Raw genomic sequence first — 95423 nt, 5'->3', positions numbered from 1 at the left:
CGAAATGTTTTATAACAGTAAGCGTCGGCATGGTTCGAGCAATCATATGTCACCGACAGAATATGAAAACCAGTATTATCAACGGCTCGGAAGTGTCTAGATTATCCGTGGCGATTCAGTTCCTAAATTTATTCGGCATAAAATGATAGATTGAATCTACTTTTATGGAGTATGACTATGGCGAGTTGGCTCAGCGAGAATGCTACTTCTATCATTTCTGCTAGTTCTGCATTGATAGGTGTAGGAATAACTGGATTGATTAATTTTTTTGTAAGCAAAGCGAATGCTCGAACTGCAAAAGAAGCAAGAGACAGTCAGAATCAATTAGAACGATGGAAAACAAATCGTGAGTTTTACATTAATAAAGCGGAGGAATTATTTACCCTATTTGATAGATGGCATGAATCGATTTATCAACTTTATCTTTTAACAGTTTGTAGAACTACCGGGACAAAGACAGTAGAGCAGGTTAACGACGAATGGAATACTTACGCTGATAAGTCTATACAGCCACGTATTCACGCTTTGCTCACTCTTTATTATCCTGAACTTGCTCCGGCTTTTAGAGAGATGACAGAGATAAATTCAGAAATAATGACTAACTTTGCCAAGTGCGTGTCTGATAACTTAAGTCCTAGCGAGTACAATATATCCTCGCTGAAGCACATGGAAATAATAAGGCAGGGTAGCCTAGCGTTTAAAGAAAAATTAGCAAAACAGACACAGCAGCATTTATGATTGTTTAGGACGGTTTTGTATTGCCATCACCACGTTTTTTACGGTGATGGCTATTATCAGCTTATCACCAAATTACTTGAAACCATTCTCTTTGATCATTTCTTTCAAATCATCCCAAACGTTGTCAGGGATTTGTGCTGGGTAAACCATATTTTTAAGTAACTCAATGACTTCAGCAACTGTTGTCCCAACTGCTGCTTGACTGCCATTCGGGATATCGTGTCCGTAAATAACGCCAGTGTACGCTTGGCCACTTACTTGTTTGTAATCAACCATGTAACCATCTTTCATGCTGAATTCCATACTATCTCCTTATTTATGATAACTAATTCATTTGTTGAAAGGGGGGCGCTTAAACAGTTATTTACGGCACTTTTTAAAAAACCTTTAGGATTTTCTTTATGGCAAAACCGGACTGGGGCGAGCTTCAGCAACGGTTCCTGTCCGAACATGCTGCAACCGGCGTATCACCAAAAGAATGGTGTGAAGCGCAGGGACTGAACTACGCTACCGCACGTCGATATATCAAAAAACCTTCTGCGCAAACTGCGCAAAAACCTGCGCAGAAAAAAATGCGCACTGCGCAGAAAGAAAAAAGCGCAGATGAGCTGGTGGACATACAGCTAAGCGCAAAGGTAAAGCGCTTTATTGCTGAATACCTGAAGGACAACAACGCCACCGCCGCCGCTGCACGCGCTGGTTATAGTGACCCAAATTACGGTCGTCAGCTCATAACGAATCCTAACGTTGCGCAGGCTATTGCGCAGCAGCAAAAGGCCTCCATTGTGCGCGCTCTCGGGAGTGCCGATGAGGTACTCGAACAGATGTGGCAGCTCGCCACTTTCGATGCAAACCAGCTTTCACAGTATCGTCGCGGCGCGTGTCGTTACTGCTGGGGCACCCCCACTCAGGATTCCCGAGACATCATCAACGCTGCGGTAAAGTGCCTGGACAAAATCTGGAAAGATGGTCACCGATATCAGAAAGCGGGCATCATGCTTGGGGATTTTTTCAGTCAGGGCGTTGCCCAGCTCAATTTGTTTGACGAGAACGCCCCACGCGCTGGAAGTGAAAGGTTGATGGAAGTGCTGGATCATTTGAATGCGAAAGATGGAAAGGGCACGCTCTATTTTGCCGGGCAGGGCGTACAGCAACAGTGGCAGATGAAGCGTGAAATGTTATCTCCACGCTACACCACAAGGTATTCAGACCTTCTTAGGATTCGATGATTTTGATTCTTAGGTCCGCTATGTGCCAGGAGCAGACGTTCATATGACCAAGCAACCACATATGCCCGGTCATATGCACTATCTACACTACGGTTATCTTGACGTCAGATATTCTTGTTTTTATGCCCATGCTTCTGATATTTCAGTTGAACGGGTAACAATGGCGTGTTGAGGCAGGATTTTGTCAAGTATAAACAAATTGGTGTCATGATCTGGATCGGCGCAACAATCACCCGCAACCACCAGTCGGTAATCCAGGTCAAAAGCTTGCCCGACTGTAGAAAGCACCACGCCACTGGTGGTCACGCCGGTAAGGATCAAAGTTTCAATGCCTTGGGCGCGAAGAATCATCTCAAGTTCGGTAAATGAGAAAGCGCCGACTCTGCGTTTAACAATGACGGCCTCATTCTCTGCGGGAGCGACTTCAGGATGAATAGCCGTGCTCTCATTGTCAGCCATAAACATTCCATTCTCTTTAATCGAAGAGAAGATAGTGTTGTTTTTGCTGACCTCTGGATACCCTTTGCGGAATCCGACACTGATATAAATGACCGGTACGGCTGCTGCGCGCGCAGCTGCTATCAGTGATGCGGTATTGCGGATAACGTTTCCAGCGATTTCTTGCGGGAGAAAATTGTTAAGGATGATCGTTTGAAAATCCATAACCAGCAGAGCGCTGTTTTTATTGATATTACTGAGTTGATTTGACATAAATTTTCCAAATTTGTAGCTGAAGGCTAATGAAGTGAGTCAGCGCGTTGCTGACTGGCGATGTATTTTAAAGTTCCAGGCAGCTCCGGCTAGCAGGATACAGCTGGTTGCCAGAAAGACGGCTCGCATCCCGATATGCCCGCCGACAAAACCACCTATCAGCGGCCCGATGAATTGACCGGCGAACTGCGTGGCGACGGAATAGCCAAGGATGCTACCCACCATGCCTTCTGGTACACGGTGACGTATGACTGCCGCAATACAAGGCAACAAGCCGCCAAGCGCCAGCCCCATGAGGAAACGCAGGGCAATCAGTTGCCACCCGGAGGTGACAAAAGCCTGCGGGATGAGCAACAAACCGGCCGTAGTCAGCGCCAGCGTGATAATGCGTAAATGTCCTATTCTGTCTGCCAGTTTACCAAGCCAAGAAGCTGAGATAATGCTGCCCAGGGCCGCGGCTGCCATCACATATCCCGCCACTTTCGTTATCTGAGAAGCGTCGATGACGAGTGTACGCACATAGACCGTGATAATGGGTTCTATTGACATATTGGCCAGCATCAGCAGCAGACCGGTACAAAGCATACAGACAATCACAGAGCGGGCAGGCAATTGGGGCCAGCTCACCCGCGTTTTTGCCGCAGCATCCTCGGGCTTTTGTACCGCTTCGCGGATGAGAGTCAGGGTCATGATAAAGGCCAGAAAAATCAGTGCGCCTGCACAGAAAAATGTGGACCGAATACCAATCAGCCCCGGTAGCCATCCCCCGGCAAGGGGGCCTACAAGATTGCCAGCCATGACACCGGATGAAACAATCCCTAGTGCCCACGCTGCACGTTTTCTGGGAGCCTGGACCGCAATAAGAATTGTTGCGCCGGATGAATATCCGCCAGCCAGTCCAACCAACAATCTCAGACCGACAAGTTGCCAGATATTTGTCACTAACCCCATCAGCGAAACCGTAACCGCCATGCCCAGACTGGCTCTCACGAGCATCGATTTTCGTCCATATCTGTCACCAAGTCTTCCCCATACTGGGGCGATCAACCCGGCAGTGATAAACGTTGCGCTGAATGCCACGCCCGACCATTGAACAACTGCTGCATGCCCGTGAACACCCAACTCTTCAACATATAATGGGAGGAAAGGCAGCATCAGAGTCATTGCGAAGACGGTTGAGAACGAGCCAATGAAGCAAACGATCAGATTTCGCTGCCAAAAGCTGTTATAGAATTGGGTCATGAAAGTACCTTTTCTTGGTATACCAAATTGGTATACCATATAGATTATGCATTTTACTGTCAATTTGCGGGAGAACATTGCCGTTATGAGTCAGGCATCAGAGGTTGAAAACCAGTTACGAAAACAAATTCTCAGCATGGAGCTGGGGCCGGGAGAACGGTTGACAGAGCGCTGGGCAGAGGCGACGTTTAACGCGTCCCGGACACCTGTCCGAGCCGCATTACAAAAGCTGGAGTCAGAAGGGCTGGTATGTCGCGACGGGATACGCTGGTTGGTGGCACCGATCGATATCGCGGAAGTTGAACAGCTGTGTATTTATCGGGAAGTACTCGAAGTTGCGGCATTAAAACTTTCAGCCAGCCAAATGACGGAGGAACAACTCAGTAGTCTGGAAACCCTGCTCAAAGAGACAGATGCTGATGCAACTGAAGAGACTATGGACGATGCAGGAACACGATTCCATCTACAGCTGGCCCGCCTGTGTCAGAATGCGTTTATTATCGAAGGGATAAGCGATGCTCTGCGCCGGCTTTCACGGGCACGATGGCTTGACAAAGCGCCGTCGAATCCCGCCTGGGAGGATCATTGCGAAATATTTGCTGCGCTTCGCTCGCAGGATACTGAGAAAGCAGCAGAATTACTCGCAATTCATCTTAGTGAAAGCCGCCAACGCCTTCTCGAATCTATCAGCTCAAGCAGACGTAGCCTGAGGGCGAGAGGTATTGCTATAACCTGACGATGTGGGGCGTTTTGACTACAAGATAAAAAGGTCTGCTCATCGCTAATTTCGGACGTGCCAGGTCTCTTTTACCTTTTATTGTGCTGCCTCGATTAGCTCCGCCCCCTGATTCTTCACATTACCCACGGCGCGCGTAACGGCGTGCCAGATAAATTTGTCGGCCGGCACGGCACCGTTGGTCGCTATCTCTTCAGCTTCTTTCCCGCCGATATCCTGGCGCATCCACTCGCGCGCCGCTTCAGGTGACAGAACAAGCGGTCTGCGGTCATGGATATCCACCAGGCCTTTGTCGGCTGCAGACGTTACTATCAGAAACCCTTCCGCTTCATCGCCGCGTTCGAAAGGCGTGCAGCCGATCGCCGCCATGAATATGGGCTGGCCGTCGGCACGGTGAATGAAGTAGGGTTGTTTCTTATCACCTTCCTTCTTCCATTCGAACCATCCATCCGCAAAGCAGATCGCACGGCCATGCTGCCAGAGGGGCTTAAACATCCTGCTGGTTGCCGCGGTTTCGACACGCGCATTAATCAGTGGCGGTTTATCCCACCACCCGGGTGCGTAACCCCAGAAAACAGGATCGAGGTGCAACTGCTCGTCTCGTTCGCTCAACAGCAGGACTTTAGTACCGGGAGCTACGTTGTACCGACCAATAGGTTCAGGGTCGTAGGCAATGTCACGATCAGCTCCGTCGGACAGGTAAGCCAGATACTCTTCACGGGTTTGAGCTTGTGCAAAACGTCCGCACATGATTACCTCCAGTCTTCAAACTGAAAGTATAGAAGAAACGAAGAGGGGCGGAATCGTAGCTCCAACAGCCCATGTTTCGATTGAGACTGTTGGAGCAAAAAAAACAATGTGTACAAATTTGCGTATTAAAACTCAAAATCGATAGCGGATTTAATGTCTATCGCTTTGATTTTAAATGAAAATCTATGCCGCCCTATAGCCGCTATCGTAAGGCATACCATTCCTTATGCTTCAACGGGTTGGCCATTGCACCCAAAATATCGGAAATCACGTTAACAATAATCACCAGCGAACCAATCACCATCACGCCGGCCGATATGGCAGCGTAATCCTGCTGACGAATAGCGTTAATCAGCCAACGTCCAAGACCCGGCCAGCTAAAGACCATCTCGGTGATCATCGCCAGAGTCAGCATGGTCGAAAACTGCAGCCCAAGACGCGGGATGACCGGCGGGAGCGCGTTGTGCAGGACATGACGACGCAGGATCGTCAGGCGAGAGAGTCCCCGCGTGGCAGCCGCTTTGACATAGTTCTGATCAAACACGTCCATGGTGCTCAGGCGCATCAGACGGATGACTTCTGTGGTGGGTGCCACCGCAAGTGTCAGCACCGGCAATACCATATGACGCAGGGCGCTGACGATCATTTCATGACGCCAGACGGAGTCAGACAGCCATGCATCTATAATGGCAAATCCGGTTACCGATTTAACCGTGTAAAGCAGATCAAAGCGGCCCGATACCGGCAGCCAGCCCATCGTCAGCGAGAAGAACATCGTCAGCAACAGCGCCAGCCAGAAGACCGGGATAGAAAAACCGAGCAGGGCGAGGGCGCTGATAAATTTATCCTGCCATTTGTTGCGATAAATCCCCGCCAGCATGCCTACCGGAATACCGACCATCAGGGCGAAGCCGAAGGCCAGAATACAGAGCTCCATCGTGGCCGGAAAAACCTCTTTCAACTGCTCAGAGATAAGCTGTCCGTTGATACTGGAGACGCCAAAATCCCAGTGCAGCAGGCCGTTAAACCAGAACAGCCAGGCATCCCACAGCGACGACCCCTGAAGCGGGGCGTGCGGCGTAAAATAGCTCAGACTGAAGCCAACAAAGGTCAGTAAAAAGAGGGTCACCAGCAGCAACAGGAGTCGACGCAAGGTAAAAATAATCATGGTTTTTTCACCTCTTGTTCTTTTTCGCGGGCAACCCCGGCGAAGGAGGCGTTGCCGAACGGGCTCAACACCAGGCCTTTAATATCGTAACGATAGGCCTGCAGACGCAGGGAAGAGGCCAGCGGCAGCACGGGCAGATCCTGAGCCAGGATCTTTTGTGCTTCATCATAGGCATCAATGCGTGACGAGAGCTGTTGTGACGCCAGTGCTTTTTGCAGTACGGCGTCGAACTCACGGTTACACCAGTGAGCGTAGTTGGTCTGCGAGTTTATTGCCGCGCAGCTCAGTAACGGACGGAAAAAACTGTCCGGGTCGTTACTGTCGGTCGCCCAGCCCGTCAGGGTTAAGTCATGGTTCATGTCCATTAACCGTGCTTCCTGGAAACGCCCCTCAACCGGTACGATGATCACTTTTACCCCTACCTGCGCCATATCGGCCTGCAGCAGCTCGGCGGTTTTCAGCGGGCTTGGGTTCCAGGCCTGAGAGCTGGTCGGCACCCAAAGTTGCAGCGTCAGGTTTTCAGCCCCCAGGGCTTTAAGCTGTTCGCGCGCTTTTGCGGGATTGTATTCGGTGATTTTGGCTTCACCGTCATACGCCCACGAAGCGCGCGGTAAAATAGAGGCAGCGGTTTCCGCGGTGCCGTAATAAATCGACTGCATCAGACGCTGGTTGTTAATGGCCAGCGCAAGCGCGTGACGGACGGCCGGGTTATTCAGCGGCGGCTTATCGGTGTTAAAGGCGAGGTAGGCAATGTTCATGCCCGGGCGCAGCGTCAGACGCAGGCGCGGATCGTCACGTAAAATGGTGAGCTGACTGGCGGCAGGCCAGGCCAGCACGTCGCATTCGCCGGTCAGCAGTTTCGACAGTCTTCCCGTTCCGCCAGAACCCAGGTCGACCACTACCTGCGGCATCAGCGGCGTGCCGCGCCAGAAGTGCTCATGGCGCTGCAGACGAATGTATTGCCCGGCGCGGTATTCGGCCAGCTGGAACGGACCGGTGCCCACTGGCTGGCGGTCAAGCAACTCCTGACGATCCTGCTTGTTCAGCTTTGCCGCGTACTCAGCAGACATGACGGACGCATAGTGGGTGGCCAGATGCCAGAGGAAAGAGGCATCCGGGCGCGTCAGAGAAAATTCGACCGTCCGGTTATCCAGTTTACGCACGCTTTTAACGGTGTCGGCAAACTGCAGGCTGTCGAAATAGGGGAAATTCCCCCCGTTGACGTTATGCCACGGATGATTGCGGTTGAAGATCCGCTGGAACGTAAAGACCACATCGTCTGCATTCAGTTTGCGCGTAGGGGTAAACCACGGCGTATGCTGAAACGCAACGTCATCACGCAGACGGAAACGGTAGGTTGCGCCGTTGTCCAGCACTTCCCAGCTTTCCGCCAGTTCAGGAACCAGACGGTAGGTGTACGGATCAACATCAAGCAGACGATCATAAAGCTGAGCGGCAAGGGTATCCACAATCAGGCCGCTGCCCGCTTTCTGCGGGTTGAAGGTATCAACCTGACCGCTGACGCAATAGACGAAGCCGCTGTCACGAATATCAGGCTGCTCAGCCGGTTCGGGCGCAGCAAAGGCTAGGCTACTGAACAGACTGAGTGCAAAAAAGGACGATAAGACCAGACGCATAATTTTTAAGGTATTGTATGTTAAGTGGCTATCTTACTAATATTAAACGAAATTATCCAGTATCGTTTATCCCTGAGGGCATCCTGGGGGCAGTAGCGCTTGCAGTCGCTCATTCAGCATACCAACCTGATCGGCGTTCATACCGACTCTCCACTTTGAATATACCTCATTAACCATCTTAGCATTTTCATGCCCTGTCTGACTCGCGATAAACGAAGGATTCGCCCCGACAGACCGTATGCGGTTAGCAACTGCGTGCGTGATTTGCTGATGGAACTCACGGCAGACATCTTCCCGTTACCTCGCGATGCGATATTGAGTGGGCAATAAAACCCCATAATAAAGTGCGCGCTGTTTATCCTGTGCAAGCAGGATGCGATAGCGTGAATTATTATTGAGGCGATGAATTACAATAAGAAATATTCACTAAACGTATTCTTGTTTAATTAATGGTTGCGTTGCGAGTAACGTTGATTTATATACTGATCCTCTGATTCTGCAATTTGGCAGGGCGAAAGGAAAAAAGAATAAAATGAATCGTCATAACATCTAAGAAAATTACAGTTTTCTGTTGGGGCATACCGATTGGCACTGCACCTGGTTGTCTGCTTTTTTATATTTATTGTTAAATCTTTTTCATCATGAACGTCTCGCGTCTTTCTCATGGCATGAGAATTGACCAAAACATCAGAGGGTTAGGGGTGATTGAACCTTTGGGGCTAATTAAGAATTTTGCACGCGTTCGCACACGCATATTCGTGACGATTGCGTTTTTCTCATCGGTCATAAATATGCTGATGCTGGCACCATCTATTTATATGTTGCAGGTTTACGATCGCGCGCTGTCATCCGGGAATACCACAACGCTTTTTATGTTGACGCTGCTGGTGTTATTTATGTTTGCCGTCATGGCACTCCTTGATTACGCGCGTGGCATCGTTATCATCCGATTGGGTAATCAATTTGATAATGCGCTTTCGCCTGCACTCTATACCGCTGCATGTGAAAGTAATCTCGTTAAGCACAGCCCGAATGCCGGGCAGGCTATTAGCGACCTCACCGTTATACGCCAGTTTGTTACCGGCCCGGCGTTATTTGCGGTTTTTGATTCCATTTGGTTTCCCGTGTATCTCGGCGTTATTTTCCTTTTTAACACGTGGCTCGGGGTGTTCTCGCTTTCAGGCGCATGTCTGCTGCTGGCCCTGGCGTTTATCAACGAAAAAACGACGCGTCAGCTTTTGAATGAAGCGGGGGGGTATGCCTTGATCTCAAATCACCAGGCTAACAGCACCTTACAATCTGCCGAGACGCTGCATGCCCTGGGGATGACTGACAACGTTAAGGCGCGCTGGTGGCGTGGGCATCTTCAGTTCCTTTACTGCCAGAGTGCGGCCAGTGAACGCGCTGTATTGATGTCTGCCATCACCAAAACCGTACGTATGGCGCTTCAGTCCCTCATGCTGGGGCTGGGCTGCTGGCTGGCGATCCTGGGAGACATCTCGCCGGGCATGATGATCGCGGGGTCGATTTTGCTCGGAAGAGCGCTTTCACCGGTGGAACAACTCATCAGCGTGGCGAAAGGCTACCGGTCAGCTCGTCTGGCATGGGAACGCGTGGTTCGTCTGACGGGAGACTTTCCCCCGGCGCAGGAGAGCATTCGCCTGCCGGCAGCGCAGGGAGTGCTCACGGTGGAAAATGTCACCGTTTTCCCTCCGGGAAACCCCCGGCAGCCCATACTGCAAAACATCACTCTGCGGGTAAACCCGGGTGAGGTGCTGGGAATTGTGGGAGCCAGCGCATCGGGGAAATCCTGTCTCGCCAGAGTGTTGTGCGGTGTCTGGCCTGCCGGAGAGGGGGATGTCAGGCTGGATGGGGCGGATATTTATCAGTGGCAGAAGCAGAAGCCGGGTCCCGGAATCGGCTACTTGCCGCAGGACGTTACGCTTTTCACGGGAACCCTCGCTGAGAATATTGCCCAGTTTGGTGAGATTGATTCAACACAACTGATCGCCACGGCAAAGATGGCCGGGATCCACGACATGATTTTGCGTATGCCTGACGGGTATAACACCCTGACCGGCGAGCAGGGTATGGCCCTGTCGGGTGGGCAAAAACAGCGCATTGGCCTGGCCCGGGCGCTGTACGGCAACCCGGCACTCGTGATCCTTGATGAGCCCAACGCTCACCTCGATGAATCCGGTGAGCAGGCTTTGCAGCAGGTTATCCGGCAGCTTCGGCAGCAGAAAAAAAGCGTTGTCATCATTTCTCATCGTCCGGGAATATTGCCGCTGACCAGCCATCTGCTCGTCCTCGAAGGCGGAAAAACCAAGCTTTATGGCCCAACGGCACAACTCTTACAGCAGTCAACTCGCCCGGTAAATAAGACAAACAGCGTCCCTGCTGAACAAGGAAAAGCCCATGCATAATAGCGATGCGCAGAAGACGCCCCTTGTTGACGTCGTTCCGTTTGTCCGCCTTGGCTGGGTAGTGTTGCTGGCAGGTCTGGGATCTTTCTTGCTCTGGGCGGCACTGGCGCCGCTGGATAAAGGTGTTGTTTCCACCGGAACCGTGGTGGTGGACGGCTACCGTAAGGCCGTACAGGCAACGACAGGCGGTGTGGTGACAAGCATCGCCGTCAAAGAGGGGCAGACGGTACATAAAGGCGACCTGCTGGTGCTGCTCAGCCAGCAATCGACGCTCGCCCAACTCTCCGCTGCGCGCCAGCATTATCTGACGTCGCTCATTGCTGAAAGTCGCCTGCAGTCTGAGCTGGCGGGCATGCAAACGCTGACCTTACCCCCTGAGACAGAAGACGAAGCCCTGCGGGATGCGATCGAGCCCATTGTGGTTCAGCAACGCCAGCTTATGCATGCCCGGCAGGAAGCGCTGAAAAATGCTCAGGAAAACGATGCTCAGGCCATCGCTGGGCTGGCACGTCAGCGCGATTCGCTTGCCAGAACCTGCGAGACGAAAGCGCAAGGGCTTGCGTTGTTAAATCGTCAACTCAAAGACCTGAAGCCGCTGATGGAAGAGGGCTATTTCCCTCGTAACCGCTTCCTCGATATCCAGGTGCAATCGGCGTCTCTGGCGGGCGAGGTGGGTGAAACCCGCAGCAAAATCGTAGAGTTAGGGAATCAAATAGCCCAGCTCAAACGCGGCATGCAGCAGCGGTTGATTGACAACCGGAAAGATATAGAAACGCAAATTGACCAGCTTCGCCTGCAGGTCAGCGAGAGCAAAAAACAGCTGACGCTCTCCGGTGTCGATCTCTCCCTGACCCGCGTCGTCGCACCGCAGGATGGCGTGGTAATGAACCTCGCGCTTGCCAGCGACAGGGCGGTGGTAAGTGCCGGAGAGCAGCTACTGGAAATTGTCCCGCAGGCCTCCCCCCTGATTATCGACTCGCAGATTGACGTCGCCCTGATCGATAAAGTCCATAAGGGCATGCCCGTTACCCTGATGTTTACCGCCTTCAACCAGCAAAGCACGCCGAAAATTCCGGCCCGGGTAGCGCTGGTGTCAGCGGATCGCCAGACCGATCCCACGACTCAGCAGCCGTACTACAAGATTCAGATCGCCGTTACGCCGGAGGGGATGAAAAAGCTGAAGAGCGAGGAGGTTAAACCGGGCATGCCAGTAGAGGTCTTTATAAAAGCCGGAGAGCGCTCGTTGTTGAGCTATCTGTTGAAACCCATCATGGATCGTGCGTCGCGGTCGTTCATCGAGGAGTAATGATGTTTACCGCTAAATTCATACCTGTTGTGTATCTGCTCGCGCTGATGACGTCCTTTTCAGCAGCTGCGCTGACCCTGACCCAGGGCTGGTTCATGGCGCTGGACAACGATCCGCAGTACCGCGCTGCCGTGAAGGATCAGCTTGCCGGAGAAGAGTACATTCCTATTGGCCGTGCCGGGTTACTGCCAAAAGTCAGCGTAAGCTACCAGCGCGCACCGCGTAACTGGCAGCGGCAGCAGTACCAGCAGACAAATTTGTTGGGGGAGCGTTCTGAGGTGGTGCAGCATCAACAATATGACAGCTATTCGGGATCGGTTACCGTTGTTCAGCCGCTGTTTGATTACGATGCCTACGCGGGATATCGCATCGGCATCATCAAAAAAATGCAGTCTGATGAACGCTACCGAAGCAGTCTGATAGATCTGCAAAACCGTTTCATTACCGCCTGGCTGGATCTTACCGAGGCGCATCAACGGCTTCAGCTTGCGGCTCTTCATCGTCAGGGGCTGGAAGAGCAGAAAAAGCAGGCTCAGCGACAGTTTGAGGCCGGTGAGGGCGCAGTAACGGATGTCACAGAGACCGCCTCTGCGCTCAGTCTGGCGATTGCGGATGAGGTGGAGGCGCGCGATACGCTGGATACGGCTAACGTTGCGCTATCGGCGATCGTGGGCATGGATCTTTCGCAGACGGCAGCGCTGCCGATACTCGGTGAAAAGCCCCTTAAGCTGCCACTGGCATCAAAAGACTATCGATACTGGGAACAAAAGGCGGCCGCGCGTAATCCCGATATCCTCTCTGCGGGGCACAGCGTGGAAGAAAAACGCTATGAAATTGAACGCAGCCGCGCTGGCGCGGTTCCCCGGATACAGCTTTACGCGATGCATTCGGAGAACGACTCAAGCAACGACAATACCATTCACCAGAAATATCGTACCGACAGCATAGGTTTGCGCGTCAGCATGGATCTGTTCTCCGGGGGCGGCGTTTCCGCCTCCATTCGTCAGGCGGCGGCCCGCTATGAGCAGGCAAAATATCTTCATGATGCACAGCGGCTGGCGACCTACAGCGAAATTAAAAAATCCTTAAATAAATGCCTCCATGCGTCAGAGCGCCTGGCTGCCTATGCTTCCGCGGTGGAGGCCGCCAGGCGACAAATTGAAGCGACGAAAAAAAGCATTCAGGCAGGTCAGCGCATGAATATCGATTTATTAAATGCAGAACAATCTTTCTATAAAACCAAAGTTGAGCTTACTGCAGAAAAACATGCTGTCATCAAGGCATGGGTCAGTTTGCTCGCGCAGACGGGCGAAATAAACAATGATAACGTTATGTTACTTGATTCGTATTTTGCTCAATGATTGTTGATAATAAACAGAGGGACGACTATGCCTGTATTCGATTATCAGGGCGAGAAAAACACGCAGCTTATTAAGGATGCACTGACCATTGAAAGTATCAATTTTGGTGCAGCCACGTATGCTGATTATACCTATACAGAAGAAAATGGCTGGAAAGTATTAGACGGGACAACGCTTAACTACAGCGGCTGTACTAATCCCTATGGTGCTTTTTATGGCGAAAGTCTTCTTGAAACCAGCGCCGAATGCAACGTTATGGGAAAATATGACGCCAATGGTAAGCTGGTCAATATAGGCATTAGCTTCTGGGGGACGGGCACTTACGCGAGCGCACCTTCACTTCAGCATACCATCAATACCGCGATGGATACCGTCAGCGACGTATTATCTGCACTGGTCGACGGCTATGCGGATAACTATGTTCTCAACGCGTATAAAAACCTCATGAGTTCGGTGGCCACGTTTGCCACGGCAAATGGCCTGACCGGGAATGACGTCATCATTACCGGACATAGCCTTGGCGGACTGGCCGTAAATAGCATGGCAACTCTGTCCGCACAGGGCCAGTGGGGTGGATTCTTTGAGGACGCGAGCTACGTCGCATTTGCCTCCCCGACCCAGAACCTGGCCGACGATAAAGTGCTTAATATCGGTTATGAGAACGATCCGGTGTTTCGTGTGTTAACGGGTCATAGCCTGACGCTGGACAGTTTCTTTAACCACGACACGCCGCTTGAAACCTGCACCAATAACATCGTCTCCTTTAATGATTACTATGCTGGCCTGACCAGCGATTGTAAGTTCTTTTCGATTGCGAATATGGCGTCATGGGCCGGGCACTCCGGTCAGGGCTATACGGACGGTGCATTACGAATTATGGATTCTGAAATCTATGATTTCACCCATCAAAACTCCAACATTATTGTTTCTAATCTTTCTGAAGCCTACCGTTCGACGACCTGGGTTTCGGATCTCAATAAATCCGTAACGCATGTGGGGTCGACATTTATTATTGGTACAGAAACGAACGATTTATTGCAAGGCGGGAAGGGTAACGATTATCTCTGCGGTGGCGGGGGAGATGACAGTTTTAAAGATCACAGTGGCTACAATGTTATTTATGGTGGCGCAGGTACTAACACCTACGTAACGGAATGTAATATCGCCGATTTCAATTTTAGTCACGATGCAGAAGGAACGCTGTACTTTAAGTATTCCACCGGGGATATTACCCGGGCGGAAGATATCCATTACGTTAATGCTGACCACACATTATTCAGTCTGTTTGGTATTAACATTAACCAGAATGCGACATGGCAGGTTACAGATTATGGGTTAGAAGGTGATAGTGGCTCCATCGCGTATGCGAAAAGCTATTACGCCGATACGGAGAACAGCTTTACTATCTCGACCGCCAGTAATGACAGCTGGTTCTATTCAGGAGCCAACGACAGTGAGATCAGCGTAAACGGTAACAATAACAATGTGGTTTCCGGGTATGCCGATGACGCCATTCACCTCAACGGCAGCGAAAATACGCTTCTCTTCTATGGTGATTTTGGTCATGACACGGTCTATAACCTCTCCGCCAGCGACAGCCTGATCTTTATGGCTAACCAGAACATTGCCGATAATGACAGCTATCTCAACCATCTGTCGTTTGACGGTGATAATGCGTTACTCACCTGGGGCGACAGCAGCGTCACGCTGGTCGGTGTTAATAACGATATGCTTTCGCAGATGCATATTGCGGTAGCATAATTCTTATCCCCGCGGGACCCTCGCGGGGATACGTTACTTCTGAACGTATCTGCCAACACAGCCCTGACAGTCAGCGCATCTGATACTTTTTGAGCAATGCCCTTAACTGGTGGTAGGTCAGCCCCAGCAGTTCAGCCGCCCCTTTCTGATTATATTTCGCCATCTTCAGGCTCTGCTCCAGCAGCTGTTGTTCCTGCTTATGCTGGAACTGACGCAAATCAACAGGGAGTGAAGGCACATCGTCCGGGCTCGCCGGCGCGGTAACAGAGGGCGCGTTACGCTGAAAAGGATCGAGAATAATGTTATCCAGTTCCGTGTCACTGCTGCCGTGACGGTAGACAGAGCGTTCGACGACGTTCTTCAGTTCACGAATATTTCCCGGCCAGGGATAATTGAGCAGCGTCTCCTGGGCATTATCGCTAAACCCCGGGAAAAGCGGCAGGCCGAGCTCACGGCACATCTGAATGGCAAACTGTTCTGCCAGCAGCATGATGTCACTGCGCCGCTCACGCAGCGGCGGAAGCTGGACGACATCAAAAGCAAGGCGGTCAAGCAGGTCGGCGCGAAATTTATCCTCCGCCACCATTTCTGGCAGGTTGGCATTCGTCGCACAGACCAGACGAACGTTGACCTGCAGCGGCTGACTGCCGCCGACGCGTTCCAGTTCGCCGTACTCAATGACGCGCAGTAATTTTTCCTGGACCAGCATTGGCGCGGTGGCCAGTTCGTCGAGGAACAGGGTGCCGCCGTCGGCACGCTCGAAACGACCAGGATGGCGCTTTTGCGCCCCGGTAAAGGCTCCCGCTTCATGGCCGAACAGCTCGGTATCCAACAGGTTCTCATTCAGCGCGGCACAGTTAAGCGAAATAAAAGGACCATCCCAGCGCCCGGACAGATAGTGGAGTCGGTTGGCGATCAGCTCCTTGCCCGTGCCGCGTTCGCCGATAATCAACACCGGTTTATTGAGAGGGGCGAGGCGCGAAACCTGCTCCAGCACTTCGAGAAAGCTGTTGGCTTCACCGAGTAAATTGTCTTTATATCCAGCCATGATGAAATTAACCACTCCTTAGCGAGATTCACCAGGTGAGCTTAGTTCCATGGTGGGTAAAAATCAATCACATTTAATAAAATCAATAAGATAAAAAGTTGGCATGGGAATTGTATTATCTGTACAGCAGGGCACCGCCCGATAACAGAAATGTGAGGATTGAATTATGGGTATTTTTTCTCGTTTTGCCGACATCGTGAACGCCAACATCAACTCGCTGCTTGAAAAAGCGGAGGATCCGCAGAAGCTGGTGCGTCTGATGATTCAGGAAATGGAAGATACGCTGGTTGAAGTTCGCTCTACCTCCGCCCGTGCGCTGGCGGAGAAAAAGCAGTTAACCCGCCGTATTGAGCAGGCTACCGCCCAGCTTAACGAATGGCAGGAAAAAGCCGAACTGGCGCTGCGTAAAGATAAAGAAGATCTGGCCCGTGCCGCACTGATTGAGAAACAGAAACTGGCGGACATGGTCACCGCGCTGGAACATGAAGTGACGCTGGTGGACGACACGCTCACCCGTATGAAGAAAGAGATTGGCGAGCTTGAGAACAAGCTGAGCGAAACCCGTGCGCGTCAGCAGGCATTGACACTGCGTCACCAGGCGGCAAACTCTTCCCGCGATGTACGCCGTCAGCTGGACAGCGGCAAGCTTGATGAAGCAATGGCGCGTTTTGAGTCCTTTGAACGTCGTATCGATCAGATGGAAGCGGAAGCGGAAAGCCACAGCATCGGTAAGCAAAAATCGCTCGATCAGCAGTTCGCCGACCTGAAAGCCGACGATGAAATCAGCGAGCAGCTTGCGGCCCTGAAAGCCAAAATGAAGCAGGACAATCAATAATAATTTATGCGGCACCTGAGCGTGCCGCCACGCATCGTACGACAAGGAGTACACATGAGCGCGCTTTTTCTGGCTATTCCCCTGACCATTTTCGTGCTGTTTGTTCTGCCGATCTGGTTATGGCTGCACTACAGCAACCGTTCTTCACGGGACTCGCTTTCCCAGAGTGAGCAACAACGTCTGGTTCAGCTGTCCGATCAGGCGAATAAGATGCGTGAACGCATTCAGGCGCTGGAAGATATCCTGGATGCGGAACATCCGAACTGGAGGGAGCGTTAATGTCTGGACTGAATTTGAATAAAAAATTGTGGCGGATCCCACAGCAGGGCATGGTTCGCGGCGTCTGTGCGGGGCTTGCCCACTATCTGGATGTACCCGTTAAGCTGGTGCGCGTGGTAACGGTGTTATCGATTTTCTTCGGTCTGGCGTTTATCACGCTGGTGGCATATATCGTTCTGTCGTTTGTGCTTGATCCTATGCCGGAAGGCGAACTGGCTGCAGAAGGGGCACCACGTAGTGGCGATATTCTCAACCAGGTGGATGCTGAACTGGTCGCAGGTGAAAGGCGCCTTCGCGAAATGGAACGCTACGTGACATCTGACACCTTTACGCTGAGAAGTCGTTTTCGTCAGCTTTAAGAGAGAGCTTTAATGAATAAAAACTGGCAACAGGCCGGTCAGAAGGTAAAACCCGGCCTGAAAATCGCAGGTAAACTGGTCCTGCTGACGGCATTACGCTATGGCCCGGCAGGGGTGGCTGGCTGGGCAATAAAATCTGTTGCCCGTAAGCCGGTGAGAATGCTGCTGGCCGTGGCGCTGGAGCCGCTGCTGCAAAAACTGGCAAAACGCGTTTCACGCCGATACCTCTCCTGATCCTCATGTGTGCGTCAGCCTTTTTTTGAGAAAAAGGCTGACGTCATTTCTGTGCATTTTCTCCGTTTCCCTCCTTTCTTTGCGGCAGCTCACATTACTGCGTTGCGCCGCGTTGAGATCGCGTTTTTATGCGCTCAGGTCCGTTGACAGATATTTTTCATGGGAGTAGATTGCCTTTCGTGGGACCGCTACCATGGAAAATAAAGTGAACGCGGAAATAAAAAGTTTAATTAGTCTTGTTTACGGTGATTCGTTTTCTGAGATGCAACTGGAAAGTTTGTCAGAGAAAATCTCCAGTGCTGCTAACGTTATTAGTGAAAAGCGTAAATCCGGCTGGGATGAAAAAGATGTCGTCCTGATTACCTATGCCGATCAGTTTTTCAATGAAGGGGAGAACGCGCTGCCTGTTTTTACCCGTTTTTATAACAAATGGCTTTCTCGTTCATTTTCTCATGTGCATCTTTTACCTTTTTACCCGTGGTCCTCTGATGATGGTTTTTCCGTTATCGATTACCATGACGTTGCGCCTGAAACGGGAACATGGCAAGACGTTGCTGAATTAAAGCAATTCACCAGCTTAATGTTTGACTTTGTTTGCAACCATATGTCAGCGAAAAGCCAATGGTTTGCTCATTATCTTGCACAAAAGCCGGGTTATGAAGATTTTTTTATTTCCGTCGATCCGCAAACTGATTTATCTGCTGTGACTCGCCCCCGCGCATTACCCCTCCTGACACCTTTCACCCTTGATGATGGCAGCGTCCGGTATCTGTGGACAACCTTCAGCGATGACCAGGTTGACCTCAATTTTGCCTCTCCTCAGGTGTTGATCGCGATGGTGGATGTGCTTCTTCATTACCTGGTAGAAGGGGCGCGCTATATCCGCCTTGATGCAGTCGGCTTTATGTGGAAGATCCCCGGAACACGCTGCATCCATCTTGAACAAACGCACCGATTGATTCAGCTCTTCCGCGCCATTACGGACGCTGTGGCACCGGGTACGGTGATCATCACTGAGACCAATGTCCCGCATAACGACAACGTTTCTTACTTTGGTGACGGTGAAAATGAAGCGCAGATGGTGTATCAGTTCTCGTTACCGCCGCTGGTTCTGCATGCCGTTCATCGTCAGGATGTCCGGGCACTTTGTCAGTGGGCTTCATCGCTGGAACTGCCGTCAAAGCAAACCACCTGGTTTAACTTTTTGGCTTCGCACGACGGGATTGGACTTAATCCGTTACGCGGAATTTTACCTGAATCGGAAATTCTGTCGCTGGTAGAAACACTCCAGCAGGAAGGCGCGCTGGTTAACTGGAAAAATAACCCTGACGGAACGCGCAGCCCGTATGAAATCAATGTAACCTACCTGGATGCATTAAGTGCTAAGAAGGATGAAGATACTCTGCGCATAGCCCGTTTTATTCTGGCTCATGCCGTACTGTTGAGTTTTCCGGGTGTGCCTGCAATCTATATTCAGAGCATCATTGGCTCCCGCAATGATTACAATGGGGTGGAGCGGTTAGGGTATAACAGGGCAATAAACCGTAAGAAATACTGTGCCGGAGAAATTGACGGCGAGCTTGAAGATAAAAACGGCCTGCGTAATAAGGTTTATTGCCAGTTAAGCGCATTAATAGCATTACGACGACAAGAGAAAGCATTCCATCCAGACAGTGAGGCATTCTTCGAAACCTCAGGTGAACATGTTTTTAAAATAGTTCGCATTGCGGATGAGGGCGAGAGAATTACCGCGCTGTTTAATTTCAGTAATGATATTCAATGCGTCTGTTTTAATCGTCAGTCAGGAAAGGATTTAATAACAGGAATCAATATTAGTAATATGACTCTGACCCTTAATCCATGGCAGGTGATGTGGATTAAAGAAATCTAAAAAAGGACCTAAAAATGAAAATGCCGGGAATTGTGCTGATACCAGCACTGGTTTCGTGCGCCCTGTTATCAGGCTGCAAGGACGACACACAATCTTCTGTGACCATCGAGTTTATGCATTCATCGGTTGAACAGGAGCGCCAGGCCGTCATTACGAAACTGATTGAGAAATTCGAGAAAGAGAATCCGTCCATCACGGTGAAACAGGTACGGCCCTGGTGGTGATAGGTAGCACGGGTCTAGGGCTGGCTGTCGCCATCTTCTTTAACCGGGAGTTTCGGCTGCGCAAAACGGCGCGTTCGCTGGTGATTTTGTCTTACGTCACGCCGTCTATTTCACTGGTGTTTGCCTGGAAGTACATGTTCAACAACGGCTACGGCATCGTGAACTACCTGGGGGTAGACCTGCTGCATCTGTATGACCAGGCACCGCTGTGGTTCGACAACCCCGGCAGCAGCTTTGCGCTGGTGGTGCTGTTCGCCATCTGGCGCTACTTCCCGTATGCGTTTATCTCGTTTCTCGCGATCTTACAAACGATTGATAAATCGTTATACGAAGCCGCAGAAATGGATGGCGCGAATGGCTGGCAACGTTTTCGTATCGTCACGCTGCCCGCGATTATGCCGGTGCTGGCCACGGTTATCACGCTTCGAACCATCTGGATGTTCTACATGTTTGCGGACGTGTATCTGCTGACCACTAAGGTCGATATTTTGGGCGTCTATCTCTACAAAACGGCCTTTGCCTTTAACGATTTGGGTAAAGCTGCGGCTATCTCAGTGGTGCTGTTTGTGATCATTTTCGCCGTCATTCTGCTGACCAGAAAAAGGGTAAACCTCAATGGCAACAAATAAACGCATACTGGGACGTATTGGCTTTTATCTGGGGCTCGCGGCGTTCCTGATTATCACGCTGTTCCCGTTTTTCGTGATGCTGATGACCTCCTTTAAAAGCGCCAGAGAGGCGATATCGCTGCATCCGACAATTTTGCCGCAGGAATGGACGTTACAGCATTACATCGACATCTTTAACCCGCTGATTTTCCCGTTTGTGGATTACTTCCGTAACAGCATGGTGGTGTCACTGACTTCGTCGAACGTTGCGGTGTTTCTCGGCACGCTGGGGGCTTACGCCTTATCCAAACTGCGTTTTAAAGGGCGCACGACGATCAACGCTAGTTTCTACACCGTCTACATGTTCTCAGGGATTCTACTGGTGGTGCCGCTGTTCAAAATCATCACCGCGCTCGGCATCTATGACACCGAACTGGCGCTGATTATCACCATGGTGACTCAGACGTTACCCACGGCGGTATTTATGCTGCGCAGCTATTTCGACACCATCCCGGACGAAATAGAAGAAGCCGCGATGATGGATGGCCTTAACCGCCTGCAAATCATCTTTCGCATCACCGTTCCGTTGGCGATCTCGGGCCTGGTGTCGGTCTTTGTCTACTGCTTCATGGTGGCGTGGAACGACTATCTGTTTGCCTCCATTTTCCTGTCCAGCGCCAGCAACTTCACCTTGCCGGTAGGGCTGAACACGCTTTTCAGTACGCCAGATTACATCTGGGGCCGCATGATGGCGGCGTCGCTGGTGACGGCACTGCCGGTGGTCATCATGTATGCGCTGTCTGAACGTTTTATTAAAAGTGGTTTGACCGCCGGTGGCGTTAAGGGCTGAGGCGGCCAATTTTAACAAGGAGTGAGTCATGAAGAAGTTAGTTGCGACAGCGCCGCGTGTAGCAGCACTGGTTGAATATGAAGATCGTCCTGTAGCCGCGCATGAAGTGAAAATTCGCGCCCGCTTTGGCGCACCGAAACACGGCACCGAAGTGGTGGATTTCAGGGCGGCGAGTCCGTTTATCGACGAAGAGTTTAACCCGGACTGGCAGCTGTTTACGCCGCGTGAAGAGGGTACGGCCCGCGGGATCGAGTTCGGCACATTCCAGCTCGGGAACATGATCGTCGGAGACATCATTCAATGTGGCGCTGAGGTGACGGAATACCGTGTCGGAGACCGCGTTTGCTGTTATGGACCGCTACAGGAAACGGTCATTGTGAATGCCGTCAATAACTACAAATTGCGCAAAATGCCTCAGGGTGCCTCCTGGAAAAATGCCGTCTGCTACGACCCGGCACAATTCGCAATGAGCGGCGTACGTGACGCAAATGTGCGGGTAGGGGATTTTGTCGTCGTCGTTGGGCTTGGCGCGATTGGTCAGATAGCCATCCAGCTGGCAAAGAAAGCCGGTGCGTCAATCGTTATCGGTGTCGACCCTATCGCGCACCGCTGTGACATTGCCCGTCGCCATGGGGCAGACCACTGTCTGGATCCGATTGGCACGGATGTGGGTCTGGAAATCAAAAAACTGACCGGCAGGCAGGGCGCGGATGTGATTATCGAAACCAGCGGCTTTGCCGATGCGCTGCAGTCTGCGCTGCGCGGACTCGCATACGGCGGCACCATCTCATACGTGGCCTTTGCGAAACCGTTCGCGGAAGGCTTTAACCTCGGCCGCGAAGCACACTTCAATAACGCGAAAATTGTCTTCTCCCGCGCCTGCAGTGAGCCAAATCCTGATTACCCACGCTGGAACCGTAAGCGTATTGAAGAGACCTGCTGGGAATTGCTGATGAACGGCTATCTCAATTGCGAAGATTTAATCGAACCGGTCGTAACGTTTACCACCAGCGCTGAGAGCTACATGACCTATGTCGATCAGCATCCTGAACTGAGTATCAAAATGGGCGTCACGTTCTGAGCTAAGGAGAGCATGAAAATGAAAATCGCAACGCAAAACCAGGCCTTTTTCCCGGCTGATATCCTGGCAAAATTCCAGTACATCAAAGCCATGGGCTTTGACGGGTACGAAATCGACGGCAAGCTGCTGGTGGAAAACCTCGATGAGGTTAAAGCGGCCATTCACGCCACAGGGCTGCCGGTCACCACCGCCTGCGGCGGGTACGATGGCTGGATTGGTGACTTTATCGAAGAGCGTCGCCTGAACGGATTAACGCAGATCGAACGCATCCTTGAAGCGTTAGCAGAGGTGGGCGGAAAAGGAATCGTGGTTCCTGCCGCCTGGGGGATGTTTACCTTCCGCCTGCCGCCGATGACGTCGCCGCGTAGCCTTGAAGGAGACCACAAGGCGGTGAGCGCCTCGCTGCGCTGGCTGGATGAGGTGGCGGCGCGCACCGGCACCACCGTTTACCTGGAGCCGCTGAACCGCTATCAGGATCACATGATCAACACCCTCGCGGATGCACGTCGCTACATCGAAGAGAATGGGCTGAAACATGTGCAGATTATCGGCGATTTCTACCATATGAATATTGAAGAAGACTCGCTGACGGAAGCGCTGCACCAAAACCGCGACCTGCTGGGCCATGTACATATTGCCGATAACCATCGTTATCAGCCGGGAAGCGGCTCTCTTGATTTTGCCGCTCTGTTCGACCAGCTGCGTGCCGATTGTTATCAGGGTTACGTTGTTTACGAGTGCCGCGTCCGCGCTGACGATCCTGCGCAGGCCTATCAGGATTCTCTCACTTATCTGCGTGAATGCTAAGGATGACCAGCGTGATGAGTGCTTTAACACCTTCGCCTCTGCGTGTCGCCATTATTGGTGCCGGGCAGGTCGCGGACAACGTACATGCCTCGTATTATTCCACGCGCAGCGATGTTCAGATGGTGGCTGTCATGGACAGCCACCTTGAACAGGCTCAGGCGTTTGCTGAACGCCATGCCATTCCGTCGGCATGGCAGGACGTGAATGAAATGCTGCAGGCAGTCAAACCGGATGTGGTGAGCGTCTGTTCGCCCAATCGCTTTCATTTTGAACATGTGATGGCAGCCCTGGAAGCCGGTTGCCATGTTATGTGCGAAAAACCCCCGGCCATGACACCACAAGAGGCTGAGCTAATGCGGATTGCGGCCCGAACGGCGGGAAAGGTGCTGGCCTATGATTTTCACCACCGCTTTGCACGTGATACGCAACTGCTGCGCGAGGCGGTAATAAACGGGACGTTGGGGGAGATCTACTTTACCACGGCACAGGCGTTACGCCGCTGCGGTGTACCCGGTTGGGGTGTATTCACCAACAAAGCACTGCAGGGCGGGGGACCGCTGATTGATATTGGCATTCATATGCTTGATGCCGCGATGTATGTGCTGGGTTTCCCGGCGGTAAAACGCGTGACGGCGCACAGCTTTCAAAAACTGGGAAACCATAAAAACAGTGGCCAGTTTGGTGAATGGGATCCTGCACAGTTTACCGTTGAGGATGCTCTGTTTGGCACGATTGAATTCTGCAATGGCGGCATTCTGCGTCTGGATACCTCCTTTGCGCTCAATATCCGTGAGCAGTCCATCATGAATGTCGCCTTTTGCGGTGACAAAGCCGGGGCAACGCTGTTCCCGGCCCACATTTACACCGATGAAGGCGGAGTTTTGCAGACCCTCACCCTGCGCGAAGAGGCAGACGATCGGCGGCATTTACGCAGCATGGATGCGTTTGTTCGTCACGTGATGGGAGAGCCGGTCATGATTGCCGATGCCGAACAAGGGCTGGTGATCCAGCAACTGGTCGCCGCACTGTACGAGGCAGCAGAAAAAGGGGAAAGCGTAACGTTATGCTGAACCTGTCTGTATTAAACGATCCGGGTTTTTGCCCTCACAGCCTCAATAAATACGCGTCAATCATGGCCTGCGGCAACGGCTATATGGGCATACGTGCGACGCATGAGGAAAACTACACGCAGCAGACCCGGGGAATGTATCTTGCCGGGCTTTATCATCGTGCTGGTCGTAATGAGACCAACGAGCTGATCAACGTGCCTGACATCATCGGCATGGATATCGAACTGGACGGCATCAATTTCACCTTGCTGTCAGGGGAGATTATTGACTGGCAGCGGGAACTGAATTTTGCTAATGGCGAACTGCGTCGTCGCGTAGTGTGGCGCTCGCCAGATGGAAAGCGCTACCGTGTGGAAAGCCGCCGTTTTGTCTCACTGGATCAACTGCCGTTGGTGGCAATGCAGCTCTCCGTCACTCCGCTGGATGCCTCATCAGGCGTTATGCTGAGCACGGGGATTGATGCGACGCAAACCAACAGCGGCCGTCAGCATCTGGATGAAATCTCGGTCAGAGTCTTTGACCATCACTACATGCAGGGCGTGTATGAAACGCAGGATCGCGCTGCGGATGTGGTGATATCGGCATGCTGTCGTCTCTCAACCACCAGCGACAGCTGCTTTACCGCGAAAAACAGGCGTATCACGGTTCATCACGCCGTGAAGGTTGCTCAGGGTGACACTGTCACGCTTGAGAAGCTGGTCTGGGTGACGCATCGCAGCGACAAAGCGCTTTCCCAGGACACCTTTGCCCGCAATGCGCTTTCTGAGCTCAAGGTCTGTGCCACTAGAGGATATGCTGCGTTACTCGAACGCTGTGCGTGTGCCTGGAAAAAGGTCTGGCATGACTGCCGTGTGGACGTCACGTCGACGGAGCATCAGGATCAGCTGGCGCTGGATTACGCGGTCTGGCATCTCACGGCCATGACGCCTGCCCATGATGAACGGAGCAGTATTGCGGCTAAAGGCCTGACCGGGGAGGGCTATAAAGGCCACGTCTTCTGGGATACCGAAATTTTCCTGCTGCCTTTCCATCTCTTTACCCGACCCGAGGTTGCCCGTCGTCTGCTGCGCTACCGCTGGCTTAACCTGCCGGGGGCACGGGAAAAAGCGCGTCGTAACGGCTGGCCTGGCGCCCTGTTCCCCTGGGAGAGTGCCGCGAGCGGTCAGGAAGAGACGCCGGAATTCGCGGCGATCAACATCCGCACGGGCGTTCGTCAGAAAGTGGCCTCCGCGCTGGCTGAACATCATATCGTGGCGGATATTGCGTGGGCGGTTGTCGCCTACTGGCAGGCAACACACGATGACGCCTTTATGCGCAATGAAGGCCTGACGCTGCTGATGGAAACCGCGTCGTTCTGGATGGGACGCGCGACGGAAGTTGGCGACCGTCTGGAGATCCATGACGTAATTGGGCCGGATGAGTACACGGAGCACGTGAACAACAACGCGTATACCAACTATCTGGCCTGGCACAATGTCGCCAGTGCCTGCCGGTTTATGTCGATGTTTGCGCGTGAAGACGGGCGATTTACGCAAAACGCGGAACGGTTCCTGGCGCGCTTATGGGTGCCTGAGGCAAACACCGACGGGGTCATACCGCAGGACGACACCTTTATGTCCAAACCCGCGATCGATCTGAGCCGCTATAAAGCGAAAGCGGGTAAGCAGACCATCCTGCTGGATTACTCGCGCGCCGAAGTGAACGAGATGCAAATCCTTAAACAGGCCGACGTGGTAATGCTTAACTACCTGTTGCCGGAACGCTTTACGCCGCAGCAGTGCGCGGCCAACCTGGCATTCTATGAGCCGCGCACTATTCATGACTCATCCCTGAGCAAAGCCATCCATGGGATTGTGAAAGCGCGTTGTGGTGATACAGAAGGGGCTTACGCCTTCTGGCGTGATGGCATTGCCATCGATCTGGGCGACGATCCACACAGCAGTGATGACGGTATTCATGCTGCCGCAACGGGCGCGATCTGGTCAGGCGTTATTCAGGGATTTGCCGGTCTGCAGATCGTGGACGGGGAGTTACATCTGGCACCCAGGATGCCTGCGCACTGGCAAAGGCTGACGTTTCCGCTGCGTTGGCAGAATGCGCAGCTGCACTTCATCGTTACGAAAGAGGCACTTACGGTGACCAGTTCTGCTCCCGTCACGCTAACGCTCTGGGGTAAAACCCTTCAGCTTTCGGGACGGCAGGTCTTGTCCTGCAAGGATTTTCTAACGTCTGTTACTGGGACCGCTACCACGGAGGGAAGGGATGGAGCTTAAAGCTGTTGTATTCGATCTGGATGGCGTGATCACCGACACCGCACACCTGCATTTTCTGGCCTGGCGTGCGGTGGCGATGGAGATTGGGATCACCATTGATGAGAGCTTCAACGAAGGGCTGAAGGGAATCAGCCGCATGGATTCCCTGCAGCGGATCCTGCGTCACGGTGGCAAAGAAGACGCGTTCGACGAAAAGCAGCGCCTGGCGCTTGCGGGGAAAAAGAACGATCTCTATGTCCGGTCGCTGGCTTCGCTTACGCAGGCGTCACTGCTTCCGGGCATTCGTGACGTGCTGGCCGACATACGCGCGGCAGACGTCAAAATTGGGCTGGCATCTGTTTCACTCAACGCTCCCGGTATTTTGCACGCGTTGGGGATCCACTGGGCGTTTGATTTCTGTGCCGATGCGTCCCGCATTGCCCGCTCCAAACCGGACCCGGAAATCTTCCTTGCCGCCTGCACGGGTCTTAACGTCCGCCCGGAGGAGGCTATCGGGATTGAGGATGCCGCCTCCGGCGTTGAGGCGATCAACGCCGCAGGGATGTTGTCGGTGGGAATAGGGGCAGGCCTCAAGCATGCGGGACTTCAACTTCATTCAACGCGGGAGCTGACCTGGAAATGCCTGACCGATTTCTGGGCTTCCCGGACGGTACTGATAAGGAATTAAGAATGGCGCAACTTTCGCTTAAACACGTCCAGAAGATCTATGACAACCAGGTTCATGTGGTCAAAGATTTTAACCTCGACATTGAGGATAAAGAATTTATCGTTTTCGTCGGGCCATCGGGCTGCGGTAAATCGACGACGCTGCGCATGATCGCCGGGCTGGAAGAGATCAGCGCCGGTGAGCTGGTGATTGACGGTGTCTGTATGAATGATGTCCCGGCTAAGTCTCGTGATATCGCGATGGTCTTTCAGAACTATGCGCTCTATCCCCACATGACGGTGTACGACAACATGGCGTTTGGGTTGAAGATGCAGAAAATCGCGCCCGCCGTCATTGAAGAGCGGGTTAACTGGGCCGCTCAGATCCTGGGCCTGCGCGAGTACCTCACGCGTAAGCCCGGCGCGTTGTCTGGTGGCCAACGCCAGCGCGTGGCGTTAGGCAGGGCGATTGTGCGTGAAGCGGGGGTATTCCTGATGGATGAACCGCTTTCAAACCTTGACGCCAAACTGCGTGTTCAAATGCGTGCCGAAATCAGCAAGCTGCATCAAAAGCTGAATACCACCATGATTTATGTGACGCACGATCAGACCGAAGCCATGACGATGGCGACCCGCATTGTGATCCTCAAAGATGGATACATTCAGCAGGTGGGCGCACCGAAGCAGGTCTATAACGAACCGGCAAATATGTTTGTGGCAGGTTTCATTGGTTCGCCAGCAATGAACTTTATTCGGGGGGCGATCAATGAACGCTACTTCGTGACGGAAACGCTGCACCTGGAGATCCCCGAAGACAGGCTCTCGGTACTTAACGCTCAGGGATATCAACGTAAAGCCGTGGTCTTTGGCATCCGACCGGAGGATATTTTCACCTCGCAAGCCAGCGGTGAGGTGATTGCCGCCAAAATCAGCGTTGCCGAACTGACCGGTGCTGAATTTATGCTGTATGCCACCGTTGGGGGCCACGAACTGGTCGTCCGGGCAGGGGCTGCCACTGATTATGCTGCAGGGGATAATATCGATATTCAGTTCGATATGAATAAGTGTCATTTTTTTGACGCGGTAACAGAAGCGGCAATCAGATAATAAAAATGTTCGCCGGGAATATTAATTTCCGGTTTTTTTGTTTGTCCATTATAAAGGAATATTTTAATGAGTACTCTACTAAGAAGTGCTGCGCTTATTCTATGCGCAGGGGTTAGCTACGCACACGCCTCAGAACCGGAACCACACTGGAATTTTAATATAGGTGCCATGTATGAAATTGAAAACGTCGAAGGTCAGGGGGATGATAAAGACGGATTATATGAACCCTCCGTGTGGTTTAACGCCACATGGGATGCGTGGACGATTTCCCTTGCCATGTATCAGGAAGGTCCCGTTGATTACAGCAGTATGACCCGCGGGACCTATTTTGATCGTCCCGAATTCGAGCTGCGCTATCGTTTTATTGGAACCGATGATTTTACCCTCGGCCTGACCGGCGGTTTCCGTAATTACGGTTATCATTTCAAAGATGAACACGGCGCGAAAGACGGTAGCGCCAATATGCAGCGCTACAAAATACAACCAGACTGGGATATTAAGTTAAGCGATGACTGGCGTTTCGGCGGCTGGTTTGCCATGTATCAGTTTGCGAACGACCTGGAAAAAACGGGTTATGCCGACAGTCGTGTTGAAACAGAAACGGGCTTTACCTGGACCATTAATGAAACCTTCGCGGCAAAAGTGAATTACTATTTAGAGCGTGGTTTTAATATGGATAGTTCACGTAATAACGGTGAGTTTTCAACGCAGGAGATCCGCGCCTATTTACCCATTTCATTAGGTAACACCACGCTGACGCCGTATACCCGCCTGGGGCTCGACCGCTGGTCAAACTGGGACTGGCGAGACGATCCTGAGCGTGAAGGGCATGATTTTAACCGACTGGGACTGCTCTATGCCTACGATTTCAGTAACGGCCTTTCAATGACGCTGGAGTATGCCTATGAATGGGAAAACCATGATGAAGGCGAAAACGATCGTTTCCATTATGCAGGCGTGGGCGTGAATTACGCCTTCTGATCGGCTATTCACCAGGGGCTGTCTGCCCCTGGTTTTAGCGAAGAGAATCAGCGAACGAAAAGTGGGTCTCAATCAGCACCTTATGCGGGGCGGGTTTACCGGAGATACGCCTGAAAAGCAGGTCGCAGCTCTCTTCGCCCAGCTTGCGGGTGGGAATATCAAATCCAGCTGGCGCAGGCGTCAGAATCAGGGATAGCATCGGGTCGCTGTAACCCGCCACGGCAACCTGCTCAGGTAGCATCAAATTTAATTCATCCGCAGCGCGATAAAGACTCAGCAATTTCATGCTGTCGGTGGCGAATACCGCATCCGGCGGGGTGGAAGAAGACAACAACTTAATGGCCGCTGAAAGTGCGCTCTCATGGGTATAACCGCCATCAATGATCCAGTCCGGGTTAACAGCAATATTCGCCTTTTTCAGGCTGGCTTTATAACCCGCGAGACGATCAATAGACACGTGATAATCGAGTGGCGCATGCAGGCAGGCAATTTTTTTCCGCCCGTTTTTAATAAACGTGTCGGTCAGCATCTCGCTGTCACGAAAATTGTCGGTATCGACGGAGTAAATATTCTGAAAATCACCTTCCACTTTACCGATTACAACCACCGGCACACCGTAGGTATCAAGCCGAGAGAAAAAGGATTCATTGGCAGGCGAGCTCAGCATAATGACCCCTTTAATCATTTTCTGCTTTATTTTGCTTTCGCATTTGAGCAGGTCATCTTCACTGCTCTTTGACGTTTGCAAAATAACATCAAACCCTTCCTCTTCTGCTTTTGCGGTTATGGCGTGCAGAACATCAGAGAAAAAAGGATTACCGGCGGTGGTTTTCGTTGAGCGGGTAGATATCACCATAATGGCGTCAAAGCCAGAAGAGGTCAGGGCGCGGGCAAGTTTATTGGGTTGATAATTTAATTCTTCAATCGCTTTTAGCACTTTCTCCCGTGCTTCAGGAGAAATATTGGTTTGTTTATTCAACACTCTGGACACGGTTGATTTTGAAACGCCAGCAACGCGCGCAATATCATAGATGGTGGGTGACATACACCTTACTCACTCCGGGACGGCAATGTCGTTCATCTTACTGGAGAAAAAACGACAATGGCAATAATTATGAATTGATAATCAACGATCTGTCCCCATTTATTGTATTCTGAAGCAAGTCATTCCAGGCTTCCAGCAACGAAGGACGGCGATGAAGCGACTTAAAAACGAACTCAATTCTCTGGTGAACCGCGGCGTCGATCGCCATTTGCGCCTGGCTGTCACCGGGCTTAGCCGCAGTGGCAAAACGGCGTTTATCACGGCGATGGTTAACCAGTTGCTGAACCTGCACGCCGGGGCACGCCTGCCGCTGCTCAGCGCGGTGCGGGAAGAGCGTCTGCTGGGCGTTAAGCGTGTTCCCCAGCGCGATTTCGGTATCTCGCGTTTTACCTATGATGAAGGGCTGGCACAGCTTTACGGTGACCCACCCGCGTGGCCGACACCCACGAGAGGGGTGAGCGAAATCCGCCTCGCGCTGCGTTTTCGATCCAATGAATCGTTGATGCGCCACTTCAAGGATACCTCCACGCTCTATCTGGAGATTGTGGATTACCCGGGCGAATGGCTGCTCGATTTACCCATGCTGGCGCAGGATTATCTCAGCTGGTCGCGACAAATGACCGGTTTGTTACAGGGTCACCGCGCGGAGTGGTCGGCAAAATGGCGACAGTTATGCGCAGGATTAGATCCGCTGGCGCCCGCAGATGAGAACCGCCTGGCGGCGATTGCCGAAGCCTGGACGGATTATCTGCATCAGTGCAAACAGGAAGGGCTACATTTTATCCAGCCAGGGCGTTTTGTTTTGCCGGGCGACCTGGCGGGTGCGCCTGCGCTGCAGTTCTTCCCGTGGCCCGACGTAGATGGCGTCGGAGAGGCAAAGCTGGCGCAGGCAGACAAGCACACCAACGCCGGGATGCTGCGCGAGCGCTACAACTACTACTGTGAAAAAGTGGTGAAAGGTTTTTATAAAAACCACTTTTTACGTTTCGATCGTCAGATTGTGCTGGTGGACTGCCTGCAACCGCTCAACAGCGGGCCGCAGGCTTTCAACGATATGCGCCTGGCGCTGACGCAACTGATGCAAAGTTTTCACTACGGACAGCGTACGCTGTTTCGCCGCCTCTTTTCTCCGGTGATCGACAAACTGCTGTTTGCGGCCACCAAGGCCGATCACGTAACGGTTGATCAGCATGCCAACATGGTGTCGCTGTTACAGCAACTGGTGCAGGACGCCTGGCAAAATGCGGCGTTCGAAGGGATCAGCATGGATTGCCTCGGGCTGGCTTCCGTGCAGGCGACGCAAAGTGGGTTGATTGACCTCAACGGCGAGAAAATCCCGGCTTTGCGCGGGAATCGCCTTAGCGACGGTGAACCGCTGACCGTTTATCCCGGCGAAGTGCCCGCGCGTCTGCCGGGGCAGGCATTCTGGCAGAGCCAGGGCTTCCAGTTTGAAGCCTTCCGCCCACAGGTTATGACCGTCGATCAGCCGTTACCGCACATTCGTCTGGATGCGGCGCTGGAGTTTTTGATTGGAGATAAATTGCGATGACGGAACCGTTAAAACCCCGGATTGATTTTACCGGGACGCTTGAGCAGGCGCAGCAGGAGGCCTTCAAAGCGGCGCAGACGTTCAGCGGCACGCAGGCGGAACATTTCGCCCCGGCGCTGACAGACGAGCCGTCCGTCGAGGAAGGCCAGGCGGAAGCGGTCGTTGAGGCTGCTTTACGTCCGAAACGCAGCCTGTGGCGTAAGATGGTCGCGGCCGGGCTGGCGCTGTTTGGCGTGAGCGTGGTTGGGCAGGGGGTGCAGTGGGGTATCAACGCCTGGCAAACTCAGGACTGGGTGGCGCTGGGCGGTTGTGCCGCAGGGGCCCTGATCGTGGGAGCGGGCGTCGGGTCCGTTGTGACTGAATGGCGTCGGCTGTGGCGTCTGCGACAGCGAGCGCATGAGCGGGATGAAGCTCGCGATCTGCTGCACAGCCACGGTACCGGAAAAGGCCGCGCATTCTGCGAAAAGCTGGCGGCGCAGGCCGGGATAGACCAGTCACACCCGGCGCTGCAGCGCTGGTATGCCGCTATTCATGAAACCCAAAATGACCGGGAAGTCGTGACGCTTTACTCCCACATGGTGCAGCCTGTGCTGGATGCTCAGGCGCGGCGCGAGATTAGCCGCTCTGCGGCGGAATCAACGCTGATGATCGCGGTCAGCCCGCTGGCTTTGGTGGATATGGCGTTCATCGCCTGGCGTAACCTGCGGCTGATAAACCGTATCGCCAGTCTTTATGGTATTGAGCTTGGCTACTACAGCCGGCTGCGGCTCTTTAAGCTGGTGTTGCTGAATATCGCCTTTGCCGGTGCCAGTGAGCTGGTGCGCGAAGTCGGCATGGACTGGATGTCTCAGGATCTGGCGGCCCGTCTCTCAGCGCGTGCCGCGCAGGGAATTGGGGCAGGGTTGTTAACCGCACGTCTGGGCATTAAAGCGATGGAAGTCTGCCGACCACTGCCGTGGATCGACGGAGATAAACCGCGCCTGGGGGATTTCCGCCGTGAATTGATTGGGCAGCTCAAAGAGACGCTCAATAAAAAACCGGTTCAGTAACCGGTTTGTTTACTAATCGTGCTGGCTGTCAATCTTTCTTGACAGCCATCTTCCGCATCACCGTGTTCTGACATATCATTTTAAGGTTATTGGCTTAAAACGGTGAATTTCCCATGCGTCTTGAAGTCTTCTGTGAAGACCGTCTCGGTCTGACCCGCGAGTTACTCGATCTCCTTGTTTTACGTAGCATTGATTTACGTGGCATTGAGATCGATCCTGTCGGGCGAATTTACCTCAATTTTGCCGAAATTGAATTTAATACTTTTAGCAGCCTGATGGCTGAAATCCGCCGTATCGCTGGCGTTACGGATGTACGCACTATCCCCTGGATGCCGTCTGAACGTGAACATCTCGCGTTGAGCGCCTTGCTGGAAGCCATGCCGGAGCCTTTCCTGTCACTGGATCTGAAAAGCAAAGTCGAGCGGGTAAACCATGCGAGCTGCCAGCTGTTCGCCCAGAGCCAGGACAAGCTCAGTCACCACCACGCTGCGCAGCTGATCCCGGGGTTTAACTTCCAGCGCTGGCTGGACAGTAACCCGCAAAATACGCACAGCGAGCATGTGGTGATCAACGGGCAGAATTTCCTTATGGAGATTACGCCTGTGTATCTGAAAGGGGAGAATGACGCCCGCGTACTGACCGGTGCCGTGATCATGCTGCGCTCTACCGTGCGAATGGGCCGTCAGCTGCAAAATCTCTCCAGTCAGGATGTGGGGGCGTTCAGCCAGATCATTGCCGTCAGCCCGAAAATGCGTCATGTGGTTGATCAGGCCCGTAAGCTTGCCAGTTTGACCGCGCCGCTGCTGATTACCGGCGATACCGGGACCGGAAAGGACCTGCTGGCCCACGCCGTACATCTGGCCAGCCCGCGCGCCGCAAAACCGTATCTGGCGCTGAACTGTGCCTCTATTCCAGAAGATGCCGTCGAGAGCGAGTTGTTTGGCCACGCCCCGGAAGGCAAGAAAGGCTTCTTCGAGCAGGCTAACGGCGGCTCTGTACTGCTGGACGAGATAGGCGAAATGTCGCCACGCATGCAGGCCAAACTGCTGCGCTTCCTGAACGATGGTACGTTCCGTCGGGTCGGTGAGGATCATGAAGTTCATGTGGATGTGCGCGTGATTTGTGCCACCCAGAAAAACCTCGTTGAGCTGGTACAGAAAGGGATGTTCCGCGAAGATCTCTACTATCGACTGAACGTGTTGACGCTAAACATTCCGCCGCTGCGCGATTGTCCGCAAGATATCATTCCACTGACAGAGCTGTTTGTGGCGCGCTTTGCCGACGAGCAGGGTGTACCGCGTCCGAAACTGTCAGCCGATCTGGGGACGGTGCTGACGCGCTACGGCTGGCCGGGTAATATTCGTCAGTTGAAAAATGCCGTCTATCGGGCGCTGACGCAACTGGAAGGGTACGAGCTGCGACCGCAGGATATCCTGTTACCGGATTACGATGCCGGAACGGTATCGGTGGGCGAAGAGGCGATGGAAGGCTCGCTGGATGATATTACCAGCCGTTTCGAGCGCTCCGTGCTGACTCAGCTGTATCGCAGCTACCCAAGCACCCGTAAGCTGGCAAAACGCCTGGGCGTATCCCATACCGCGATTGCGAATAAACTTCGTGAATATGGGCTCAACCACAAGAAGGGTGACGAATAACGATAAAAGCCTCTGTAAAGAGGCTTTTTTTTGCACTTACTCTTTCGCCAGAGGCGTGGTATCAACCTCGACTTTTGTTTCACCCTGAATCCCCGCAATTTTCTGTTCAACCTCTTTCACCTGCTCCTTGCTGTGAAGCAGGGTATAGGTCAGGTCAAACTGCGTGCTGGCGCCAGGTTGTAACTGCTTAACACGTTTCTGCTCGCGTTCAATGGTGACGGGATAGGCGTAGCTGGTACCCGGCTCAATACCCGTGACATAGCCCTGTTTAAGCGTGTCGGTATTTTTCCATAACGTCAAAACAGGCAACTGCCGCGTGTCGAACTGAATTGACGCGCCTTTGTCTCCCGCCTTATTGATCACGGCTGCCAGGGTCTCATGGTTATTATCCGCGAGCGGTTTGATATTGAAGACCATTTCATCAAAGCCCTGAGTGGGGCCAGCGTAGGTTTGCCAGTTATCCAGACCCGCTTTGGCATAGTCATTGAAAGGACCAATGCTGGCGGCCGGCGCAAGGAAACGGGCACCTTCTTCGAGGATTGGCGTACCAAAGTTGCTGTGGTAGATAATCTGATAATCATGAGGATAATCAGCATGGTTGGTCAGAACATCATGCAGGCTGAACTGGTTGCTGCCCGGCACGTAGCGCAGTTCGGTCATGGTCTGCAAATCCGCTTTTTTAAACGTGCTCTCTTTAATTAAACCGCGAATGCGGATTTCATGTGGTGCGGCATCTGCAACCTCCACTTCCACCAGCGACGCTGGCGTATTTCCCGCCTTGCCGTGCAGGGTATAAATCTGGCCGTCTGCCGTGACCGGGTGGCCTGTCCATTCATAGCCACAGCGAACCATCATCTCGTTGAAACCTTCCAGCCAGCCGAGACCGTTTCGACTTTCCAGATTGATAAAGGCCGGATTCACGACCTCTTTCACCGGAGAGGACCATCCCATTTGGGTGCCAAAACCCTCGACATGCAGCAGATTCATCCCGCGCGTCGGGCTAAGGGTGATTGTCAGGCCATTTTTACTGCTGATAACGATTACCTTGCTGCCTTCCTGCTTGCCACCATGCAGGACTTTTTGCTCGATGCTGAAAGGCTGTCCCTGAAACTTCAGCTCATCGCTGGAAATTTTCCAGTTTCCTTTCTCCACGCCGCTTTCAGCGCTTGTCAGCACCCAGGTTTTAGCGGCGGCATGTCCAGATATCAGTACCGCAAGAACCGTAAAAGCCAGTTTAATCTTCATATTTAATCCCTTTTGCTGAAACGATTTTTTATCACGTAAGCAAATCTAATGTTTAGGCGAGAAGGGAAATGTGACGGGCTTCACTGGTGGAGAAGTTGCGTTTTTTTAACCTTTATTGTGTGTGAATGATCTCGTTTATGGCGAGTATTTGCACATTTCTTTCATTAAAAGCGTGAACTTATCCCATTGCAGCTTTAACGATTCAGCTATGCGGGTAATAAAAAACCCCGCATCGGCGAGGTTTGGAAAGTAAGGTGTACTCTTAAATAAACCTTTTATTTCATTACATTGCTAAGCTTTATAGAATGCCTGTTAATGATCAGGCTTTCAGCGCGTCCAGCGCAGCAGTGTAATCAGGTTCAGTGGTGATTTCGTTGACCAGTTCGCTGAACACGACGTTATCGTTTTCATCGATCACCAGCACGGCACGCGCCGCCAGGCCTTTCAATGGGCCTTCAGCAATGCCTACACCGTATTTCTCAAGGAAATCCGGGCTGCGCAGAGTGGAGAGGGTGATGACGTTGCTCAGACCTTCTGCACCGCAGAAGCGGGACTGCGCAAATGGCAGGTCAGCTGAAACGCACAGCACCACGGTGTTGTCCATTTCAGTCGCCAGCTGGTTGAATTTACGCACGGATGCGGCGCACACGCCGGTATCAATGCTTGGGAAAATGTTCAGTACTTTGCGTTTGCCAGCAAACTGGCCCAGTGTGACGTCAGACAGATCTTTAGCCACCAGAGAAAAAGCCTGCGCTTTGCTGCCAGCCTGCGGAATGGAACCTGCTACAGCAACCGGGTTGCCCTGGAAATGAACGAGTTGTGACATAGATATCTTCCTGTTTACATATAGTTAACGTCGAGGCTAGTGTATGCCATCAGCGGATAACACGGCAAACCAATTTTTCGCCTTACCGGGCCGCAAGGAGTCAGTGATGAGAAGCGTTAAGATCTATGAAGAAGCCTGGCCATTGCACACCCCGTTTGTCATCTCCCGTGGCAGCAGAAGTGAAGCAAGCGTGGTAGTGGTTGAAATTGAAGAAGAGGGGGTTAAAGGTGTTGGCGAATGCACGCCTTATCCTCGCTATGGAGAAAGCCTGGCCTCGGTGATGGCGCAAATTATGACCCTCGTGCCTGAGCTGCAAACCGGGTTAACGCGTGAGGCGTTACAGCAGCGTTTGCCTGCCGGCGCGGCGCGTAACGCGATTGACTGCGCGCTGTGGAGCCTGGAGGCGGCGAAGCAGCAGACATCCTTACCTGCGTTTGTCGGCGTGACGCTCCCTCAGGAAGTCATTACCGCGCAAACCGTGGTGATTGGCGAGCCGGAGCAGATGGCTGCCAGTGCAAAAGCGCTCTTTGAGGCTGGCGCCACGCTGTTGAAGGTGAAACTCGACGATCGCTTGATCAGTGAACGCATGGTCGCCATTCGCGCGGCGGTACCGGAGGCTACTCTGATTGTGGATGCCAACGAGTCATGGCATCCGGAAGGGCTGGCCGCGCGCTGCCAGCTGCTTGCCGATCTGGGGGTCGCCATGCTGGAGCAACCCCTTCCGGCGCAGGATGATGCGGCGCTGAAGAACTTTATCCACCCGCTGCCCATCTGCGCTGATGAAAGCTGTCATACCCGCGATAGCCTCGACGGCTTAGCGGGCTGCTATGAGATGGTCAATATCAAGCTCGATAAAACGGGGGGGCTGACCGAGGCGCTGGCGCTGGCTTCCGAGGCGCAGGCGCAGGGATTTTCGTTAATGCTGGGGTGCATGCTCTGTACTTCCCGGGCGATTAATGCGGCGCTACCGTTGGTCAATCAGGTCAGTTTTGCCGATCTCGATGGCCCGACGTGGCTGGCGGTTGACGTTTCGCCAGCACTCACTTTCACCAGCGGAGTGCTTCATCTCTGAGGCTGCCAGCGCAGAAGTTCCACCATGGCTTTCAGGTATTTTTCGCTGGCTTCGTCGGATGATATCGGGGGAAATTCCGCGGTGATGCAGTGTAAGTCCAGATCGGCGCACCAGCTACCAAATGACCCCGGTGTTTCATAGCCAACACTGCTGACCAGAGGCAGGGCGAAGGCATCGGCAAGCCACTGCCCCAGCGCGGAGTGACGGGGATCCTCAATACAGGCGAGCGGATCGTGAAATGAGACAACCCACGCAGGGTGGATCTTGTGAATTAACTGGCAGAGCGCCTGTGTTTCTGGCTCTGAGCCGGGTTTTTCTCCCGTCAGTAAGACGACGTCACGTTCTTCAGCCGAGCTGTTCCAGCGGTAGACCGTTTCACCCTCACGCCAGTTGGCCGCCGGGAAGTTGCGGTTTAAGTCAATCCCTCTCGCATTCGCCCTCAGCCCAAGCTGACAGCCATCCGGATTGACGGTCAGGATCACATGGTGCCGGCGCAGCGTCGGGGCGAGGGTGCGTAACGCGCAGGAGAGGGTGACGATAGAAGAGTTCTCGTCACCGTGCGTGCCCGCAATGATCAGGCCGCTGTGGCGATCGGCATCCGGTGCGGGAAACCAGATCAGCGGGGCACCTAAGAAAGAGTGGCCATAATGTTCGGTGCCTGGCGGAAAAGCGCCACGTTCCGTTCTTGGTCGGGTAACTGCCATAGGAAATCCTGATAAAGAAGAGCTTACTGGCAGTGTTGTGCAAAACTCGCGTTTAATCAAATAGTTTCATCGAAGGGCGAACATTGCCTGATATCACCTTTCCGGCATAAGGTATTTGCATTACGCTGTTTCGAAACAAATAATTACGCATCCGCGTATTACCGATTTTAAAAGGGGATCTCATGAAGCATCCTGTTTCGCTGCTTTTCACTGCGCTGTGCCTTTGCGGGCTATCGTCATATTCTTACGCTGCTGATGTGCCAAAGGGCACGGTACTGGCACAAAAACAGGAGCTGGTCAGACACATCAAAGACGAACCCGCGTCGCTTGATCCGGCCAAAGCCGTGGGGTTACCCGAGATTCAGGTGATTCGCGATCTGTTTGAAGGCCTGGTCAATCAAAATGAGAAAGGGGAGCTGACACCGGGCGTGGCGACGCGCTGGCAGAGTAACGATAACCGCATCTGGACATTTACCTTACGTGATGATGCGAAATGGTCTGACGGTACGCCGGTCACGGCGCAGGATTTTGTCTACAGCTGGCAGCGTCTGGTTGACCCGAAAACCACCTCGCCGTTTGCCTGGTTTGCTGCTCTGGCAGGCATTAACAACGCTCAGGCGATTATTGATGGCAAAGCCGCGCCCGATACGCTCGGGGTAACGGCGGTGGATGCCAGAACGTTACGCGTGCAGCTGGATAAACCGTTGCCGTGGTTCAGCAACCTGACGGCGAACTTCGCGTTCTATCCGGTTCAGAAAGCGAACGTTGAAAGCGGTAAAGAGTGGACGCGTCCGGGCTCCCTGGTGGGCAATGGTGCTTATGTTCTGAAAGACCGTGTGGTGAATGAGAAATTGGTCGTTGTGCCGAATACCCACTACTGGGATAACGCGAAAACTGTTCTTCAAAAAGTGACGTTTATTCCGATCAACCAGGAGTCTTCCGCCACCAAACGCTATCTGGCAGGGGATATTGATATCACCGAGTCGTTCCCGAAAAACCTGTATCAGAAGTTACTCAAGGATATTCCCGGACAGGTTTACACACCGCCGCAGCTGGGAACGTATTACTATGCATTTAACACGCAAAAGGGTCCGACCGCCGATTCCCGCGTGCGTCTGGCGCTGAGTATGACCATCGATCGCCGGATTATGGCCGAGAAAGTGTTAGGTACGGGAGAAAAACCCGCCTGGCATTTCACGCCTGATGTGACGGCAGGTTTCACGCCAGATACATCACCGTTCGAGCAGATGTCGCAGCAGGAGCTAAACGCACAGGCCAAAACCTTGCTGCAGGCGGCGGGGTATGGTCCTCAGCGTCCACTGAAGCTGACCCTGTTGTATAACACGTCAGAGAACCATCAGAAAATCGCGATTGCGGTGGCGTCGATGTGGAAGAAGAACCTGGGTGTAGACGTCAAACTGCAAAACCAGGAGTGGAAAACCTATATCGATAGCCGAAACACAGGGAATTTTGATGTGATCCGTGCGTCCTGGGTAGGGGACTACAACGAGCCATCGACCTTCCTGTCGCTGCTGACATCAACCCACAGCGGCAATATCTCCCGCTTCAACGACCCGGCCTACGATAAGATAATCAATCAGGCGACGCTTGAAACCACCACGGAAGCCCGTAATGCGGATTACAACCGGGCGGAGAAGATCCTCACTGAAAAAGCGCCAATTGCGCCGATCTACCAGTACACCAACGGACGTCTGATTAAACCCTGGGTGAAGGGATATCCGATCAATAACCCTGAAGACGTGGCGTACAGCCGTACGATGTATATTGTGAAGCACTGAAAAACGAGAGTCCGCTAATTTATTTCCCCTCCTGATACTGCGCTGGCCCGATATCACGTGCCAGCGCTTTTCTGTTCTTTGTCGATCGTGAAGACGGCGCTGCATTGATACTGTGTGTTACAGCGCTGGGTATTGCTCTGTTTTTTTTAAATTAAGAGAAGCATTCATATTTTGAATATATTCCATTTCGTAAAAAAACTGTCCATCATTGGACTTTTTAATGGGTGTCGCCTCTTGCGGAAACGTGTAAATATTGATGTGGGTCATATTATTAGGTGGCGCTGTAGATATTTTCTCTCGTATTGATTTAAATCAATAATGTTGCTTTGTTTGGATATGGATCTTCATTTTTTCACAGAAATAGACATCAATACTGACTATTTTCGGAGTTGTGGTTGATATTTCTTTATGAAAAGGCATGCTGCAAACCATATTTTATTTTTATAGAGTAAAATTCTTAAGGAATTCCTTAATTTGGGATTTGATTCCGGATGGTTGATCTATTGTGGTATTTTGTTCTAATATCGAATTATTCAGAAACGTCGTTAACTTCAACAAACATTCCTTAAGGAAAGGGACTGCTATGGCTGATACGTTCCAGAACGAGGTGCCTAAGGCACGCATTAATTTAAAACTTGCATTGCATACCGGAGGGGCGCAGAAGAAAGTTGAATTACCCCTTAAATTACTCGCTGTCGGTGATTTCAGTAACGGTAAAGAGAGCCGGCCATTATCTGAAAGAAAGAAAATTAACGTCAACAAAAATAACCTAAACAGTGTACTTTCGGAATTTAACCCGGAGGTCAACATGACGGTTCCGAATACGCTGGCGGGTGAGCGTACGGAAGAGAATGTAACGCTATGCTTTTCAGATATGAAAGATTTTGAACCCGAACAGGTGGCCCGACAAATTCCCCAACTTCGTGCCATGCTGTCGATGCGTAATTTATTACGTGACCTCAAGTCCAATCTGCTGGATAACGCCACTTTCAGAAAAGAGCTCGAGAAAATTCTTAAGGACCCGGCGCTGTCTCAGGAATTACGTAACGAAATGAGTGCCCTGGCCCCGAAATAAAAACGGGCGCGTCTTTTAATGGATTAAACGAGAGAATGCTGATGTCTGTTAATACTGAAAATGGCTCCGCGCAGGGGCAGACCACTGTGCTGGAAAAAGAGAGCGTCTACGCCTCCCTGTTCGACAAAATCAACCTGACCCCGGCCACAAGCCTGGGTGATATCAATGCGTTTCTGGACGATGCCGCACTGTCTGATGCTCCGGCAGGTGAGCGCCTGACGGCCGCGATGCAGGTGTTTATGGACTGCATCCGCAAATCCGGCCAGCCAGTGGAAAAACTCGATAAAACCCTGATTGACCACCATATCGCGGAGCTGGATTTCCAAATCAGCCGCCAGCTGGATGCGGTGATGCATCATGCAGAATTCCAGAAAGTAGAATCCCTGTGGCGCGGCCTGAAGCAGCTGGTGGACAACACCGACTACCGCCAGAACGTGAAAACGGAAATTCTGGATGTGTCAAAAGAGGATCTGCGCCAGGACTTCGAAGATGCGCCGGAACTTATCCAGAGCGGCCTGTACTGGCACACCTATACCGCTGAATACGACACCCCGGGCGGCGAGCCGATTGGCTCGGTTATTTCAGCGTACGAATTTGACGCAAGTCCGCAGGACGTGGCGCTGTTGCGCAATATCTCGAAAGTCTCTGCCGCCGCGCATATGCCGTTTATCGGTGCCGTCGGGCCGAAATTCTTCCTCAAGGAATCGATGGAAGAGGTAGCCGCGATTAAGGACATCGGTAACTACTTCGACCGTGCCGAATACATCAAATGGAAATCGTTCCGCGACACCGACGATGCCCGTTATATTGGCCTGGTGATGCCGCGCGTGCTGGGGCGTCTGCCTTACGGTCCGGACACGGTGCCGGTGCGCAGTTTCAACTACGTTGAGCAGGTGAAAGGTCCGGACCACGAAAAATACCTGTGGACAAGCGCCTCTTTCTCCTTCGCCTCCAACATGGTGAAGAGCTTCATCAATAACGGCTGGTGCGTGCAAATTCGTGGCCCACAGGCAGGCGGGGCCGTGAAAGACCTGCCGATCCACCTGTACGATCTGGGTACCGGCAACCAGGTGAAGATCCCATCAGAGGTGATGATCCCGGAAACCCGCGAGTTTGAATTTGCTAACCTGGGCTTTATTCCCCTGTCGTACTACAAGAACCGCGACTACGCCTGCTTCTTCTCGGCGAACTCGGCACAGAAACCGGCGCTGTACGACACCGCCGACGCCACTGCCAACAGCCGCATCAACGCCCGTCTGCCGTATATCTTCCTGCTGTCGCGCATCGCGCATTACCTGAAGCTGATTCAGCGCGAGAACATCGGCACCACCAAAGATCGCCGTCTGCTGGAGCTGGAACTCAATACCTGGGTACGCAGTCTGGTGACCGAAATGACCGATCCGGGCGACGAACTGCAGGCCTCGCACCCGCTGCGCGACGCGAAGGTGGTGGTGGAAGATATCGAGGACAACCCGGGCTTCTTCCGCGTGAAGCTGTTCGCGGTGCCGCACTTCCAGGTGGAAGGCATGGACGTGAACCTGTCGCTGGTGAGCCAGATGCCGAAAGCGAAAGCGTAAGTTTAGGCAGGAAGCCAATGAAAACGGAACAACCGTTATGGGGCAGGGGCCAGATGGTCTCTCCCCAACACTTCCAGCAACAGGCCGCGTATGCGGCCTGGTCTGCGGAATGCATCGCCCGGTTCCCTCGTTTAAGAAGGCAAGGAAGCATCCGGGGAGATAAAAATGGCCGGTCAGCGCAGGGGGCGCGGATCCTGGTTTAACCGTGTGAAAATGAACAGAGGCAACAACGTGTCAGCCAGAGAGCGTTTCTTTAAAAAAGTGCAACAGAGTAGCAAGAACATAACGTCAGGTAACACCTCAGTTGAGGCTGAAATCGTTGAATTCTGCGAGCGGTTAGAGGAGCTGGCGCAGCAAATCATTGAGTGGTTTGCGGGCACCAGCATTGAAGTCACGTTATCACGTCAGTATCTTCACGATCTGAGCACATTAGGTTATAGCCTGAGCAGCGGGATTTGCCGCTATGAGATAGCGACTATCCTTCTGCAGCATGGCGAGCGTAGTGTCAGTATCGTGCCAGAACAGCTCTTCCGTGCAGGAGAAACCGGTTGTGTAAGAATGCGTGTTAAAGCTCCCGGCTTTAGTGAGGTGTTTTATCTGAGCATGGCGCCGGAAGCGGGCTGGTTTATCCGGCGCGAGTTTCAGAACATTAAAGAACGTACTCTTTTGACGGAAGAACGCTTTTTTGTTGCGGTCGATCGTCTGGCTTGAAGAGCGTATGTAAAGAGCTGGTTGCCTTGCAAGCCTATTCCAATAACTTCGCAAATTTCGCCAGCCACTGCGGATGCGCAGGCCAGGCCGGCGCGGTGACCAGGTTACCGTCAACGTGAGCCTGATCGATGCCGATATCGGCGTACTCGCCGCCGCTGAGTCGCACTTCAGGCGCGCAGGCCGGGTAGGCGCTACAGGTTCGCCCTTTCAGGATCCCGGCGGCTGCCAGCAATTGTGGGCCATGACATACGGCCGCAATGGGTTTGCGCGCGGCGTCAAATGCCTGTACCAGCTTCAGCACGTCAGCATTTAACCGCAGGTATTCAGGCGCTCTGCCTCCGGGGATGAGCAGGGCATCATAGTCCTGCTCGTTGACGGAAGAAAAATCGGCATTGAGGGTAAAACGGTGGCCGGGTTTTTCGCTATACGTCTGGGCTCCGTCGAAGTCATGGATCGCCGTCATGACATAGTCACCTTTCGCTTTGTCGGGGCAGACCGCGTCAACCTGGTGGCCAATCATCTGTAAGGCCTGAAAAGGAACCATCGTTTCATAATCTTCAGCGTAGTCGCCCACCAGCATCAGGATCTTCTTGCTCATCATTTTCTCTCTTTAATGGATAACGATGTTTTCGATATAACCTGGTGTAGCGCAAATGTCGGAAATAAAAAAGCCCGTCAGAGCACGGGCAAAATAAGCAAGTGATTTAGCAATTCGTTACCAACGTAATGGAGGATAACGGCGCGTATCTTACGCGTCTGTTAACAAGACCGATACCTGATAATTCCGGTAGGTGAAACAACGGATTAAACGTGCGTTACAGCGCGTCGAAAGTGGGATAAATGCTGTTTTCAATATATTCCGCCACTAACCAGATCTCGCCGCTAAAGATAAACCACAATCCGAAAATAATAAGCATTAAAATAATTATGGTGAGGATTATTTCTGTTCTTCCCATTGCAGACATTACCCACCCATTGTTGTTTTCAATCAAGACGGGCATTGTAGCGGGGCTTTATCCGATACACCAGTTTCACGCCGCCAGGACTTTATTGCGGCCGTCATTCTTGGCGCGATAAAGCGCGTCATCCACCCGTTTAAAGAGATCGTCGATACTCTCATCCTGGTTGTGCCGCGCCACGCCAATGCTCACCGTAAAACGCGGCAGGCCTGGGATCGTGATGCGGGCAACCGCGGCGCGGATCGTTTCCGCGATTTGCATGGCGGTGTCGAGCGACGTGCGCGGCAGCAGAATGACGAACTCTTCACCCCCCCAGCGAAACACAAAATCCTCTTTCCGGCTACAGGCTTCCAGCGTACGCGAAAGCGAGATGAGCACTTCATCCCCCTTCAGATGACCAAAAACGTCGTTGATATTCTTAAAATGATCGGTATCGACCAGCAGCAAACTGAATTGCTGCTGAACGGGAAGGTGAGTGAGATTCGTTTGCTCAGCGATAATATAGAACTGACGCCGGTTGAGCAGGCCCGTCATGGCGTCCCGTAGTGCGGCATGTTCCAACTCAAGCTCCAGCCGTTTTTGCTCGGTGATGTCATGAATAATGCACAACATCAGCTTATCACCGTATATCTCTATCGGCCCGGCATAGGTCTGAACATGGCGGGTTGAGCCATCGGCAAGACGGTGCACAAAGTTGAGCGGCTTATGCCCACCCGGCAGGGCGGCGATTTCACTCATTACCGGAATAACATCCCGCCCCAGCGTGTTGATTTCCCAGGTATGCTTGTTGCACATCTCATCATGCGAGTAGCCGTAAAAGTTAAGCGCTGCCAGATTGGCATCGACTATTTGTCCATCACGGGCGGGGTCGATCAATAACATCGGTGCGCTGTTCGTCAGAAAAAAACGGGCGTAAAACCCCTGTTTTTTGCGCTGATAAGTGGCGGAGCGACTGGCTTTAAGCCCTGTCGGCACCGGATGCGAAATCCCTTCAAAAACGATCATGTCGCCGTACGGCGCGTGGTAGGTCAGCGAAAGACGACAGCTCAACGCGGTTTCATGTCCGTCGCGCCAGATTGTCCAGATTTCGACAATTTCCTGATCCGTTTTGAGCTCAGGAATATACATTGACAGCACGGCTTGCGCATTTGCTGAGAAGGGGCCTTTGCGCAGGTCATCCAGTGTTTTATCCCCCATCACGTGAGCCGCGGCCGTGTTCGCGAAAATAATATGGTCGGAAACGGGGGAGATCAGCCACACAGGCGTTTTAATGAAATTCAGTGCATCAAAAGTATTTTGCGACATAAGGAATTCCTGTATATCGGCACAATATGCCTGACGATCACGACAGAATCGACTCGCGTTGACCCCTTTGAACCATACTCCTGTTAACCCTGTGAGGCATGATTTTTTTGTGAAATAAAAGCGGATTCCGTATGAATTTTACCAATGGGTATAATCTGTTTCTCTGAATTAATCTGCAGCAGCAACCACGGAACCTGTTCGGCAGGTAAAGGTCTGGAGAACAGGAACCCTTGCAAATAGTCACACCCCAGCTCCGTTAACACCGCCCGTTGCTCTTCCGTTTCGATCCCTTCAGCAACAACATACATCTCCATTGTCCGGGCAATATTGATAATGGTCTCCACCAGCTTGCGGCTTTTTTCATTTTCCAGCATTGACGTTACAAAGCTTTTGTCGATTTTGAGCTCTTTTGCCGGAAGCACTCTGAGCATGAGCAGATTAGAATAACCGGTGCCAAAATCATCAATAGAGACGGTGATCCCGGCCTGGTTGAATGCACTCAGTAATTCGATACTGCGGTCAAGATTTTTAAGGGCAGTGCTCTCCGTGACCTCGAGAATGAGTCGGGAAGGCGACAGATTATATTTTTGCAACATGGACGATACGATCTGAAAGATATCCGGCTGTTCAAACTGCACAGGAGACAGGTTAAAGGAGAGCGTCCAATGGGCAAAACCTTGTTCAGTCCAGAAATGCAGCTGTCGGCATGCCGCTTCAATCGCCCAGTTACCCACAGGGATAATTAATCCTGTCTGTTCCAGCGAAGGTAAAAACAGATTCGGCAGCAGCACGCCTTGTTCGGGATGTCGCCAGCGCAGAAGCGCCTCAAAGCCATGGATTGTCTTCTCTTCAGCATGCCAGGTAGGTTGATACCACAGTTCAAACTGATCGCGCTCAAGCGCCTGAGTGAGCTCCTGCAGAAAACCGGGGTTGGCCGGGATCGCCGTCGACATCTCTGTCCGGTAGACCGCCCAGTCGTTTCGGCCCGCCTTCTTCACGTAATGCATTGCGGCATCCGCTTTTAGTTTTAATTCGTGCAGCGTTTCACCATCCTGAGGATAGCGGCTGACGCCTGCACTGAGTGTGGTGCTCAGTGTATGCCCGCACAGGGAAAGAGGGCGGCGCAAGTCTTCGAGCAGCGTGGGGAGCAGGGTCTGGAGTTTATCGTCACCACATTCAGGAACCAGCAGGATAAAGGCATCGCCTCCCAGTCTTGCCAGTGTCATCTCTCGGGTCAGCCTCGCCGTGATGCGCTGTGCAATGGTGATTAACAACTCATCGCCGACATTATGTCCCCAGGTGTCGTTAACCTGTCTGAAGTGATCAACGTCCAGGAAAACTACGGCAAATTGCTTATTACTGAGCAGCGCACTGCGCAGGCAATCCTGCATCCGGAGATCCATCTGGTGGCGGTTAGCCAGGCCGGTGAGGGCGTCAAATCGCGCCTGGAGCTCGAGCTGGCGATTAAGCTGTTGCAGATTTTCCGTTAACCGACTGGTGCGCCAGTGTGAATCAATAAGCGAGATAATCAACATGATGCCGAGCAGGCTCAGCGTTGTTACTGAAACCCAGATAGATAATCCCAGTTCGCTGATCCCGCCGGGAAGGGTATGTGTCATGTCACCAAACTGAGCGGCACGCATTCCGGTGTAGTGCATGGCGCAGATGGCAGCCCCAAGGACTAAAGCGGCGAGAATGCGATTGATGAAGATCCCTTTTCGCTGATGCCGCAGGTGGAAGGCCAACCAGATTGCGGCTCCGGAGGCCATTATGGCAATCAATATGGATAAGCCGACGGTACGTTGATCCCAGATGATGGGGCTATCCAGCATCAGCGCGGCCATGCCGGTATAGTGCATCGACACGACTCCTGCACTCAGAATTAAGGTGGAGAGGATCAGCCTAAAGGGAGAAAGACGAGCGCCCGTCACGGCAATATTCATTGCCAGCGTAGACGCCACCACCGCGACGCCCAGGGAGGCAAGGGTTAACCAGAGGTGATAGCTCATGATCATGGGCATTTGCATCGCTAACATGCCGATAAAATGCATCGACCAGATCCCGATGCCCAGCGTAACCCCTCCGGTAATACGCCAGAACATTGCCGCCTTGCGACCGGAGAGGGGGATTTTTCCTGCACTGTCCAGAGCCAAAAACGAGGCGATAAAGGCCACGAGATAAGAGATGGCTATTAACACTGGGTCCCACGATACATTGAGCATTATGCAATCCCGCATCAAAGAGGGTTACTGACTTCGCCTGCCGGGCACATCTTTATTGGCTACGAGCATGCGCGTTCAAACACTATTAGTTAGGGGACTCGTAAAATGACCAGCCCTATTTAAATCTCAAACTGCAAGCAATATAAAATATATTCTTAGTATTAACCTGTTAAGCACAGCTAAACAAGGGATAATAATTGCAGCAAAGCTCCTTAAATATGCGGGAGGTTATCACATTTCGCTGACGGAGATGGTATTGCTTAAGTTCGTCTTAGACCAGTATCACAGCATTCATGACACAATATTTCCAGCAATACACTGTTTTTGTCTTACTTAAGTTAAATTGCAGGTTGCTAACCACGAAACAACAAACCATCGGTATTCGTGAGGACAAACGTCATTGTGGATGCTATAACCCTTAATGCCGACCAAAATATAAAGTTGTGGGAATGATTATGCTAAGAAATATTAGTGTCAGAACCTTCATTGTCTATTTCCTTTTGTCTCTTTTTTTGATAAACGCAGCTGTCGTGGTTCTTTTTTCGGGCGCGTCGCCGCTCTTTATTACGCTCAATGTAATAAATATGATTGCTCTTTTTTTACTCTGGGCCTACATGACCAAATATCTTGTGACACCGATCAATACTGTGAAAAAAAGTATTGAAGAAGTAACGGCAGGAAATCTTGGCGTGACGATCCCGGAGTTTGGTAACAACTGCGCAGGGCGTTTAATCCCTGGGATTAATAGCCTCTCGAGCAATATTGCGACACTGGTCCGGGAAATCAGGGCATCGTCACACACCGCCATGACCTTATCGGATCAACTCTCCTCACGCAGCGCGCAACTTTCTGTGAAAACGGAGCAGCAGTCTGCCTCGCTGGTGCAAACCGCAGCCAGCATGGAGCAGATGGCGGCAAGCACCAGAAATAATGCCGATAACACCCGGCTGGCCAGTGAACAGGCCAATGAGGCCACCCTTCAGGCACGCAAGGGCGGAGAACTGATGGGGCAGGTTGCTCACAATATGCAATCGATCACCGAATGTGCGCAGCAAATGACGGAGATTATCTCGATGATCGACGGCATTGCCTTCCAGACCAATATCCTGGCGCTTAACGCAGCCGTTGAGGCAGCAAGGGCGGGAGACCACGGAAAAGGATTCTCTGTAGTTGCAGAGGAGGTACGAAATCTGGCTCACCGCAGCGCGGACGCGGCGAAGAACATCAAAACGCTGATTGAAGTCACGAGTAATAACGTGACGCAGGGCGTAACGGTGGTGTCAGAAGCGGAAAAAAATATGCGTGAGATAGTGGCCGGATCCGGCAATGTCAGCCGTCTGATGGATGAAATTTCCAGCTCGACATCCGAGCAGGAGAAAGGGATTTCGCAGATCACGCTGGCATTATCAGAGCTGGAAAGGGTCACGCAAAGCAATGTGGCTATGGCGGAGGAACTTAACGGATCCTCCGACGTGCTGCGCAATCAGGTTATCGAATTGCAGTCCCGGACACGCAACTTCCGGCTCGACGGAGGAGCCCCCTCTGACGGGTCGTTGTCGGCACCGGGTGTTCCGCTGTCGTTTGCGCAGCGACAAGGACATTCCGTATGAGATGACACCGCCGTTAGCCGTACATTTCCCGAGCGATTTCAGCGCTATGCGGAACATAGTGGTTGCGTAACCTCTGCCGAAAGCTAGACTGACAACGAAAAGCTAAAAGGTGGAGGCGTTGTGGAGAGCATAAAAGGGTCTGAACTGAACGTTCCTGACGCAGTGTTTGCGTGGGTGTTCGACGGTAATGGCGGTGCCCGGCCGCTGGAAGACAACGATGAGATTGATCACGCGCATCCCTGCTGGCTACACCTGAACTATACCCATCCGGACAGCGCTGACTGGCTGGCATCAACCCCACTGTTGCCGAACAACGTACGCGATGCGCTGGCGGGTGAAAGCCTGCGGCCACGCGTGAGCCGGATGGGGGACGGTACGTTGATCACCCTTCGCTGTATTAACGGCAGCACGGATGAGCGTCCGGATCAGCTGGTGGCGATGCGCGTCTATATGGATGATGGGCTTATCGTTTCCACTCGCCAGCGTAAAGTGCTGGCGCTGGATGACGTGGTGAACGATCTGAAAGAGGGCACCGGGCCGACTGATTGCGGTAGCTGGCTGGTGGATGTCTGCGATGCGCTTACCGATCATGCGAGTGAGTTTATTGAAGAGCTGCACGACAAAATTATCGACCTGGAAGATAACCTGCTCGATCAGCAAATACCGCCGCGCGGCTTCCTGGCGTTACTGCGCAAACAGCTGATCGTGATGCGCCGCTATATGACGCCACAACGCGATGTGTATGCCCGCCTCGCCAGCGAACGCTTCAGCTGGATGAACGACGATCAGCGTCGCAGGATGCAGGATATTGCGGACAGGCTTGGGCGCGGGCTGGATGAAATTGATTCCTGTATCGCCAGAACGGCGGTGATGGCGGATGAGATCGCCCAGGTGATGCAGGAGTCGCTGGCCAGAAGAACCTACACGATGTCGCTGATGGCAATGGTCTTTTTACCCAGCACCTTCCTGACCGGACTGTTTGGCGTAAACCTGGGCGGTATCCCCGGAGGGGCTTATCGTTACGGTTTTACTGCGTTTTGCGTCATGTTAGCTGTTTTGATTGGCGGTGTTGCATGGTGGTTGCATCGTAGTAAATGGTTGTAAATTTACGCTTTTTACACCTTATACGCGGTTCAAAACGCTCTTTTAATTGAGCGAAGTCAATAAACCCAGGCCGCGTAAGGTGCAATATTACTCCCGCAGGTGAATGCAACGTCAAGCGATGGGCGTTGCGCTCCATATTGTCTTACTTCCTTTTTTGAATTACTGCATAGCACAATTGATTCGTACGACGCCGACTTTAATAGTCGGCTTTTTTTTGCCTCCCGTTTCTCAGGGTCTACCCTAAAAGGGTCAATCCAAAAAACTGGAGGGAAAGATGAACCATCTACTCGCGCTGCAACTGCTGCATTCACGGCAGTCCGATCCGGTCCCGACCGACCCAACGCCGATGCCCGATCCCATTCCTCGTCCGCAGCCTATGCCCGACCCGCCGCCCGATGAAGAACCGATTAAATTGTCGCATCGAACCCCGAGATCTGCGAGGATACGCGCCATCTGACTGCAAAGATGACCACGAGAGACTATTGTGACCGCTTTTTCTACCCTGAATGTTCTGCCTGCCGCCCAACTCGATAACCTCAACGAGTTGGGATACCTCACGATGACGCCTGTTCAGGCGGCCGCATTACCCGCCATTCTTGAGGGGCGCGATGTTCGCGTACAGGCAAAAACCGGCAGTGGGAAAACGGCAGCGTTCGGTCTTGGGCTGTTACAGCATATTGATGCCACTCTGTTCCAGACCCAGTCTCTGGTTCTGTGCCCGACCCGCGAACTGGCCGACCAGGTCGCGGGTGAGTTGCGTCGTCTGGCGCGCTTCCTGCCCAACACCAAGATCTTAACCCTCTGCGGCGGACAGCCGTTCGGGGCGCAGCGTGATTCGCTCCAGCATGCGCCTCATATTATTGTCGCGACACCTGGCCGTCTGCTGGATCATCTGCAAAAAGGCACCGTTTCACTGGATGCCCTGCAAACGCTGGTGATGGATGAAGCGGACCGTATGCTGGATATGGGCTTCAGCGACGCGATCGACGAGGTGATCCGCTTCGCACCGGAAGATCGTCAGACATTGTTATTTTCTGCGACCTGGCCTGAGGCCATCGCTGCGATCAGCGGTCGTGTACAAAAAAATCCGCTCACGATTGAAATCGACAGCGTGGATGCGCTGCCTGCCATCGAGCAGCAGTTCTTTGAAACCTCGCAGCAGGGCAAAATCCCGCTTCTGCAGAAATTGCTGAGCCAGCACCAGCCCGCCTCCTGCGTGGTGTTTTGTAACACCAAAAAAGATTGCCAGGCAGTGTGTGATGCCCTGAATGCCGCCGGGCAAAGCGCGCTGTCATTGCATGGCGATCTGGAACAGCGCGATCGTGACCAGACGCTGGTTCGCTTCGCCAACGGCAGCGCCCGTGTACTGGTCGCGACCGATGTCGCCGCACGTGGGCTGGACATTAAATCGCTGGAGCTGGTTGTTAACTACGAGCTGGCCTGGGATCCAGAAGTACACGTTCACCGCATTGGGCGTACTGCACGCGCGGGAAACAGCGGGCTTGCCATTAGCTTCTGCGCGCCGGAAGAGGCGCAGCGCGCCAATATCTTGTCTGAAGTGCTGCAGATAAAGCTTAACTGGGTGAACACCCCGGGGAACGTTCGCGTTGTGCCACTCGAAGCCGAAATGGCGACGCTGTGTATTGATGGCGGCAAAAAAGCCAAGATGCGCCCGGGTGACGTGCTAGGCGCGCTGACAGGGGACATGGGGCTGGATGGCGCCGATATCGGCAAGATTACCGTTCATCCGGCACATGTCTATGTGGCCATCCGCCAGGCGGTTGCGCATAAGGCCTGGAAGCAGCTGCAAAACGGTAAAATTAAAGGCAAAACCTGCCGGGTCAGATTGCTGAAATAAGCGGCAGAAAAAACGCGTCTCAGACGGACTCTGAGACGCGACAGGATTATTTCACTTCAAGTACGTTCAGGCGCAGCTCGTCAAACTGATTATCATCCTCTTCCGGCTGCCAGCCCGCAGGCTGCATGGGGATCTCTTCCCGATCAAACGCCAGATCGCCGCCATTCACCACCTCTGAATCATGGTTGATGCCTTTGAAGTCGAACAGCTCAACATCCGCAAGGTGTGAAGGCACCACGTTCTGCATGGCGCTGAACATGGTTTCGATGCGTCCTGGATAACGTTTATCCCAGTCACGCAGCATGTCACCAATGACCTGGCGCTGCAGGTTTGGCTGTGAGCCACACAGGTTGCATGGGATAATCGGGAAAGCTTTCGCCTGGGAGAAGCGTTCAATGTCCTTCTCGCGGCAATAGGCGAGAGGGCGGATGACAATGTGTTTGCCGTCATCGCTCATCAGCTTAGGCGGCATGCCTTTCATCTTCCCGCCGTAGAACATGTTCAGGAACAGCGTTTGCAGGATATCGTCGCGGTGATGACCGAGCGCAATTTTTGTCGCACCCAGCTCTGTCGCAGTACGGTACAGAATGCCACGGCGCAGACGAGAGCAGAGAGAGCAGGTGGTTTTGCCCTCCGGGATCTTCTCTTTTACGATACCGTAGGTATTTTCTTCGACGATTTTGTACTCAACGCCCAGTTTATCGAGATATTCCGGCAGAATATGCTCAGGGAAACCCGGCTGTTTCTGGTCAAGGTTTACGGCTACCAGGGAGAATTTCACCGGCGCGCTCTGCTGAAGATTACGCAGGATCTCCAGCATGGTGTAGCTGTCTTTCCCCCCTGACAGGCAAACCATGATCCGGTCGCCTTCTTCAATCATATTGAAGTCTGCAATGGCTTCGCCCACATTACGGCGCAGCCGCTTCTGCAGCTTGTTCAGGTTGTATTGTTCTTTCTTTGTATTTGATTGATTGTCTTGCATTTATTGCTACCTTCGGAGCCAGCAGGGGCAAAAGTTTTCAGCGTGCCGGCTAATCGTTAAGCATCAGCACCTGTTCGCCATTCATTTTCCACGCATTCTATGCCGCAACTGTCTGGCTATGAAAGATGGGTTAACGCCGGCAGTCAATGCCAGCGGGCAAAAGTATGTCGCGTATGGTACGGATTCCGGCGGCGAATACCAGCACGTTTTACAGCGATGAAGGATCTTGTGCCGACTTGCGGTAAAGCGTAATCGGCTTTCTGTTCGCCATCAGCGAGACGTGGTCGTTAAAACAGATAACATAAGGCGGGTAAGGGCAGGCAAGCTCCGCTCAGTACAATGGCGGAGCCAGTAAAACGGAAGGACAGATCAGGCGGTTACTTCTCTACAATCTCTTTCACATCCGATTGATGAATCTGATGAATGCTGCCATCTGCATCTTTGTATGAAATTAAACCGGTGTCTTTATCTCGCTCTGGTTTTCCATGTGTGGTCATCATATGTCCATCTTTGGTCGATATGACATAATCACTTGAGCACCCTGTTATTGCTAACGCGACACCTAATGCCAAAAATGCAAAAATACCACCCTTCATATTAACCTCTAATTAACTTTATAGTTACAATCGTTTTAATACAACATTATTTAACAACAGTGAATTGCAACGCTTCATCAACGAAAGGGGATTTCCATTTTATGCATAAAAGAGGCAATAAACGGCCACAGTGTATCCGTATATGTGGCGTTTAATCTTGTGCTTCTATTTGAAACCCGTCTGTTTTATAGATGTAATACTTTATGGCTATTTCACGTTGCTCTTCATTCGCATTAGTATTGATTTAACGTGTATCGCTGCTTATTATCTTGCGTTTCAGCGTATGGGAATTTGAAGCTCGCATGCGACTTTACTGACGTGCTGGCGGCCCGGATTAGACAATCACTGGCGAACGGATCCCTTAAGATGATATCCCACAGGAAGGGTTGAAAGTGTTTAAGTTAAGTTCTTTTGGTTTTATGATTTTATTGTGCTCAGGGTGTAGTTCTGATGTGGTTATCACTCCGCCGGAAAAACCGGTCTATAAGCCAATGCCTGATATAACGCAATCTGTAACACCGTCTCAGCAACGGGCGATCATGGCTGGTGAACGTCCCGACTGGACAGACAGAGCACCGGTCACCACGACCAGGCGTTATTAATTCCTGCCCATGTGATGCTGACATGGAATTTTAGCGTGGCCTGCACGAATGGCCACTTTAATTGCGCTGTGTTGAGCGTTTATTCATCTTCATACTATTAAGCTGTTTTCCCCGAACAAAGCAGGAGGGAAACGGTGATCGCTATTTTAAAAGCATGTCTTTTAGTTGGGTGCTTCCTGGCAGGTTGTGTCTTGTATCTTCATCTTTTTACGTCAATGAAAGAAGTATGTATTAAAGATACGGCAGGAGAAGTGTTTCACGTGCGCAAGGTTGAAAATGCTGCAGATTGTCAGACTTTTAACTGGAGCACGTATATACAGTGTGGCTATTTCTAATTGTACATAGTAAAAACAATCTACACCTGATTCATGCGAAAGATAACGTATAATGCCTTCTCGAAATACGTTTATGATCCTGAGGCAGGCGCTATGACATTGAATCAATTTTGTTTTTTTATACTGATCTGTGCTGCGTTCTGCAGTCTGTTGTCCGCCTGGCCCGTAGCCATATGGTTCCTGCTCATCAACGTGCTGACAATGGTTATTTACGGCGCCGATAAAATGGCAGCACGAAAAGGAATGCGCAGGATACCGGAAGTGACCTTACTGGTCTTCGGCATTGTGGGCGGATGGCCTGGCGCCATTATGGGCCAACAGATTTTTCGCCATAAAACGCAAAAGCAGCCGTTCAAAACCTGGTTTTTACTGACTGTCGTCGTGAGCATCGTAGCCACGGTAGCGCTGTATCATTTTGGTTTTATTGTTCGCTAGTGAGCATCATCACTGCCAATAGTAGTAGGCCAAATCCTGGTGGGTTGCTGTTTTTTGTCCATTCTGAATAATACGTGCAACAACAAGGACGACAGCATCTCATGAAAATAAAATTCATTACGCTGGCAGCGCTGATGTTTTATTCATCGCCTGGCTGGTCGACGTTTCAGGAACGGGAATATAATACCTGGTATATAAAAAATGCCGTTCTTTATGACATGACGCAGACGTCGGAAGGTTTTCCGGTAATGGTGAGCGTATCTCAGCCCGGGAAAAAATCCGCTAATCTGGTGGTTTCCTATATCACAGAAGGGCAATGCGGAGAAAATACGCTGCCGCTTAATGTGAATGGTAAAGTGCTGCCCGCCAGATATTACTGTGTTCAGGTTGGGTCGAACAGAATTGAACATTTTTCAGTGGTCGATGCAAACAGCGTCAATGCCCTGGTGACGCATCTGAATTCAGATTTCACCCTTCTGCTGCAAAACGATATCAAGATTTGGGCCGCAAATATCAAATCGCCGAAATACGGTCTGACACCGCGTTTTTAAAATCCTGCTACGCTTGTTTGTGGTATCAGGAGCATGAACATGAAGAACAAAGATGAACAAACCGGGTTAGTTGGGCTGGCGATTGGTGCCGCGGTTATTGGGCTGGTTTCAGCGCAGAAACCGATCGATCGCAACAGTATTGTCGATGAATTGCTGAGGCTCGGCAGGCAAAAGGGTGACGGCGTGGAGGATGAGGTGTTCGTCAAGGCCGCTGAGCTGGTGAAAAAAGGGGTTTAAAAGATGGCTGATATTCGTCATGCACGGTGCCATTGTGGCGCAGTGGCATTCACCGTTACGTTGACCGATGGGTTAAATACCGCCCGGCGCTGCAGCTGTTCTTTTTGTCGGATCAGAGGGGCGGTTGTGGTCTCTGCGCCGTTAACCGGTATTACCGTCACCAAAGGCGAGGATAAGCTTACGGAGTACCGCTTTAACACCGGTACGGCCCGGCATTTCTTCTGTTCGGTCTGCGGGATTTATACCTTCCATCAGCGGCGTTCCAATCCCAATGAATATGGCGTGAATGTTGCCTGTTTTGAAAATGTCTCCCCGTTCGATTTTCCCGAGGTGACGGTGATGGATGGGGTCAATCATCCTGCAGATGGTGACAGCGGCGTCTTTGGCTATCTCTCTTTTCGCAAACGCACGTCAACGGAAGCGTCCTAGCCGCCTGGCCACATTGTGATAACGCTGGCTATAGTGGGAAGTGGGTATCGTAAAGAGGAGACATTATGCTTAGTGTTGAAAAAGACGACCCGCGTGAGGCGCCTGAATCTGGGGATAAAAAGCCTCAGCCCGTGAAAAAATAATGTTCACGAAGGGTACTATGGCCACCGGCACTGCTGGTGGCTTTTTGTTTCAGATGCTCACTCTTAATGCCTGTCGAGGTGATTTAACAACGTGCCGAGATGCCCAACAATATCGCGGAAATCGAAAATTAACGCCATCCACAAACATGCTAAAAGCGCCAGTAGGGCAAGGGATACACGACCAAACAACACAGTTATCCTTAATGAGGAGAGGGATATCTGCGCAGTCTAACCCGCATTCTTTCAACTTATCCTCAACAATCTCGCGATAGCGTGCTGATGTGCGACTAACATCAAAAAAAGTGAGCCCGCATGATGCTACGGGCTCAGACCATCAGAACTGGTAAACCAGGCCTAATGCGACGACATCGTCGGTACCAATACCGTTGTTTTTGTAGAAGCTGTCATCTTCATCCAGCAGGTTGATTTTATAATCCACATAGGTGGACATATTTTTGTTGAAGTAATAGGTGGCCCCAACGTCAGCATATTTAACCAGATCCTGATCGCCCTGACCGTTACCCAGGTCTTTACCTTTCGACTGCAGGTAGGAAATTGCCGGACGCAGACCAAAATCGAACTGGTATTGTGCGGTAACTTCAAAGTTCTGAGTTTTATTCGCCACGGCGCTTTCATTGTCGCCGTAAGGGGTCATATTGCGGGTTTCAGAATACATGGCCGCCAGATAGATATTGTTGGCGTCATATTTCAGACCCGCGGTCCAAGCATCCGCTTTATCCCCGCCCGCCGTGGTATTTTTCACCTGATCGTTGGTACGGTCAGAAGAGGTATAGGCCGCCCCCGCCGAAATTCCCATACCGAAATCATAGGTGGTAGAAATACCGAAGCCGTCACCGTTCTCATGACGCGTGTCGCGACCATTATTTGTCCCTTCCTGGTTATTGCTGGCATCTTCGTTATTACCCTGATACTGCAGAGCAAAGTTCAGACCCGGCACCAGACCATAGAAATCGGTGTTGCGGTAGGTTGCTACGCCATTGGCACGGCCGGTCATAAAGTTATCGGCATAGGTGTAAGAGTCGCCGCCGAACTCCGGCAGCATATCGGTCCATCCTTCCACGTCGTACAGGACACCATAGTTACGGCCGTAGTCAAAGGAACCGTAGTCACCCACTTTTACACCGGCAAAGGCCAGACGTGTCCAGGACTGGTTATCAGACCCTTCAGTGTTATTTGCCTGAATGTTGTATTCCCACTGTGCGTAGCCGGTCATCATATCGTTGATCTGGGTTTCGCCCTTGAACCCCAAACGCATATAGGTTTGATCGCCGTCTTTAGACGTGTCATCAGAGAAGTAGTGCAAACCATCTACTTTTCCGTACAGATCTAATTTATTGCCATCCTTATTATAAATCTCTGCTGCATGCGCAGCGCCAGCCATTAACAGAGCCGGAATCATCAGGGCCAGTACTTTTCTTTGCATTATGATATTCCTTTGCGGTTGTTTTTATTTAATTACCTGTTGAACTTTCCGTTGCGGAAAGTTGTCACATGCTAGATCACTCCACGGAAAGAGTAATAAATCATAATTGTTACTAAGTGAGTAAAATCTAAAGGAGATCGTTCCATGGAAATGTTAATTTGTCTGGTGAATGTTTTAACGGAAAATATAATAAATTAAAATTATTAATCACGCTGTAAATCAGGTAGTGTCTGCGTCGTTATATGCCTTTAAGATTATTATCCATAATTCTCGTGAATGTCATTTATTCATTTAAAGGGATTATCTGGACTGGCCCGGTGTTAAAATGCCGGGCTTTTTTTATGGCAAAAAAATGCCCGGACAAGCCGGGCAAGGGAATTATTCGCTGGCGGTTTTTTCCGCTTTCCCGGCCATTTGCGCCAGGAAGTCATACCGTTTTTGCAGATCGGCGGCCGCATCCTTCCACAGTTGCTCAGCCACCTCTGGCTGTTGCGCATTGAGGCGACGGAAGCGCTGCTCCTGCAGCAGTGTCTCAGCCAGGGCATCTGACGGTGGCCGTGAATCGAGCGCCAGCGGCAGTTTACCTTCCTCTGCCCGGCGCGGGTCAAAGCGATACAGCGGCCAGAAGCCCGTCGCGGTCAACTGTCGCATCTGGTCGTGGCTGAGCGCCAGATCGTAACCATGCTCTTCGCAAGGGCTGTAGGCGATGATAAGCGATGGTCCCGGATAAGCTTCCGCCTCCTGAATCGCTTTCACCGTCTGGTTAAGCTGCGCGCCGAGTGAGATTTGCGCAACGTACACGTGGCCATACATCATCATGCTGACACCGAGGTCTTTACGCGCCTTGCGTTTGCCGTGTTCACCAAATTTCGTTACGGCCCCGAGCGGCGTGGCTTTTGACGCCTGTCCGCCGGTATTGGAATAACACTGGGTATCCAGCACCAGGATGTTCACGTTCTCGGTCAGGCTCAACACATGATCCAGCCCGCCAAAGCCAATGTCGTATGCCCAGCCATCGCCGCCAATCAGCCAGATTGATTTCTCAACCAGCGCATCAGCGTCAGTCACCAGTTGCTCTGCACCGTCAACGCCCTGAAGGGCGTTGCGAAGCGCCGTAACCTGCTCGCGACGCACCTCTGGCGTGGCTTCAGCGTGCAGCGCAGCGTTCAGTTCGGCAGGGATATTATCGGCAAACTGGTCCAGCAGGCGCATCACGCGCGCGCGGTGCTGATCCACCGTTAAGCGGAATCCAAGACCAAATTCGGCGTTATCCTCAAACAGCGAGTTTGCCCATGCCGGACCGCGGCCGTTGGCATCGGTGGTATAAGGTGTGGACGGCAGGTTACCGCCATAGATAGACGAACAGCCGGTCGCGTTGGCGATCAGCATCCGGTCACCGTACAGCTGCGTCAGCAGTTTAATGTACGGTGTTTCACCGCAGCCGGAGCAGGCGCCGGAGTATTCGAACAGCGGGGTGATCAGCTGTGAAGTACGGATATCAATACGTTCCAGCTTGCTACGGTCGATTTCCGGCAGGTTCAGGAAGAAGTCATAATTCACTTTCTCTTCTTCCACGTGTTCCAGGCGCGACATCATATTGATGGCTTTGATATCCGGATTCTGCCGGTCTTTGGCCGGGCAGACCTCGACGCAGAGATTACAGCCGGTGCAATCTTCCGGTGCGACCTGCAGAACGTATTTCTGTCCGCGCATATCGCGGGATTTCACATCCAGCGAGTGCAGGCTGGCCGGGGCCGATTCCATGGCGTCAGGGGAAACAACTTTGGCACGGATGGCTGAGTGTGGGCAGGCTGCAACACAGTGATTGCACTGGGTACACAGCTCTTCCTTCCAGATGGGGATCTCTTCGGCGATATTGCGTTTTTCCCAGCGGGTGGTGCCCATCGGCCAGGTGCCATCCGGCGGCAGGGCGGAGACGGGAAGGGCATCGCCCAGCCCCGCCAGCATGGCCGCCGTTACGGTTTTAACAAAATCTGGAGCCGCATCCGAAACCACCGGAGGACGGTTCGGGCTGCTGGCATTCACCGGCTGGAGTGGCACTTCAAACAGAGACTCGCGCGCCAGCGCCAGTGCCTGCCAGTTGCGTTCAACCAACTCCTGACCTTTGCTGCTGTAGCTTTTGGCGATCGCACCCTGCAGTTCCATGAAGGCGCTGTCGCCCGGCAGAATATTAGTCAGGTGGAAGAACGCCATCTGCATGACGGTGTTAATGCGCGCGGCAAGACCACATTCGCGGGCGATTTTCGCCGCGTTAATGACAAATAGCCGCGCTTTTTTCTGATTAAGCACCGCCTGCACTTCCTGCGGCAGGCGCGCCCAGACCTCATCCGCACTGTACGGTGTGTTGAGCAGGAAAATACCGCCGGGTTTGAGACGTTCGGCCATCTGGTATTTATCGATAAACTGCAGCTGGTGACAGCCGACAAAATCAGCCTGTGAAATAAGATACGCGGAGCGGATAGGGTGTTCGCTGACGCGCAGATGGGACACGGTCAGTCCGCCGGCTTTCTTTGAGTCATAGACGAAGTAGCCCTGCGCATACCACGGTGTGGAGTTCCCGATGATTTTGATGTTGTTCTTGGTTGCCGAAACGCTGCCGTCACTGCCCAGACCGTAGAACAGCGCTTCGAGTTTCGCGCCGGAGGGCAGGGTGTTTTCCGGCAAGGCCAGTGAGAGATTGGTGACATCATCATAAATACCGACCGTAAAGCGAGGCTTCGGTTTGGTTTCACTCAGCTCATTGAACACTGCCAGCACGCAATCCGGACCGAACTCTTTGGACGACAAACCATAACGTCCGCCAATAACACGCGGCAGCGTTTCGCGTTCGCCGTTATTGAAGGCTTCCGCCAGCACGGTCATGACGTCCAGATACAGCGGTTCTGCGTGTGCGCCTGGCTCTTTGGTACGATCGAGTACGGCTACGCTACGTGCGCTCTCCGGCAGCGCAGAGAGCAGATGTTGCGCAGAGAACGGGCGGTAGAGGCGAACTTTCAACACCCCAACTTTCTCGCCGCGCGTCAGCAGTTCATCCACGACTTCTTCACAGGTGCCAATGGCTGAACCCATCAGCACAATCACGCGTTCCGCCTGTGGATGGCCGTAGTATTCAAATGGTTTATATTCACGCCCGGTAGCGGCGGCGAAATCGTTCATCGCCTGTTCCACATGGTCGTACACTGCGTTGTACCACGGGTTCGTCGCTTCGCGGGACTGGAAGTAAGTATCCGGGTTTGCCGATGTCCCGCGGATCACCGGATGTTCCGGGTTGAGTGCGCGGGCACGATGGGCATCGATGTCCGCCTGCGGCAGAAGCGAGAGAAGGGTGTCGTCTGCCAGCGGCACGATTTTGTTGATTTCGTGAGAGGTGCGGAAACCGTCGAAGAAGTGAATAAACGGCACGCGGCTTTTCAGCGTCGCGATATGGGAAATTAACGCGAAATCCTGGGCCTCCTGAACGCTGCTGGCGCACAGCATGGCGCAGCCGGTCTGACGCACGGCCATCACGTCGGAGTGATCGCCAAAAATGGAGAGCGCGTGGGTAGCAACGGTTCGTGCCGCGACGTGCAGGACAAACGGCGTAAGTTGACCGGCCAGTTTGTACAGCGTCGGAATCATCAGCAGCAATCCCTGCGAGGAGGTGAACGACGTGGAAAGCGCTCCCGTCTGCAGCGCACCATGCACCGCAGCAATCGCACCCGCTTCGGACTGCATTTCGACGACTCTCGGGACATCGCCCCAGACATTTTTTAACCCGTTTCCTGCCCAGGCATCTGCCTGTTCGGCCATCGTAGAGCTCGGCGTAATCGGGTAGATGGCGATAACTTCGCTGGTGCGAAACGCGACTGACGCGACTGCACCATTACCGTCAATAGTTTGCATAGGACAACACCCTTACATTGCGCAAAAAAAAGAGGGGTCCGTAAACCTGGTCAGACCCTGAATATTATTCCCTTATTTTAGCAAAGGTCGGATTTTGCGATTTTCGCATTAGTGTCCTCGGTATTCTCACCATCAATGAGTAGATCAAACTTTCGGTGAAAAAATTGCGAGAAATTGTTTCAGCAGCGCATAAATACGCACTTCCGCTCTCGACGACACGGGATGTGATGCCTATTATGCATAGGTTTCGCATTATTAATGGGGGAGAGAGCATGCGTTCAGCGTTTTGGGTAGGGTGTGCCGCGTTATTGTTATCGGCCTGTAGCAACGAACCTGTCCAGCAGGCAACGGCAGCACACGTGACGCCGGGAATGAAAGCCGCGATGTCCAGTTCAGGACAAGCTAACTGCGCGATGATTGGTGGCTCACTGTCGGTTGCCCGCCAGCTCGATGGCTCTGCGATTGGGATGTGCGCCTTGCCAAATGGCAAACGCTGCAGTGAACAGTCGCTTGCCGTAGGATCCTGCGGTAACTACTGATTATTCAGCACGTTTAAACATCAGCGTTTTGTCGGCTGTCGCCAGCGTTAACTGGTCTTCAGTCAGGTCGACCTGCGCCCCTTTGCGCAGCATGTCGCCGATGGCCTGATCCAGTTCGTTCAACTGCGGCTCGGTACAGAGTTTGCGCGTCATGGCCAGCCCTTTAACCTTAAGTTCCCCTTCGGACAATTTCCCCTGTCCGTTGAAACGGTTACACATCACGCCGGAAATGCTGATGTTATTAACCAGGCTGATATCAGGCAGCGCGCTAAACGCGATCTCAGGTTGCGTTGCTGTGGCCTTCACGGCTTTCCCGTCCACATTTTCCAGCACAAAGCGGTGGTTCTTAAGCTGCTCCGGCTGAACGGACGCTTTACCCGGATTAACGCAGCCGGTGAGGACAAGACTGATAACACTTAACGCAATGAGTTTTTTCATTTTTCTTCTCGAACTATAAATACCGTGAATCATTTACCAGTGTAACGATACGCTGGCGAGCGTTAATGGGGTTTATCTGAAAGTGCGGGAAGGAGACCGGGCAACACAGTGGTTGCCCGGGAAAAGATCAGTGAGATTTAAAACCGGCGGCCGTCATCAGCATGCGGAAGAACATACTGACAGCCGCCAGCGCCAGTACGCTGCCGCCCCAGATAATGGCCAGCCACAGCAATCGTTTCCAGACAGGCTGTTGCATCAGTGATAACCCTCCCCATGCTGTACTTTTCCGCGAAATACGTAGTAACTCCAGAAGGTGTAGACCAGAATAACGGGAATGATCAACAACGCACCTACCAGCATAAAGCCCTGACTTTGTGTCGGCGCGGCCGCCTGCCACAGGGTGATCGACGGTGGGATAATATGCGGCCAGATGCTGATCCCAAGCCCGCTAAAGCCGAGAAAAATAAGCCCCAGCGTCAGGATAAACGGCCGATTATGGCTTTGCAGATTATTCAGGCAGCGCCACTGATACAGGCTTAGCAGAACGACCAGAGCCGGGACAGGCAACAGGTAAAACAGATTTGGCAGCGTAAACCAGCGCGCGGCGATAGCCGGTTGAGCCAGTGGCGTCCAGAGACTGATTGCCGCGATAAACGCCAGCAGCACGATTAACAACGTTTTTGAAACCTCGCGCATCCGCTGTTGCAGGGCATTTTCACTTTTCATCACCAGCCAGGTGGCGCCCAGCAGCGCATAGGCCACGACCAGACCCGCGCCGCAGAACAGGTTAAACGCGGTAAACCAGTCAAAGGGACCGCCGGTATAGGCTCGCCCGGTAACGGTAAAACCGTTTATGACGGCACCTACCGTCACGCCCTGGGTAAACGTCGCCAGAAGTGAACCGCCAATAAAGGCCTTATCCCAGAACGGACGGTGTGCTGGCGTTGCTTTAAAACGAAACTCAAACGCCACGCCTCGAAAAATAAGACCGATCAGCATTAATGTCAGCGGAATGGTGAGGGCATCGATAATCACCGCGTAGGCCAGCGGAAAGGCACCGAAGAGGGCCGCGCCACCCAGCACCAGCCAGGTTTCGTTCCCGTCCCAGACCGGCGCGACGCTGTTGACCATCACATCGCGATCGTCCGGGTTTTGTGTTGCCGGGAATAAAATACCGATCCCCAGATCAAAACCGTCCATCACGATATACATCAGCGTCGCGAAGACGATGATGACAAACCAGATAATGGAAAGATCGATACCCATTATGGTTGCTCCTTATTGACTGTGGTAACTGCCGACAGCGGGCGTGCCGGACGTCCATCGGCCTCGGTGGCGAACGATTCGTGAGGCTGAGGCCCTTTTTTAATCAGGCGCACCATATAGCTGTAACCGACGCCGAAGACGGAGGTGTAAACGACGAAGAAAGCCAGCAAACTGACGCTCATATGCAGATCGCCATGAGCGGAAACCGCATCCCGGGTGCGTTGAAGCCCATAGACCACCCACGGCTGGCGGCCCACTTCGGTGGTCACCCACCCGGCCAGAATGGCGATCAGCCCTGAAGGCCCCATCAGCAGGGCGAACCACAGGAAGGGGCGCGAGGCGTAAACACGCTTTTTATAGCGCAACCAGAGCGCCACCACGCCAAGCAGCAGCATCAGCATGCCTAAGCCCGCCATGATGCGGAATGACCAGAAGACAATGGTGGAATTTGGACGATCTTCCTTCGGGAACTCCTTGAGCGCAGGAACCTGTTTTTCCAGACTGTGCGTCAGGATAAGGCTGCCGAGAGCGGGGATCTCGAGCCCAAAGCGGGTACGCTCCTGTTCCATATCCGGCCAGCCAAACAGCAGCAGTGGGGTAGGTTCCCCCGGTGGGTTCTCCCAGTGTCCCTCAATGGCGGCGATTTTGGCAGGCTGATGCTTTAACGTATTCAGCCCGTGCATATCACCGACCATTGCCTGGATGGGCGCCACAATCAGGGTCATCCACAGCGCCATGGAGAACATGGCGCGAATCGCGGGCGTATTGTTCCCGCGCAGCAGATGCCATGCCGCTGACGCGCCAACAAACAGGGCGCTACTGAGGAAGGCGGCTATCGACATATGCAGCAGCCGGTAAGGGAAGGAGGGGTTAAAGACCACGGCAAACCAGTCTACCGGGACGACCTGCCCGTTGACGATCTCGTAGCCCTGTGGGGTCTGCATCCAGCTGTTGGAAGAGAGGATCCAGAAGGTAGAGATAATCGTCCCCAGCGCCACCATACAGGTGGCGAAGAAGTGCAGACCAGGTCCAACTTTATTCCAGCCGAACAGCATCACGCCGAGGAATCCGGCTTCGAGGAAGAAGGCGGTCAGCACTTCATAGGTCAGAAGCGGGCCGGTAATGCTGCCCGCAAACTGCGAAAATCCGCTCCAGTTGGTACCAAACTGATACGCCATCACCAGCCCGGAGACCACGCCCATGCCAAAGTTAACGGCAAAAATCTTGGACCAGAAGTGGTACAGCGAGCGCCAGACCGGATTTTTTGTTTTCAGCCACAGCCCTTCAAGCACAGCAAGATAGCTTGCCAGGCCGATAGTGATTGCCGGGAAAATAATGTGGAAGGATACGGTAAAAGCAAACTGTATCCGTGCAAGATGAAAAGCATCTAAACCAAACATGCACAGCCTCAATGTCAAACGGTGTGCTGTTATGGTACAGAGGCGCAATTCAGACTATCAGACGCAGAAAAGCGAAATTTAACCATAACAGTTGGCTAAAAACGCACGCTTTAGCCATCTGATATACCTCGTCTTTCAGGCATAAGAATATTCTTTTTATGAATTTTACGCATTAAACCGCTTGCTTTGTCGTCAGCACCGTGCGTTAATGGTCTTCTGGTTTTGAGTCCAAATAAATATCTGACGTAGTTTTATAAAGCAGTTCTCATCACGTTGTGCCTCTCCGCAGCCTCTCTTGGGTCTTTATCTACTTTCCGATTAGTTTTGTTTCAAACCATTATCGCCTGATCGGCTCATGAGTAATTTACGTTTTTACGTTTACAGGAGAATCCTATGACTTCTTATATCCATTTTCGCTGCCCATGCTGTCATGGCTCGCAGTACCGTACTTCAGCCTTTGATGTGTCTGAGAAAAATCCTTTCGGCGCAAAATGCATCTTTTGCAAATCGCCAATGATTACGCTCGACCATCTGGCCGCGGCTCGTTTCGCACAAAATCATGTGACCGAGTACCGTAAGTAATTAATTCCGCAAACCATAACAGTTAGCAAAATCTTCTCTTTTTCTCCTGCTGATATACACTGTCGGTAATAAGGAGAATCTGATGAAAAAATACCAGCGTCTGGCGCAACAAATTATCTCGCAGATTGAGCTTGGCGTATGGTTGCCGGGCGATAAGCTGCCTTCTCTGCGAGAGCAGGTGGCGAGCAGCGGCATGAGTTTTATGACCGTGGGCCACGCGTATCAGATGCTGGAAAGCCAGGGGCGCATTGTCGCCAGACCGCAGTCGGGCTATTACGTTGCCTCGCGCCCGACCGCACAGCAGCCAGCGCCACCTGCACAGGTCATGCGCGACGAAGCGGTGGACATCAACACCTATATCTTCGACGTTCTGCAGGCCAGCCGCGATCCGTCAGTTGTTCCTTTCGCTTCTGCCTTTCCCGACCCGCGTCTTTTCCCGCTTCAGCAGCTCAACCGCTCGCTGGCGAACGTCAGCAAAACCGCGACGGCGATGAGCGTGATTGAGAACCTGCCGCCGGGTAACGTCGATTTGCGCCACGCCATTGCCCGCCGCTATGCACAGCAGGGGATGAACATCTCACCGGAGGAGATCGTGATCACCGCAGGCGCGCTCGAAGCGTTGAATCTGAGTCTGCAGGCAGTAACCGAGCCGGGGGACTGGGTGATCGTTGAAAACCCCTGTTTCTACGGCGCGCTGCAGGCGCTGGAACGCCTGAAACTGAAGGCCCTGTCGATTGCGACGGACGTGCGCGAGGGAATCGATCTTAATGCGCTTGAACAGGCGCTAAGTGACTACCCGGTAAAAGCCTGCTGGATAATGACCAACAGTCAAAATCCGCTTGGCTTTACGCTCAGTGCGGAAAAAAAAGCGCAGCTCGTCGCGCTGTTGACGAAGCACAACGTCACGCTGATTGAAGATGATGTCTACAGCGAGCTCTATTTTGGGCGTGAAAAGCCGCTCCCGGCGAAAGCATGGGATCGTCAGGACATGACACTGCACTGCTCCTCGTTTTCGAAATGTCTGGTGGCCGGTTTTCGCATCGGCTGGGTAGCGGCGGGTAAACATGCGCGGCGCATTCAGCAGTTACAGCTGATGAGCACGCTCTCTACCAGCTCACCGATGCAGCTGGCGCTGGTAGATTACCTGGCGACCAAACGCTACGACGCCCATCTTCGCCGCCTGCGGCGCACGCTGGCCGAGCGTAAACAGCAGGCGTGGCAGTCACTTTTGCGCCATATGCCGCCGGGCGTTAAAATCCATCATAACGACAGCGGCTACTTTTTGTGGCTGGAACTTCCGGCACAGCTGGATGCAGGACTGTTAAGCGAACAAGCGTTACGCCACCACATCAGTATTGCCCCAGGCAAGATGTTTTCCACCTCGGATGTCTGGACACCTTTTTTCCGTTTTAATACCTCCTGGGCGTGGGGAGAGCGCGAAGAGCAGGCCGTTATTCAGTTAGGAATATTAATCAGCAGCATGTTGAAATAACGATTCCGGCCTCTCGCTAAATAATCATTGCTTATCTTTTTGCCGCCGCGGCGACCATTTTGCCGCGTCGCATCATACGAAATCTGCATACCACCTCTCACGCCTAACCCCTTGTCTATAATCCAGTTAACGGGGAATGCGCCCTCGGTCACACCTTGATGAAATTTCCTTAAGCCGCACGGTGCGGGGCATTTGCGCGGTCTACGTTTAATGAGGGAGATATTTTTACGGCACGGCTGCCGCTAAATTTTCATTGCGACTGGAGTAATGTTTATGAGCAAAAAATTTGCCCGCAGCAGCCTGTGTGCGCTTGGTATGGCCGTAATGACCGCGCAAGCCGCCGAGCCACCGAAAGCGATTGGCGACGGAGAAGGTCGGCTGGATATTATTGCCTGGCCGGGTTACATCGAGCGGGGACAAACGGATAAAAACTATGACTGGGTGACCCAGTTTGAAAAAGAGACTGGCTGTGCGGTAAACGTCAAAACCGCCGCCACGTCGGACGAGATGGTGAGCCTGATGGCGAAAGGCGGGTATGACCTGGTCACCGCGTCCGGAGATGCGTCGCTCCGTCTGATTATGGGCAAACGCGTTCAGCCGATTAACCCGGAACTCATCCCCAACTGGAAAACCCTCGACCCGCGCCTCGTTAAAGGTGAGTGGTTTAACGTGGGCGGCAACGTCTACGGCACGCCGTATCAGTGGGGGCCAAACCTGCTGATGTACAACACCAAAACCTTCCCGACACCGCCGGACAGCTGGAGCGTGGTCTTTGTAAAACAGGACTTACCGGACGGTAAAACCAACCAGGGCCGCGTGCAGGCCTATGACGGTCCGATTTACATTGCCGATGCGGCGCTGTTTGTGAAGGCTATTCAACCCCAGTTGGGTATTAACGACCCCTACCAGCTGACGGAAGAACAGTACGCTGCGGTTCTGAAAGTGCTACGCGATCAGCACGCCCTGATCCACCGCTACTGGCATGATACCACCGTACAGATGAGCGACTTTAAGAATGAAGGCGTGGTGGCGTCCAGCGCCTGGCCATATCAGGCGAATGCCCTGAAAGCCGAGAACCAGCCGATCGCGACCGTCTTCCCGAAAGAGGGCGTAACGGGCTGGGCAGACACCACTATGCTTCACGCTCAGGCAAAACACCCGATGTGTGCTTACAAATGGATGAACTGGTCGCTGACGCCAAAAGTGCAGGGCGATCTGGCGGCGTGGTTTGGCTCTCTGCCGGTGGTGGCGCAAGGGTGTAAGGCCAGTACGCTGCTGGGTGAGAAAGGCTGTGAAACCAACGGTTACGACGCCTTTGACAAAATCAAGTTCTGGAAAACCCCGATTGCCGAAGGCGGCAAATATGTGCCATACAGCCGCTGGACGCAGGATTACATCGCCATCATGGGTGGCCGTTAATCATCCGGGAGCAGAGCATGACGTACGCGGTTGAGTTTAATGACGTTTCCCGTCTGTACGGCGACGTACGGGCGGTGGATGGGGTGAGCATTGCCATTCGTGACGGGGAGTTTTTCTCCATGCTGGGGCCGTCGGGCTCCGGCAAAACCACCTGCCTGCGGCTGATCGCCGGTTTTGAACAACTCTCCGGCGGGGCGATCACAATCTTCGGTAAAGAAGCGAGTGAGCTTCCCCCATGGGAGCGAGACGTCAATACCGTGTTCCAGGATTACGCACTGTTTCCGCATATGTCGATTCTCGATAACGTCGCTTACGGGCTGATGGTCAAAGGCATCGACAAGAAAAAACGCCATGCACTGGCGCAGGAGGCGCTGGAAAAAGTCGGGCTGAGCTTTGCCATTGCACGCAAGCCGTCGCAGCTTTCTGGCGGCCAGCGTCAGCGTGTTGCCATTGCGCGTGCGCTGGTCAATGAACCCCGCGTGCTGTTGCTGGATGAACCGCTGGGCGCGCTCGATCTAAAGCTGCGCGAACAGATGCAGGTCGAGCTGAAAAAACTTCAACAGGCACTCGGGATCACCTTTATTTTTGTGACTCACGATCAGGGGGAAGCCCTGTCAATGTCCGACCGGGTCGCCGATTTCAACAACGGACGCATTGAGCAGGTGGATACCCCGCGTGAGCTATACATGCGCCCGCGTACGCCATTCGTGGCCAGTTTTGTCGGCACCTCGAACGTTTTCGATCCGGCACTGGCGCAAAAAGTGTGCGGCATGGAGGGCGCTTATTCGCTACGACCGGAACATATCCGGCTCAATGAGAGCGGTGAGGTTCAGGTTGAAGGCGTGGTGCAGGCTGTCCAGTATCAGGGGGCGGCAACGCGCCTGGAGCTGAAACTTGCCGGCGGGGCAAAACTGCTGGTGAGCCAGGCCAATCTCAGCGCGGCCACACTGCAAACCGGCGTTGAGCCGGGGCAGGCGGTGCTGGCGTCATGGTCGCGCGACGCCATGATCCGCCTGCATGAGGAAGGGTGAAATGGCGATGAGCGTCTTACATCCTCCCGCACCACGCGGTACCCTAAGCCGCATTACTGCGAACTTCTGGCGCAAACCGTCGCTCGGGATATTCCTGCTTCTGCTGGCACCGCTGATGTGGTTTGGCATCGTCTATCTGGGATCTCTCCTCACGCTGCTGTGGCAGGGCTTTTATACCTTTGATGACTTCACTATGTCGGTTACGCCGGACCTGACGCTGGCGAACATTCAGGCACTTTTTAACCCGGCAAACTACGACATTATTATCCGTACGCTGGTGATGGCGATTGCGGTCACCCTCGCCAGTGCCATTCTAGCCTTCCCGATGGCCTGGTACATGGCGCGTTACACCAGCGGCAAATGGAAAGCGTTCTTCTATATTGCCGTTATGCTGCCGATGTGGGCGAGCTATATCGTCAAAGCGTACGCGTGGACGCTGCTGCTGGCGAAAGATGGCGTGGCGCAGTGGTTTCTCACCCATCTGGGGCTGGAGCCTATTCTGGTCTCTGTTCTGACGCTCCCGGCGATTGGCGGGAACACGTTATCGACCTCCGGGCTGGGGCGGTTTCTGGTCTTTGTCTACATCTGGCTGCCGTTTATGATCCTGCCCGTGCAGGCGTCGCTGGAACGGCTGCCTGCCTCGTTGTTGCAGGCCTCTGCCGATCTCGGCGCGCGTCCGCGTCAGACCTTTCGTTATGTTGTTCTGCCTCTGGCGATCCCAGGTATCGCGGCGGGCTCGATATTTACCTTCTCTCTGACGCTGGGGGATTTTATCGTGCCACAGCTGGTAGGGCCGCCGGGCTATTTCATTGGCAATATGGTCTATGCCCAACAAGGCGCCATCGGCAATATGCCCATGGCCGCCGCCTTCACCCTGGTGCCGATTGTGCTTATCTCGCTTTATCTGGCGTTCGTGAAACGTCTGGGAGCATTCGATGCACTCTGAACGCGCACCGTTGTTCCTGAAAGTGGCAGCCTGGGGCGGGGTGATCTTCCTCCATTTTCCCCTGCTGATTATTGCCGTCTACGCCTTTAATACTGAGGACGCGGCCTTCAGCTTCCCGCCGCAGGGGCTGACGTTGAAGTGGTTTAGCGTGGCGGCGGGGCGTGGCGACATTATTGATTCCGTGACGTTGTCACTTCAGATTGCGGCGTTAGCGACGGCTATTGCCCTGGTACTTGGCACGCTTGCTGCAGCGGCGCTGTGGCGTAGCGCGTTTTTTGGCAAAAACGCCATTTCGCTGTTGCTGCTGTTACCGATAGCGCTGCCGGGCATCATCACCGGTCTGGCATTGCTGACTGCTTTCAAAACCATCAACCTGGAGCCTGGTTTTTTTACCATCGTTGTCGGGCACGCCACGTTCTGCGTGGTGGTGGTGTTTAACAATGTGATTGCCCGGTTCCGACGCACCTCCTGGAGCCTGGTTGAAGCGTCGATGGATTTAGGGGCCGATGGCTGGCAAACCTTCCGTTACGTGGTCCTGCCCAATCTTGGGTCGGCACTGCTGGCCGGGGGCATGCTGGCGTTTGCTCTGTCGTTTGACGAAATTATCGTCACAACCTTTACCGCGGGACACGAGCGCACGTTACCGCTGTGGTTGCTTAATCAGCTCGGACGTCCGCGCGACGTGCCGGTCACCAACGTGGTCGCACTGCTGGTGATGCTGGTGACAACCTTCCCCATTCTGGGAGCCTGGTGGCTAACCCGCGACGGCGAGAACAGCGCCGGGAGCGGGAAATAACATTGATTTCAACGGGACAATGCTATGCAAAAACGACTGCTGATTAATGGTGTACTGGTGAGCGGCGAGGGGGAAAAACAGCCGGTCTATAACCCTGCCACCGGAGAGGTTCTGCTGGAGATTGCTGAAGCGTCAGCCGCGCAGGTCGACGCGGCCGTGCAGGCAGCCGATCGGGCGTTTGCACAGTGGGGGCAAACCACGCCAAAAACGCGTGCCGAATGCCTGCTGAAACTGGCTGACGTTATTGAAGCGCATGCCGACGAGTTTGCCAGACTCGAATCCCTGAACTGCGGTAAGCCACTGCACTGCGCGCTGGGGGATGAGATCCCCGCGGTAGTCGATGTGTTTCGGTTCTTTGCTGGCGCGGCCCGCTGCCTGAACGGACTGGCGGCGGGTGAGTATCTGGACGGGCATACCTCGATGATCCGCCGCGATCCGGTCGGGGTTGTCGCCTCCATCGCCCCCTGGAACTACCCGCTGATGATGGCGGCGTGGAAGCTGGCACCTGCGCTGGCCGCCGGGAACTGCGTGGTGATCAAGCCCTCTGAGATTACGCCGCTGACCGCCTTAAAACTGGCCGAACTGGCGAAGGATGTTTTCCCGGCTGGCGTGCTGAACGTGTTGTTCGGGCGCGGAAAAACGGTAGGCGATCCGCTGACCGGGCATGAGAAAGTGCGCATGGTGTCACTCACCGGCTCAATTGCAACCGGGGAGCACATCATCGGCCATACGGCATCCTCGATAAAACGTACCCACATGGAGCTGGGCGGCAAGGCACCGGTTATCGTCTTTGATGACGCCGATCTGGATGCGGTCGTCGAGGGCGTGCGGACGTTTGGTTTCTACAATGCCGGGCAGGACTGTACGGCGGCCTGCCGGATTTATGCCCAGAAGGGGGTCTATGCTGCGCTGGTGGAAAAGCTGGGCGCAGCGGTGGCCAGCCTGAAGATGGGGGCGCCGGAAGAGGCCTCTACCGAGCTGGGGCCACTGAGTTCTGAAGCGCATCTGTCGCGCGTCTGTCAGGCTGTGGAGGAGGCCAAAGCGCTCAGCCATATCCGCGTGGTGACGGGCGGCAGTAAAAAAGAGGGGGCGGGTTACTACTTCCAGCCAACCCTTCTGGCCGGGGCAAAACAGGAAGATGCCATTGTGCAACGTGAAGTCTTTGGCCCGGTGGTGAGCGTCACTGAATTTGACGACGAAGAACAGGTGCTGGCCTGGGCTAACGATTCACAATATGGCCTGGCCTCGTCCGTCTGGACCCGGGATGTGGGGCGCGCTCACCGGCTCAGCGCGCGTCTGCAATATGGCTGCACCTGGGTGAATACCCATTTTATGCTGGTAAGCGAAATGCCACACGGCGGCATGAAGTTATCCGGTTACGGGAAAGATATGTCGGTATATGGGCTTGAGGATTATACCGTTGTCCGGCATGTGATGATAAAACACTAATATTTTGCTAAGTGGCTGTAATGTAATGAAAATATATTTCAGCCGCTTGCTTGTGGGGCATTGAAGTTAAAATGAGTGCTCAGCAGAGCTGCCTGGTCGATGATTATGCCATCCTGACTGGAGTTGGATAAACATGTGTAATAATGGCCCAAAACGGCAACTGGAATGACAGGTAATGGGATTTCAATATTGGTTCACGATATGTGCAATTTTTCTGACCTGCCCCTTTATGCTTGTTCAGTCGATTATCTTTTTGCGACGAGGTGTCTACACTAAAACCTTCAAGGGAACGATGCGAAAGGAATATATACACAAAGACAGTAAACCTAGTGAATACTGGTTTAACGTTATTGCTCAAATGATGATGAGTGTTGCAGTACCTGGTTTAGGCTTCTGGTTATTAGATGACTTACCTGCCTTTCATAATTGGCACACTGAAATCCGCGCAATGCTCCCTTTTTAATTCACCATTGAAAAGATGCCAAACCTCGCTCAGGCGGGGTTTTTTGTTGCCCGGAGATAACCACGGGCATCGAAGCCAGAGGGATTAAAGAGTCAAAGTGCAACCTTGATCCTGGATCTTGTCATGCATGGTTTACGAAGACGGATCCTTGTCAGGACATAGTTGTAACGCAATATACTCATTTGTTATTAGCCTTAATATTTAAGTGGTTATTCTGTAACGAAAAAACTTGATCTGTATCAACATATGACGCATATTGCGTGCGGTTATTTTTTCGGCTCTGGAATACAGAATGACGTTGTATCAAAAGATGTTGGTTTTTTACGCAATCATGGCTTCTATCTGCGCATTAATCACCTGGTTCCTGTCTAAAGATCGTAAACGCATCCGCCTGCTCAGCGCGTTTCTGGTAGGGTCGACCTGGCCGATGAGCTTCCCCGTTGCGCTGCTGGTCTCGCTTTTCTGAAGCACGCTTCCATTTTTAAACGATGAACATGGCATTCCTGCTACGGTAACTGTATAAATAAACAGTGCATCGTAAAAGGAGTGCTTATGAACAGTTTTTACTCGCAACATGCGGGTTGCACCGTCCGCTGGCATGATTTGCCCGGCTCTGGCGATCCCGTCGTCTTCATCCATGGATTGGGCTGCGCCTCTTCCTATGAATATCCCCGCGTCGTTCGTGACCCTCAGTTTGGCGGGGGCAGAACGATTCTCATCGATTTACCCGGCAGCGGTTACAGCGATAAGCCTGAGCACTACAGCTACAAAACTACCGATCAGGCCCGTGTTGTGGCTGAACTGGTGGATCATCTGAAGCTCGATGCCTTCTGGCTGTACGGTCACAGCATGGGCGGAAGCATCGCCATTGAAGCGGCGGGGTTGCTGGTACCGCGTGTTAAAGGGCTGATGGTGTCGGAACCCAATTTTCATGCCGGGGGTGGGATGTTCAGCCGCTCGATTGCCGCACAAACGGAACAGCAGTTTCTGGAGCAGGGATATCAGGCCATGCTCCGAACAGAAAAAACGGCGTGGGCCGGGTGCCTCCAAAGTAATGCCCCTTATGCTGTCTGGCGCGGCGCATCGAGCCTGGTGGCGGGCGTTGAACCAGACTGGGAAACGCAATTTCTGTCGCTGCCTTGCCCGGTGACGTTGATTTTTGGCGAGCTCTCTTTGCCGGATGACGATGTGCAGCGTCTGAAGCAGAAGGGCGTTGAGGTCAAAATCATCCCTGCTGCGGGGCACTCCATGTCGTGGGAAAACCCGTCGGCACTGGCGCAGACGTTAGCGGAGTGTATGGCGGCGTGATTATCGTTGCGGAATGTTGGCCGGGTAAGCGCAGCGCCACCCGGCAACAAAGGCTGCTACAGGATTAAAGCCCGAAGTGCCCGACGTGCGTCAGGCTGAACATCATGCGGATGCTGGTAATCGATGTTCTCAATCGCACGGCTATACAGTGCGACCAGCCAGTCGTACACATAGGCGGTGGCGGCGTGAACCGGTTGCTCTCCCAGGCGGGTGAGGCGCGGCATTGCGCTGCTGACCACCGGCGTGACAAATATTGCCTGGCCTTTGCGGATGCGGCTTGCCGGACGTTCATCAACAGGCGTCTGGTCGTAACCGAGCCAGCCAACGAAATTACCCATCACCGCATGCAGCTGTGCGGCGCTGCTCTTGTCGGTTTCGACAATGCGCTGAAGCTGCTGAGGCAGGTTCAGTCGGTAGCTGGCGACTACCAGAACCTCGGCAATTTGCTGTAACACGGCTGGATCCAGCCCCAGGCGGGTGGCCGCTGCGTCATTGCGACTCCACTGGCGCAGATGGTTCAGCCACACTTTATGCGCCAGGCGAGCTTTGTCCTTTGTCTGGTATGTACTGGTATTTTCCTGTGCATTGTCAGCAAACAGATCAATGCTATTCGTAAACAGACCGTTGACCTGTTCCTCGCGCGGCTGCTGGACGGCCAAAAGCGTTTCGAAGGCTTTAAGCGGAGGCAAAAGACCTTCGAGCAACTCGCCGTGACGGGCGGCGCTGCTTTGCAGTGTGCGCACCATATTTTCGGCCTGAGCACGTCTTGCGCCTGGCTCTTCCACCAGAGGTGCCAGATAGCTGTGCATTAAAGCCGACAGCTCCTGGCGCAGTGCCGTTTTCAGCGTGTTGAGACGTTTCTGTCGCTGGGCAGGTAACGTGGCCTGAGACAGCCACTCGATGACGCGCTGCATGCTGTGGCTGTCCAGCGCCTGCAGTGTCCCCCAGCGCAGTCCCGGCTGGCCGAGCAGATGCTGGACCGCTTCATCGAGATTCTGCCGGGTGGTAAAACGCGCGTCGTGAGGCGTAATCGCCCACACCAGACCCGGCAGGGCAGATTCCTCTGCAGGCTGCGTCTCTTTGACCCAGTTCATCAGCACCTTTGCTTTTTTTGCCGTCTGGTCATGCTGCGCGGTTGCATTGCAGATCACCAGTACATCTGGCTGCAGCTGCTGGCGATAGTGTTCCAGCAGCCACTGACATTTGGCCTGGCTTAGCGGATCGGCGCTGTTGTCTGCGAAGACCGGGATATCAATAATATCGACGTTATCCAGCGCGCTGCTCTCGACCGGCAGCACCAGCTCACGCGTGAGAAACGCCAGTACATCGACGGGAATGCTAATGGCATTCAACATCTCGCCGTTGTTCAGGGGATGCAGAAGCGTCTCCTGGGCGTCCGGAAGGGTAAAGGTGCCATGGGTCAGGAAGCCCTCTCCAGGCAGACCAAAGTTATCCACCAGCAGGCTGAGCGGGGCGGCAAGTTCGCTGGCGTGGCTGGTCTGGTGCAGAACATGGGCGAGTTTTAACCACTGCTGGGTCAGTTCCTGTTGCTCACCCCACAAGAGCGACCAGACGCTGGCCCGGGTGGTGAGATCAAGCGATGGCACCAGTTGCGCAAACTGATGCCACAGCACATCATCAATTTGCTGTCTGGCGGCAGGTACCGTGCTTTGCCAGAAGCGGGCAATTGCACCCACTTCCTGTGCAGTTATGCCGGGCACACCCTGCGGCTGGCGCAGACCGCGCCACTTCTCAAGGCGTGTCTCAATGACGGCCTTGTCCACGGCGCGGAACTGCGGGGACAACGAGGTATGGGCGATGAACAGCTGCACCAGCTCGGCCTCGGTCACCAGGCTCAGACGTAGCGGGAACGCCTCGTCAACCACCGCCGCGCTTTCACTGGTGAAGCGCAGCGCCATGTTGGTCAGGGCATGTCCCGGGTTGATATGCGAGAAGTAATCGAACGTGCGTTGCCCGGGGGTGACGTTCAGCCGCCCGTTACCGTTGCCGCACAGGGACAATAGCATGTGCGCTTTGGCGCACTGGGAATGGCCATACAGGCCAATGCTGCTCCGACGGGTCAGGGCCTGGTCAATGGCCTGCTCCCGCGCCTGCGCCGCATTGATACGGGCCAGCAGGGCGTCGGCATCGTTATCCAGCACCGGGGCGTGCAGGCGCGTCTCGTTAATCCACCCGATTAAGGCCTGCGTGGTGGTCATCGTTGCACTCATTTCAGATATACACTCCCGCTGTCGATCCAGTAGTGGCTGCCGCTATGACGGCGATCGGCCAGGGTATTCAGTTTGAAGGTTAAGGCGTCTGGTGGAACAGGGGTTCCATCCTGCAGCCAGGCGTCGCTCAGCGCGAAAGATTCCGGGCCTTCATGCTTGCTGCCTCCGCAGAGCTTAAGCCGCACGTTCAGCACGCCGTCACCCGCAATCGCTTTGGCCAGTTCCGCCGAGTTGATACTCAGGGTATACAGCGGCGTCGCCGGCCAGCGTGCGTTCGCCAGCTGGCGGAAGCCGAGCGTGACGTTCCCACGTAGCGGGAAATGCAGGCGGGCATCGAGTTTTGCGCCTGGCTTATCCAGGTCGATATCCTGATACCAGACGTTTTCCTCACGCAGTGTGTTAACGGTGTTATCCAGCACACCCAGATAGCGCACGGTAGAATAGGCGCCAATATCGGCCGCCTTAAAGTTAAAGCGCGGCAGACGCAAATCGAGCGCCAGACTGCAGAGCATGGCTCCTACGGCGGCGGTCGATTTCGGGTTGCCGATACGCCCCTGCTGGCTGAACGGATACCACTCATGCACCTGGTATTTATCCAGCCATACGATGCGATTGACCGGCACAGGTTGCAGATGACGGATCAGCGCCTGCACGCCCGGCAGACAGCCCGGGCGACCGGTGATCAGCAAAATATCGCAGCTGTAATGGGAGATTGCTTCACATACCGCATGAAGCGGAGAGGCCAGCGTGAACTGACCCGCCAGCATTGCATCCTGCATTTCGCGGAAATTAACATGCAGCGGCACGGCAAACAGGTCGAAGGCTTCAGAACCGGCAGGCAGGGCATGGTCGACTGCCTGCTGCAGGTAATTCATCACGTTGCGGGTTGGTTTCTGCGACAGCAGATCGCCAAAGGTGGCATGCAAACCGGCCAGCGGATCGTCAATGTCACTGGATTCCCACGCGGCAAGGATCGCATGACCGATCGGCATAAAGAGCTGAAGTGCGGTCTGCTGGCGCAATACCGCCTGGGTGTCGATACGACCGGAGTCACCAAACAGCGATGCCATCAGCATAGACGCGTCCGCAATACCGGATTTCTGCAGCTGTGTTTGCAGGGCTGGCAACACATAGCGCTGGATAACGTCCAGCAGCGTGTCGTCGCCGGCCACTTTAAACCCTTCGCGGAACAGAAGCTGCGGCGTGATTTTGACGTTATTCCCGGAACCGTCATCCAGCTGATAGTGGGTGATCGCCATATCTGTGGTGCCGCCGCCAATATCTATAGAGGCCACGCGCAGTGAACGGCCCGGCGGCACATCGGGCTCAGGTTCACGATCCGGGCGGGCGAGGGAGGCGAAAAACGCTTCCGTCTGGCCGCCGAAACGGGAGATCGCTTCGTTGTAGAGCCAAACCAGTTGCCCGCAGCTCGCTTCATCCCACTCCATCTGAATCTCAGGTACCGGCACCACGCTTTTATCCTGCTGCTTGCGGGAGGCAAAGTCTTCATCCTGCGGATGCCATCCCATCGCTTTCCAGACGATGGCAATCGCTTCAAACATGCGGCGGCGGAAGATCTCGCGCTCCTGCTTCGGCATCGCCGAGGGCAGAGTAAGGATCAGCGTGCGCAACTGGCGCGGAGACGCCGGGAAGCCCAGACGCAGGCGCGTAGCGACGCTGTTAATCTGGCCTAGCGCCTGTGCCAGCAACTCGCACAGCATATGGGTCATCAGGGTGCTGCGGCTGTACTGCGGGGAGAAGACCGGCAGACGCTCGTCCTGCGGCAGCGTAAACAGCGGCTCACCGTCATCGTTCATCAGGTTCATCAGCGGGAACGCGGTCGCCAGCGGCTCGCGCTGGGTTTTGCTGTTCATCTGGCTGAAACGCCAGTCCTGCACCACCGGCGTCTCATCCCACAGGTAGCGACGCGGGCTGGAGATCCCGCTGTTACCTTCGGTTCCCAGACGCTGCATGGCCAGCTTACGCGCTTCATCGCCAACCCGGACGATAGAAGGCCAGACGAAAGCATCCTCACGTCCGCTTTCAACGGAAAAGTGTTGCTTGCCAAAACGCGCTTCTGAGAACTCCAGGCGGCTGGTGAATAAAGGCTCATTGAGGAACTGCGGTTCGCTCAACGAGCGGACCTGCAGTTCGGCCGTCTGGCGCAGACCGTCGTTGGCGTCACCGTGATCTTCAATAATCACGCCGCAGGTATGGGTGTTGCCCACGTCGAGGATCAAATCGACCGGAATGGCAGGCGTGCTGAGCGTATGGGTGACAAATTTGACTTCCGGTACGGTGAGCTGTTCACCGAGCATGGTCAGCACATTCAGCCAGTGAGCCTGATACTCAAAGCTGCGCATGGCCTGCTGCAGATCGCGTTCTGAACGGTGTTCAACGTCCGAGGCATACTGCGTGAACGCTTCGCGCAGCCAGCCGTCTATCCACGTCTGGTCGAGGAAGTTTTCCACTTCGGCATCGCGCCAGGCCAGCGCGAAGCGGGTCCCGTTAAGAATGTCGTTTTCCACCGGCGACAGCGCGTAGGTGGCATGCTCCGCAATCTGGCTGTCGAGGGCGAGGGTGACGCGGTGGGTGTTGCCTGCGGTGTCAGGCGTCTCAAGCTTGCGGACCTGAACACGCGCCCAGTTGTCCGGGCCGTCAACAAAGGTACGCGGCGGGTTGAAACGCAGGAACGGAACCGGGAGCCAGACGCCATCCAGCACAGCCAGCGACTGATGCAGCGCTATGGTTGTCTCAGGCTTGACCACTTCAGGCTGGCCGCCGTCGGTGCCGGGCAGGGTGTAACGCCCGTTAACCAGGTCGAAATCGAGACGCAAAAGCGGGCCGTTCGCGGTTTTACGCACGAAGCGCCCGTTGCTGGCGGTGTCCTGTGGCGTCAGGCCGAAATCGAGGAACTGCACACCGCTGTTGGCAATAAGCGTGACGCTCTGTTTATAGTCGCAAAGATTTACCAGCATAGGATCAGGCACCTGCTTTCTTAAACGTCAGTGGAACGACGGTGTTTGCATCATAACGAGCACGACATTCGGCGACATCGCTGGTGCCTGCTTTACAGGAGACTTCCGGCATCGGGTAGCGGGAACCGTCTGTGCAGCGTGCATTACCGCGGCTCTTAATCATCAGCTCACCGGTGCTGTGCAGGCCGGAGAAGATCTCTACGCGGCAGACAACATTATCGCCATGCACGACACGGGCGAAGCCTTTATTGTTCTGGATCTGATAGCGCAGTGACGGCGGTTTGCCGGTCACCGGATCTTTTACGTCAAGAATGGCGCGCCAGGTGCCGTTCAGGAAACGCGTCGAGCCCGCTTTTACCTGGTTTGCCTCCATGACCATGGCATCTTTCGGGATCGCGGCAATCACCACCGGGGCAGACACCGGAGCGGGATCGGGTTCCTTCGCTTTACTCTCCACCACCTCAGCCTGATGCAGCGGCAGGTTCATCGCCAGCGGCTCAACCGCTTTAATCGGTTTTGGCGCAATTACCACGGGTTGCGGTGCCGGAGTCGCGGCTGGCGCTGGCGCGGTTGATGGCGCCTGTTTTGACCACAGCAGCGGGGCGGCAATGGCGGCAACAATGACCGCGGCAACCGGCAATGACCACAACGGTAGGCGACGCTTTTTCACAACTGGCGCAGGAGCCGGCTCTTCAACAGGTGGCGCAACGACTGGTGCAGGCTCGGGCTCATACAGATCTTCCGGCGTAATGCGCACAACGGTGGCCGGCGCGATCAGCGGTTCGTCTGCGTGTTCAAAGGTGACGGCCGGGGTCGGTTCTGGCTCTGGTTCAGGATCCTCTATCACCACCGGCGCAGGCTCAGGGATCAGCGATTCGCGCAGGCAGTCGAGTACATCATCGCGTGCATTTTCATTCAGGTTTACAAACCCCCAGAACGCAATGACCGGTTTACCGTCAACCAGATAGAGGAAGTTTTCGCCCGGGAACTGGAAGGATTTCGACAGCAAGGAGCCGAAGAGCTGTTGTGCGGTTTTAGGCGACTGGAGGCATTTCTTACTCAGCGATTCGACGCTGGCAAGGGTGTTTTCCAGATAGCGCAGGGCGCGAAAACGGTCATCTTCATTGGCCGTTTTCCAACTGGTGACGCTACCTTCCACCGGGGAGTACCAGTCCACGCGGTCAGCGCCGTCGTTGACCTGTGGAATAGCCAGACAGTCAACAATGGCCTGCTGTTTGCGCAACCGGAGTGCTTCACGTATTTGCAACGCTGATTCAAAAACGGCTTGTCCGCCGCCGCCAACGGCCTGAAAATCATCCAGATTACCGCTGCGTAAAAGAGTTTTTGCCACGATTTGATCCCATATACTTCTTCACCCCGTTACTTTAACGAAACCAGGAAGCAAGCAAACGGAGGAAGAGACGCTAAAAGCGCCGATTTCTTGTGGCATAGAAAGTGACGGTTGTGCTTGACGGATAATGGAACTTAAGACAAATCACCTTTTTCGGTACTGGTGGTAAAACCAGCGAAAAACGCGGCTTTAGAATAACCTGATAGTGTTTCGTTATTTGCCAGCGTATAGCGGCTGTGCTGTTATTACTGTCCTATATAATAAAACTGTCAGGGTTATAACCATGTCTACAGGGAAAACACTGCTCGCCCTTGCGCTGAGCGCTATTTTACCAGCCGGTGCCGCATGGGCGGCAAACAACGACACCCTTATTTACTGTTCTGAAGCGTCCCCCGAGTCGTTCAACCCGCAAATTGCCAGCTCAGGCCCGTCATTCGTCGCCAGCTCTCAGGTACTCTATAACCGCCTGATCAATTTCGACCCGGTGAAAAACACCCCGGTTCCGTCTCTGGCGGAATCCTGGACGATTTCACCGGACGGCAAGACCTATACCTTTACGCTGCGTAAAGGGGTGAAGTTCAACAGCAACAAATACTTCAAACCGACGCGCGACTTTAATGCCGATGACGTTATTTTCTCGGTCATGCGTCAGAAAGACCCTAAACACCCGTATCACACTGTGTCGCAGGGCAATTACGAATACTTTAACGACGTCGGCCTCGATAAGCTGATCCAGGACGTTAAAAAGGTCGATGATTATCATGTTCAGTTCACCCTCAGTGAACCGAACGCCGCTTTCCTGGCCGACTGGGGGATGGATTTTGCCTCCATTTTGTCTGCCGAATACGCGGATGCGATGCTGAAAAAAGGAACCCCTGAGAACGTCGACACCTGGCCAATCGGAACCGGCCCCTATGTACTCCAGCAGTACAAAGTGGATTCTCTCATCCGCTATGTGGCTAACCCGAACTACTGGGAAGGCCCGGTCCCGACCAAACATCTGATCTTCTCCATCACGCCAAACGTGGAGACCCGTCTGGCGAAACTGCAAACCAATGAGTGCCAGATCATTCCTGCGCCATCTCCGGTGCAGTTTGACGTCATTAAGAACAACAAAAACCTGACGCTGCATTCCGTCGATGCGCTGAACGTGGGGTATCTGGCGTTTAATACCGAGAAAAAGCCGTTTGATAACGTGCTGGTGCGCCAGGCGCTGAACTACGCCACCGACAAAAAGGCCATCGTTAACGCCGTCTTTATGGGCTCCGGTACGGTCGCGAAATCTCCAATTCCGCCAAATATGATGGGCTTTAATAAAGATCTGAAGGATTACAGCTACGACCCGGAAAAAGCGAAAGCCCTGCTGAAACAGGCCGGACTGGAGAAGGGCGCGGAGGTCACGCTGTGGTCAATGCCGGTACAGCGTCCGTACAACCCGAACTCCCGCCGTATTGCCGAGATGATCCAGAGCGACTGGGCGAAAGTGGGCGTGAAGGCCAAAATCGTCTCTTACGAGTGGGGAGAGTATCTTTCCGGAATGCGTAAAGGCGAGCATGACTCCGCGCTGTTCGGCTGGATGTCGGATAACGGCGATCCGGATAACTTTGCCGATGTGCTGCTGGGCTGCAATAGCATCAAAACCGGCTCCAACGCTGCGCGCTGGTGTAATAAGGATTATGATGCCCTGGTGCAGAAAGCCAAACTGACCAGCAACCCGGCCGATCGTGCGAAGCTGTATAGCCAGGCGCAGGAGATTTTCTATCAGCAGGCGCCGTGGATTGCGCTGGCAAACGGCAAAACGTTCTATGCCACCCGCAGCAACGTCACGGGTTACAGCGTGAGCCTGATGGGCAGTGATTTCTCAAAAGCGAAGTTGAACTGATCGTGCGCCCGGTGGCGCTGCGCTTACCGGGCCTACAGTACCCCAGGTAGGCCCGGTAAGGCGTAGCCGCCACCCGGCAACTGACAAGGAGTGACAATGTCACATTTAAACGAAGTTATTACCCGTGTGGATGCCGCGATTAAAGAGGGTGTGATAACCCACATGAACGAACTGCTTATTGAACTGAGCGATGACGCTGAGCTGAGCCGGGAAGAACGCTATACCCAGCAGCAGCGCCTGCGTACCGCGATTTCACACCACGGTAAGGAGCATAAAGATGAGATTGACGCGCGTCACGAACAGCTGACTAAAGGTGGCACGATCCTGTAGCGATTAAAACTGACGTCGGGCCACCAGCCACGCGCCCACCACCAGCATCACTGCACCGCACACCGGGCCGATCAGCGCACGCAGCGGGATGCCATGGCTTTTCAGCACGTCCATTATCAGTCCGCCGATCAGCTGGCTTGCCACCAGCACCGCAATAGTCGTCGCCGCACCAACGTTCTGGTAACCACTGATACTGGCAAAGACAAAAAAGGAGCCCAACAGTCCCGGGATCAACGTCCACCAGCGCACCGTTGACGCCAGCTCGCTAAACCCCGCAAGTCCCTGTTTGAACAGCAGAATACTGACAAACAGCACTATACCAACCAGTGAGTTCAGCAGCATGGCGATAAGTATGGTGGAGGAGGACTGGGTGATGCGCACCATCAGGGTATTTTGCACCACCAGACCAATGCCCGCCGCCACCAGAAAAGCCAGCGTCAGTGATTGATTCATTTAATCGCGTCCGGATCGCTGCGCTCATCAAGCTGCAGCTGCATAAAGGTTAAGTCCAGCCAGCGGCCAAATTTGGTGCCCACCTGCGGCATTTGACCTGTCGTCACAAAGCCAAGCGTCTGATGAAGATGAATAGAGGCGTGGTTCTGCGCTTCAATCCCCGCCACCATCACATGCTTGCCGATGTCACGGGCTTCGACAATCAACGCCTTCATCAGCGTGCGGCCAATGCCTTTGCCCTGGTGATCCGGATGGACATACACCGAGTGCTCGACCGTATGACGAAATCCGTCAAAGGCGCGCCAGTCACCGAAGGAGGCGTATCCGGTGATAATGCCATTCTCTTCGCTTACCAGCACCGGATAACCTGCGAGGGTGCGGGCCTCAAACCATGCGATACGGTTATCGGTATCGACCGTGGTATCGTTCCAGATCGCGGCGGTGTGCAGCACCGCGTGGTTGTAAATTTCACCAATAGCGGCGCAGTCTTCTTTGCAGGCATGACGAACGATCATGATGGAACCCCTGAATGTGTTGTTTACTATGTTATTACGTTATTACTACGATATTACACAACAGCTGTGGCAGATGGCTACGACATAACCCATATTTTTTTGTTATCAAAACCCCATTGAAATGCCTTTCATACACTATAGTATGACGTCATGAACACCATAACAGACACGATGAATCAACGGATTAGCGCAAGAATTCGCCTTGAGCGCGAATCGCGCGGTTGGTCGCTGAGCGAACTGGCCGAACGGGCTGGCGTCTCGCGGGCCATGATCCACAAAATTGAGCGTGGGGACAGTAGCCCGACGGCAACCCTGCTTGCACGCTTGTCCGGCGCGTTCGGCATCAGCATGTCAACCTTGATAGCCAGAGCGGAGATGCAGGAGGGAAAACTGCTGCGTCTTGCGAACCAGCCCGTCTGGCGCGATCCGCAGACCCACTATCTCCGCCGCCATGTCTCACCGCGTACGGATCTGCCTATCGACCTTGTGCAGGTTGAGCTGCCTGCGGGGAGCGATGTGCCTATGCCCGCATCGTCCTATGCGCTGGCCCGCCAGCTGATCTGGCTGCAGTCCGGGGAGCTGATCTTTCAGGAAGGCGACACCCGCCACGAAATGCAGGCCGGGGATTGTCTGGAGCTCGGGCCGCCCAATGACTGTCGGTTCATTAACGAAACCAATGAACCCTGCATCTATCTGGTGGTTCGGCTTAACCAGTCTGGCTCGTAATGTTAAGGCGCTCAGGCGGATCATGAGCCAGGATCAATGGACATCTGTACCATAAGGAGTCTCTGATGAATCAATCTGTTTCGCAAAATCGTCGCTGGGTACTGGCTTCGCGTCCACACGGCGCGCCGGTCGCGGATAATTTTCGTCTCGAAGAGCAGCCGGTTCCGGTACCGGCGGCAGGACACGTTCTGCTGCGTACTATCTGGCTTTCGCTTGACCCGTACATGCGCGGCCGCATGAGCGATGCGCCATCCTATTCACCACCGGTTGAGATTGGTGCGGTGATGGTCGGCGGAACGGTCAGCCGCGTTGAGCAGTCAAGTCATCCGGATTTTAAAGCAGGGGAATGGGTGCTGGGATACAGCGGCTGGCAGGAGTATGACCTTTCTGACGGCAGTGGTCTGGTCAAACTGGGCGAAAATCCCTCCCATCCTTCCTGGGCGCTGGGTATTCTCGGGATGCCGGGCTTCACCGCCTATATGGGGCTGCTGGATATTGGTCAACCGAAAGCGGGTGAAACGCTGGTGGTGGCAGCGGCAACGGGCCCCGTTGGTGCAACGGTCGGGCAAATCGGTAAAATCAAAGGCTGTCGGGTCATCGGTGTTGCCGGTGGCGCAGAAAAATGCCGTCATGCTGTTGAGGTGCTGGGCTTTGACCAGTGTCTGGATCATCATGCCGATGATTTTGCCACGCAGCTTCAGAACGCCTGCCCGAATGGTATCGATGTCTATTATGAAAACGTTGGCGGTAAGGTCTTTGACGCCGTGCTCCCGCTGCTTAATACCTCCGCGCGGGTGCCGGTATGTGGTCTGGTGAGCGGCTACAATGCGACCGGTCTGCCTGAGGGGCCGGATCGTTTGCCGCTGTTAATGGGGACCATCCTGAAAAAACGCATTCGTATGCAGGGTTTTATCATCGGCCAGGATTACGGGCACCGCATCAAGGAGTTCCAGCAAGAGATGGGGCGCTGGGTGCAGGAGGGTAAAATCCACTATCGCGAGCAGGTGATCGATGGGCTGGAGAACGCCCCGGAGGCGCTGATCGGTCTTCTTGAAGGCAAAAACTTCGGCAAAGTCGTGATTCGCGTCGCGGCAGACAATAAATAAACAACATTATGGCGGGGGTTCCCGCCATATTTATTTGTGAAGATACGATATATTGTCTTTAATTAAACCTACACAGCGTTCGCGCCTTCCACACGGATGAGCCAAAGAGCGATAAAAACATACGGTTTGTACTTTTTGACGTTTATATGCACTTCCCACCACCAGGCATGACGATACAGGATATATCGGACCAGCGTCGTTTATTAAAAACTGACGTTAATAAATAGCATTAAGTTTTAGCTACAGGAATTGAACATGCTTGATTTGGATCATTTAGAAAAAGCGCAGAGAATCAGCCTTACCATGCAAGTTGAGATCAGTTTGAAAGGGGCGCTAATTACAGGCTCGCTGAAACCAGGCGCACGACTGATCACCAAAGAAATTGCCGATAAATTAGGGACCAGTATCACGCCGGTTCGCGAGGCGCTTTTGCGTCTGGTATCGTCAGGGGCGCTGCAGGCCACACCGGCGCAGGCATTTCTGGTGCCAGAGGTGACGCTGGAGCGCTATAACGAAATTACGGCCATCAGAAAACAGCTAGAGCCGATGGCGGTAGCCGCCGCCTGCCAGCATTTGACGCAGAGCAAGCTGGAGATATTGCGCACGTTGTCGGACGATTTTCATGAGGCGATGCGCAACGGGAATGTCCAGAAGGCACTGCATGCTAACCGCGTGTTTCGCTTTACCCTTTATGAGTACGCGGAAATGCCGACGCTGAGCGCCTTAATCGAGCAGCTCTGGATCCGCATTGGGCCTTGTATTAACTATCTGCACCAGGAGCTTAACGACATTAAAGCGTCGTCTTATCATTACGAGGAGTTACTGTCCGCGCTGGAGAGAGGCGATGTTGAGGGCAGCCAGAAAGCGATTGAAAAACTGATCGATGAAGCTAATTCTCTATTACAACGGCAATATTTTAGCTGAGGAATTATTCAACGGCGGGTCAATATTCTTCATTTGAAATATTCGTTCTATGAATAAATCCTGATGGCATTGCGCCATCAGGATGGTTATTTCGTTTTAAAAAATATAAAACTGGGAAATTAAATACCCCTTTTATTTCTACTCGAAACGATAAGAGACCGACAAGCCAACACCGTAGTTGCGACCCGGAGCAGGTTCGTAATAACGTCCATTGGATTCGTTAACAATCACCGAGCCGGCATACTCTTTGTCGAACAGATTATCAACGCGACCAAAGAGATCCATGCCCCAGTTGCCGTAGTTGAATTTATACCCGGTATTCAGCCCGACGACCGTGTAGGATGGGGCTTTCGCCGTGTTTTCGTCATCGGCCATGATGTCACTCATGTAGCGCACGTCAGTCCCGGCATACCAGCCTTCCTCGGGTTGCCAGCCAAACGAGGCAAAGCCCATATTGCGGGCAATACCCGGCATGCGGTTGCCGTTACAGTTATCGTCGCCGCAGACGTTGGTGCGATAGGTGGCGTCCAGATATGTCCACGCCATTTTCAGCTTCCAGTTTTCAGCAAACTGCTGATCGAGGGAAACTTCCACCCCCTGACGACGGGTTTTACCGGCATTTTTGTAGCTGGTACGTCCGCCGGAGCTGGCATCCACCACAATTTCATCATCGGTGTCGGTGCGGAACAGGGCCGCGGTCAGCAGGCCGTTGCCGATGCGGGTTTTGCTCCCCACTTCATAGGTGTTATTGGTGGACGGTTTCAGGCCAATGTTCAGACCGCCCTGGTTGTCCGCGCGATAGGAGAGTTCATTGATGGTTGGGGTCTCAAATCCACGACCCGCCGCCGCGTAAAGGTTCCACGCGTCGGTCACCGCATATTTCACCGAACCGGCCGGAAGCCACTTGTGATAGCTCGCATCACCGCTGTCATCACCGTTGCCCGGTGTAACGTAGTGATCGTTGGAATCAAACCAGACGGAGCTGTAACGCACCCCGGCATCCACGGAGAGTTTCTGCGTTAACTGCCAGCTGGTTTGCAGGTAAGGATCGACGTTCCACATCAGGTTACGTTCGTTGCGGCGCTTGTCGCCTTTTACGCCGTAATCCGGCACGCCGTTGTTCATCACGAAGTTCTCATACCCGCGACGATCTTCGCTCATGTTTTCGTAGTTCAGGCCGGTGGTAAAGGTCACCGGCACCAGCAGTTCGCCGCGGTGCGTCCAGCGGGTATCGATGCCCTGATAGTGGCGCTGCATATCAATCACGCCGCCAGAGTGGGAGGGGCGCAGCTGCGGTTGATAAGGGATCGACTGATACTGGGTCATTTCGCGCTCGCCGGCGTACATCATGACGCTGAGATCGTCCTGCGCACTGAGCTGGCGGTCATAGCGCAGCCCGGCCTGGGTCTGCTTGATGGTTTTGCGTGTATTGTACTGATCGCCACGCGGCGACTGGCGCGGGTTATTCTGCCACTCCTGATAATTCAGCCCGCCCGGATCGTTGGCTTTCATGTCCACGCTGTTAAAGATCAGCGTCAGCTTGCTGGCATCGTCAATGCGCACGCCCAGTTTGGCGTTGGCGAGATTCTTCCGCGCACCGCTGTGATCACGGTAGCCTTTGGTGGTGAAGCGGGTGGTAGATACGGTGTAATCCACATCGCCCGCGTGTGTGCCGTCGCCCATCGCGCCGGTGGCTTTCATCCCGTAGCGCCAGGTACCGTAACTGCCGTAGTAGCTGCTGGCCTCAATGGTTGGCGGCTGTTGACCGGTCTGGGTGTTGATGTTGATCACGCCGCCGGAGGCGTTGCCATACAGGGCAGAGAAGGGGCCGCGCAGCACTTCCACGCTCTCCACGCTGGAGAGATCGATGTTAGAAGTCTGGCCCTGGCCATCTGGCATGGTCGCCGGGATCCCGTCCACGTACATTCGAATACCGCGCACACCGAAGGTAGAGCGGGCACCGAACCCACGCATCGACAGCTGCAGATCCTGGGCATAGTTCTGACGGTTCTGAATTTGCAGGCCCGGGACGCTACCGAGAGATTCAGAGAGGTTAATGCGTGGTGCGGCGTGACGCATATCATCGCCATTCACGACGCTGACCGCCGCCGGGGTATCCAGCTCCGATACCGTTTGTGGCGTGGCGCTGACGATCATGGTCTGTTCATCCGCACCCATCGCGGTGAGGGGAGAGAAGATGACAGGAGCCAGCAACAGTGGAAGGGTTGCCTTACGGGCAGAAATGATTTTCATGAAATAAACCGGTTAAGGATAAGAAACGTACCAAATGGAACATGTACAGGTATGTTAAATCTTTTGTAAATGTTTTGAAAACTATAACCGCACATTGCGTTAAGGAAAGGCGAAGCGGAAAAGAAAAACTCCACTTTTACACAATTAATGATTACTATTCTCATTAACAAAACGGCAATGCCATGACGTTGCCAGCCGGAAGTGATGTCAGCAGTACACCCCCTCTCGTGAAAAAGGAATTGTTATGTCTTTACGTCATCTGTGCTCCCCACGTCTGCGTCGTTCACTGCTGTGTAGCGCTTTACTGCTTGCCGGCACCTTCCAGGTGCAGGCTGGCGAAGAGATGTTGCGCAAAGCGGTTGGGAAAGGCGCGTATGAAATGGCGGTGAGCCAGCAGGAGAATGCGCTGTGGGTTGCGACGTCACAAAGCCGTAAAACAGATAAAGGCGGTATTGTGTATCGCCTCGACCCGGTCACTCTGGACGTAACGCAGGTCATTCATAACGATCTGAAACCCTTTGGCGCCACCCTGGACACTGCCACCCAGACGCTGTGGTTGGGTAACACCATCAACGGTGCCGTGACCGCAATTGACGCCAAAACCGGCGAGGTGAAAGGGCGCCTGGTTCTGGATGACCGCAAACGCAGCGACACTGTCAAACCACTGCAGCCACGCCAGCTGGTGGCAGATGATGCCAACCATACCGTGTACATTACCGGGGTCGGTAAAGAGAGCGTGATCTGGGTAGTAGACAGCGCAACGCTGAAGCTGAAGGATACCATCGCGAATACTGGTACCTACGGCACCGGCCTGGCGCTGGATGCGCAGGCGAAACGACTCTATACCACCAACGCCGACGGTGAACTGGTAACGATTGACACCGCCAGCAACAAAATCATCAGCCGCAAAAAGGTGCAGGATGACGGGAAAGAGCACTTCTACCTGAACCTGAGTCTGGATACCGCCGGACAGCGTGCCTTCCTGACCGATTCAAAACAGCCGGAAGTGCTGGTGGTGAGCCTGAAAGATGGCAGTGTCATTGAGAAGATCGCGACGCCAGAGTCGCTGGCGGTGCTCTTTAACCCGGCGCGCAACGAAGCGTACGTAACGCATCGTGAAGCCGGAAAGGTGAGCGTGATTGACACCAAAACCTATAAAGTGACGAAAACCTTCGACACGCCGGTCTATCCAAACAGCCTGGCGCTCTCTGCTGATGGCAAAACGCTGTACGTAACGGTGAAACAAAAATCCACCCGTCAGCAGGAAGCGACCCAGCCTGACGATGTGGTACGTATCACGCTCTGATGTGGGAATTGCCCGGTGGCGCTGCGCAATGAAACGTAGGGCGGGTAAGACGAAGCCGCCACCCGACATAAAAAAAGGGAAGGCATTTGCCTTCCCATTTTAATGTTTACTGCACGCTTAACGCGAGGTTTCTTCCACCAGCGGGCCGTCGTGTTTTTCATCTTCATGATGAACCGGCGCGGTGCTGTGAATTTCGTATACGCGCTTACGCACGCCAAACCAGCCAGCAATCAGCAGAACGGCCAGCAGCGGAATGGTGGCGATGGTATAGGTGCCGTTCGGGTAATCGAACGCCATCAGAACCAGCACGCTGAACAGGAACAGCAGGGTGAGCCACGAGGTCACCGGTGCGCCTGGCATTTTGAAGCTCACGTCAGCCGCTTTGCCCTCTTTAATGGCTTTGCGCAGACGCATCTGGCAGACCACGATAAAGGCCCAGGAAGCGATAATCCCCAGCGCGGCCACGTTCAGTACGATCTCGAACACGCGGGACGGTACCAGATAGTTCAGGAACACGCCAAACACGTAGACCACCAGCGTCGCCAGGATGCCGGCATAAGGCACCTGCTGCTTGCTCATCTTCGACATGAACTTCGGCGCAGAGCCACCCATCGACATGGAGCGCAGGATACGGCCTGTGGAATATAAGCCGGAGTTCAGGCTGGAGAGCGCCGCGGTCAGCACCACGATGTTCATGATACTACCCACGTATGGCACGCCGAGCTTCGAGAAGAAAGTCACAAACGGGCTCTGACCCGCCTGATAGGCGTTCCATGGCAGCAGCAGAACCAGCAGCACCACAGAGCCGACATAGAACAGACCGATACGCCAGATCACGCTGTTAATGGCTTTAGGCACCATGGTCTGCGGGTCTTTACATTCGCCCGCCGCCGTACCCACCAGCTCGATAGAGGCAAAAGCGAACACCACGCCCTGCACCAGAACCAGCGCCGGCAGCAGACCGTGCGGGAAGAAGCCGCCGTTATCGGTTATCAGGTGGAAGCCGGTTGCATTGCCGTCCAGCGGCTTACCGCTGCCGAGGAACACGGTACCGACCACCAGGAAAATCACAATCGCCAGCACTTTTACCAGTGCAAACCAGAACTCCATCTCGGCGAACCACTTCACGCCGATCATATTCATGGTACCGACAATCGCCAGGGCGCCCAGCGCAAAGACCCACTGCGGGACATCGCCAAACGCGCCCCAGTAGTGCATATACAGCGCAACGGCGGTGATATCAACGATACCGGTCATCGCCCAGTTGACGAAGTACATCCAGCCGGCAACGTAGGCGGCTTTTTCACCAAGAAATTCGCGAGCGTAAGAGACAAAGCTGCCGCTGGAAGGGCGATGCAGCACCAGCTCGCCCAGCGCACGAAGAATGAAGAAGGAGAAGATCCCGCACACCAGATAGACCAGGGCGAGAGCCGGGCCTGCCATTTGCAGACGTGCGCCAGCACCTAAAAACAGACCTGTACCGATAGCGCCGCCGATGGCGATCATTTGGACCTGACGGTTGCCCATCGCTTTGTGGTAGCCCTCTTCATGGGAGTTTAACCAGCGACGTTTAGCAGCATGATGATCGGCTGCGCTTTTATTGCTTGTTTTCATTGAGTTACCTGTTTGCCTGTCTGAACCATTATCGTGATAGTCCTGCCTGGCAGAGAGCAATACAAACGATTGCTTCTGCGCAAACACATGTCGCCTTCCCAGTCATTCTGCGTATGGATAAGGCGAAACATGGCGAGGCATCCTACCTGCAATTGATAAGCGACGCAAAATATAACCGTGCCGAAAGTGATGCACGTCGAAGGAAATCGTGTGGTCAGAGCAGACGAGGATCACAACGCGCTGAATCGTGATGACCTTTTAGACAAAACCGTCAGTGCCATGCTGTTTTAATCATCAGATGTGCTTAATAGTTGCTCAGTGGAACAAGCGGAGGGTAAACGCTATGATCGGTTTGGTTTTTATGCAGCTAAAACGAGGCTAAGGGTGAGAATTAATGTAATCGGCACCAGCGGAAGTGGAAAAACCACGCTGGCAAGACGGATCGCTGATGAACTGGCTATTCCTTATATTGAAATGGACAGGCTTTACTGGCGCCCGAACTGGCAGGGCACAGCAGATGATGCGTTTCTGGAAAAACTGGAGCATGCATTAAGCGCTTCTCAGAACTGGGTGCTGGATGGTAACTATAACCGCACGCGACCTGTTAAATGGCGCAATGTTGACATTGTGGTGTGGGTAGATTGCGGGTTTGCCCGCACCCTCTGGCAGGCCGTCACCAGAGCAATCAAACGGGCCTGGCATCAACACGAACTCTGGCCTGGAACGGGAAATAAAGAGAGTTTCCGGCGCGCGTTCTTCAGCAGAGAGTCCATTATCATCTGGACGATTAAAACCTGGCGCAACAACCGCAGGCGTTACGAAGCCGATCTGCAAAATCCGGACTACGCGCATATACGCTTTATCCGTATTATCCGCCGCAGTCAGGCGGAAACGCTGATTTCCACGCTAAAGTCTTATTCTTAGTGTGGTTTTATATATCTGATTTCCGGCAAACCAAATGTAAATTAATTGTTTCTCAGTGGTGAAATACGCCTTTAATAATGACGACATGTTAAGTCAAACGAGAACGCAACATGTCCTGGCGAATCAGCATTCTGGATAAAAGCCCCATCGCTGAAAACGAAACAGCCGCCGATGCGCTGGCGCGAACCCTGGCGCTGGCGCAACAGGCGGAAACTCTCGGTTATCACCGCTTCTGGATTGCCGAACACCACAACACCCCGCAGCTGGCCAGCCCCTCGCCGGAGTTGTTGATTGCCTGGATCCTCGGGCAGACAACGCGTATCCGCGTGGGATCGGGCGGCGTCATGCTGCAACACTACAGCCCCTATAAAGTCGCGGAAAACTTCAATCTCCTGGCTGCCCTGGCTCCGGGTCGCGTCGATCTGGGCGTCGGAAAAGCACCCGGCGGTCTGCCGCTCTCCACCCGCGCATTGCAACTCGGTCTGAATCAGCAGGAAAAGGGCAGTTTTGCCGAACAGCTGGCGCAACTTGATAGCTGGATCCGCCCTGAAAATCAGTCGGTCGATGAGGCGGTGCGCGCGACGCCGCTGCCGCCGGTCCCGGCACAGGGATTCCTGCTGGGAGCCAGCGTCGAAAGTGCTCTGCTGGCCGCAAAACTCAACTGGCATTTTGTCTTTGCCGCTCACCTGAATGGCGATCCGGACCTGCTGCGTGAGGTCATCACCACCTGGCGTGAACACAGCGTCCGGGAGGTGATTGTGGCGGTGCAGGTGATTGTGGCGGACTCTCAGGCTCAGGCGGAATCGCTGGCACAAAAGGTTGAAGTCTGGGGCGTGGAGCTGGCAAACGGCCAGCGCGTTACGGTGGCCAGTGAAGAGCAAGCCTATGCGTTTGCGCGTCAGGCAGGCAGCGAGCCGCTACGTATAGCGCGTCGCGCGCAGTCGCTGGTGGCCGGGACCGCAGAGTCGGTACTGGCACAACTGGACGCTCTGCATCACCAGTGGGGTATTGACGAATTCATTATCGACACACCGGTTGCGGAGGGGGCCACGCGCGTGCAGTCCCTGCGTCTGCTGGCGCAGGCGCGACTTAACAAGGAGGTTACCGTATGCGTTTTGGCGAACAACTGATTGCCTGGCGCCGTGAGTTGCACCAGCACCCGGAGCTGTCGGGCCAGGAAGTGGAAACAACCGCCCGTCTGCACCAGTGGCTGACGAATGCCGGCATCAGACCACTGCCTTATGATCTGCCGACCGGACTGGTGGCGGAAATTGGCACCGGCACCAAACTGATTGCCCTGCGGGCGGACATCGATGCCTTGC

Annotated in this window: 85 protein-coding genes and 5 pseudogenes (1 of these 90 cut by a window edge); 59 read left to right on the top strand and 31 right to left on the bottom strand. The window is 53.5% G+C overall.

All coding sequences use genetic code 11. The annotated features are described in order from the left end of the window. The first annotated feature begins 177 nt into the window (after positions 1-177). On the top strand, positions 178-738 hold the full coding sequence (locus ACTJJI_RS22320; RefSeq protein ID WP_440655574.1) for a hypothetical protein: 561 nt from the start codon (positions 178-180) through the stop codon (positions 736-738). Positions 739-810: 72 nt separating this feature from the next. Here the strand turns inward: ACTJJI_RS22320 and ACTJJI_RS22315 are convergent, their stop codons facing one another. Further along, complete coding sequence (locus ACTJJI_RS22315) at positions 811-1041, bottom strand: hypothetical protein (protein ID WP_440655572.1); 231 nt, start codon at positions 1039-1041, stop codon at positions 811-813. 98 nt (positions 1042-1139) lie between these two features. Here ACTJJI_RS22315 and ACTJJI_RS22310 point away from each other — a divergent pair, with 98 nt between their 5' ends. Beyond that, the gene (locus ACTJJI_RS22310; protein WP_440655570.1) at positions 1140-1967 is read left to right on the top strand and encodes a DUF4113 domain-containing protein; all 828 of its coding nucleotides are present in this window, start codon (positions 1140-1142) and stop codon (positions 1965-1967) included. 104 nt (positions 1968-2071) lie between these two features. Here ACTJJI_RS22310 and ACTJJI_RS22305 read toward each other — a convergent pair. Further along, positions 2072-2630 (bottom strand): annotated as a pseudogene (locus ACTJJI_RS22305) (cysteine hydrolase family protein). A gap of 87 nt (positions 2631-2717) precedes the next feature. Further along, a complete protein-coding gene (locus ACTJJI_RS22300; RefSeq protein WP_440655569.1) occupies positions 2718-3920 on the bottom strand; it encodes an MFS transporter in 1203 nt (400 codons plus the stop codon). A gap of 85 nt (positions 3921-4005) precedes the next feature. Between ACTJJI_RS22300 and ACTJJI_RS22295 the strand changes: the two genes are divergently transcribed. Then, the gene (locus tag ACTJJI_RS22295; RefSeq protein ID WP_440655568.1) at positions 4006-4656 is read left to right on the top strand and encodes a GntR family transcriptional regulator; all 651 of its coding nucleotides are present in this window, start codon (positions 4006-4008) and stop codon (positions 4654-4656) included. 78 nt (positions 4657-4734) lie between these two features. Here ACTJJI_RS22295 and ACTJJI_RS22290 read toward each other — a convergent pair whose 3' ends face one another. The 3 genes from ACTJJI_RS22290 to sapA all read right to left on the bottom strand — a co-directional run bounded on the left by ACTJJI_RS22290 (position 4735) and on the right by sapA (position 8211). Next, entirely contained in the window at positions 4735-5406 is a 672-nt protein-coding gene (locus ACTJJI_RS22290; RefSeq protein WP_440655567.1) for an SOS response-associated peptidase, read from the bottom strand. A 202-nt stretch (positions 5407-5608) separates the two neighbouring features. Beyond that, the gene (sapB, locus tag ACTJJI_RS22285) at positions 5609-6574 is read right to left on the bottom strand and encodes a putrescine export ABC transporter permease SapB (RefSeq protein WP_014832146.1); all 966 of its coding nucleotides are present in this window, start codon (positions 6572-6574) and stop codon (positions 5609-5611) included. Beyond that, positions 6571-8211: an ABC transporter substrate-binding protein SapA gene (gene sapA, locus ACTJJI_RS22280; RefSeq protein ID WP_196372408.1), complete on the bottom strand. Its 1641-nt coding sequence runs from the start codon at positions 8209-8211 to the stop codon at positions 6571-6573. The genes sapB and sapA overlap by 4 nt, the downstream gene beginning before the upstream one ends. Before the next feature lie 668 nt (positions 8212-8879). Between sapA and ACTJJI_RS22275 the strand changes: the two genes are divergently transcribed. The 4 genes from ACTJJI_RS22275 to ACTJJI_RS22260 are packed head-to-tail and all read left to right on the top strand — an operon-like array spanning position 8880 to position 15065. Then, entirely contained in the window at positions 8880-10637 is a 1758-nt protein-coding gene (locus tag ACTJJI_RS22275; RefSeq protein WP_440655566.1) for a type I secretion system permease/ATPase, read from the top strand. Next, entirely contained in the window at positions 10630-11943 is a 1314-nt protein-coding gene (locus tag ACTJJI_RS22270) for an HlyD family type I secretion periplasmic adaptor subunit (RefSeq protein WP_440655565.1), read from the top strand. The genes ACTJJI_RS22275 and ACTJJI_RS22270 overlap by 8 nt, the downstream gene beginning before the upstream one ends. After that, positions 11943-13304: a TolC family outer membrane protein gene (locus ACTJJI_RS22265; protein ID WP_440655564.1), complete on the top strand. Its 1362-nt coding sequence runs from the start codon at positions 11943-11945 to the stop codon at positions 13302-13304. The genes ACTJJI_RS22270 and ACTJJI_RS22265 overlap by 1 nt, the downstream gene beginning before the upstream one ends. A 27-nt stretch (positions 13305-13331) precedes the next feature. Then, positions 13332-15065 carry a polyurethane esterase gene (locus ACTJJI_RS22260; RefSeq protein ID WP_440655563.1) on the top strand — a complete coding sequence of 578 codons (1734 nt, stop codon included), beginning with the start codon at positions 13332-13334 and terminating at the stop codon, positions 15063-15065. A 70-nt stretch (positions 15066-15135) separates the two neighbouring features. On the opposite strand, the gene pspF is transcribed toward ACTJJI_RS22260, so the two are convergent. Further along, positions 15136-16113, bottom strand: a complete 978-nt coding sequence (gene pspF, locus ACTJJI_RS22255; protein WP_440655562.1) for a phage shock protein operon transcriptional activator — start codon at positions 16111-16113, stop codon at positions 15136-15138. A 166-nt stretch (positions 16114-16279) separates the two neighbouring features. Between pspF and pspA the strand changes: the two genes are divergently transcribed. From pspA to ACTJJI_RS22180, 15 genes and pseudogenes are all read left to right on the top strand, one after another. After that, positions 16280-16948: a phage shock protein PspA gene (gene pspA / locus ACTJJI_RS22250; protein WP_013096403.1), complete on the top strand. Its 669-nt coding sequence runs from the start codon at positions 16280-16282 to the stop codon at positions 16946-16948. A gap of 54 nt (positions 16949-17002) precedes the next feature. Next, on the top strand, positions 17003-17227 hold the full coding sequence (gene pspB, locus ACTJJI_RS22245) for an envelope stress response membrane protein PspB (protein ID WP_046887778.1): 225 nt from the start codon (positions 17003-17005) through the stop codon (positions 17225-17227). After that, positions 17227-17586: an envelope stress response membrane protein PspC gene (pspC, locus tag ACTJJI_RS22240; RefSeq protein ID WP_368278650.1), complete on the top strand. Its 360-nt coding sequence runs from the start codon at positions 17227-17229 to the stop codon at positions 17584-17586. The genes pspB and pspC overlap by 1 nt, the downstream gene beginning before the upstream one ends. 12 nt (positions 17587-17598) lie before the next feature. After that, entirely contained in the window at positions 17599-17820 is a 222-nt protein-coding gene (gene pspD / locus ACTJJI_RS22235) for a phage shock protein PspD (RefSeq protein WP_046887779.1), read from the top strand. 193 nt (positions 17821-18013) lie between these two features. Further along, entirely contained in the window at positions 18014-19711 is a 1698-nt protein-coding gene (locus tag ACTJJI_RS22230) for an alpha-amylase family glycosyl hydrolase (RefSeq protein WP_440655561.1), read from the top strand. Positions 19712-19725: 14 nt separating this feature from the next. Next, positions 19726-19920 (top strand): annotated as a pseudogene (locus ACTJJI_RS22225) (sugar ABC transporter substrate-binding protein); the annotation flags it as partial. Continuing rightward, a pseudogene (locus ACTJJI_RS22220) lies at positions 19920-20564 on the top strand (carbohydrate ABC transporter permease); the annotation flags it as partial. The pseudogenes ACTJJI_RS22225 and ACTJJI_RS22220, both read left to right, overlap by 1 nt. After that, positions 20551-21393, top strand: a complete 843-nt coding sequence (locus tag ACTJJI_RS22215) for a carbohydrate ABC transporter permease (protein ID WP_440655560.1) — start codon at positions 20551-20553, stop codon at positions 21391-21393. The pseudogene ACTJJI_RS22220 and the gene ACTJJI_RS22215, both read left to right, overlap by 14 nt. Before the next feature lie 28 nt (positions 21394-21421). Further along, complete coding sequence (locus ACTJJI_RS22210) at positions 21422-22474, top strand: zinc-dependent alcohol dehydrogenase (RefSeq protein WP_440655559.1); 1053 nt, start codon at positions 21422-21424, stop codon at positions 22472-22474. 18 nt (positions 22475-22492) lie between these two features. Beyond that, positions 22493-23281 (top strand): sugar phosphate isomerase/epimerase family protein, encoded by a 789-nt coding sequence (locus ACTJJI_RS22205; protein ID WP_153907338.1) that lies wholly within the window; start codon positions 22493-22495, stop codon positions 23279-23281. Between the two features lie 11 nt (positions 23282-23292). Beyond that, positions 23293-24351 carry a Gfo/Idh/MocA family oxidoreductase gene (locus ACTJJI_RS22200; protein ID WP_170289839.1) on the top strand — a complete coding sequence of 353 codons (1059 nt, stop codon included), beginning with the start codon at positions 23293-23295 and terminating at the stop codon, positions 24349-24351. Next, on the top strand, positions 24345-26624 hold the full coding sequence (locus ACTJJI_RS22195) for a glycoside hydrolase family 65 protein (protein ID WP_440655558.1): 2280 nt from the start codon (positions 24345-24347) through the stop codon (positions 26622-26624). Before ACTJJI_RS22200 ends, ACTJJI_RS22195 begins: the two co-directional genes overlap by 7 nt. Continuing rightward, positions 26614-27291 (top strand): beta-phosphoglucomutase, encoded by a 678-nt coding sequence (gene pgmB, locus ACTJJI_RS22190; RefSeq protein ID WP_440655557.1) that lies wholly within the window; start codon positions 26614-26616, stop codon positions 27289-27291. The genes ACTJJI_RS22195 and pgmB overlap by 11 nt, the downstream gene beginning before the upstream one ends. Positions 27292-27293: 2 nt before the next feature. Beyond that, entirely contained in the window at positions 27294-28376 is a 1083-nt protein-coding gene (locus ACTJJI_RS22185; RefSeq protein WP_440655556.1) for an ABC transporter ATP-binding protein, read from the top strand. 66 nt (positions 28377-28442) lie between these two features. Beyond that, complete coding sequence (locus ACTJJI_RS22180; RefSeq protein ID WP_083021417.1) at positions 28443-29357, top strand: OmpG family monomeric porin; 915 nt, start codon at positions 28443-28445, stop codon at positions 29355-29357. Positions 29358-29391: 34 nt separating this feature from the next. Here ACTJJI_RS22180 and ACTJJI_RS22175 read toward each other — a convergent pair whose 3' ends face one another. Then, the gene (locus ACTJJI_RS22175; protein ID WP_083021416.1) at positions 29392-30402 is read right to left on the bottom strand and encodes a LacI family DNA-binding transcriptional regulator; all 1011 of its coding nucleotides are present in this window, start codon (positions 30400-30402) and stop codon (positions 29392-29394) included. Between the two features lie 151 nt (positions 30403-30553). On the opposite strand from ACTJJI_RS22175, the gene ACTJJI_RS22170 reads away from it, so the two are divergent. The 3 genes from ACTJJI_RS22170 to tyrR all read left to right on the top strand — a co-directional run bounded on the left by ACTJJI_RS22170 (position 30554) and on the right by tyrR (position 34655). After that, the gene (locus ACTJJI_RS22170) at positions 30554-31951 is read left to right on the top strand and encodes a YcjX family protein (RefSeq protein WP_046887789.1); all 1398 of its coding nucleotides are present in this window, start codon (positions 30554-30556) and stop codon (positions 31949-31951) included. Further along, positions 31948-33000 (top strand): YcjF family protein, encoded by a 1053-nt coding sequence (locus tag ACTJJI_RS22165; protein WP_196372393.1) that lies wholly within the window; start codon positions 31948-31950, stop codon positions 32998-33000. Before ACTJJI_RS22170 ends, ACTJJI_RS22165 begins: the two co-directional genes overlap by 4 nt. Before the next feature lie 113 nt (positions 33001-33113). After that, complete coding sequence (gene tyrR / locus ACTJJI_RS22160; protein WP_014832123.1) at positions 33114-34655, top strand: transcriptional regulator TyrR; 1542 nt, start codon at positions 33114-33116, stop codon at positions 34653-34655. Between the two features lie 36 nt (positions 34656-34691). On the opposite strand, the gene ACTJJI_RS22155 is transcribed toward tyrR, so the two are convergent. Together ACTJJI_RS22155 and tpx are read right to left on the bottom strand one after the other, a co-directional pair. Then, positions 34692-35900 carry an aldose 1-epimerase family protein gene (locus ACTJJI_RS22155; protein WP_440655555.1) on the bottom strand — a complete coding sequence of 403 codons (1209 nt, stop codon included), beginning with the start codon at positions 35898-35900 and terminating at the stop codon, positions 34692-34694. A 319-nt stretch (positions 35901-36219) separates the two neighbouring features. Next, complete coding sequence (tpx, locus tag ACTJJI_RS22150) at positions 36220-36726, bottom strand: thiol peroxidase (protein WP_083021412.1); 507 nt, start codon at positions 36724-36726, stop codon at positions 36220-36222. 106 nt (positions 36727-36832) lie between these two features. Here tpx and ycjG point away from each other — a divergent pair, with 106 nt between their 5' ends. Then, entirely contained in the window at positions 36833-37798 is a 966-nt protein-coding gene (gene ycjG, locus ACTJJI_RS22145) for an L-Ala-D/L-Glu epimerase (protein WP_440655554.1), read from the top strand. Here ycjG and mpaA read toward each other — a convergent pair. Beyond that, on the bottom strand, positions 37789-38502 hold the full coding sequence (gene mpaA, locus ACTJJI_RS22140) for a murein tripeptide amidase MpaA (RefSeq protein WP_063411555.1): 714 nt from the start codon (positions 38500-38502) through the stop codon (positions 37789-37791). The genes ycjG and mpaA overlap by 10 nt on opposite strands. Before the next feature lie 182 nt (positions 38503-38684). On the opposite strand from mpaA, the gene ACTJJI_RS22135 reads away from it, so the two are divergent. The 5 genes and pseudogenes from ACTJJI_RS22135 to ACTJJI_RS22115 all read left to right on the top strand — a co-directional run bounded on the left by ACTJJI_RS22135 (position 38685) and on the right by ACTJJI_RS22115 (position 43664). Further along, positions 38685-40301, top strand: a complete 1617-nt coding sequence (locus ACTJJI_RS22135) for a peptide ABC transporter substrate-binding protein (RefSeq protein ID WP_440655553.1) — start codon at positions 38685-38687, stop codon at positions 40299-40301. Positions 40302-40884: 583 nt separating this feature from the next. Then, the gene (tssB, locus tag ACTJJI_RS22130; RefSeq protein WP_440655552.1) at positions 40885-41376 is read left to right on the top strand and encodes a type VI secretion system contractile sheath small subunit; all 492 of its coding nucleotides are present in this window, start codon (positions 40885-40887) and stop codon (positions 41374-41376) included. A gap of 41 nt (positions 41377-41417) precedes the next feature. Next, positions 41418-42953: a type VI secretion system contractile sheath large subunit gene (gene tssC / locus ACTJJI_RS22125; protein WP_045903418.1), complete on the top strand. Its 1536-nt coding sequence runs from the start codon at positions 41418-41420 to the stop codon at positions 42951-42953. Between the two features lie 17 nt (positions 42954-42970). Further along, positions 42971-43075 (top strand): annotated as a pseudogene (locus tag ACTJJI_RS22120) (hypothetical protein); the annotation flags it as partial. Positions 43076-43184: 109 nt separating this feature from the next. Next, entirely contained in the window at positions 43185-43664 is a 480-nt protein-coding gene (locus ACTJJI_RS22115; protein WP_046887828.1) for a hypothetical protein, read from the top strand. Positions 43665-43698: 34 nt separating this feature from the next. On the opposite strand, the gene ACTJJI_RS22110 is transcribed toward ACTJJI_RS22115, so the two are convergent. From ACTJJI_RS22110 to ACTJJI_RS22095, 4 genes are all read right to left on the bottom strand, one after another. Continuing rightward, positions 43699-44262: a DJ-1/PfpI family protein gene (locus ACTJJI_RS22110; protein ID WP_046887798.1), complete on the bottom strand. Its 564-nt coding sequence runs from the start codon at positions 44260-44262 to the stop codon at positions 43699-43701. 217 nt (positions 44263-44479) lie between these two features. Beyond that, positions 44480-44620 carry an Ecr family regulatory small membrane protein gene (locus ACTJJI_RS22105; RefSeq protein WP_043951771.1) on the bottom strand — a complete coding sequence of 47 codons (141 nt, stop codon included), beginning with the start codon at positions 44618-44620 and terminating at the stop codon, positions 44480-44482. Positions 44621-44695: 75 nt separating this feature from the next. Continuing rightward, entirely contained in the window at positions 44696-45928 is a 1233-nt protein-coding gene (locus tag ACTJJI_RS22100; RefSeq protein ID WP_440655551.1) for a sensor domain-containing diguanylate cyclase, read from the bottom strand. An 83-nt stretch (positions 45929-46011) separates the two neighbouring features. Continuing rightward, complete coding sequence (locus ACTJJI_RS22095; protein WP_440655550.1) at positions 46012-48150, bottom strand: putative bifunctional diguanylate cyclase/phosphodiesterase; 2139 nt, start codon at positions 48148-48150, stop codon at positions 46012-46014. 455 nt (positions 48151-48605) lie between these two features. Here ACTJJI_RS22095 and ACTJJI_RS22090 point away from each other — a divergent pair, with 455 nt between their 5' ends. The 4 genes from ACTJJI_RS22090 (at position 48606) to dbpA (ending at position 52722) form a co-directional block, all read left to right on the top strand. After that, the gene (locus ACTJJI_RS22090; RefSeq protein WP_118282776.1) at positions 48606-49760 is read left to right on the top strand and encodes a methyl-accepting chemotaxis protein; all 1155 of its coding nucleotides are present in this window, start codon (positions 48606-48608) and stop codon (positions 49758-49760) included. A gap of 120 nt (positions 49761-49880) precedes the next feature. Beyond that, entirely contained in the window at positions 49881-50864 is a 984-nt protein-coding gene (gene zntB / locus ACTJJI_RS22085) for a zinc transporter ZntB (RefSeq protein WP_014832099.1), read from the top strand. Positions 50865-51138: 274 nt separating this feature from the next. Next, positions 51139-51321 (top strand): proline-rich small protein YnaL, encoded by a 183-nt coding sequence (gene ynaL, locus ACTJJI_RS22080; RefSeq protein ID WP_071841849.1) that lies wholly within the window; start codon positions 51139-51141, stop codon positions 51319-51321. Positions 51322-51348: 27 nt separating this feature from the next. Then, the gene (dbpA, locus tag ACTJJI_RS22075) at positions 51349-52722 is read left to right on the top strand and encodes an ATP-dependent RNA helicase DbpA (protein ID WP_046887802.1); all 1374 of its coding nucleotides are present in this window, start codon (positions 51349-51351) and stop codon (positions 52720-52722) included. 46 nt (positions 52723-52768) lie between these two features. Here dbpA and ttcA read toward each other — a convergent pair whose 3' ends face one another. The 3 genes and pseudogenes from ttcA to ACTJJI_RS22060 all read right to left on the bottom strand — a co-directional run bounded on the left by ttcA (position 52769) and on the right by ACTJJI_RS22060 (position 54300). After that, positions 52769-53704 (bottom strand): tRNA 2-thiocytidine(32) synthetase TtcA, encoded by a 936-nt coding sequence (gene ttcA, locus ACTJJI_RS22070; RefSeq protein ID WP_013096454.1) that lies wholly within the window; start codon positions 53702-53704, stop codon positions 52769-52771. A 49-nt stretch (positions 53705-53753) separates the two neighbouring features. Continuing rightward, positions 53754-53988, bottom strand: a pseudogene (locus ACTJJI_RS22065) (site-specific integrase); the annotation flags it as partial. Between the two features lie 93 nt (positions 53989-54081). Next, positions 54082-54300, bottom strand: coding sequence for a YgdI/YgdR family lipoprotein (locus ACTJJI_RS22060; protein ID WP_032618552.1), 219 nt, complete (start codon positions 54298-54300; stop codon positions 54082-54084). A gap of 1030 nt (positions 54301-55330) precedes the next feature. On the opposite strand from ACTJJI_RS22060, the gene ACTJJI_RS22055 reads away from it, so the two are divergent. The 5 genes from ACTJJI_RS22055 to ACTJJI_RS22035 all read left to right on the top strand — a co-directional run bounded on the left by ACTJJI_RS22055 (position 55331) and on the right by ACTJJI_RS22035 (position 57032). After that, on the top strand, positions 55331-55672 hold the full coding sequence (locus ACTJJI_RS22055; protein WP_014832096.1) for a DUF1294 domain-containing protein: 342 nt from the start codon (positions 55331-55333) through the stop codon (positions 55670-55672). Positions 55673-55773: 101 nt separating this feature from the next. Further along, positions 55774-56223 (top strand): hypothetical protein, encoded by a 450-nt coding sequence (locus tag ACTJJI_RS22050; protein ID WP_050860548.1) that lies wholly within the window; start codon positions 55774-55776, stop codon positions 56221-56223. 39 nt (positions 56224-56262) lie between these two features. Further along, entirely contained in the window at positions 56263-56460 is a 198-nt protein-coding gene (locus tag ACTJJI_RS22045) for a hypothetical protein (protein ID WP_014832094.1), read from the top strand. Positions 56461-56463: 3 nt separating this feature from the next. Beyond that, positions 56464-56889, top strand: a complete 426-nt coding sequence (locus tag ACTJJI_RS22040; protein ID WP_440655549.1) for a GFA family protein — start codon at positions 56464-56466, stop codon at positions 56887-56889. Positions 56890-56954: 65 nt separating this feature from the next. Further along, entirely contained in the window at positions 56955-57032 is a 78-nt protein-coding gene (locus tag ACTJJI_RS22035; RefSeq protein ID WP_223232805.1) for a hypothetical protein, read from the top strand. A gap of 334 nt (positions 57033-57366) precedes the next feature. Here the strand turns inward: ACTJJI_RS22035 and ompC are convergent, their stop codons facing one another. Then, complete coding sequence (gene ompC / locus ACTJJI_RS22030; RefSeq protein ID WP_050860546.1) at positions 57367-58476, bottom strand: porin OmpC; 1110 nt, start codon at positions 58474-58476, stop codon at positions 57367-57369. Positions 58477-58854: 378 nt separating this feature from the next. Beyond that, positions 58855-62379: a pyruvate:ferredoxin (flavodoxin) oxidoreductase gene (nifJ, locus tag ACTJJI_RS22025; protein ID WP_440655548.1), complete on the bottom strand. Its 3525-nt coding sequence runs from the start codon at positions 62377-62379 to the stop codon at positions 58855-58857. 272 nt (positions 62380-62651) lie between these two features. On the opposite strand from nifJ, the gene ACTJJI_RS22020 reads away from it, so the two are divergent. Beyond that, positions 62652-62918 (top strand): putative hemolysin, encoded by a 267-nt coding sequence (locus tag ACTJJI_RS22020; RefSeq protein WP_014832089.1) that lies wholly within the window; start codon positions 62652-62654, stop codon positions 62916-62918. On the opposite strand, the gene hslJ is transcribed toward ACTJJI_RS22020, so the two are convergent. From hslJ to ACTJJI_RS22000, 4 genes are all read right to left on the bottom strand, one after another. Next, positions 62919-63356 carry a heat shock protein HslJ gene (gene hslJ, locus ACTJJI_RS22015; RefSeq protein ID WP_046887807.1) on the bottom strand — a complete coding sequence of 146 codons (438 nt, stop codon included), beginning with the start codon at positions 63354-63356 and terminating at the stop codon, positions 62919-62921. It lies immediately after the preceding gene. A gap of 127 nt (positions 63357-63483) precedes the next feature. After that, entirely contained in the window at positions 63484-63612 is a 129-nt protein-coding gene (locus ACTJJI_RS22010; protein ID WP_013096467.1) for a DUF2474 domain-containing protein, read from the bottom strand. Beyond that, a complete protein-coding gene (cydB, locus tag ACTJJI_RS22005) occupies positions 63612-64622 on the bottom strand; it encodes a cytochrome d ubiquinol oxidase subunit II (RefSeq protein WP_014832087.1) in 1011 nt (336 codons plus the stop codon). Before cydB ends, ACTJJI_RS22010 begins: the two co-directional genes overlap by 1 nt. Beyond that, positions 64622-66022, bottom strand: coding sequence for a cytochrome ubiquinol oxidase subunit I (locus ACTJJI_RS22000; RefSeq protein ID WP_014832086.1), 1401 nt, complete (start codon positions 66020-66022; stop codon positions 64622-64624). Before ACTJJI_RS22000 ends, cydB begins: the two co-directional genes overlap by 1 nt. Positions 66023-66415: 393 nt before the next feature. Here ACTJJI_RS22000 and ymcF point away from each other — a divergent pair, with 393 nt between their 5' ends. The 9 genes from ymcF to ACTJJI_RS21955 all read left to right on the top strand — a co-directional run bounded on the left by ymcF (position 66416) and on the right by ACTJJI_RS21955 (position 75508). Then, a complete protein-coding gene (gene ymcF, locus ACTJJI_RS21995; RefSeq protein ID WP_046887809.1) occupies positions 66416-66604 on the top strand; it encodes a cold shock small protein YmcF in 189 nt (62 codons plus the stop codon). An 82-nt stretch (positions 66605-66686) separates the two neighbouring features. Then, complete coding sequence (locus tag ACTJJI_RS21990) at positions 66687-68096, top strand: aminotransferase-like domain-containing protein (protein WP_163281210.1); 1410 nt, start codon at positions 66687-66689, stop codon at positions 68094-68096. Between the two features lie 273 nt (positions 68097-68369). Further along, the gene (gene ydcS, locus ACTJJI_RS21985) at positions 68370-69515 is read left to right on the top strand and encodes a putative ABC transporter substrate-binding protein YdcS (protein ID WP_163281209.1); all 1146 of its coding nucleotides are present in this window, start codon (positions 68370-68372) and stop codon (positions 69513-69515) included. Between the two features lie 17 nt (positions 69516-69532). Continuing rightward, positions 69533-70546, top strand: a complete 1014-nt coding sequence (locus ACTJJI_RS21980; RefSeq protein ID WP_440655547.1) for an ABC transporter ATP-binding protein — start codon at positions 69533-69535, stop codon at positions 70544-70546. Between the two features lies 1 nt (position 70547). Continuing rightward, positions 70548-71492: an ABC transporter permease gene (locus tag ACTJJI_RS21975; RefSeq protein ID WP_194516185.1), complete on the top strand. Its 945-nt coding sequence runs from the start codon at positions 70548-70550 to the stop codon at positions 71490-71492. Beyond that, positions 71482-72288, top strand: a complete 807-nt coding sequence (locus ACTJJI_RS21970) for an ABC transporter permease (protein ID WP_014832081.1) — start codon at positions 71482-71484, stop codon at positions 72286-72288. Before ACTJJI_RS21975 ends, ACTJJI_RS21970 begins: the two co-directional genes overlap by 11 nt. A gap of 24 nt (positions 72289-72312) precedes the next feature. Next, positions 72313-73737 (top strand): aminobutyraldehyde dehydrogenase, encoded by a 1425-nt coding sequence (gene patD / locus ACTJJI_RS21965; protein WP_440655546.1) that lies wholly within the window; start codon positions 72313-72315, stop codon positions 73735-73737. Positions 73738-74492: 755 nt separating this feature from the next. Next, positions 74493-74666, top strand: coding sequence for a GhoT/OrtT family toxin (locus ACTJJI_RS21960; RefSeq protein WP_013096478.1), 174 nt, complete (start codon positions 74493-74495; stop codon positions 74664-74666). A gap of 86 nt (positions 74667-74752) precedes the next feature. Continuing rightward, positions 74753-75508 (top strand): alpha/beta fold hydrolase, encoded by a 756-nt coding sequence (locus tag ACTJJI_RS21955; RefSeq protein ID WP_440655545.1) that lies wholly within the window; start codon positions 74753-74755, stop codon positions 75506-75508. 56 nt (positions 75509-75564) lie between these two features. On the opposite strand, the gene ACTJJI_RS21950 is transcribed toward ACTJJI_RS21955, so the two are convergent. Genes ACTJJI_RS21950 through ACTJJI_RS21940 form a run of 3 tightly spaced genes read right to left on the bottom strand, consistent with a single transcriptional unit; the run spans position 75565 to position 82068 of the window. Continuing rightward, positions 75565-77739: a virulence factor SrfC family protein gene (locus ACTJJI_RS21950; RefSeq protein ID WP_440655544.1), complete on the bottom strand. Its 2175-nt coding sequence runs from the start codon at positions 77737-77739 to the stop codon at positions 75565-75567. Further along, the gene (locus tag ACTJJI_RS21945; RefSeq protein ID WP_083021385.1) at positions 77736-80717 is read right to left on the bottom strand and encodes a virulence factor SrfB; all 2982 of its coding nucleotides are present in this window, start codon (positions 80715-80717) and stop codon (positions 77736-77738) included. Before ACTJJI_RS21945 ends, ACTJJI_RS21950 begins: the two co-directional genes overlap by 4 nt. Before the next feature lie 4 nt (positions 80718-80721). Next, complete coding sequence (locus tag ACTJJI_RS21940; RefSeq protein WP_368529182.1) at positions 80722-82068, bottom strand: SrfA family protein; 1347 nt, start codon at positions 82066-82068, stop codon at positions 80722-80724. A gap of 283 nt (positions 82069-82351) precedes the next feature. Between ACTJJI_RS21940 and ACTJJI_RS21935 the strand changes: the two genes are divergently transcribed. Both ACTJJI_RS21935 and ACTJJI_RS21930 read left to right on the top strand, forming a co-directional pair. Next, positions 82352-83950 carry an ABC transporter substrate-binding protein gene (locus tag ACTJJI_RS21935; RefSeq protein WP_248041178.1) on the top strand — a complete coding sequence of 533 codons (1599 nt, stop codon included), beginning with the start codon at positions 82352-82354 and terminating at the stop codon, positions 83948-83950. A 96-nt stretch (positions 83951-84046) separates the two neighbouring features. Further along, complete coding sequence (locus tag ACTJJI_RS21930) at positions 84047-84280, top strand: YdcY family protein (RefSeq protein ID WP_262761537.1); 234 nt, start codon at positions 84047-84049, stop codon at positions 84278-84280. 3 nt (positions 84281-84283) lie between these two features. On the opposite strand, the gene ACTJJI_RS21925 is transcribed toward ACTJJI_RS21930, so the two are convergent. Together ACTJJI_RS21925 and ACTJJI_RS21920 are read right to left on the bottom strand one after the other, a co-directional pair. Then, positions 84284-84733 (bottom strand): DMT family transporter, encoded by a 450-nt coding sequence (locus ACTJJI_RS21925; protein WP_014832073.1) that lies wholly within the window; start codon positions 84731-84733, stop codon positions 84284-84286. Beyond that, complete coding sequence (locus ACTJJI_RS21920; RefSeq protein ID WP_014832072.1) at positions 84730-85248, bottom strand: GNAT family N-acetyltransferase; 519 nt, start codon at positions 85246-85248, stop codon at positions 84730-84732. The genes ACTJJI_RS21925 and ACTJJI_RS21920 overlap by 4 nt, the downstream gene beginning before the upstream one ends. Positions 85249-85398: 150 nt before the next feature. Between ACTJJI_RS21920 and ACTJJI_RS21915 the strand changes: the two genes are divergently transcribed. From ACTJJI_RS21915 to ACTJJI_RS21905, 3 genes are all read left to right on the top strand, one after another. After that, complete coding sequence (locus ACTJJI_RS21915; protein ID WP_014832071.1) at positions 85399-85974, top strand: helix-turn-helix domain-containing protein; 576 nt, start codon at positions 85399-85401, stop codon at positions 85972-85974. A gap of 65 nt (positions 85975-86039) precedes the next feature. Then, positions 86040-87080, top strand: coding sequence for an NADP-dependent oxidoreductase (locus tag ACTJJI_RS21910; RefSeq protein WP_118282764.1), 1041 nt, complete (start codon positions 86040-86042; stop codon positions 87078-87080). Positions 87081-87335: 255 nt separating this feature from the next. Beyond that, positions 87336-88004, top strand: a complete 669-nt coding sequence (locus tag ACTJJI_RS21905; protein WP_440655543.1) for a GntR family transcriptional regulator — start codon at positions 87336-87338, stop codon at positions 88002-88004. 138 nt (positions 88005-88142) lie between these two features. Here the strand turns inward: ACTJJI_RS21905 and pqqU are convergent, their stop codons facing one another. Then, complete coding sequence (pqqU, locus tag ACTJJI_RS21900) at positions 88143-90257, bottom strand: TonB-dependent receptor PqqU (RefSeq protein ID WP_050860618.1); 2115 nt, start codon at positions 90255-90257, stop codon at positions 88143-88145. Positions 90258-90501: 244 nt separating this feature from the next. Between pqqU and yncE the strand changes: the two genes are divergently transcribed. Then, complete coding sequence (yncE, locus tag ACTJJI_RS21895; RefSeq protein WP_047361748.1) at positions 90502-91563, top strand: 7-bladed beta-propeller protein YncE; 1062 nt, start codon at positions 90502-90504, stop codon at positions 91561-91563. Positions 91564-91680: 117 nt separating this feature from the next. On the opposite strand, the gene ansP is transcribed toward yncE, so the two are convergent. Then, on the bottom strand, positions 91681-93177 hold the full coding sequence (gene ansP, locus ACTJJI_RS21890) for an L-asparagine permease (protein WP_014832066.1): 1497 nt from the start codon (positions 93175-93177) through the stop codon (positions 91681-91683). 384 nt (positions 93178-93561) lie between these two features. Here ansP and ACTJJI_RS21885 point away from each other — a divergent pair, with 384 nt between their 5' ends. The 3 genes from ACTJJI_RS21885 to ACTJJI_RS21875 form a co-directional block, all read left to right on the top strand. Next, positions 93562-94101, top strand: coding sequence for an AAA family ATPase (locus ACTJJI_RS21885; protein WP_014832065.1), 540 nt, complete (start codon positions 93562-93564; stop codon positions 94099-94101). A gap of 110 nt (positions 94102-94211) precedes the next feature. Then, positions 94212-95231, top strand: a complete 1020-nt coding sequence (locus tag ACTJJI_RS21880; RefSeq protein WP_334752227.1) for an LLM class flavin-dependent oxidoreductase — start codon at positions 94212-94214, stop codon at positions 95229-95231. Next, positions 95210-95423, top strand: partial view of an amidohydrolase gene (locus tag ACTJJI_RS21875; RefSeq protein ID WP_440655542.1) — the start only. 908 nt of this gene lie beyond the right edge of the window; 214 of the gene's 1122 nt are visible here — the first part of the coding sequence; the start codon lies at positions 95210-95212; its stop codon lies off the right edge, out of view. Before ACTJJI_RS21880 ends, ACTJJI_RS21875 begins: the two co-directional genes overlap by 22 nt.

The sequence above is a fragment of the Enterobacter sp. 22466 genome, from assembly GCF_052044775.1.
GTDB classification, from domain to species: Bacteria; Pseudomonadota; Gammaproteobacteria; order Enterobacterales; family Enterobacteriaceae; genus Enterobacter; species Enterobacter dissolvens.
Note: the sequence above shows the minus strand (reverse complement) of the source record. Positions and strands in the feature narration are given on the sequence as shown.

What these genes read in the sequence shown, in the direction of transcription:
- ACTJJI_RS22320 (WP_440655574.1), top strand. Translation starts at nt 178, where the DNA reads ATGGCGAGTTGGCTCAGCGAGAATGCTACTTCTATCATTTCTGCTAGT.
- ACTJJI_RS22315 (WP_440655572.1), bottom strand. Translation starts at nt 1,041, where the DNA reads ATGGAATTCAGCATGAAAGATGGTTACATGGTTGATTACAAACAAGTA.
- ACTJJI_RS22310 (WP_440655570.1), top strand. Translation starts at nt 1,140, where the DNA reads ATGGCAAAACCGGACTGGGGCGAGCTTCAGCAACGGTTCCTGTCCGAA.
- ACTJJI_RS22300 (WP_440655569.1), bottom strand. Translation starts at nt 3,920, where the DNA reads ATGACCCAATTCTATAACAGCTTTTGGCAGCGAAATCTGATCGTTTGC.
- ACTJJI_RS22295 (WP_440655568.1), top strand. Translation starts at nt 4,006, where the DNA reads ATGAGTCAGGCATCAGAGGTTGAAAACCAGTTACGAAAACAAATTCTC.
- ACTJJI_RS22290 (WP_440655567.1), bottom strand. Translation starts at nt 5,406, where the DNA reads ATGTGCGGACGTTTTGCACAAGCTCAAACCCGTGAAGAGTATCTGGCT.
- sapB (WP_014832146.1), bottom strand. Translation starts at nt 6,574, where the DNA reads ATGATTATTTTTACCTTGCGTCGACTCCTGTTGCTGCTGGTGACCCTC.
- sapA (WP_196372408.1), bottom strand. Translation starts at nt 8,211, where the DNA reads ATGCGTCTGGTCTTATCGTCCTTTTTTGCACTCAGTCTGTTCAGTAGC.
- ACTJJI_RS22275 (WP_440655566.1), top strand. Translation starts at nt 8,880, where the DNA reads ATGAGAATTGACCAAAACATCAGAGGGTTAGGGGTGATTGAACCTTTG.
- ACTJJI_RS22270 (WP_440655565.1), top strand. Translation starts at nt 10,630, where the DNA reads ATGCATAATAGCGATGCGCAGAAGACGCCCCTTGTTGACGTCGTTCCG.
- ACTJJI_RS22265 (WP_440655564.1), top strand. Translation starts at nt 11,943, where the DNA reads ATGATGTTTACCGCTAAATTCATACCTGTTGTGTATCTGCTCGCGCTG.
- ACTJJI_RS22260 (WP_440655563.1), top strand. Translation starts at nt 13,332, where the DNA reads ATGCCTGTATTCGATTATCAGGGCGAGAAAAACACGCAGCTTATTAAG.
- pspF (WP_440655562.1), bottom strand. Translation starts at nt 16,113, where the DNA reads ATGGCTGGATATAAAGACAATTTACTCGGTGAAGCCAACAGCTTTCTC.
- pspA (WP_013096403.1), top strand. Translation starts at nt 16,280, where the DNA reads ATGGGTATTTTTTCTCGTTTTGCCGACATCGTGAACGCCAACATCAAC.
- pspB (WP_046887778.1), top strand. Translation starts at nt 17,003, where the DNA reads ATGAGCGCGCTTTTTCTGGCTATTCCCCTGACCATTTTCGTGCTGTTT.
- pspC (WP_368278650.1), top strand. Translation starts at nt 17,227, where the DNA reads ATGTCTGGACTGAATTTGAATAAAAAATTGTGGCGGATCCCACAGCAG.
- pspD (WP_046887779.1), top strand. Translation starts at nt 17,599, where the DNA reads ATGAATAAAAACTGGCAACAGGCCGGTCAGAAGGTAAAACCCGGCCTG.
- ACTJJI_RS22230 (WP_440655561.1), top strand. Translation starts at nt 18,014, where the DNA reads ATGGAAAATAAAGTGAACGCGGAAATAAAAAGTTTAATTAGTCTTGTT.
- ACTJJI_RS22215 (WP_440655560.1), top strand. Translation starts at nt 20,551, where the DNA reads ATGGCAACAAATAAACGCATACTGGGACGTATTGGCTTTTATCTGGGG.
- ACTJJI_RS22210 (WP_440655559.1), top strand. Translation starts at nt 21,422, where the DNA reads ATGAAGAAGTTAGTTGCGACAGCGCCGCGTGTAGCAGCACTGGTTGAA.
- ACTJJI_RS22205 (WP_153907338.1), top strand. Translation starts at nt 22,493, where the DNA reads ATGAAAATCGCAACGCAAAACCAGGCCTTTTTCCCGGCTGATATCCTG.
- ACTJJI_RS22195 (WP_440655558.1), top strand. Translation starts at nt 24,345, where the DNA reads ATGCTGAACCTGTCTGTATTAAACGATCCGGGTTTTTGCCCTCACAGC.
- pgmB (WP_440655557.1), top strand. Translation starts at nt 26,614, where the DNA reads ATGGAGCTTAAAGCTGTTGTATTCGATCTGGATGGCGTGATCACCGAC.
- ACTJJI_RS22185 (WP_440655556.1), top strand. Translation starts at nt 27,294, where the DNA reads ATGGCGCAACTTTCGCTTAAACACGTCCAGAAGATCTATGACAACCAG.
- ACTJJI_RS22180 (WP_083021417.1), top strand. Translation starts at nt 28,443, where the DNA reads ATGAGTACTCTACTAAGAAGTGCTGCGCTTATTCTATGCGCAGGGGTT.
- ACTJJI_RS22175 (WP_083021416.1), bottom strand. Translation starts at nt 30,402, where the DNA reads ATGTCACCCACCATCTATGATATTGCGCGCGTTGCTGGCGTTTCAAAA.
- ACTJJI_RS22170 (WP_046887789.1), top strand. Translation starts at nt 30,554, where the DNA reads ATGAAGCGACTTAAAAACGAACTCAATTCTCTGGTGAACCGCGGCGTC.
- ACTJJI_RS22165 (WP_196372393.1), top strand. Translation starts at nt 31,948, where the DNA reads ATGACGGAACCGTTAAAACCCCGGATTGATTTTACCGGGACGCTTGAG.
- tyrR (WP_014832123.1), top strand. Translation starts at nt 33,114, where the DNA reads ATGCGTCTTGAAGTCTTCTGTGAAGACCGTCTCGGTCTGACCCGCGAG.
- ACTJJI_RS22155 (WP_440655555.1), bottom strand. Translation starts at nt 35,900, where the DNA reads ATGAAGATTAAACTGGCTTTTACGGTTCTTGCGGTACTGATATCTGGA.
- tpx (WP_083021412.1), bottom strand. Translation starts at nt 36,726, where the DNA reads ATGTCACAACTCGTTCATTTCCAGGGCAACCCGGTTGCTGTAGCAGGT.
- ycjG (WP_440655554.1), top strand. Translation starts at nt 36,833, where the DNA reads ATGAGAAGCGTTAAGATCTATGAAGAAGCCTGGCCATTGCACACCCCG.
- mpaA (WP_063411555.1), bottom strand. Translation starts at nt 38,502, where the DNA reads ATGGCAGTTACCCGACCAAGAACGGAACGTGGCGCTTTTCCGCCAGGC.
- ACTJJI_RS22135 (WP_440655553.1), top strand. Translation starts at nt 38,685, where the DNA reads ATGAAGCATCCTGTTTCGCTGCTTTTCACTGCGCTGTGCCTTTGCGGG.
- tssB (WP_440655552.1), top strand. Translation starts at nt 40,885, where the DNA reads ATGGCTGATACGTTCCAGAACGAGGTGCCTAAGGCACGCATTAATTTA.
- tssC (WP_045903418.1), top strand. Translation starts at nt 41,418, where the DNA reads ATGTCTGTTAATACTGAAAATGGCTCCGCGCAGGGGCAGACCACTGTG.
- ACTJJI_RS22110 (WP_046887798.1), bottom strand. Translation starts at nt 44,262, where the DNA reads ATGAGCAAGAAGATCCTGATGCTGGTGGGCGACTACGCTGAAGATTAT.
- ACTJJI_RS22105 (WP_043951771.1), bottom strand. Translation starts at nt 44,620, where the DNA reads ATGGGAAGAACAGAAATAATCCTCACCATAATTATTTTAATGCTTATT.
- ACTJJI_RS22100 (WP_440655551.1), bottom strand. Translation starts at nt 45,928, where the DNA reads ATGTCGCAAAATACTTTTGATGCACTGAATTTCATTAAAACGCCTGTG.
- ACTJJI_RS22095 (WP_440655550.1), bottom strand. Translation starts at nt 48,150, where the DNA reads ATGCTCAATGTATCGTGGGACCCAGTGTTAATAGCCATCTCTTATCTC.
- ACTJJI_RS22090 (WP_118282776.1), top strand. Translation starts at nt 48,606, where the DNA reads ATGCTAAGAAATATTAGTGTCAGAACCTTCATTGTCTATTTCCTTTTG.
- ynaL (WP_071841849.1), top strand. Translation starts at nt 51,139, where the DNA reads ATGAACCATCTACTCGCGCTGCAACTGCTGCATTCACGGCAGTCCGAT.
- ttcA (WP_013096454.1), bottom strand. Translation starts at nt 53,704, where the DNA reads ATGCAAGACAATCAATCAAATACAAAGAAAGAACAATACAACCTGAAC.
- ACTJJI_RS22060 (WP_032618552.1), bottom strand. Translation starts at nt 54,300, where the DNA reads ATGAAGGGTGGTATTTTTGCATTTTTGGCATTAGGTGTCGCGTTAGCA.
- ACTJJI_RS22055 (WP_014832096.1), top strand. Translation starts at nt 55,331, where the DNA reads ATGACATTGAATCAATTTTGTTTTTTTATACTGATCTGTGCTGCGTTC.
- ACTJJI_RS22050 (WP_050860548.1), top strand. Translation starts at nt 55,774, where the DNA reads ATGAAAATAAAATTCATTACGCTGGCAGCGCTGATGTTTTATTCATCG.
- ACTJJI_RS22045 (WP_014832094.1), top strand. Translation starts at nt 56,263, where the DNA reads ATGAAGAACAAAGATGAACAAACCGGGTTAGTTGGGCTGGCGATTGGT.
- ACTJJI_RS22040 (WP_440655549.1), top strand. Translation starts at nt 56,464, where the DNA reads ATGGCTGATATTCGTCATGCACGGTGCCATTGTGGCGCAGTGGCATTC.
- ACTJJI_RS22035 (WP_223232805.1), top strand. Translation starts at nt 56,955, where the DNA reads ATGCTTAGTGTTGAAAAAGACGACCCGCGTGAGGCGCCTGAATCTGGG.
- ompC (WP_050860546.1), bottom strand. Translation starts at nt 58,476, where the DNA reads ATGCAAAGAAAAGTACTGGCCCTGATGATTCCGGCTCTGTTAATGGCT.
- nifJ (WP_440655548.1), bottom strand. Translation starts at nt 62,379, where the DNA reads ATGCAAACTATTGACGGTAATGGTGCAGTCGCGTCAGTCGCGTTTCGC.
- ACTJJI_RS22020 (WP_014832089.1), top strand. Translation starts at nt 62,652, where the DNA reads ATGCGTTCAGCGTTTTGGGTAGGGTGTGCCGCGTTATTGTTATCGGCC.
- hslJ (WP_046887807.1), bottom strand. Translation starts at nt 63,356, where the DNA reads ATGAAAAAACTCATTGCGTTAAGTGTTATCAGTCTTGTCCTCACCGGC.
- ACTJJI_RS22010 (WP_013096467.1), bottom strand. Translation starts at nt 63,612, where the DNA reads ATGCAACAGCCTGTCTGGAAACGATTGCTGTGGCTGGCCATTATCTGG.
- cydB (WP_014832087.1), bottom strand. Translation starts at nt 64,622, where the DNA reads ATGGGTATCGATCTTTCCATTATCTGGTTTGTCATCATCGTCTTCGCG.
- ACTJJI_RS22000 (WP_014832086.1), bottom strand. Translation starts at nt 66,022, where the DNA reads ATGTTTGGTTTAGATGCTTTTCATCTTGCACGGATACAGTTTGCTTTT.
- ymcF (WP_046887809.1), top strand. Translation starts at nt 66,416, where the DNA reads ATGACTTCTTATATCCATTTTCGCTGCCCATGCTGTCATGGCTCGCAG.
- ACTJJI_RS21990 (WP_163281210.1), top strand. Translation starts at nt 66,687, where the DNA reads ATGAAAAAATACCAGCGTCTGGCGCAACAAATTATCTCGCAGATTGAG.
- ydcS (WP_163281209.1), top strand. Translation starts at nt 68,370, where the DNA reads ATGAGCAAAAAATTTGCCCGCAGCAGCCTGTGTGCGCTTGGTATGGCC.
- ACTJJI_RS21980 (WP_440655547.1), top strand. Translation starts at nt 69,533, where the DNA reads ATGACGTACGCGGTTGAGTTTAATGACGTTTCCCGTCTGTACGGCGAC.
- ACTJJI_RS21975 (WP_194516185.1), top strand. Translation starts at nt 70,548, where the DNA reads ATGGCGATGAGCGTCTTACATCCTCCCGCACCACGCGGTACCCTAAGC.
- ACTJJI_RS21970 (WP_014832081.1), top strand. Translation starts at nt 71,482, where the DNA reads ATGCACTCTGAACGCGCACCGTTGTTCCTGAAAGTGGCAGCCTGGGGC.
- patD (WP_440655546.1), top strand. Translation starts at nt 72,313, where the DNA reads ATGCAAAAACGACTGCTGATTAATGGTGTACTGGTGAGCGGCGAGGGG.
- ACTJJI_RS21960 (WP_013096478.1), top strand. Translation starts at nt 74,493, where the DNA reads ATGACGTTGTATCAAAAGATGTTGGTTTTTTACGCAATCATGGCTTCT.
- ACTJJI_RS21955 (WP_440655545.1), top strand. Translation starts at nt 74,753, where the DNA reads ATGAACAGTTTTTACTCGCAACATGCGGGTTGCACCGTCCGCTGGCAT.
- ACTJJI_RS21950 (WP_440655544.1), bottom strand. Translation starts at nt 77,739, where the DNA reads ATGAGTGCAACGATGACCACCACGCAGGCCTTAATCGGGTGGATTAAC.
- ACTJJI_RS21945 (WP_083021385.1), bottom strand. Translation starts at nt 80,717, where the DNA reads ATGCTGGTAAATCTTTGCGACTATAAACAGAGCGTCACGCTTATTGCC.
- ACTJJI_RS21935 (WP_248041178.1), top strand. Translation starts at nt 82,352, where the DNA reads ATGTCTACAGGGAAAACACTGCTCGCCCTTGCGCTGAGCGCTATTTTA.
- ACTJJI_RS21930 (WP_262761537.1), top strand. Translation starts at nt 84,047, where the DNA reads ATGTCACATTTAAACGAAGTTATTACCCGTGTGGATGCCGCGATTAAA.
- ACTJJI_RS21925 (WP_014832073.1), bottom strand. Translation starts at nt 84,733, where the DNA reads ATGAATCAATCACTGACGCTGGCTTTTCTGGTGGCGGCGGGCATTGGT.
- ACTJJI_RS21920 (WP_014832072.1), bottom strand. Translation starts at nt 85,248, where the DNA reads ATGATCGTTCGTCATGCCTGCAAAGAAGACTGCGCCGCTATTGGTGAA.
- ACTJJI_RS21915 (WP_014832071.1), top strand. Translation starts at nt 85,399, where the DNA reads ATGAACACCATAACAGACACGATGAATCAACGGATTAGCGCAAGAATT.
- ACTJJI_RS21910 (WP_118282764.1), top strand. Translation starts at nt 86,040, where the DNA reads ATGAATCAATCTGTTTCGCAAAATCGTCGCTGGGTACTGGCTTCGCGT.
- ACTJJI_RS21905 (WP_440655543.1), top strand. Translation starts at nt 87,336, where the DNA reads ATGCTTGATTTGGATCATTTAGAAAAAGCGCAGAGAATCAGCCTTACC.
- pqqU (WP_050860618.1), bottom strand. Translation starts at nt 90,257, where the DNA reads ATGAAAATCATTTCTGCCCGTAAGGCAACCCTTCCACTGTTGCTGGCT.
- yncE (WP_047361748.1), top strand. Translation starts at nt 90,502, where the DNA reads ATGTCTTTACGTCATCTGTGCTCCCCACGTCTGCGTCGTTCACTGCTG.
- ansP (WP_014832066.1), bottom strand. Translation starts at nt 93,177, where the DNA reads ATGAAAACAAGCAATAAAAGCGCAGCCGATCATCATGCTGCTAAACGT.
- ACTJJI_RS21880 (WP_334752227.1), top strand. Translation starts at nt 94,212, where the DNA reads ATGTCCTGGCGAATCAGCATTCTGGATAAAAGCCCCATCGCTGAAAAC.